Below are 112822 nucleotides of genomic sequence, written 5' to 3' on the forward strand. Positions count from 1 at the left end.
GCTCGGGCCCCTGGGCCTGTCGTACCTCCACCTCATCGAAGGCGCCACCGGCGGCCCGCGCGAAGTGGAAGGCCGCCCGTTCGACTACGCCGCCCTCAAGGCCGCGTACCGCGCCGCCAGCGGCCAGGGCGCCTGGATGGTCAACAACGCCTACACCCGTGCGCTGGCCGACTCCGCCCTGGCCCAGGGTGCCGACATCGTGGCCTTTGGCCGCCCCTTCATCGCCAACCCCGACCTGGTGGCGCGCCTGCACGCCAACGCACCGCTCAACGAGGTGAACCGCGCCACGCTGTATGGCGGCGGGGCCGAGGGGTATACGGACTACCCCGCGCTCAGCGCCTGAGTTCACACCGCGAAGGAACGGCCTCGGTGGGCAGTGCCGGTTGCAACTGGCGCTGCGCAAGCCAGCGGCCGCCGCGCAAGGGCCGCCCCGCCGCGCTGGCGGCGTCCCCCTGCCCGCGCAGCGTAGCGAGAGCGGGGGGAAGCGGCGAAGCCGCTCAGGGGGGTGAACCCAATCCAATCGGACTGGGCGCCCGCATCACGATGCGGGTGAACAGGCGGTCATAGGCCGCATCGCGCGGCTTGCCGGGGGCCAGCGGGTTGGTGTTGCTGGCAAAGGCCGCGTCCATGGCCGTCCAGTCGCCGGCCTCCAAGTGCTGCTGCGCGGCCGGGATGACCACGGTTTCCTCCAGGCGCATGTGCTCCAGGTAAAAGCGGATGTAGCGCTCCAGCGCCTGGGCAAACGCCTCGCGGCGCGCATCGCCCATCAGCTCCCAGCCCAGCAGCAGGTGCTGCAGCTCGCGCACCGCCGCCTCGCCGCCGGCGTGGTCGCGCTCCAGCTGCGCAATGGCTTCGGCAGCCTCGGGCGAACGTGCCGCCACCTTGGGAAACAGCCACTGCGATTCCTTGGGGTGGTGCTGCCGCTCGGGAAACTCGTCGATGTAGAACAGCATCGCCCGCATCACGTCAAAGAACGCGGCGGGCTCATCGCCCGGGCCCTGGTCCAGCATCAGGCGCAGCGAGTGCAGCACCGCCGCCAGCGACGCATGCTCCTCGCGGATGGTTCGCAGACTGATCGACGACATGGCACACCCCCAGGTTAAACAGGGCTCCAGAGTGCCACGCAGGGCCAGGCCAGGTCATGACGCAGGTCAATAAACAAACAGGCAGGCAGAGAGGCAGGTCAAGCGATCAGGGAACACGGACCGGCACAGCCCCGGCATGCCCGCAACCCCCACAAGGCGCCCGAACCAAAGAAAAGGCCCTGCACGCCAGACTTGCAGGGCCTTGGAGGGCTGGCCGCGCCACCGCAGCACCACCCGGTGGGGCCGCACGGGGCGGCGCGGCGGACGCACGGTGAAGAATCAGTGCATCAGCGCGCCAGCCGGGCCTGCACAAGGCCCGAGGCCAGCACCTGGGGTGCCGGGTGCGGTGCGGCCGCGCGGCCGTGGCCAGGGTGGTGGCCCTGCCCCATGGCCTCGGCCAGGCGGAACTGCTGCACCACCTGCGACAGGCGCGCTGCCTGCTCACGCAGCGACTCGGCCGCAGCGGCGGACTCTTCCACCAGCGCAGCGTTCTGCTGCGTCATGCGGTCGATCTCGCCCACCGACTGGTTCACCTGGCCGATGCCGGCCGACTGCTCGGACGCCGCCGCCGTGATCTCGCCAATGATGTCGCCCACGCGCTGCACGCTGCTCACGATGTCCTTCATGGCCGTGCCCGCCTCTTCCACATGGCGCACGCCGCCGTCCACCGCCGTCACGCTGCTCTGGATCAGGCCCTTGATGTCGCTGGCCGCTGCCGCGCTGCGCTGCGCCAGGCTGCGCACCTCGCTGGCCACCACGGCAAAGCCGCGGCCCTGCTCACCCGCGCGGGCGGCTTCCACCGCCGCGTTCAGCGCCAGGATGTTGGTCTGGAAGGCGATGGAATCGATCAGGCCGATGATGTCGCCAATCTTGCGGCTGGAGGCCGAGATCTCCTGCATGCTGGCCACCGCCTGCTGCACCACACCCCCACCGTGCGTGGCCATCTGCGAGGCCGAGGCCGCCAGCTGGTTCGCCATCTGCGAGGAGGACGCCGTCTGCTGCACAGTGGACGTGAGCTGCGACAGCGAGGACACGGCCTCCTGCGCGTTGCTGGCCGTCTGCTCGGTGCGCTGCGACAGATCCTGGTTGCCCGTGGCGATCTCCTGGCTGGCCGTGGCGATGTTGCCGCTGGCATCGCGCACCTGCGCCACCAGCGCGCCCAGGCCCTGCTGCATCTCGCGCAGTGCACGCTGCAGGTCGGCCACTTCGTCCTTGCCCTCGGCCGCAATGTGCTGCGACAGGTCGCCCCCCGCAATCGCCTGCGCCATCTTGCGCGCCTCTTCCAGCGGGTTGCAGATGGAGTTCATATTCATGAGCGTGGTGGGCACCACCACCACCACCGTGATCAGCACAGCCAGCACAAACAGCCACTTGGTCTGGTCGGACACCTGGCCCTGCTGCGCCACGGACTTCGTGACCTCGTTGCGCAGCACCGTGTCCAGCTCCGCCATCAGCTTGTCGGCCAGGTCGAATTCGGCCACCGCCTTGCCGCTCATGCGGTTGGCGATGGTGGCGGTGTCGTAGCCGCTGGCTTCGAGCTGGCGCGCCACATGGGCAAACAGATCCTTGTAGCTGTCGAGCTTGGCGATGATGTTGCGCGCCACCGCGTTGTCGGCATCCTCGCCCCCTTCCAGGAACTTGCCCGCAATCTTCTTGGCCTTGTCGTGGCTCGCCAGCCACTTGGTGTGGGCGGCCTTCACGGCCTCGGGTTTTTCGTAGCCAATGATCATGTCCTTCTCATGCTGGCGGATGGCGCCCATCTCGCCGCGCAGCTCGGCCATGTTGCTCACCTTGGCGAACGAGTTGTCCATGAAGTTCTGGCTCATGTCATGGATGCGGAACATGCCCAGCATGCCCGCCCCCCCGAGCAGCCCCAAGAGCCCCAGAACCACGCCGATGGCACCCAGCATGCGCAGCCGAATGGTGAACTGCCGCATGAGCGAGAAGAGATTCATGATCTGTCGTCCTTTGTATTGGTATCTGCACGGCAGGCTGCGGGGCGTGCGGCCGCCGCAGGCATGCAACAAAGCGTTGCAGTTTGCCAGACATGGACAGCACCGTCGTCAGTGTTTCTCACATGCGCCAGCGCTTGAGCAGCAGGGCATTCGCCATCACGCTGACCGAGCTGAGCGCCATGGCCGCACCGGCCACCACCGGGTTCAGATACCCCAGCGCGGCCAGCGGAATGCCCGCCACGTTGTATGCAAACGCCCAGAACAGGTTCTGGCGGATTTTCAGCACCGTGCGGTGCGAAATGTCCAGCGCCGCAGCCACCAGCATCGGGTCACCGCGCATCAGCGTGATGCCCGCCGCATGCATGGCCACATCGGTGCCGTTGCCCATGGCCATGCCCACATCGGCCGCCGCCAGCGCCGGGGCATCGTTAACGCCGTCGCCCACCATCGCAACTTGATGGCGCTTGCCATCGCTGCCCTGTTGCAACGCAGCCACCTTGGCGGCCTTGTCGCCCGGCAACACCTCGGCCATCACCTCGCCCGCGCCGGGGTCCAGCCCCAGGCGCCGGGCCATCGCCTCGGCCGCGCCCCGGTTGTCGCCCGACACCATCACGGTGCGGATTCCGCGTGCCTTGAGCGCCGCCAGCGCCTCGCGCGCGCCGGGCTTGGGTTCGTCGCCAAAGGCCAGCAGAGCGCGCAAGACATAGTGCGCCCCCACGCTCGGCACTCCCGTGTCCTCGCTGCCCCCCAAGGGGGCGTTCGCGGCTTCGGGCGGCCGCGCGCCGCTCAGCCCTTGCGTGGTGCGTTGCGCCACAGCGGACACCGTGGCGCCTTCACGCTGCAAAGCCTCTGCGCGGCCTGACAGCGGGCCCAGGTCCACGCCCAGCTCCTGCATCCAGCGCAGGCTGCCCACCAGAGTGCTCTGGCCCGCCACCTCGCCCTCGGTGCCGCGCCCGGGCACGGCGCGCACGCCCTCCGGGGTTGCCACGGCCAGTTGCCGCTGCGCAGCCGCCGCCACCACAGCGCGCGCCAGCGGGTGTTCGCTGCCGCTTTGCACCGCCGCCACGGCTGCCATCACGGCGGCGGCATCGGCACCGGGCGCGGCCTCGAAAGCCGTCAGCCGAGGCCGCCCCACGGTCAGCGTGCCGGTCTTGTCGAAGGCCACCACATCCACCTTGTGCGCCAGCTCCAGCGCCTGTGCGTCCTTGATGAGAATGCCGTGCTTGGCCGCCACCCCCGTGCCCGCCATGATGGCGGCCGGCGTGGCCAGCCCCAGCGCACAGGGGCAGGCGATCACCATCACCGCCACGGCGTGGATCAGCGCGGACTCCAGGCCCGCGCCCGCCCACAGCCAGCCCAGCAGCGTGGCCAGGGCCACCACCAGCACCACCGGCACAAAGACGGCCGACACCTGGTCCACCAGCCGCTGGATGGGCGCCTTGGCGGCCTGCGCGTCCTCCACCAGCCGGATGATCTGGGCCAGCACCGTCTCGGCGCCCACGGCCGTCACCGCCATCACGATGCGGCCATCGCCATTGATCGATCCACCCGTCAGCGCCGCGCCCACATCGCGCGCCACCGGCAGGGGCTCGCCCGTCAGCATGGATTCGTCCACCTGCGTGTGGCCCTCGTGCACTGTGCCATCCACGGGGATGCGCTCGCCGGGCCGCACCACCAGATGGTCGCCCACCAGCACCTCGGCCACCGGCACATCCACCTCGCCACCCTTGCTCAGCAAATGCACCACGTCCGGCCGCAGCGCATGCAGCGCGCGGATGGCCGCCGTGGTCTGGCGCTTGGCACGCGCCTCCAGCCACTTGCCCAGCAGCACCAGCGTGACCACCACGGCCGAGGCTTCGAAGTACAGGTGCGGCACATGCCCCGGGTGACCGATGGGCGCCGTGAGCCACAGCCACATCGACAGGCCCCAGCCCGCACTGGTGCCCAACGCCACCAGCAAATCCATGTTGCCCGACAGCGCCTTGGCCGCATGCCAGCCCGCCTTGTAGAAGCGCGCGCCCAGGATGAATTGCACCGGCGTGGCCAGCACAAACTGCACCCAGGCCGGCAGCATCCAGTGCTGGCCGAACAGGTCGCCCACCATGGGCAGCACCAGCGGCGCCGACAGCAGCAGGCCGATGCCCACGGGCAGAAACCCCGCCCAGGGCGACAGGTCTTCGGCCACATCGTCTTGCCCCGCCGCACGCGGCTCGTAGCCCGCGTTGCGCACCGCCCGGCGCAGCACCGCTTCCATGGCGGCGGCGTCGGAGCCGACCTGCGTGACAAAGGCAATGCGGGCGGATTCAGTGGCCAGGTTGACCGAGGCCTCCTGCACGCCCGGCACCTTGCGCAGCGCGCGCTCCACACGGCCCACACAGCTCGCGCAGGTCATGCCGGCAATGCCCAGGTCCAGCGAATGCACCAGATCGGCAGGGGGAGGGGTGGCGGGGGAAGAGGTGGTGGTGGTGTTCATGGCCAGGATGCTGATCCTTGACGTGATGGCAAGGTCAAGCATTGATATTGATCAACCCTCACATCATGAGTGTCTTGGACGGTGTTTGACTCTGCCACGATGTCAGGCTTCAACATGCGTTCCGGTCGATTCGACGACCGCCTTTTCAACCTACAAGGACACCCCCATGACAACCACCACCACGACTTTCCAAGTGCAGGGCATGACCTGCGGCCACTGCGAACGCGCCGTCACCCAGGCCGTGCAACAGGTAGACCCCAACGCCCAGGTGCGCATCGACCGCGCCAGCGGCAAGGTGGACGTGGACAGCACCGCCCCGCGCGAAGCCCTGGCCGCCGCCATTGCCGAAGAAGGCTACACCGTCGCGGCATGACCATGGCCCCCGCCACCATCTGGCCCGTGCCCATCGGCATCGCCGCCCAACGCGCAGGCATCTCGGCACGCATGGTGCGGCACTACGAATCGCTGGGCCTTGTCAAAGGCGTGGCGCGCACCGACAGCGGCTACCGCCAGTACACCGAGGCCGACGTGCACGCCCTGCACTTCATCCGACGCAGCCGCGACCTGGGCTTCTCGATGGAAGAGATCGCCGAACTGCTGGACCTGTGGCACGACCGCAGCCGCGCCAGCAGCCAGGTCAAGCGCATCGCCCAGCAACACATCGACGACCTGAGCGAACGCATCGCCCAGATGCAGGCCATGCAGCGCAGCCTGCAGACCCTGGTGTCCTGCTGCAAAGGCAACGACCGGCCCGACTGCCCCATCCTGGACGACCTGGCGGCGGGGCACAGCGAGCCCCGCAGCACAGCGCCGCGCAAGACGCTATCAAATAAATAGCTACCAAGGCATATCCATCGCGCGGTGGAGGCCAAAAAACCTCAAAACTTCTGCCCACCGCACGGCCCACATCTCTGCGGCAAGCCCCACATGGCAGACTCTCAGGCTTTCTCACAGCCCCCTACAGACTGCTCCCATGCTCACCGGTGACCTGCGCAACAAAGTCGATCAAGTCTGGAACGCCTTCTGGTCCGGCGGCATCGCCAACCCCATCGAAGTCATCGAGCAGATCACCTACCTGCTCTTTCTGCGCGCCCTCGATAGCGACCAGACCCGCGAAGACAACAAAGCCCTGCGCCTCAAAACCCAGCCCGTGCGCCTCATCCCCGCAGGCGTGGATGCGCAAGAACGTCCACACGACAACATGCGCTGGTCCCGCTTCAAGAACATGGCCCCGGCCGAGATGTTTGAGGTGCTCAGCAACCAGGTCTTCCCCTTCCTGCGCGGCCTGCAAACCTCGGGCGGCCCGGCGGCAGAAACCGCCTTTGCCCGCCACATGCAGGGCGCCCGCTTCACCATCCCCACGCCATCGCTGCTGCAACGGGTGGTGGACTTGCTCGACACCATTCCGCTGGACGACCGCGACACCAAGGGCGACCTGTACGAATACATGCTCGGCAAGATCGCCTCTGCCGGGCAAAACGGCCAGTTCCGCACCCCGCGCCACATCATCGACCTGATGGTGGCCCTGACGGCCCCCACGCCGCAAGACACCATCTGCGATCCGGCCTCGGGCACCTGCGGCTTCCTTGTGGCCGCAGGCGAATACCTGCGCCGCACCTACCCCGACATGCTGCGCGTGCCCGCGCAAAACGCGCACTTCCACAGCGGCATGTTCCACGGCTACGACTTTGACAACACCATGCTGCGCATTGGCAGCATGAACATGGTGCTGCACGGCGTAGAGCACCCCGCCATCGAATACCGCGACTCGCTCGCCGAAGGCGCGGCGGGTGATGCCGAGGCCTACAGCCTCATCCTGGCCAACCCGCCCTTTGCAGGCAGCCTGGACTACGAAAACACCGCCAAGGATTTGCAGCAAACCGTCAAAACCAAAAAGACCGAGCTGCTCTTTCTGGCCCTGTTCCTGCGCCTGCTCAAAACCGGCGGGCGCGCGGCCGTCATCGTGCCCGACGGCGTGCTCTTTGGCAGCAGCAAAGCCCACAAAGAACTGCGCCGCAAGCTGGTGGAAGAGCAAAAGCTCGACGCCGTCATCAGCCTGCCCGGCGGCGTGTTCAAACCCTACGCGGGCGTCAGCACCGCCATCCTGCTCTTCACCAAAACCATGAGCGGCGGCACGGACCATGTGTGGTTCTACGACATGCAGGCGGATGGCTGGAGCCTGGACGACAAACGCCAGCCCCTGCTGGATACCAGCCTTTTAGGCCTGCAGCACTTTGTGGACAAGCGCAACCAGCTATCAGAAGCAGATCACGCCAAAAACAACCTGCCCGACGTGCTGGAGCGCTGGGGCCAGCGCAACGGCACCGAACGCGACCGCCCCCGCACCGCCCAGAGCTTCTGCGTGCCCAAGGCCGACATCGAGGCCAATGGGTACGACCTGAGCATCAACCGCTACAAGGAAGTGGTGCACGCGCAGGTGCAGCACCAGGCGCCGGGGGAGGTCTTGGTGGAGCTGCGGGAGTTGGAAAGCGAGATTGCGCGGGGGATGGATGCGCTGGAGGGGATGTTGAAGTGAGTGCCACCCCAATGATTCCCGTTGGTGATCTGATGGTGTCACGCGGTGGAAGCGTGAACCCACTGCAGTTTCCAGACGAAGAATTTGATCTTTACAGCATCCCTGCTTTTGATGCCGGACGGCCGGAGATCGCGCTCGGGACTGAAATCGGCTCCACCAAGCAAATCATCCAGCCAAGCGATGTTCTGCTCTCAAAGATCGTTCCACATATCCGGCGCGCTTGGGTTGTGGGCGATGACCGTGGCCGAAGGTTGATTGGCTCCGGGGAATGGATCGTTTTTAGAAGCGAGAAAGTTTTTCCAAGTTACCTACGGCATGTGCTGGTGGGCGATCCATTTCACCAGCAATTCATGCAGACGGTTTCCGGTGTGGGTGGCTCACTCCTTCGCGCACGTCCTGCATTTGTGGCATCGATTCAGATCCCCCTGCCCCCACTGGGAGAACAACGCCGCATCGCCGCCATCCTCGACCAAGCCGAAGCCCTCCGAACCCAACGCCGCACCGCCCTGGCCCTGCTCGACATCCTCACCCAGTCCATCTTTCTCGATATGTTTGGGGACCCAGTGGTGAATCCGAAGGGGTGGGATGCAATGCAATTTGGAAACGGAATTGCAACCTCACTCCGCAACGGTCTCTCCCCGTCAACGGATGGGAAAATAATGGCGAAGGTTCTGACGTTATCCGCGATAACTGGGGAGAGCTTCAATCCCGACGCTTGGAAGCTAGCCCCTTTTCACGCAGAACCGCCGGCTCAACAAGCCGTTGATGAAAACGACTTCTTGGTTTGTCGAGGAAACGGAAACGTCAAACTCGTTGGAAAGGGCTACTTTCCCAGCAGATCATTCACTGATGTGACCTTTCCGGACACCATCATTGCAGCGCGGATCAACGGTCAGAACATCAAGCGCGAATACTTGCAATTCATCTGGAACTCAAAAGCAGTTCGCCTTCAGATTGAAGCGCTGGCAAGAACGACTAACGGGACGTTCAAGGTCAACCAAATGATGCTTGAGAGAATTCAAATTCTCGTTCCCCCCCTCCCCCTTCAACAAACCTTCGCCACCCGCATCGCCTCCATCGAAGCCCTCAAAACCACCCACCGCCGCGCCCTGACCGCGCTCGATGCGCTGTTTGCCTCGCTGCAGCAGCGGGCGTTTGCGGGGCAGTTGTGAAGAACGACCACGACCTGGGGTAAAGGGAAAATCCCTGAACTTCCCAATGGATTCAATGACTTAGCCGGTGGTGCCCTCATCCGTGAGGGCACCAAAGCTTGGCTTTTTTAGTGTTGGGCGGGGACAGCAGCAGGCGAAACACGCCCAGCGCTCCGGACGAGCAATCGGCACCTCCATCAAGTACCCGTCAAATAAGCAGAATTTGCTAACTTGTTGTCAATAAAGGGAATTTTTGAAAAAAGCGCTTCGGTGACGCCCTTTCATCAAATACCCATCAAACAAATCAGGCCCAGTGCGGCACATAGCGGCGCAGCTTGGGCGCCGCAGCTTCATCCTCCAGGCGGATGACACCAGCCGCCAGCGCATCCTTGAGCAAACGGGAGGCGATGGCGCTGTTTTTGGGGTCGATACCAAAGCGCTGGCGCAGCGTGGTGTTGGTCATGTATTCACGCTGCACATAGCGCAGGCAAGCGTGCAGATAAACGGCGCGCACCCGGTCCTCCCGATCCATGCCCGCCAGGGGGCGGGGAGCAAACAGGGTGGCGCGAGTGGATTCGCCCACCACGTCAAACGCAGGGGCAGGGAGTTGGTACAGCTCGGCCTCAGACACCACCTTGTCCACACCGCTGCCGCGCTCCTCACAAATGCCCACCAATCGCATGATGGAGGCCAGGCTCTCATTGCGCGACCGGGGCGGGTGATCCAGCATGCGCAGGGGCTCCATGAGCGGCTTGCCCGGGTTGGTGATTTCCATGCGGTCATCAAAGATTTCGACCATGGGGCCACTGCCCGTAACGCTCAAGTCCTGATGGATCAGTGCGTTGGCAACCAATTCACGAATGGCCAATTCGGGGTACATGCGCACCGACTTGCGCAATGCCTGACCGATCACTTCATTGATGGGCAGCAGGTTGTTCACAAATCCCACCAACCCTTCAAAGCCCGCCGCGTAGCCGCGCATGCCTTCTTGCTCGCGCAGGGTTTTGACGCGCCCGGTCCCTTCGTAAACCACCACGCGCACGGCCTTGCGTTGCAGGCGCGGAAAGTCAGCCAAGCGCTTGGCAAATAGCAATGCCCCAAGATTGAAGATGCGCCAATGACCGCCACCCATGGGTTCCACTAAGCGATGTGCTTGCAACCCGGCCAGCATGCCATCGCGATGATTGGGAACTGGCTTGTCCAGCAACTCAAAAAACGCCGGGTAGTCGATGAGTTTCAAAACTTCATCGGCGCTGAGCTTCTCGGCGGCAGCCAACATCTCGAACGGAGTGGCGTCCAGCATCCGCCATAACGTGCGCTCTTTTTCAGGAAAGTCCTTGAGTGGCTTCTTGTAAGAGGCAACCCGGATGTACTCCACCCCTTGAAACTTCACCGGGTGCCGAAACGCAGAATCAATCTCCAGCAAAACGACCGAACGCCCATCGATCTCAATGCGATGGAAATGAAAGCCGATGCGCGGACTCAACAGCCGCAACAACCAGCTTTCCAACTCTTCGTTACCTTGCCGAACAGTCTGTGGATCAAAGCTCGTACCCACGATGGCATGCCCCTCGTCGGCAACGCCCCAAAGCATGTAAGCATGGGCCCTGCCTTCCAAAGCAGCACTGTTGGCCAGTGCAGAGATGTACTCGCCAATGTCTTGCGGTTCGGCCTTGTTTTCCTTGAACTCCAGCCAGCCCGTTTCAGATGGCATGGCCGCAAACTCAAGTACCAAACTGCGCAAGTAATTTTGGTCTCGCAAGTTCATCTCTCTCCACAGTTTCCAGATTGCATATTCGGTCGCCAATTCTTGAGATGGGACCACAGCGCAGTATGGCAGCAGCCTGCATGAAACCGACACAAGCACTGAGCGTTGTCACCGGGTGAGCCTTCGCAACAAAAAAACTACCCATGGCCTGTGAAGCAAGCCCATCACTTAAAGTGTCCTCATAAGAGCAAAAGCGACCAAAAAAGCTGATTCGGTGTTGAGATTGCTCTCATAGGGACAAAAATGAACCTCACGCCTACCAACTCTGCCCAACTGGCCCAAGCCCTTGCCACTGAACGCAAGCGCCAAGGCATGACACGTTCACAAACAGCCGCCGTGTGCAATGTCAGCCCGTCGTTCATTCGTGATGCAGAGAGCCACCCAGAAAGTTGTTCGCTGCAAAAATTGGTTTTGCTGGTGTGCGGGCTGGGGTTGACGCTGAACATCGAGGGTTGGTCTAAACCACCCGCAAACAACGAACAGGGAGAGAGTGCATGAGCACAGTGCTATCCAACTTCACCTTCCTGCAACCCGACTGGCCCGACCTGCTGGCCGAAGCCCGCCGCGCCGAGGCCGCCGCCCATGCCGACCCGCGCACCGCCTGCTTTTACGCCCGCCGCACGCTGGAGCTGGCCGTGGCCTGGCTGTACCAAGCCGAAGGGGGCCGGGGTGGCTGCCTGCGCATGCCGTACAAGGCGGATTTATCGGCGTTTTTGTTTGAACCCAGCTTTCAGCAACTGGTAGGCACGGCGGTGCACGCCAAGATGGATGTGATTCGCCGACTGGGCAACCAGGCCGTGCACCACGCCCGCCCGGTGCCGCCGCAAGATGCGCTGGCCGCGTTGCGCGAGCTGTTCCATGTGGCCTTCTGGCTGGCGCAGCACTATGCGCGCCGCGTGGGTGACCGGCCTGCGGCGGGGCTGCAGTTTCGCGTGGATCTGCTGCCCAAGCCTGCCACTACCGACGCCACTGCAGAGCAAGCCGCCAGCCGCGCCGCCCAGACCGCCGCACAAGAAGCCTTGGCCAAGCAAGCCCAAGCCCTGGCCGATCGCGATGCCGCCCTGCGCGAAGCCACAGCCCGCAATGCCGCGCTGGATGCCGAACTGGCCCGCTACCGCGCAGAGATTGCGGCTGCCAAGGCCGCCAACGCAGCGCAGCCCGCCACAGCGCACGACTACGACGAGGCCGCCACGCGCGACCTGTTCATTGACCTGCTGCTCAAAGAAGCCGGCTGGGCGCTGGACCAGCCACGCGACCGCGAGTTTGCAGTGCAGGGCATGCCCAACAACGAGGGCAAGGGCTTTGTGGACTATGTGCTGTGGAGCGGCGAGATACCCCTGGCCATTGTGGAAGCCAAGCGCACCCGCCGCAGCGCCAAGGAGGGCGAACAGCAGGCCCGCCTGTATGCCGACTGCCTGGCAAAAAGCACCGGCCACCGCCCCGTGATCTACGGCACCAATGGCTACGAGCACTGGATGTGGGACGACACCACCAGCCCGCCGCGTGCGGTGCAAGGCTTTCATACGCGGGACGAGCTGGAATTGTTGGCCCAGCGCCGCACCATGCGCAAGCCGCTGGCCAGCCTGCCGATTGCGGCGGGCATTGTGGAGCGCCACTACCAGCACCGTGCCATTCGCCGCATTGCCGAGACCTTTGAACGCGACCAGCACCGCAAGGCGCTGGTGGTGATGGCCACGGGCGCAGGCAAAACCCGAACGGTGATTGCGCTGGTGGACTTGCTGATGCGCGCGGGCTGGGCCAAGCGCGTGCTGTTTTTGGCGGACCGCGTGGCGCTGGTGAACCAGGCGGTGAATGCCTTCAAGGCCCACTTGCCCGATGCGGCCCCGGTGAACCTGGTGACCGACCGCGCTACCGAGGGGCGGGTGTACGTGTCCACCTACCCCACGATGATGGGGCTCATCAACGAGGGCGCCAGTGGTGGCCAGCGCCGCTTTGGCGTGGGGCATTTTGATTTGATCGTGGTGGACGAGGCGCACCGCTCCATCTACCAAAAGTACCGCGCCATCTTCAGCTACTTTGACGCGCTGCTGGTGGGCCTGACGGCCACGCCCAAGGACGAGATCGACCGCAACACCTATAGCCTGTTTGGCCTGGAAAGCGGCGTGCCCACGGATGCGTATGGCCTGGACGACGCGATTACCGAGGGCTACCTGGCCCCGCCCAAAGCGATTTCGGTGCCGTTGAAATTCCAACGCCAGGGCATTCGCTACGACGAACTGAGCGACGACGAAAAGGACCAGTGGGACGCGCTGGAGTGGGACGAGGAAGACGGCGAGGCTCCCGATGAAGTGAGCGCCGAGGCGGTGAACCAGTGGCTGTTCAACACCGACACGGTGGACAAGATGCTGGCCCTGCTGATGGAACGCGGCCACAAGGTGGCGGGCGGCGACCGGCTGGGCAAAACCATCATCTTTGCCAAGAACCAGCGGCACGCCGAGTTCATCCAGCAGCGCTTTGACGCGAACTACCCCGAATACAAAGGCCTGTTCGCGCGCACCATCACCTTCAAGACGGAGTACGTGCAGTCGCTCATCGATGACTTCTCCAAAAAGAACGATGCCCCGCACATCGCCGTCTCGGTGGACATGCTGGACACCGGCATTGACGTGCCCGAGGTGGTGAATCTGGTGTTCTTCAAGATCGTGCGTTCCAAGGCCAAGTTCTGGCAGATGGTGGGGCGCGGCACGCGGCTGTGCCCTGAGCTGTACGGGCCGGGGCAGGACAAGAAAGACTTTTTCATCTTCGACTTCTGCCAGAACCTGGAGTTTTTCAGCCAGGAGCTGGCGGGCAGTGAAGGTGCGGTGGCTCAGCCACTGTCACAGCGCCTGTTCAATGCGCGGCTGGAGTTGATTGAAGTGCTGGACAAGCGTTTGAGCAGCAACGGCGTGGCCGATGAGGCACAGCAATCGCCCGTGCTGACCGAGGCCGCCATTCGCCGCGACACCGCTGGTCTGCTGCACAGCATGGTGGCGGGCATGTCGCTCGACAACTTTGTGGTGCGCCCGCAGCGCCGCTGGGTAGAGGCGTGGGCGCAGCCGGATGCATGGAAGCGCCCCAGCCCCGAACAACTGGCCGAGGTGTCCACGCACCTGTCGGGCCTGCCCACCGCCGTACGCGACGATGACGAAGACGCCAAGCGCTTTGATGCCCTGCTGCTAAACACCGAGTTGGCCCTGCTGCGCAGCGAACCAGCCCTGGCGCGGCTACAAACCAAGGTGCAGCAAGTTGCCAATGGCTTGCTGGAGAAAGCCAACATCCCGGTGGTGCGCGAGCACCTGCTGCTGATTGAGGCCGTGGCGGGGGACGAGTGGTGGCAGGACGTGACCCTGCCCATGCTGGAGCAGGCGCGGCGCAAGCTGCGCAGCCTGATCAAACTCATCGAAAAAGGCAGCCGCAAAGTGGTCTACACCGACTTTGAAGACGCCATCGGCGAAACCGCCGAAGTCGATTTGCCCCTGGTGGCCAGTGCGGTGGACTTTGACCGCTTTCGCGCGAAGGCCAAGGTCTTTTTGCGCGCCCACGAAGACCGGCTGGCGCTGCACAAGCTGCGCCGCAACCAGCCACTGACGGCTGCCGACCTGCAAGAGCTGGAAGCCCTGCTGCACGAAGCGGGCGGCACGGACGGCGACATTGAACGTGCGCGCACGCTGCACACCAGCCTGCCGGTGTTTGTGCGCTCGCTGGTCGGGCTGGACCGCGAGGCGGCCATGGCAGCGTTCTCGACTCTGATTGGCGCGGGCCAGGCCAGCGCCAGCCAGTTGCAGTTCATCGAAGAAATCGTGCAGCACCTGACCGAGCACGGCGCCATGCCCGCTGCGCGGCTATATGAGTCACCGTTCACCGATATCCATGCCCAAGGGCCGGATGGCGTGTTTGATGGCAACAAGGTAGAGCAACTGTTCCAGGCGCTGCAGGGTCTGGAATTGCAGCAGGCCGCAGCTTAAGTACAGCGCACCAAACGCCATCAATCACTATCAAAGATATAGCTGCTAGCGCCTGATCATCGGGCGCTAGCGGCCAATTTCACTTCGCTTCTGGACCAAGGCGAAATATCAGCTTTCGGTAGGCCGGGCAGCGTTCTTAGCTGTGCCTCTCGCCGCCCTGGGCTTGGGGGCGGGCACGGCAGCGGCGTCCAGCGCAGTGCTGTCAGCTGGCCGCCGCAACACCCCGTCACACAGCGTCGCAATGCACTGTTGCGCGACCTGCTCGGCCGTGTACTCGCCGCCGGGCTGGTACCAGCGGCCGATCCAGCTCAGCGCACCCGCAATCACAAAGGCCGTGATCTTGGGGTCGCAGGGCTGGATCGATCCTTCGGCCACGCCTTCGGCCACCAGGCGGCGGAACTCCTGGTCGATGGCGGACTTGAGGCGGCGCAGCTCCTTGCGGCTTTCGGGGGGCACCTGCTCGTCGCCCACGCGGATCAGGCACATGCCGAAGTCCATGGTGACGATGCGCGCGTACACCTGCATGCAGGTCATGAGCTGGTCGATGGCCTTGCCGCCTGCGGCGCGGGATGCGTCGATGCCTTCAAGCATCATCGCCAGCCCCTTGCCCACGCACTGCAACAGGATTTCGTCCTTGTTCTTCACGTAGTAGTACAGCGTGGGCTTGGTCACGTTCAGGCGCGCAGCGATGTCGTCGAGCGAGGTGGCGTGAAAGCCGCGCTCGTTGAACAGCTGCGCCGCCGCCTGCAGCACTGCGTTGCGCTTGGCTTCGCGCTGTCGCTCGCGGTGCGATACCGGAGCCCAGGGCGAAGCTGCGGCGGGCGACGCTTCGTCGGGTGCAGCAGCCTGGGCCGGGGGCAACGGGGCTGCGGATGAGGGCTTGGGGGCCGCGCGCTGGGTGCTGCTGCCGCTCGTGCTGCTTTTGCTGCTGCGTCGGGTCGATGCCGCTTTGGCCTGGGGCATGGGGGGCGATTCCTCGGGAAAGTACGGATGCTGAATGGGGTGGCGGCTTCCAGAATCTACTCACGAGTAAACAGTTTACGCACAAGTAGGAAATTTCTGCAGGGTTCCAGAGAAATTTCTGTCAGAAGCTGCGAACAACCCGTATTAGAAAGCCAATGGAGACAACCCCTTCCGGCCCCTTTGCTGCCACGCCCCTGCTCCAGGTGCAGGGCGTGACCCTGGCGTTTGGCGGCGTAAAGGCGCTGACCGGTGTGGGGTTTGATGTGCAGCCGGGCTCCATCACCGCCGTCATCGGCCCCAACGGCGCGGGCAAGACCTCGCTGTTCAACACCATCTCGGGCTTTTACCGGCCCAGCCAGGGTTCCATCCGCTTTCAGGGGCAGGACATCACCCGCGTGCCCGCACCGCAGCGCGCCAAGCTGGGCCTGGGACGCAGCTTTCAGAACATTGCGCTGTTCCGTGGCATGACCGTGCTCGACAACATCAAGCTGGGCCGCCACGCGCACCTCAAAACCAACGTGCTCCAAGCGCTGTTCTACCTGGGCCGCGCGCGCCGCGAAGAGGCCGAGCTGCGCCGCGACATCGAAGAACGCATCATCGATTTCCTCGAAATCGACCACATCCGCCATGCGCCCGTGTCGGCCCTTCCCTACGGCTTGCAAAAACGCGTGGAGATGGCCCGTGCGCTCGCCATGCAGCCACAGATCCTGATGCTGGACGAGCCCGTGGCCGGCATGAACCGCGAAGAGACCGAAGACATGGCGCGCTTCATCCTCGACGTGCGCGAAGAGTGGGGCGTGACGGTGCTCATGGTGGAGCACGACATGGGCATGGTGATGGACCTGTCGGACCACGTGGTGGTGCTCAACTTCGGCCAGGTCATCGCCCAGGGCACCCCCGCTGCCGTGCAGGCGGATCCCGAGGTGATTCGTGCCTACCTGGGCGCTGGCGATGTGGGCGACCTGCGCGCCAGGCTGCGGGCCAGCAGCCACTCCACCACCCCGCAGGGAGCCGCATGATGGACTGGGCGTACCTGTTTGAAATCAGCCTCACCGGCGTCGCGGGCGGCGGGCTGTACGCCCTCGCTGCGCTGGCCTTCGTGGTGGTTTACAAGGCCACGCGCGTAGTGAACATCGCCATTGGCGAGCTGCTCATGGTCGGTGCCTACCTGTTCTTCACCTTTGCCGCCACGTTTGCGCTGCCGCTGTGGCTGGCCATTCCGGCTGCCGTGCTGGGCACAGGCCTGCTGGGTGCCGTGATCGAGCGCACCATGATCCGCCCGCTGCTGGGCGAGCCACCCATCTCCGTTTTCATGGTCACCGTGGGCCTGGCTTCCGTGCTGGTCGGCCTGGTCGAGATGATCTGGACGGCCGACCAGCGCCGCCTGCCCGACTTCATGCCCAGCCAGCCCATCATGGTCGGCGACGCTTTCCTCGCGCCCAAGGTGTTCTGGGGTGCGGTGATTGCCATCGTGTTCATCGCGGCGGTGCTGGTGGTGTTCCGCTTCTGGCGCGGTGGCGTGGCCCTGCGCGCCACGGCCAGCGACCAAGCGGCCGCGTATTCGGTAGGCATCAACGTACCGCGCGTGTTCTCGCTGGCCTGGGTGGTGTCGGCCATGATCGCGGCGGTCTCCGGGATCATCGTCGGCTCCATTGGCGGCATCTCGTCGAGCATGGGCGTGTTTGGCCTGTCGGTGCTGGTGGTTGTCATCGTGGGCGGGCTCGACAGCGTGCTGGGCGCACTCATCGGTGGCGTGCTCATCGGTTTGATCGAAGCGCTGGCTGGGGCCTACCTGGGCGGCGAATACAAGCTGCTGGCCACCTTCATCGTGCTGGTCGCCGTGTTGCTGGTGCGGCCCTATGGCCTGTTCGGCACCCACGAGATAGAGAGACTCTGATGCGTATCGGAACCCTCAAGGAAACCTACATCGCCGACGCGGCGCTGTTCGACTCGCGCACGCAAAAGCGGTGGCTGGCCGTGGGCGCTGCGCTGCTGGTGCTGTTCCCGTTCATGGCCAGCGACTACTGGCTCTACCTGGCCTGCCTGGTCAGCATCAACGTGGCCAGCGCCACCGGCCTCAACATCCTCACCGGCTACACAGGGCTGGTCAGCCTGGGGCAGGCGGCCTTCATGGGCCTGGGCGCCTACACCGTGGCCGTGCTGGAAACCAAGGTGGGAACGCCCTTTGTGCTCAACCTGCTGGCCGGTGGCTTTGTCGCCATGCTGGGCGGCATCGTCGTGGGCATCCCTTCGCTGCGCGTGAAGGGGCTGTACCTGGCGATTGCCACCATTGCCGCATCGTTCATTGCGCACTTCATCTTTGCCAACTGGAAGTTCACTGGCGGCACAGGTGGCCTGAGCGTGCCGCCCGCCAAGCTGTTCGGCATGGCGCTCGACACCTCATTCCGCCTGTACTGGCTCATCGTGCCGGTCACCCTCCTCATGCTGCTGGGCGCGGCCAACCTGTTTCGCACGCGCGTGGGCCGTGCCTTCATCGCGATTCGCGACCGCGACATCTCGGCCGAGGTGCTGGGCATTCCGCTGCTGCGCTACAAACTGCTGTCGTTTGGCCTGTCGTCGTTCTACGCGGGCGTGGCGGGCGGACTGTGGGCCTACTTCTTTCGCGTGGTCACGCCCGAGAGTTTTCCGCTGCTCATGTCCATCTTCTTCCTCGCGGCCATCATCGTCGGCGGCATGGGCTCCATCCTGGGTGGCATCCTGGGCGCCGTGTTCATGACCATGGTGCCTGAGCTGCTCAAGCTCGTGGTGGGCCTGTTGCCCGGCGGCACGGAACTCACGGTGTTCCTCTCGCCTGTGCGCACCGTGATTTTTGGCCTGCTCATCATCGGTTTCCTCGTCTTCGAGCCCCATGGCCTGGCCGAAGTGTGGCGGCGCATCCGCCGTTTTTTCCATCTCTGGCCTTTCCGCAACTAAACCATTCAGGAGACAACATGGACACACCACACACTTCCCTCCAGCGCCGCCACCTGCTGCTCGGTGCCGCTGGCGCCGCCGCACTCACCAGCCCGCTGTCGGTGCTGGCGCAGTCGAACGAAGACATCGTGATTGGCGGCTCCATCCCGCTCACGGGTGTGTTCGCGTTTGCGGGTGTGGGCATCAACGCGGGCATTGGCGACTACGTGAAAATGCTCAACGACGCAGGCGGCATCAAGGGCCGCAAAATCAAGTACGTGCCCGAGGACACGGGCTACAAAGTCGATGTGTCCGTGGCCGCCTACAAGAAAATCACCAGCCAGAACAAGGTGAACCTGTACTACGGCGACTCCACCGGTTTCTCCAAGACCATCAACCCCGAGCTGGACCGCGCAGGCACCACGCTGATGGCCGGAGCCTCGTTCGCATCCGAGCTGAACGACCCTGCCAAGTACCCGAACCAGTTCCTCGTGGGCCCCGACTACACGGAGATGTTCGGCATCCTGCTCAAGCACATCGCCAAAGAGAAGCCCGGTGCCAAGGTGGCCTTTGTGTACTCCGACTCCGAGTTCGGCCGCGACCCCATCGAGAAAAGCGAGGCTGCCGCCAAGGCGCTCGGCCTGTCGGTGCCCATCAAGATCATGACGCCCGCCGGCAGCGTGGACGTGTCCACCGAAGTCATCAAGCTGCGCCGCGCTGCGCCCGACTACACCATCTTCCACGGCTACATCCTCGCGCCCATCCCCGAGTTCATCACCCAAGGCAAACAACAGGGCATGACCAGCAAGTGGATGGGCACCTTCTGGACCATGGACAGCTCCACCGTGATGAAGATGGGCGAGGCCGCCGATGGCTTCATGGGCGTGATGCCCTACCGCTACTACTACGACACCGAGAAGGCGCCGATGCTGGAGAAGATCCGCGCGCTGCGGCCCGAGTACCAGAGCACGGCCTACATCCAGGGCTTCCTGGCTGCCATGCTGTTCACCGAATCGGCCAAGCGCACGCTGGATGCGGGCAAGCCACTCGATGGCAAAAACCTCAAGGCCGCGCTCAACAGCATCAAGGACTTCGACACCGGCGGGCTGATCGGCGTGCCGATCACCATCAGCGGCAACTCCATCCCCGTGGGACGCGTGTACCGCGCCGACATGAAGGCGCAAAAAATGGTGGCCGCATCTGACTGGATCAAACTCTGACCTCGCCTTTGACATGACTCAGCCAACTCCGGCCCACGTCCTCGAAGTCAACAACATCGAGGTCATCTACAACAAGGTGGTGCAGGCCCTGCGCGGCCTGTCGCTGGCCGTGCCACGTGGGCAGATCGTGGCGCTGCTGGGCAGCAATGGGGCGGGCAAAAGCACCACGCTCAAGGCCATCTCGGGCCTGCTGGCGCTGGAGGATGGTGTGGTCGAAAGCGGCAGCATCCACTTCAATGGCCAGCCCACGGCCGCCGTGGCCCCGCAGCAGCTGGTGCGCAACGGCCTGAGCCATGTGATGGAAGGCCGCCGCGTGTTTGAAGACCTCACGGTCGAAGAAAACCTGGTGGCCGCGACCTATGCGCTCACGGGGCGGAAAGACGCAACACCGGATTTCGACCTGGTCTACAGCTACTTTCCACGTCTGCATGAGCGGCGCAAGGGCCTGGCCGGTTATCTGTCGGGTGGCGAGCAGCAGATGCTGGCCATTGGCCGCGCGCTCATCGCACAGCCCCAGCTCATCCTGCTCGACGAGCCCTCGCTGGGCCTATCCCCGAAGCTGGTGGAGGACATCTTCACCATCATCGCGCGCATCAATGCCGAGCGCGGCACCAGCATGCTGCTGGTGGAGCAGAACGCCACCGTGGCGCTGGCCGTGGCGCACCGGGGCTACATCATGGAGAACGGCAAGATCGTGATCGACGGCACGGCCGAGCGCCTGGCCAACGACCCGGATGTGCGCGAGTTCTACCTCGGCATGGGCGGTGGTGGAGAGGCCAAAAGCTTCAAGGACATCAAACACTACAAGCGCCGCAAACGCTGGCTGTCATGAGCACACTTCCCGACCTCACCCTGCCCCAGATGCTGCGCGAGCGCGCACGCACCGACGCGGGCCGCATCGCCATCCGGCAAAAGGACTTCGGCATCTGGAAGCCCTTCACCTGGGCGCAGTACCACCAGCGCGCGAGCCACTTCGGCCTGGGCCTGCGCGCACTGGGCCTGCCCGCGGGCGGGCATGTGGGCGTGATCTCAGAGAACCGCATTGAATGGGTGCTGGCCCAGATGGGCGCGGGCCTGGTGGGTGCCGTGACCGTAGGCGTGTACCCCACCAGCCCCACCAACGAGGTGGCTTATGTGGTGGGCCATGCCGACATCGAGATCATGGTCTGCGAAGACCAGGAGCAGACCGACAAGCTGCTGGCCGCGCTGCCCGAGCTGCCGCGCCTGAAAAAGATCGTGGTCATGGAGACCAAGGGCCTGCGCAGCTTTGCGCCCGAGGTGCGGCAGTTCATCACCACGTTTGGCGAGGTGGAACAGCTCGGCGCGGCATCGGGCCAGCAGTCGGTCATCGACGATGCCCTGGCCCGCCAGACCCTCGACGATGTGGGGCTGATGATCTACACCTCGGGCTCCACCGGCAAGCCCAAGGGCGCGATGATTTCATACCGCAACATCCGGGGCGTGGTGCCGGGCATCGTGGACCGGCTGGAGCTGAACGCAAACACCACGCACCTGTCGTACCTGCCGCTGTGCCATGTGGCCGAGCAGATGCTCACCAGCTTTGTGCCGGTGTACATCGGCTCGCAGGTGAACTTTGGCGAATCCATCCGCACCGTGCAGGAAGACCTGCGCGAGGTCGCACCCACCATGTTCCTGGGCGTGCCGCGCATCTGGGAAAAGCTGCACGCCGCCATCCACATCAAGCTGCAGGAAACCGGCGGCCTGCGCCGCGCACTGTTCCACAAGGCCTACAACGCCTGCAAGCCGCTGGCCGACAAGCCGCGCAGTGCGTGGAGCGCGGGCGACAAGCTCACCTACGCCGCGAGCTACTGGCTGGTGTTCCGTGCGCTGCAGAACTTCATCGGCCTGCGCAATGCGCATGTGGCGCTCACCGGCGCCGCGCCCATTCCTCCCGATGTGGTCCGCTTCTTCCGCGTGCTGGGCGTGCCCCTCATCGAGGTGTATGGACTGACCGAATCGACCGGCATGGTCACGGGCCACCGGTTGGACCACGTGGTGGTGGGCACCGTGGGCGTGCCCACGCAGGGCGTGGAGCACCGCATTGCGGACAACGGTGAATTGCAGCTCAAAGGCGAGATGGTGTTTGCGGGCTACTACAAGAACCCCGAGGCGACGGCCAGCAGCATCCAGGGCGGCTGGCTGCACACGGGCGACGTGGTGCGCGAAGAGCAGGGGCAAATCAAGATCGTGGACCGCTTGAAGGACATCATGATCACGGCCGGTGGCAAGAACCTCACGCCGTCCGAGATCGAGAACACGATGAAGGGCAGCCCGTTCATCAAGGAATGCATCATCGTGGCCGAGGCGCGCAAGTTTGTGGGCGCACTGGTGATGATCGACTACGAGACCGTGGGCAAATGGGCCGAGGCGCGGCGCATCCCGTTCACGCATTTCCGCTCGCTGGTGGAGCACCCCGAGGTGCGCGGTCTCATCGACACCGAAATCAACCAGGGCAACCAGCGCTTGGCCCAGGTCTCGCAGATCCGCAAGTTCCACCTGCTCACCAAGGAGCTGGACCACGACGATGGCGAAGTGACCGCCACCATGAAGGTGCGCCGCGCGAGCATCTACAAAACCTATGCGGCCGAGATCGAGGCGCTGTACCAGTAGCACGCACAGCCACTCGTTTTAAAGTGGCCAAATTACTATTAAAACAGGAGCTGCTTGCGCTTATTCATCAAGCGCTAGAGGCAAATTTGACATGAAAAATCCTGCTACTGACCCTGCCGCCCCCCTGCTGCTGGAGCGCGACGGCCCTATCGCCACGCTGCGCTTCAACCGACCCGAGGCCCTCAACGCCATCGACGTGCCCATGGCCAATGCCTTCCTCGCCGCCGTGCAGGCCATCGCCGTAGACCCTGGCGTGCGTGCGGTGGTGCTGGCAGGCAACGGCCGGGGCTTCATGGCCGGGGGCGACCTGGCCACGCTGCGCGCGGCCCCCGTGCAGGGCGCCATCGACATTCTCACGCCGCTGAACCAGGCCCTGTTGCTGCTCACACAGATGAACGCCCCCGTCATCGCGCAGGTGCACGGTGCGGCCGCTGGTGCGGGTTTGAGTTTGCTGCTCATGGCCGACTATGTGATCGCCGCCGAAGGCACGCGCTTCAACCTGGCCTACATCCACCTGGGCACCAGCTGCGATGTCGGCGCATCCTGGGCACTGCCGCGCATCGTGGGCCTGCGCAAGGCGCTGGAGATTGCGCTGCTGAGCGACGCCTTCACCGCCGACGACGCCCTGCGCCTGGGCCTCATCAACCGCGTGGTGCCCGCCGCCGAACTGGAGAACAGCACCACGGCCCTGGCCCAGCGCCTGGCCTCTGGGCCCACCGTGGCCTTCGGCGCCATGAAACGCCTGATGCGCGAATCGATGGACCGCACCCTGCCCGAACAACTGGCCGCCGAGAAAGACGCCTTTGTGCAGTGCGCGGGCACGGAGGACTTCCGCGCAGGGGTAGAGGCGTTTCACCAGCGCCAGAGTGCGTCGTTTACGGGCCGGTAGTGCCCAGCCAACCCACGCGCGATTCTCACGGGCCCCTCTTATTGGCCCCGTTTCCAGAACACTCCGTTTGCGCCCGCCCCGTTTATCCGGGCAGGCCCGCCGTCTACAGTTCGCTGATGCCATCGCCTGATGGACACAAGCTTCAGCCAACACCAGGACACCTTCACCGTGATCACCGTCCGTGCCGCTTCCGACCGGGGCCGCTCCTCCACCGGTTGGCTGCACAGCGCCCACAGTTTTTCGTTTGGCAGCTACTTTGACCTGCACCACCAGGGCCATGGCAACCTGCTGGTGCTCAACGACGACACGGTGGCACCCGGCCAGGGCTTTGGCAGCCACGGGCACCGCGACATGGAGATCGTGAGCTACGTGCTCAGCGGCGCGCTGGCCCACCAGGACAACCTGCCGCAGCGCAGCCCTGCGGACGGTTCCGCCCCTGCGCCAACACCCCCCACCGGCATCCTGCGCCCCGGCGATGTGCAGCGCATGAGCGCGGGCTGGGGTGTGCAGCACAGCGAATTCAACGCACTGCAGGACCAGGACACCCACTTCCTGCAGATCTGGTTCAAACCCCTGTTCACCGGCATCCGCCCCAGCTACGAACAAAAACACTTTCCGGCCGCAGACCGGCGGGGTCGGCTGGTGCGGATTGCCTCGCGCCGGGGAGAAGACGGCTCGGTGAGCATGAATGCCGACGCCTCCCTCTGGGCGGGCCTGTTCGACAGCAATGCCGAAACGGCCACGCAGGCACTCGACCCCCAGCGCCTGGCGTATGTTCACGTGGCACAGGGCACCGTGCAGGTCAACGGCGTGCCACTGGCCGCTGGCGACGGCGCCTTGCTGGAGGAGGAAGACCAGCTGACCCTGCACCACGGCACCGGCGCCGACGTGCTGGTGTTCGACCTGGCCCGCCGGTAAGCTGCGGCCCGCCACCATGCCCCACCCCAACGCCTTCCTCCACCTGCCCGAGCTGCAAGGCCGGCTCACCCCGGCCCACGCCTCGGGCCTGCGCCTGACCGATGAGGCTTTGGCCGAATGGGACGCCCAGGCCCGCAACCAGGGCCTGCCCGCCCACTGGCGCCTGCCCGACAGCGAGGTGGAACGCTCGCGCCGCGACGTGCTCGCCACCATCACCACGCAATCGCTCGACCTGTGGGTGTTTGCCTATGGCTCGCTGATGTGGAACCCCGGTTTTCATTTTGACGAGGTGCGCCGGGCCCACCTGCCCGGGTATGCACGCCGCTTTGCCCTGGGCACCACCATCGGCCGGGGCACACCCGACTGCCCCGGGCTGGTGCTGACGCTGGAGCCGGATGCCAGCCAGACCTGCGAAGGTCTGGCGTTCCGGATCCCAGCGCCGCTGGTGGGCGCCGAATCCCGCCTGCTCTGGCGCCGGGAAATGATCGCCGGCGCCTACTGCCCCGCACTGCTGCCCCTGCCCACTCCGCAGGGCACTGTGCAGGCGCTGGTGCTGGTCGCCAACCCCCGGCACCCCCTCCACCGGGGCGACTTGTCCATGCAGGCCACCGCCGCCACCATCGCGCGGGCCTGCGGGCGCATTGGCAGCAACCGGGACTATCTGGACCAGCTCGTGCGGCAGTTGGAAGTGCTGGGGATGGAGGATGGGTATGTGGATGCGCTGCACGCACTGGTGGCGCTGATAGAACCGTCCCCCTGACATCCGCAACGTCCCATGACTCCATGGTCTCCCCTGGAGACCTGGGGTTCTGCTCCAAGCAAAACGCTGCCACGGTCCATGAAACAATGGCGCAGAAAACATCTGCGCCTGTTGTTCTTCCGCCTACATGCCCATGCGCCCACCATATGGGTGGCAATGCCCAAACACCTGGTGATCCTGGATGCAGAGACAGCGCCCCGAACTCATTCCACAGCTTCTTCCATGAAAAAAATTATCTGTATTGCGGCATTTATTTTCTCGTCCATCGCCTTTGCAAACACTCCTTCATCCAGGGAACCCGTTTCAAGCATCATTGTGATGCCTTGGGATATCAACCAGGATGCCAATCTGCTGAAAAATATCAAAAAAAATGGATTCAGCCATGTGACTTTTTATCTCAATTGGTCTGACATTGAGAATCAAAAAAATCAATATCAATTCTCCCACTACTACAAATACCTTGATGCCATTGTCAACAGCGGCCTTTCTCTGATAATGGTCCTCGACATGGGGGGACGCTCTTACCTTGATGAGAATGGTAAAAAAATACCGGATGCATCCACGGTGCCCGCATGGGTCTACAAAGACCATCCAGATTCAGTAATGAAAAACTTCTCTGGAGAATATCAATGGCAACTGGATTTCACTGATGATTTCATTCAGAAAAAATCCACAGAATTCACAGAGAAAACTGTTCTCCATTTTTCCAACCGCTATCCAGGAAAGATACTTGGTTTTTCAGTGGGGCTCCAGGAAGAGCATGAAATCAAGTATGGGCAGACTGGCTACCAATGGCGTGATTACAAAAAATCTACCCAGAACGATTTTTCAAAAAAATACGGAACACCTCAACCCGTCATCAACTACAACAACAATATTCATCTAGGCCCCCAAAAAATAGAGCCCCTTCTCTATATTCACAAAGAATACCGTGAAAACCGGCTCCGTGATGCCACATGCTTATATTCAAAGGCAATCAGAAAAAATGGGGCCTTGGCAATGGGTTATTTTGCCGAAACCTTCACATCGCATGACGCCATCTATGCAACCGGCGTCGTGGAAAAACTGGCGGACTGCATCGATATTGCCGTGATAGATTTCAACTTCTATGACGGATACAAACTGGTTCCCGACACAGATGTGCTCCCAACACTTGCCAACTACATGGGTTCATTGGGCTACAAGCAAATCATGGTGGGGGCCTATGCCGAAGTATGGGAACGGCAAAAGAAAACCCACGAGCTAATTCCTGTCATCAACCGCACCATCACCCAGGCGCTTTCTCAATCCAACGTTATCGGTTTTGAGGTAGGCGGCTTTCAGCGCCAGGCGACGGCAGGCCAATCGGCAACCATCGATACAGAAAAGCTCAGTGCTATTGCAATCAAGCCTGCCAACGACAGCCCGAAACTTGAAAAGAGAAGAGCCAAAATCGGGATCCTGGGCTCCGCCACGAATTTCTATGTTTGGCACGGGGAAAGAAGTGCTGGCCGAAACACCCACCGGGACGCGCTGTTTGCAGCATACAAAATCCTGAACAGCCAGCCGGAGCTGGATGTTCACCTCATTGGTGAAAAAAACCTGCTCCAGGACGACCCCATCATTCAGAGTCTTGACGCCATCCTGGTTCCCCACCAGACAGCGCTTCCACAAAGCATCAAATCCAAACTGGCCACCTATTGGAAGAATGGCGGAGCACTCGTTCAAGACATGCGCCTTGGAGAATTTGATGAAAATGGAAAACCAACCGCCGACTGGATGAACGATGTTTTTGGTATTTCAAAAATCAAATGGAAAAACAAAGGAGGCGTATTTCTGATCAACGGTGAAGTGCTCCGTCTCAAGCCATCCCGAAGCCTCTACACCAGCTATGCTTCCATCACCCCTCGGCAAGGCTACAAACTACTGGCCACTGACATTTTGCAACCCGAAAACGGAATCATGGTACGGGGCGAGCGCACCCTGGTCTTTGGCTTCATGCCACAGTTGATCGAAGACCCGACCAAGGATGCATGGAGAAAAATCTTTGTCCAAGAAATCATGAACGTCGTGCCACAAAGAGCAAACTCCGTTCAGGTGAAATAGTGCACTTCTGATTGGGCGGTGATTCGCCCAATCAAGCGATCTGTTCGATGTCCCGCACGCACCGAGCCCACCATACGCCCGTGGCAGACAACAGCGCCAAGCGCAAGATCCCCGAGGGGCTTGATCCCATCAAAACGGCACGGCCCCCGGGTCCGTATCGATCGGAGCCTCTCGGGGCCCGGTCACAACACCGCCGCCGGTTGTCTTGCGTGCGGGTGCCGAGGGCGAGGAGGGCGTCGAAGTCCGAGGCGCCGCCGTGGTGGTGGCCGGTACAGCAGCAGTTGCTGCCACCGCATCGGCCGCGCTGGCCACCCCACTCTCCGCCTCGCCCCCCAGCGCCTCGATCAGGTCCGGAATCAGCTTGACCAGCTCGCCCGTGGCAATCGCCACGTCGGTGTCAAAACCGCCGTCGTCGGCCTTGGTGCCTTCAAACACCGTGTCCAGAAACGACACCTTCTTGATCTGCAGGCCCTCGGTGAGCATGAAGCTCACGCGGTCGTCCCAGGTGAGGGCGAGTTTGGTAGGTAGCTTGCCGGCGTCGATGTGCGCCTGCACCTCTTCGATGTCCAGCGGGTGGCGGGCGTAGCGCACCACGGCTTTTTCCTCGTTGGCGCTTTTGAGTTCGCACTCGCGGTCCACCGTGAAGCCCACGGGGGGTTCCTGCTCCTTGAGCCAGTGGGACATGGCGGCCTGCGGGCTGGTCTCGGTGTTGATGAGCGAGACCGACAGGCCGGGCAGGGATTCGACCAGCAAGGTCACCACCTCGTCGGCGCGGCCCTGGCTGGACGTGTCCAGCACCAGCAGCCGCGAGGCGGTGTCGATCCACACCCACATCGAGCCCTGCTTGGTGAAGGCCATGGGCAGCAGGTCGAGCTTGGCCTCGTCCTTCAGCTCCTTGCTTTCCTTCTTGCCGGGCTTGCGGCCGGTTTCCTGCTCGATGCGTTCGGCCTTTTCCTTGACCTTGCGTGCCAGCACGCTGCCGGGCAGCACCTTGGATTCGACCATGAAGCGCAGGATCCATTGGCCCCCCACCGATTCGGCCAGCGGGCCATGGGCATCACCGCGCGGCGGCACCCAGCCCAGGGATTTTTCTTGCGTGGCGCCACATTCCATGAAGGGTGCCTTGGCCAGCGCCTCTTCGACCTGCGTCAATTCCACCGACCATTGCGGGGCAATGCGGTACACGATCATGTTCTTGAACACGGAAAACCTTTTGTTGGGGAGCGTTGGTGAATAAACAGGCAAACGGACTCGGAACCCGCCATTGTCGGCGGTCACCACCCGGGGCCCTGCACAGGCCCTCCCAGCGGGTGAGCCACGGCCCGGAAACAGCTATCAATTTAATAGCTATTACCGCTGGATGGTCAAGCGCCCGTTGCCATTTTGGCGCAGGATATTCCCGGCGGGCACCTGCAGCTTCTTGTCACAACTTTACACAGCCTCATCCAACACGCACGGCGGCGATACATGCGGGGCAGACACTGGACTCCAATCGCTGAAACGGTCGTTGCAGCGAGCTCACCACTGTGAAAGGACTCACCCCATGGCATCCCATTTCCAACGCCGCTTCGCTGCCACCGCATTTCTGGCCGCGCTGGCCCTGCCCGTGCTGGCGCAGCAGCCCCCTGCAACCCCACCCGGCGCATCCCCCAAGGCCCCCGAAGGCCGGCACGAACGCCACCCTCCCGAAGGCCGGGCCCAGCACCATGCCAAGCACCTGGCGGAACTCAAGGCCCAGCTCAAGCTGACCGCCGCCCAGGAGCCCGCCTGGACCGCCTTCACCACCGCCCTGCAACCCGGCGAGCGCCCCGCCCGCCTGGACCGCCAGGACATGGACAAGCTCACCACCCCCGAACGCATCGACCGCATGCGGGCCCTGCGCGCCCAGCATGCCGCCGAGGCCGACCGCCGGGGCGAAGCCACCAAGACCTTTTATGCCGCGCTGACGCCCGAGCAGCAAAAGACCTTTGATGCCCAGGCACACCGCATGCGTCCGATGCGACCCATGGGCGGCATGCAAGGCGGCCACGGCGAACCCCACCATGGCGGTGGCATGCGCGGTGGTGAAGGCGGCCGCCCAGGCCAGCCACCCGCCCCCGCCAAATAAGCCGCCCTTCCCAGGCGGCCTGCAGCCAGGCCCGGCGTCCATCACAGGACGCCGGGCCTTTTTTTGGTTGGGGGCCTGCAAGACCGGCGCAGACCGCCAAAAACGGGATGGGCCCGCGGTCAGGGCGGCAGATTGTGGATAAGTCTGGGAGCAGTTCTGGCACAACCAGGCAGTTATCCACACAAACATCCGGCGCCGCAAAGTTGTTGTCAGCGAGCCCCGCGCTTTGTGCAGCCCGCCGCACAGACTTTGCCGCAACGCAAGTCCGCGCCAGCATTGAAAAAAAATGGCTTGTCCACAAAAAATGGCTTGTTCTACTACTACTGCTATTTATATATAGAGCTATCAAAGAATAACCAGAACCCCCAGTCCGGGGCACCCCAACGGTCCTGGGGCGCTTGTTCAGGGTGGAAGGGCCGCGGGTTGCGGCCAAAGGAAAAACGGAAAACCAACGAAAAGGGAACCCCGGATCGGACGGCCGGACCGGGATGCCTGGCGGCCCAACCTGCGGGGCCTTGCACGGCCCGGGCCGGGGCCCCTGGCGCTGGCGCCAAAGAAATCCACCGATTGCTATCAATGAAGGAGCGTCTGGCGCTTTACCAGCCTGCGCAAGGCCCCGATTTTGTGCAAAACAGCCGCGCCCGGCGGCCCGGTGCGTAAAACTGGGGATAGTTCTGGCACAACCGAGGGGTTATCCACAGAAGTCGGGGCATGCCGGCTTTTGTCCCCGTTGCGGGGACAGCGGCACCAGGGATGGATGCACAGGGTTGGTCCGCCGCTAAGTGCGCACCGGGCTTGCAGAAAATCCACTTGTCCACAGCCAGGGCCGCCCTCTACTACTACGACTATGTATTTATAAAAGATATAAGAAGAAAGACAGGGAACAACTCCCGGCCCCTCGGAACCCCCACGCAAACACCCCGGCCAGGGCTCTGAAACCCGTGGATGGCCGGCAGGGCACGCCCCCGGGCCGCCACGGGGCCCTGCAGGCCCTTCTGGGCGGTCCCAAGGGCGAAAAAAAACCGCAGGCCCAAGGCTGCGGTTCCGTTCAGGAGAAGAAGGCTGGGGGCCTCTATGCGGGGGCGGAGCGCAGGAAGGCGTCCAGAAGGTCCACGGACAGGGGGCGGCTGAACAGGTAGCCCTGGTAGAGCTGGCAGCCCGCGCGGGCCAGCAGCGCGCGTTGCTCGGGGGTTTCCACGCCTTCGGCGATCACCTCCAGGCCCAGGCTGCGCGACAGGCCGATGATGGTGTCCACGATCGCCGCGTCGTTCGGGTCGGTGAGCAGGTCGCGCACAAAGCTCTGGTCGATCTTGAGCTGGGACAGCGGCATGCGCTTCAAGTAGCTCAGGCTGGAGTAGCCGGTGCCGAAATCGTCCAGCGAAAAGCCCACGCCATAGGAGCGCAGCGCCTCCATGGTGGCGATGGTGGTTTCCATGTCCTCGACCAGCAGGCTTTCGGTCAGCTCCAGCTTGAGCTGGCTGGAGGGGGCGCCAGTGATGGCCAGCACCCGGGCCACGTCATCCACAAAGCTCGCATGCCGGAACTGGCGCGAACTCACGTTCACGGCCATGGTCAGGCGCGCCCGGGCGGGGTCGTTCTGCCAGCTGGCCAGCAGCTGGCAGGCACTGTGCAGCACCCAGCGGCCCAGGGGCAGGATGAGCCCGGTCTCTTCGGCCAGCGGGATGAACTGCGCGGGCGACACCATGCCGCGCTGCGGATGGGCCCAGCGCACCAGCGCCTCCACCCCCACGCACTCGCCGGACTGGCGCATCTGCGGCTGGAAGTGCAGCAAAAATTCGTCCTGCGCCAATGCGGAGCGCAGGTCGGTCTCCAGCCCGGCGCGGGCCGTGACCACGGCCTGCATGTCGGGGTCGAAAAAGCGCAGCGTGTTGCGGCCGGCCGTCTTGGCCTGGTACATGGCCAGGTCGGCCTGCTTGAGCAGCTCGCCCACGCTGGTCAGCTCGCCGGTGAAGGGGGCGATGCCGATGCTGGGCGTGCTGCGGTACTGGTAGCCCGCCAGCGCGTAGGGCACGGCCAGCATGGTCAGGATCTTTTCGCCCACGCTGCGCGCGTGCATGGCCAGCTCGTGGGGCTTGGGGCTCAGTTCTTCGAGCATCACCACGAACTCGTCGCCGCCCAGCCGGGCCACGGTGTCCACGCTGCGCACGCAGGTGTTCAGGCGCTGCGCCACCTGCTGCAGCAGCAGGTCGCCCTGGTCGTGGCCCAGGGTGTCGTTGAGCTGCTTGAAATTGTCCAGGTCGATGAACAGCAGCGCCCCGCCCTGCTGGCGCCGCTGCGCGGTGGCCAGCGCCTGGTGCATGCGGTCCATGAGCAGCATGCGGTTGGGCAGGCCGGTGAGCGCGTCATAAAAGGCCAGGCGCTGGATCTCGCGCTCGTTGGCCTTGCGCTGGCTGATGTCGGTGTTGATCGCCAGGATGGACTGCGGCCGGCCGTCGTCGCCGCGCACCAGCGTCCAGCGGCCCTCGACCTCGATGCTGCTGCCGTTGCGGTGGCGCTGCACGATCTCGCCCGTCCACTCGCCCTGCTCCAGCACCGTCTGTGTGGCGTGCCGGAAATGCGTGGGGTCGTCGTAGAGCAGGGTTTCGATGGACTGGCCCAGCGCCTGCAACTGCGACCAGCCGTACAGCCGCTCGGCGCTTTTGTTCCAGTAGATGGCGCGGTGCTCCAGGTCGCGCACCACGATGGCGTCCTGGGCCTTGTCCAGCAGCGAGGCCTGGTGCTGGATGCGGGCGTCGGCCAGTTGGCGCTCGATTTCTGCCGAGGCCCGCGAGGCGAAGATCTGCAGTGTCGAGGTGATGAAATCCGTCTCGGCAATGGGTTGGCGGAACAGCACGAACACAATGCCCACGACCTCGCCATCCGCATTGCACAGCTGCTGCCCGGCATAGCCCTGCGCGCCCATCCGGCGCAGGATGGGCGCTTGCGGGTACTGCTGCTGGACCTTGTCGGCTACCACATACTCGCGCTGCGACAGCAGCACCAGGCTGGGGGTGCCTTGCAGGGTGTACTCGTCGGCGGGCAGCAACTGGCCGTCCAGCACCGCCGCGAGCGTGGCCACCCGGGGGGGTTGCCCTTGCACCGGTGGTAGCAAGCGCACCAGGCAGCCGCCCTGGGCGCCCAGGGCATCGACCATGTTGCGCACCAGCTGCACGAAGAACTCCGTGCCCGTGCTGGCCGACACGGCGGCCGCCACCTTGAGCACCGAGGCCTGCATGCGCTGCTGCGCCTTGCGCGCGCGCAGGCTGGTGATGCCAAAGGCCAGGTCGTTGGAAAGCTCCTGCAGCAGCGCGGCTTCCTCGGGGCTGATCTGCAGGATGTCGGGCGCATACAGGTACAGCAGGCCGAAGGTGTGGTCCTGGTCCCGGTCGTGGTGCTTCAGGGGCAGGCAGATCACGCCATGAAAGCCGTGGTCGAGCATGCGCTCGGTCCAGTCGGAAAAGTCGCCTTCGGTGCGGATGTCCTGCACGATCACGGGCTTGCCCGAGCGCACGGCCCTGCCCGCAGGGCCCCGCCCATAGGGGTGGTCGGCCGACCAGGACAGGTTCAGGTTCTCCAGGTAGTCCTGGTTGTAGCCCGCGTGGGCCACCGGCGCTATGGATTGGCGCTCGTCATCGAGCGCAAAGCCCACCCAGCCCATGCGGTAGCCGCCGATGTCCACGGCGATCTGGCAGATGGCCTGCAGCAGCGCGGTTTCGGAGGTGGCGCGCACCAGGGTTTCGTTGCAGGCGCTCAACAGGCGCTGGGCGCGGCCCATGCGCGCCAGCTCGCGCTCGTTGCGCAGGCGCTCGGTCACGTCGGTGGCCAGCACCTGGCGCGCCGGGCGGCCATTGAAGCTGATGCTGCCCGCCGTGATCTCCACATCCATGAACGAGCCGTCTTTTTTGACATGGCGGCTGATGACCGGCTTGTTGCGCTGGTGCATGGGGATGGCGTCGATGGACGCACGGATGGCATCGCGCCGCTCGGCGGGCCACAGGTCCGTCATCTGCATGGCCAGCAGCTCGGCCTCGGTGTAGCCGTAGTGCGTTTCCATCGACCGGTTCACCGCCTGCAGCCGCTGCGTCTCCTTGTCGTACACCCACATCGGGTGCGGGTGCTCGTCGAACAGCATGCGGTACTGCAGCTCGGACGCGTGCAACTGCCCGGCCACATGGCGCAGCTGCACCATGGCACCCAGCGACTCGGTCAGGATCTCCAGGTGGGCCACGTCGCGGCGCGAGAACGCGTTGGTTTTGTCCGAGGTGACCTTGAGCGAACCCACGATCGCGTCGCCGCTGCGCAGCGGCACGGCCATCACCGAGAGAACGCCGTGGCGGTGGGGCATGGAGGCCATGTCCCAGCCCTCGGCCTCGGTGTCGTTGCACACCACGGTCTGGCCCTGGCTGAGCGCGGGCCACAGCAGGCTCTCGTCCACGGCCAGCAGGTTGCCCACGGGCCGCACATGGTCGCCCGCCGAGGCCTGCGCCACCAGCTGGCGGCCCTGCAGCAGCTCCACCATCGCACCGCGTGCATGGGTCTGGCGCAGCACCGTGGCGGCCACCAGCTGCAGCACCTCGGGCAGGGGCATGTCCAGCGAGGAGATGCGCTGCTGCACCTGCAGCAGCTCCGCATGGTTTTGCGCGTCGCGCTGGGCATCGAGGTCGGCCAGCTTCTGGGCGCTGATGTCGGTCATGCCGCCCACCATGCGCACGGCCTGGCCCTGCGGGTCGCGGATCAGGAAGCCCCGGTCCAGCACCCAGGCATAGCTGCCGTCGCGGCGGCGAAAGCGGTACTCCGCCGACCAGTGGTGGGCCGTGCCGTCAATGGCCTGGTGAATGCCGTGGAGGACCCCTTCGCTGTCATCGGGGTGCAGCCGCAGCGTCCAGGAGGTGCTGTCGGGCGGCAGCTGGTCCAGCGGTATGCCAAACAGGTTCTGCATGCCTTCGTTCCACCACATCGCATCGGTGTGCAGGTTCCAGTCCCACACCGCATCGGCCGTGGCGCGCGAGACCAGATGGAAGCGTTCTTCGCTGAACAGCCGGTCCTGCTGGGCCTGGTGCTGTGCCGTGATGTCCTGGAAGGCCCCCTGCACGCGCACGATGCGGCCGTCCGCAGCGCGCACCGCCTGGCCCGCCGTGCGCACCCAGAAATGCCGCTCGCCGGGCAGAACCACCTCGGCCTCCAGGTCGAACGGCGTTCCTTGCTGCATGCAATCGCCGAATGCCTTGTGCATGGCGGCGCGGTGGGGCTCGGTGTAGAGCTGCAGGATCTGGGCCGCCGTGCCCACGCGCTGGGCGATGCCGTAGGCGGCGGCGATCTCCTCGGACCAGCTCAGCTGCAGGCTGGGCAGGTCAATGATCCAGCCCCCGACCCGGGCAATCTGCCCGGCCACCCGCAGCGTTTCGCCCTGCGCCACCATCTCGGCATGCATCTGGTCGCGCTGCTGCACCAGTTCGGCCAGCATCTGTTTCTGGCGCTGCAGCTCCAGCTGCACCATGGTCTGCTCGGCCAGGATGCGCAGGCCTTCCAGCTGCTCGGGCTGCAGGGCGCGCGGCACGACATCGAGCACCGCCAGCGTGCCCAGCGCAAAGCCCTCGCCCGTCACCAGGGGCACGCAGGCATAGAAGCGGATATGGGGCTCCTCCAGCACCAGCGGGTTGCTGGCAAAGCTGGGGTCCAGCGTGGCATCGGGCACCACCCGGGGCTCGCGGCTGCCGCTCAAGGCATGGGCGCAGAACGCGATGGCGCGGTCGGTTTCACGAAAGGGCACGCCCACGGTGGCCTTGAACCACTGGCGTTCATGGTCCACAAAATTGACCACCGCCATCGGGCAGTGGCACACCTGTGCGGCCAGCTTGGCCAGCTGGTCAAAACTTTCTTCGGCCGGGGTGTCGAGGATGGCGTAAGACTGCAGTGCCTGGAGCCTTGCGGCTTCTGCGGTGGCTTGCGCGGGTGGCATGGTCAGGCCGCCACAGTGCCCAGGGGCGCGCACCGGCCCCGCAGGGCCAGGGCGACCGGGGTGGGCGTGCAGGTGCGGGGCAGCGTGAACAGCAAGGCAGTCGGACAGCAAGCGGGCACATGCTGAACGCTTGCACCACAGGTAAAAATCCAAGGGGCGACAGCCCCAAGGTTCGAAGGGGCAATGCTACACCGCACAGGCCCCCGCAGCGGGGGCGCTGCATGGGGGTTTGCCCCAGATGCCAGGGGGCCCCGCTGCCCGTTGCCGTCAGCTGCGGGCGCGGCGGGCACGCACGGCGGCGGCCAGGCTTTCGAGCACGGGCACGGTCTGCGCCAGGCTGATGCAGGCATCGGTCACCGACACGCCGGGCTGCAGTGGCTGGCCCGCCACGATGTCCTGGCGGCCTTCCTGCAGGTGGCTCTCGATCATGAGGCCCGTGATGCGCGCATCGCCGGCCGCAATCTGCTGCGCCACCTCGCCCGCCACGGTGATCTGGCGCTGGTGCTGCTTGCTGCTGTTGGCGTGGCTCACGTCGATCATCACCTGCTCGCGCAGGCCTGCGGCCTTGAGCACGGCGCAGGTCGCGTCCACATCGGCCGCGCCGTAGTTGGGCTGCTTGCCGCCGCGCAGGATCACGTGGCAGTCGTTGTTGCCGCGCGTCTCGAAGATCGCGGCCTGGCCCATCTTGGTCATGCCCATGAAGGCGTGCGCGGCGCTGGCCGCCTGGATGGCGTCGCTCGCCACCTTCACACCGCCGTCGGTGCCGTTCTTGAAACCCACGGGGCAGGACAGGCCGCTGGCCAGCTGGCGGTGGCTCTGGCTCTCGGTGGTGCGCGCGCCGATCGCGCCCCAGCTCACCAGGTCGCTGATGAACTGCGGCGAGAGCAGGTCCAGGAACTCCGTGCCCACGGGCAGGCCCAGGGCCAGCACATCCAGCAGCAGCGCGCGCGCCATCTCCAGCCCTTCGTTGATGGCGAAGCTGCCGTCCAGGTGCGGGTCGTTGATGTAGCCCTTCCAGCCCACGGTGGTGCGGGGTTTCTCAAAGTAAACGCGCATCACGACGAGCAGGTCGTCCTGCAGCGCATCGGCCTGCACCTTGAGTTGGCGCGCATAGTCCATGGCCTGGCCGTGGTCGTGGATGGAGCAGGGCCCCACCACCACGATGAGCCGGTCGTCCTGGCCGTGCAGCACGCGCGAGATCGCGGCGCGGCTGGTCTCGACCAGGGTCTGGGCCGCGTCGGGGGCGGGCAGCCACTCCTGCAGCAGCGCGGGCGTGATGAGCGGGCGCACGGCCTTGATGCGCGTGTCATCAATGCGCGTGGTGTCGTGGGTGGAGATGGGGGTGGCGGAGCGGTGTGCGTGGGTCATGGTGGCCCCGATTGTCGCTGCGCCGCCGCAGGGGCGGTGGGGCACCCGCTGGTGCAGGGTGCCGTCAGCGCAGCGGATCGCTCAGGTGGTGGGCCGCGCGGTGCAGGTGGGCCATGAAATGGCGCACGCTGGGCTTGAGCGCCGCATCGGCGCGGGCCAGCGCGCCCAGCGTCAGCTGCAGCGGCCCTTCGGTCACGGCCACCACCTGCAGGTGCTGCGCCGCGAACGGGTGCACCGCAATCTGGTGCGGCAGCAGGCCCACGCAGTTGCCGCTGGCAATGATGGACAACAGGCCCAGCGTGGAGTTGACCAGCGCACCGGCCGGTGGGGGTTTCATGCCGTGGTTTTCGAACAGGGTCTTGGCATAGCCCGAGTCGGCGTTGGCGCCGGTGTACACCCACGGTGCCTGGGCCAGGTCCGCCAGGCGGCGCGCGCGGCCCAGCGGGTTGCCCTTGCGCACCACGATGACCATGTCGATGGGCATGAGGGTCTCCACCGCGAACTCGCCGGAGGGCAGGTGCTCGGGCAGCGGGCCCAGCGCAATGTCCACCTCGCCCTTGCGCAGGCGCGTGAGCTGGGCGATGTACAGCTCCTCGATGATGCGCAGCTGGATGTCGGGAAACGCGCGCCCGAAGGTGCGCAGGGTCTCGGGCACCAGCAGCATCACGGCCAGCGGCACCGCGCCGATTGTGAGCGAGCCCGTCATGCGGCCATCCAGCTGCTGGATCTGGTCCACCGCATGCGCCAGCTCGCGGTCGGCCGCCACGGCGCGGTCGTACAGCACCATGCCCTGGGCCGTGGCCAGCACCCCGGTGGTGGAGCGCAGCAACAGCGTGGTGGCCAGCTCCCGCTCCAGCTCGCGGACCATCTTGGTGAGCGCCGGCTGGGACACCCCCAGCCGCCGGGCGGCAGCGCGCATGCTGCCTTCGTCGATCGCCGCGACCAGCGCGCGCAGGTTGGTCAGTTTCATGGATAACCATGATAACGGCCGGTTATCGCGCCGCCGCACGCGCCATCTTGTACCACCGGTGCCCGATTTTTAGACTGAGCCACATCAAAAACAGGTCACACACCCACCAGTGACCTCTTGCTCGGAGACAACCCATGATGCGCTTTCGACGTGCCGCCACGGTGGCCGCCCTGTTGCTCGCCTCTGCCCTGCCCCAGGCCCGGGCGGCAGACGACATCGTCCTCAAGGTCCACCATTTCCTGCCCGCGGGCTCGTATGCCCAGCAGATGTTCATCCAGCCCTGGTGCGACAAGATCGCGGTCGAATCGGCCCGGCGCATCCGCTGCCAGATCTACCCCTCCATGCAACTGGGCGGCACGCCGCCCCAGCTGGTGGACCAGCTGCGCGATGGCCTGGTGGACGTGATCTGGACCCTGCCCGGCTACACGCCCGGCCGCTTTCCGCGCATCGAGGCGTTCGAGCTGCCCTTCATGATGCAAAGCCCCGAGGCCGCAAGCCGCGCGCTGTGGGACTTCGTGCAGCAGTACGCCGCCGAGGACTTCAAGGCCGTGCACCCCATCGCCTTCCATGTGCACGGCGACGGCGTGTTCCACCTGGTGCGCAAGCCCGTCACCACCCTCGCCGACCTCAAGGGCCTCAAGCTGCGCGCCCCCACGCGCCAGACCAACAAGCTGCTGGCCGCGCTGGGTGCCACACCGGTGGCCATGCCCGTGCCTGCCGTGGGCGAGGCGTTGGCCAAGGGCGTGATCGACGGTGCGCTGGTGCCCTACGAAGTCGTGCCCTCGGTCAAGATCCAGGAGCTGGTCAAGTTCCATTCCGAGACCGACCCGGCCGAGCCCGCGATCTACACCTCGACCTTCCTGTTCGCCATGAACAAGGCGCGCTACGACGGCCTGCCGGCCGAGCTGCGCAAGGTGATCGATGCGAACAGCGGCGCCGATCTGTCGGCGCACATCGGTGCGGTGTTTTTGCAGGCCGATGCCGAAGGCAAGAAGCTCACCCGGGGCAACACCACCAACGTGATTCCCAAGGCCGAGCTGGCCCAGTGGAAAAAGGCTGCGCAGCCGGTGACTGACGCCTGGGTGGCCGAGGTCACGGCCAAGGGCATGAACGGCCAGCAGCTGCTGGACGGTGCCCGCGCCCTGCTGCACAAGCACGCGCGCTGATGCGCTGACGGATGCACCCCGCGCTGGCCCTGGCCGCCAGCGTGTCTCCCCGGGGGCGCTGCCGTGCCGCGCCCCCGCTTTCTTCCATTGCTGAATCAACAACCCGTGCAGCGGCGCTGCCTGCACGGGCAGGGAATTGTCATGTCTGAACCCCTTGCTGTGGCCGATGAGGCCCTCCTGCCCACCGGGCCCTTGGGCCGGGCGCTGCGCCTGGCCTGCCAGGCGCTGGCCATGGCCGGATCGCTGGTGTTCGTGGCCATCGTGGCCATGAGCGTGGTGTCCATCACCGGGCGCAAGCTGTTCGCCCACCCCGTGGCGGGCGATGTGGAAATGCTGCAGATGTGCGCGGCCTTTGCGGCGGCCTCGTTTTTTGCCTGGTGCCATCTGTCGGGCGGCGATGTGAAGGTGGACTTCTTCACGGCCCGCCTGTCGCCGCGTGCGGTGCATGGGCTCGACGCCCTGGGCTCGCTGCTGGTGGCCCTGTTTGGTGCGCTGCTGGCGTGGCGCACGGCCTCGGGGGCGTGGATGGTCAAGGAGGCGGGCGAGCACAGCATGCTGCTGGACTGGCCGCTGTGGATTCCGCAGATGGCCATGGTGCCGGGCTTCGGCCTGCTGGCGCTGGCCGGTGCCTACCGTGCCGGACAGCACCTGCGCGCAGCGGGCCTTGTGGGGGTGGCGGCATGAGCGGGATCGCCATCGGAAGCCTGATTTTTGCCTGCCTCATGGTGCTGCTGGTGCTGCGCGTGCCCATTGGCATCGCGATGTTCACTATGGGGGCGGTGGGCTACGGCGTGCTCAGCGGCGGCGACGTGAACCGCGTGCTGGACCTGCTCAAGACGCTGGCCTATGCGCGCCTGTCCAACTACGACATCGCGGTGATCCCGCTGTTCCTGCTCATGGGGCAGTTTGCCACCCAGGGGGGGCTGAGCGCTGCGCTGTTCCGCTTCGTGGCGGCCTTCATGGGCCACTGGCGCGGCGGCGTGGCCATGGCGGCGGTCGGGGCCTGCGCGGGCTTTGGCGCCATCTGCGGCTCCTCGCTGGCCACGGCCGCCACCATGGGCCAGGTGGCGCTGCCCGAGCTGCGGCGCATGGGCTATGCGGGCAGCCTTTCCACCGGCGCGCTGGCGGCGGGCGGCACGCTGGGCATTCTGATCCCGCCATCCGTGCCGCTGGTCATCTACGCCATCCTCACGCAGGAGTCGATCGGCAAGCTGTTCATGGCGGCCCTGTTGCCTGGCGTGATCGCGATGGTCGGCTACATGGTGGTGGTGCGCCTGTTTGTGCTGCTGCGGCCGGCGGCGGCACCTGCCGGGCCGGTGGTGCCCTGGCCCGAGCGGCTCCAGGCGCTGGCCCAGGTGTCCCCGGTGCTGCTGGTGTTCCTGGTGGTCATCGTGGGCATCTACGGCGGCTGGGCCAACCCCACCGAGGCTGCGGCCATTGGCGCCGCCGCCTGCGGCCTGCTGGCCGTGTTCCGGGGCGGCCTGCGCTGGCCGGGCTTCAAGGCCAGCCTGCTGGGCACGGCCCAGGCCACGGCCATGATCTACCTGGTGCTGCTGGGCGCCGACATGCTCAACACCGCGCTGGCCCTGTCGCAGATGCCCAGCGAGCTGGCGGCCTGGGTGCAGGCCAGTGCGCTCAGCCCCATGCTGGTGATGGTGGCCATCCTGGTCATCTACATCCTGCTGGGCTGCGTGATGGACAGCCTGGCCATGATCCTGCTGACCATTCCCATCTTCTATCCCATGGTGATGGGGCTGGAATTCCACGGCCTCAACGCCACCGACAAGAGCGTGTGGTTCGGCATCCTGGCGCTGATGGTGGTGGAGATCGGCCTCGTGCATCCGCCCGTGGGCATGAACGTCTACATCATCAACCGGCTGGCACGCGACGTGCCGCTGTCCGAGACCTTCAAGGGCGTGATGCCGTTCCTGGCCTCCGACCTCCTGCGCATTGGCCTGCTGCTGGCCTTCCCCTCGATCGCCCTGGTGCTGGTGCGCAGCTTCGGCGGCTGATTTTCAAGAATTCATACAACAAGCCCATACGGGTTAAGGAGACTCTCATGAGCAAGTGCCCCACTTTCAAGCTTCGCGTCCTTGCCGTCATCTCGGCCGCCAGCCTCATGACGGCCTGTGGCGGCGGCGACAAAGCAGATCCTGGCGTCTATGACAGCCAACTGGCTTTCGACAAGACCCAGTACACCACCCTCACCGTCACCCTCGACGGTGTGAGCACGCCGGTGCGCTGGTACCGCGAGGTGTGCTATGTCGGCAAGCCGATGAAGCTGGCACCTACGCAGTCCGCCGGCGCCGTGGACAACCAGGCCTGTGGCTACCAGAACATGAACATTTTTGTGCGTGAGGCAGACGCACAGAAGCAGGACAACGCCATCCTGCTCAACGTCAACAACGCCGGCTGGCTGGCCAGCTACCAGGGCGGCAAGGGCGGCTGGAACGGCACCGACCCCCTCACCAGCACCAACTACAGCGGTGCGGACATCAAGAATGGCGGCAGCTACGTCAGCACCAGCGACACCGACAAGATCGGCGCGGCACTGGCCCGTGGCATGGTGTACATCAACATGGCCTCGCGCAGTCGTGGCGCCACGGCTCCTGCCGGTGTCTACGACGACGGCATCTACCAGGGCAAGTCGCCTGCGGCCATCGTCGACGCCAAGGCCGCCGTGCGCTACCTGCGCCTGAACGATGGCGTGATGCCTGGCAGCGCCAGCCGCATCGTGGTCAACGGCACCAGCGGCGGCGGCGCGCAGACCACGCAACTCGGCTCCACCGGCGACAGCGCCGATTACTACCCCTACCTGAAGGCAGCCGGCGCAGCCGGCATCGACACGGAAGGCCGCAGTTCCATCAGCGACAGCGTTTTCGCCCTCGTCGCGTACTGCCCGATCCAGGACATGGGCAGCGCCGATCTGGCCTACGAATGGATGTTCAACGTGCTGGACACACGCAAGCTGGTCTCAGGAGACCAGAAGGCCGGCCTGATCGTCGACGCCAACGGCAATGAACTCGTGCGCGCCTCCAACTCCGACCCCACCGGCAGCGCTGCGCTGATGGCCAAGTTCATCGCCTACCAGGCCGGTTTGGGCCTGAAGAACGACGACGGCACAGTACTCACCGCCGACAACATGCTGTCTGCCCTGCAGACCGAGTTCAAGAAGGCGGCCAGCGCATATGTGAAGTCGGGCAAGTCCATCGTCGCCTACAACGCCACCGGCAGCGCGGCGGCCAACGGGGTGGCTGGTGGCAGCGGAATCCTGTCCTACAAGAACGACTTCATCGACGTCGACGCCAGCGGCACGGTCAACACCTTCAACTTGTCGAACTACCTGAAGTTCGTGGCCAAGCAGGCCCGCCTCAAGGCCGTGCCCGGCTTCGACCAGATCGGCCAGACATCGGCCCTGGCCGCCACCCCGACCGCTGACACCACCAAGGCAGGCGCCACCATCTACGGCAACTACAGCGGCGGCGAATCCAACCTGTTCGGCACTGCGTCCCAGCTGTATTCCAACTTCACCGAATACGCATGGACCAACAACAATGGCGGTGACGCAGTCAATGCCAAGCAAGCCGACGTGGGCCTGAAGAACACAGGCGTCGCCTGGGCCAACAACCCGCAGCTGCCATTTCTGCAGAACCAGTACAAGATGATCAACGCGCTGGCCTACATCGGCAAAACGGGCGGCATCACGCCCAACTGGCGCATCCGCGTGGGCGCACGCGACCGCGACACCTCTTTCACCGTGGCCTACAACATCAGCCGAGCCCTGAAGGCCGACAGCAAGGTCAAGGACATCGACTTCGCCCTGCATTGGGACCAGGGCCACGCCGGCAACTACGACGTGCAGAACGCCTTCATCTGGATCGACCAGAAGCTGGCCGCCACCAAATAAGCGTCCGCCCACGTTCTGCATTGGTTGGTGCCACCCTGCACCAACGCTCTCAAGCACTTTCACTGTTCACCATGGCAACCATCATCGGCGGCATTGCCGCGTCCCACACGCCCACCATCGGCTTCGCCTACGACCGCGACAAGCGCGGCGACCCCGTGTGGGCGCCCATCTTCGAGGCCTTCGACCCGGTGCGCCAGTGGGTGGCCGAGCGCCAGCCCGATGTGCTGCTGTTCATCTACAACGACCATGTCACCTCGTTCTTCTTCGACCACTACTCGGCCTTCACGCTGGGTGTGGGCCCAGAGTGGGCCGTGGCCGACGAGGGCGCGGGCGCACGCGACCTGCCCACCGTGCAGGGCCACCCGGCGTTTGCGGCCCACCTGGGGCGCAGCCTCATGGCCGACGAGTTCGACATGTCGTTCTTTCAGGACCGGGCGCTGGACCACGGCTGCTTTTCGCCGCTGTCCATGCTGTGCCCGCAGGATGCGCAGGCCGGCTGGCCCGTGCGCCTGGTGCCGCTGCAGATCGGCGTGCTGCAGTTCCCCATCCCCACGGCGCGGCGCTGCTACAAGCTGGGCCAGGCGCTGCGCCGCGCCATCGAGAGCTACCCCGAGCCGCTGAAGGTCGGCATCGTGGCCACGGGCGGCCTGTCGCACCAGGTGCATGGCGAGCGCGCGGGCTTCAACAACACCGCCTGGGACCAGCAGTTCCTGGACTGGTTCGAGAACGACCCCGAGCGCCTGGCCGGCATGACCCATGCCGAGTTTGCCGCGCTGGGCGGCGTGGAGGGCGCCGAGGTCATCATGTGGCTGGTGATGCGCGGCGCGCTGTCCGCGCGCGTGAAGTGCCTGCACCGCAGCTACTACCTGCCCTCGATGACAGGCATTGCCACGGCCGTGTACGAGAACCTGGCGGGCAAGCCCTCGGCCGCCGAAATGGCCCGCCACCATGCGCACATCGACACCCAGCTGGCCGGGGCCGAGCACCTGGCGGGCAGCTACCCGTTCACGCTGGAGCGCAGCGTCAAGGCCTACCGGCTCAACCACTTCCTGCACGGCCTCATCGTGCCTGCGCAGCGCACGGCCTTCCTGGCCGACGAAGAGGCCGCCTACGAACGCGCCGGCCTGCCCGAGGCCGAGCGCGCCATGGTGCGCGCGCGCGACTGGCGCGCGCTCATCCAGTACGGCGTGATCTTCTTCATGCTGGAAAAGCTGGGCGCCGTGGTGGGGGTGTCCAACCTGCACATCTACGCCGCCATGCGCGGCGAAACGCTGGAGGCCTTCCAGCGCACGCGCAATGCCCCGGGCGCCCTGTATTCCGTCGCCGGCAAGGATGCCCGGCCACTGGCGTGGGACTCCGCCGCCCCGCAGGCCATGTCCACGAGCAGCTGATACCGGCATGCACTCAAAAAACACCACACCGTTCACGCTGAGCCTGTCGAAGGCTCAGCCCGAACGGGTTTGCCTGGTGACCCGAACGCGCATCCGTACAAGTCCAGAAGACCTCTTTCCCCACCTGATCCAACCCAAGGAGACACCATGAAGAAGACATTGAAACCCCTGGCCATCGCGGCCCTGGCCATGGCGGCCTGTGCTGCACAGGCCCAGTCCAGCGTGAACCTGTACGGCACCGTGGATGCGGCCGTGGAGCACCTGGGCAATGCGCCCACCGGCGGCGTCACCCGCATGCCCGGCCTGACCGGCGGCCAGGCGCCTTCGCGCCTGGGTTTTCGCGGCAGTGAAGACCTGGGCGATGGCCTGCGCGCCATCTTCACGCTGGAGCAAGGCCTCAGCGTGGACAACGGCACGCTCAACCAGGGCGGGCGCGCGTTTGGCCGCCAGGCCTTTGTGGGGCTTGCCGCGCCCTGGGGCACAGTGAGCCTGGGGCGCCAGTATTCGATGCTGTTCTGGTCGCAGCTGGATGCCGACATCCTGGGCCCGGCGATGTTCGGATCGGGCTCGCTCGACAGCTACCTGCCCAATGCGCGGGTGGACAACGCCATTGCCTACCGGGGCACGTTCAGCGGCTTCACGCTGGGCGCCACCTACAGCCTGGGCCGGGATGCCGTGAATGCGGGCCCCAGCCCCTCGGGCACCAACTGCGCGGGCGATAGCGGCACCGACACCAAGGCCTGTCGTCAATGGTCGCTGCTGGCCAAGTACGACATGGCCACCTGGGGGGTGTCGGCGGCCGTGGATGAAATCCGTGGCGGCGCCGGTGCCTTTGCGGGCCTGACCAGCAGCGCCCTGACCGACCGCCGCTCCACCCTCGCGGGCTGGGGCAAGTGGGGGGACCTGAAGCTGGGCGCGGGCCTGATCGCGCGCCGCAACGAGGCCAGCGCCGCCACACCGCGCAGCAGCCTGTGGTACCTGGGGGCTGCGTATCCTGTCACCCCGCAGTTCGTGCTGGACGGGCAGGTGTTCAAGCTCGACTACAAGAACAGCCCCAACCAGGCCACCTTGTTCGCGCTGCGCGGCACCTACCACCTGTCCAAGCGCACGGCGGTCTATGCCACGGCGGGCCACATCGCCAACGATGGCAGCCTGGCGCTGTCGGTCAGCAACGCGGCGGCGGGCGCGGCACCCGCTGCCGGCGGATCGCAGACCGGATGGGGCGTGGGCATCCGCCACACGTTCTGAAGGTTCTGAACGGCGCCACCGCGCCTGGGTTTTGCAGACACGCCCTGCGCATGGGTGCAGGGATTTTTCGGACCAGCGAAGGCCGCCTGGTGGGGATTGCAGCCCGCTGTTTCGGCGCAGGGCGTGGGCTGCGTTTTCCGGGGGCGACCCTGCCCCTGGGGTGCCTTTCAGGGCCGCCGGAACGATGCGTTCTGGCGGGCCCAGTGGCGCGACTGCAGGTGGTCCATGCGCACGGTTCCACCGGTGGAAGGTGCGTGCACGAAGCGGCCCTCGCCCACGTAGATGCCGGCATGGTTGGTGCCGAACACCACCAGGTCGCCGGTGCGCAGCTGCTCCGCATCCACGCGCTGGCCGAAGCCCGCGAGCTGTGCCACGGTGCGCGGCGGTGCAATCCCCGCGCTGTTCTTGTAGACGTAGCCGATGAGACCGCTGCAGTCGAAGCCGCCCTCGGGCGTGTTGCCCCCATAGCGGTAGGGCGTGCCCACCAGGCCCAGGGCATGGATCGCCAGGTCGTGGGCCTGCGTGTCCGACAGGGGCGAATGCACGCCGAACGCAGGCGGTGGCGGTGACGGCACACGGGGGGAGCTGCAGCCGCCCAGCACCAGCAGGGCGGCTGCGCAAGCCAGGCAGGGAAGGATGGCGCGCATGGGCCGGAGTGTAGAACAAACAGGCCTGTAGCGCTTATCCATCAAGCGCTAGCAGCTATCTTTTTTGATGATTCCAGGCCGCCACCCCGCTGTGCCAGCCGGTTGGCCACGCTCACGATGGCCTGCACCGAGGCGGTCACGATGTTGTGGTGGGCGCCTGCGCCGAAGGTGGCGCCGGCCACGCCGTCCATCGCGGCTTCCACAATCGCCAGGGCCTGCGCGTTGGCGCCCGTGCCCGTGGCGCGCTCTTCGTAGTGGTCCACCCGCAGCGGCAGGCCCAGCGCGTCCACCGTGGCGGCAATGGGGCCGTTGCCCTGGCCGCGCAAATGCTGGCGCGTGCCGTCAATGGTCACATCGAGTTCGATGCCCTGCCCGTCTTCATCGAGCCGGTGGCCGTGGCAGACGATGGCGGCCTGCGCGGGCGTGTTCAGGTAGGTGGCCTGGAACAGGCTCCACAGCGCATCGCCGCTCATCTCGCCCTCGCTAGCGTCCGTCTGGCGCTGCACCACGGCACTGAACTCCACCTGCATGCGCCGGGGCATCACCACGCCGTGTTCGCGCTCCAGCAAAAAGGCGATGCCGCCCTTGCCCGACTGGCTGTTCACGCGGATCACGCTGTCGTAGGTACGGCCAAGGTCGGCCGGGTCGATGGGCAAGTACGGCACCTCCCACAGTGCGTTCGGGTCTTGCGCGGCGAAGCCCTTCTTGATCGCGTCCTGGTGCGAGCCCGAGAACGCGGTGAACACCAGGTCGCCCGCGTAGGGGTGGCGCGGGTGTACGGGCAGCGAGGTGCATTCCTCGGCAATGCGCGCGACCGAGGTGATGTCCGAAAAATCGAGGTTCGGGTGCACGCCCTGCGTGTACAGGTTGAGCGCCAGCGTCACGATGTCCACATTGCCGCAGCGCTCGCCGTTGCCGAACAGGCAGCCTTCCACGCGGTCGGCGCCAGCCATCATCGCCAGCTCGGCCGCCGCCACGCCCGTGCCCCGGTCGTTGTGCGGGTGCACCGACAGCACGATGTGCTCGCGGGGAGCGAGGTGCCGGTCCATCCACTCGATCTGGTCGGCGAACACGTTGGGCGTGGCGTTCTCCACCGTGGTGGGCAGGTTGATGATGATGGGGCGGCCGGGGCCTGCGCCCCAGGTGGCAATCGCGGTCTGGCAGGCTTTGAGCGACACGTCGAGCTCGGTGGCGCTGAAGGTCTCGGGCGAGTACTGCAGCGTCCATTGCGTGGCGGGCTGTGCATCGGTGAGCTGCTTGAGGTAGCCCACGTGGTGCGCGATGAGCTGCATCACCTGTGTCACGTTCATGCCGAACACGATGCGCCGCCAGGCGGGCGCGGTGGCGTTGTAGAGGTGCACGATGGCGCGGGGCGCGCCCTGCACGGCCTCCACGGTGCGCGCGATCAGGTCCTCGCGCGACTGGGTCATGACCATGATGGTCACGTCATCGGGGATCAGGTGCTCGTCGATGAGGCGGCGCACGAAGTCGAAGTCGGTCTGCGACGCGGCCGGGAAGCCAACCTCGATTTCCTTGAAGCCGATGCGCACCAGCTCGTGGAAGAGCTTCATCTTGCGCTCGCCGTTCATGGGCTCGAACAGCGCCTGGTTGCCGTCGCGCAGGTCGGTGGAGAGCCACCGGGGCGCGTGGGTGATGCTGCGGGAGGGCCATTGGCGGTCGGCGAGCGCAATGGGGGCGATGGGCTGGTACTTGGTGGCGGGCTTGGCAATCATGAGAGGCTCCACGAACGGTGTGCAGTGCGTTGGCGCACTGCAGTTCAACAACGAATGAAAAACAAAACGTGTGACATCCCCTGCAGCCCTTTGCGTGTGCAAAGGCTGGTTCGCGGGCCGGGGTCAGGGGGAGATCAGGTGTTGCGCTGAGCGAGTCAGGCAACGAGGGTGGCGAACGCAGGCAGACCCCGGCCAAGCACTAGGCCTAGCGATAGGGTGGATAGGAGCATGCTGCGTTGCATAGCGCCAAACGATAGCACAGGCTTGCTGCGGTGCGCAACAAAATGCAATGAAACAACCGCTAGCGCCCGTTGGGCAATCGGAAGTAGCTATTAATTTTGAAGCATTTGCGGCTGCTAGGATGGCGCACGGCCACGGTTGCCGCCGTTGGCGATCACCCCATCACTTTCCCGGAGACCCCATGCCCTACATGCTGCTCATCATGGAACCCCACGGCCAGCGGGCCGAGCGTGGCCTGGCCGCAGGCCAGGACGCCTATGCCCGCATGCTGCGTTTTGGCGAAGGGCTGAAGGCCCGGGGCCTGCTGCGGGCGAGCGAGTCGCTGGCTTCCACCGAGCAGGCCGTGCGGCTGCAGGTGCGCGAGGGGCTGCCGCGGCTGGTCGATGGTCCGTTTGCCGAGACCAAGGAAATGGTGGGCGGGTTCTATCTGCTCGACTGCGCCACGCGCGACGAGGCCGTGGCGATTGCCCACGAGTGCCCGGCCGCCGCATGGGCCACCATCGAGGTGCGCGAGCTGGCGCCCTGCTACGACGGCGCGGTGTGACCCAGGGATCCTCTGCACAAATCACCGCGTCGTGTGCATCTGCGGTCTCGGGCAGACTGCGGCGTTGCAAAACTTCGCAATAGCTACGGCTATTGCGAAGTTTTGCGCCTTGCAGCCCCTCCCGATCCGCAGCGCCCACTTACCGCTCGATTCGTGCAGAGGATCCCTAGGCCGTGGGTGCCGTGACCCCGGCCTGCAGGGCCAGGAACTGCGCAACGGGCATGGGGCGCGCAAACACATAGCCCTGCAGCACATCGCAGCCCTGCTGCACCAGGTAGTCGGCCTGCTGCGGTGTTTCCACGCCTTCGGCGGTCACTTCCAACCCCAGGCCATGGGCCAGGGCCACGATGGCGGTGACGATGGTGCGGCTGTGTTCCTGCTCGGGCAGGTCGCGCACAAAGCTGCGGTCGATCTTCAGGCGCCGCATCGGCAGCTGGCGCAGGTAGGCCAGCGACGAGTAGCCGGTGCCGAAGTCGTCGATCGCCAGGTGGATGCCCAGCTGGCTCAGGCGGTGCAGTGTGTGGGCGCCGGCCTCCATGTTTTCCATGAGCACGGTTTCGGTGAGTTCGACTTCGAGCAGGTGGGCGGGCAGGCCTTCCTCGCGCAGGATGTCCATCACGCGCTCCAGAAACTGCGGATCGCCCAGCTGGCGGGCCGAGATGTTGACGGCCACCCGCAGCGGCCCGTGTGCGTTCCAGCGCGATGCGTCCCGGCAGGCGGTGCGCAGCACCCAGTACCCCAGCGGAATGATGAGGCCGCAGTCCTCGGCCACCGAGACGGCTTCGAGCGGCGACACCGTGCCCAGCTCCGCATGGGTCCAGCGCAGCAGGGCTTCGGCCCCCACCACCGCCCCGCCGCGGGCCGCGAACAGGGGCTGGTAGTGCAGTGCCAGCCCTCCGCCCTGCTGCTCCAGCTCGGCGCGCAGCGCGTGCTCGATGGTCTGGCGCCGCACCACGGCCTGGTTCATGGACGGGTCGAACCGCACGCAGCGGTTCTTGCCCATTTCCTTGGCGCGGTACATGGCGGTGTCGGCATTGCTGACCAGGGCGTTGATGTCCGACGCATCGTCCGGAAAGGTGGCGATGCCCGCACTGCCAGTCACGTTCACCTGCTGCCCGACCTCGGTGTAGGCGGCCTGGAAGACGCCGATGATGCGCTGCGCGTACTTGTCCAGTGCCACGTCGTCCATGTCGAGCCGCAGGGTCAGCGCAAATTCGTCGCCGCCCAGGCGCGAGATGGTGTCGGTGCTGCGCACCACGGACTGCAGGCGCTGCGCCACCTGGCGCAGCAGGCCGTCGCCGGCGGCGTGCCCGAAGGTGTCGTTGAGCGTCTTGAAGTTGTCCAGGTCGATGTAGACCAGGGCCACCCGGTGCCTGCCGCTGCGGGCCAGCTCCAGCTCGGCCGCCAGCCGTTCATTGAACGCGTGGCGGTTGCCGGTGCCGGTGACGGCATCGGTGTGCGCCAGTGCATGCAGGCGGTGCTCGGCCTCTCGCACGGCGGCACGGCTGCGCAGCACCATGGCGGTGGCCATGGCCATCACGCACACGGCAATGAGCAAGGCGCTGAAGAAGCGGACCGCCAGGCGGGTGTGGACCTCCCGCATCGACTTGCGGATGTAGAGCGTTCCCAGGGGCGCGGCCGTGCCTTCGATGGGGCGGATGATCTCGAGCAGGTTCCACCCGGGGCGCTCCAGCGCGTCCTCCATGCCCGCCGCGCGCAGCGTGGTCGGGAAGTCCGGGTCGCGTTCGCGCACGTAGTGCGCAAACAGCACGCCGTCGGTGTCGTACACGCCCGCCGCCAGCACCATGGGCGACGACCGCAGCGCAGCCAGCATCTCGTTGGCCGTGCCCGTGTCGCGGAACATGACTGCGGCAGACACGTTGTCGGCCACGATGGCGGCTTCCACCCGGCTGTCCTGCAGCATGGAGGTGCGGCTGCTCCAGTAGTCCACGCCCGTGAGCGCCAGCACCACGGTCAACAGCGCCAGGCCGGCCGAGAGGATGCCCGTCACCACCAGTTTCGACGACAGCAGGATGGGCGGCAGCAGCAGGGCCGGCGCAGTGGTGTACGGGGTGGGGGCTGAGGTTCTCATCTCACCGCCCCGCCTTGGCCAGCCGCAGCAGCCGCGAGCTGATGGTCAGGCCCGCCTTGGCTGCAGCGTCGGCGTTGATGCCGAACACGATGCGCCCCTGCTGCTCGGTGAGCGCGATCACGATCTCCGGGTTGACGAAGGTGAGTTCGTCGGAAATGCTCAGCACGCCATGCGCGGCAGGCAGGGCCCGCAGGGCGCGCAGCGCCGGTTCCACGTCCGCGTTGTGCAGGATGAGCACCCGGCACTGGCGCAGGCTGGCGGTCTCCAGCAGCCTTACCCGCACGGTGCGGCCCTTGGGGGCCTGCTTGCCGTCCAGCGTGGCCAGGGCGCGTTTCAATGGGCTGAAGGGCGACACGCACAGGGTCAGGTCGCCGGAGGCGGCCGCGTCGCCCTCGGGCCATTCGATGAACTGGATGAAGTTGAAGATGTAGGCGGCCTTCAGGTCCTGCTCGGCCACCGGTTCGTTGGCCCGGGCCAGGCTCCACCCCGACCCGCACAGCATCCACAGCCAGACCACCAGCAGGTTGCGTAGGCGCAGGGTGTTGCACATGGCTCAGAACGCGTAGGTCAGCTTGAGGCGGTAGGTCCGCCCGTCCTGGCGGATCGCTTCCTCGCGGATATCGAACGAGGCGGGGTCTGCGTACCGGCGGTTGAACAGGTTGTAGACCCCCACCGACACATCGACATCCGCGATGCGCGTGGAGTAGGTCGCATGGGTCAGGACATGCGCGGGCAGGCGCGTTCCCTGCAGCGTGCTGCGGCTGCCGATGCCGATGGCCTCGATGGCGTAGCGCCCCGCAGTCCCGCCCGACCCTGGGGCGGGCCGCAGGGTGTCGGACCACTGGACTTTGAGCAGATGCCGCGGGGCATTGGTCAGCGGCTGCGGCTGCGAAGGGTCGCGCGCCTTTTGCCAGCCATAGGCCATGCGCAGGCGCTGCCCGCCCTGCCAGCGCTGCTCGGCCTCGGCCTCCAGGCCATGGACCTGCACGGCGCGCGTGTTGCCGAAGGTGAGCCGGTCGGTGCTGCCTGCCGCATCCTGCGCGATCAGGTCGGTCACGGCCGAGCGGAACGCCGTCAGCAGCACGCGGCTGGCCCCGGTGGGCGCATGCTCCAGCGCCAGCTCGGTGGTGCGCACGCGCTCCGAGCGCAGGCCCGCGCCCTCGACCACGCCGCCCGGCAGGTCTACGCGGTAGTCGCGTTCGTAGGCATTGGGGGGGCGGTACGCGGTGCCGTGCAGCAGCTTGAGGGCGGTGGCGGCATTCCACCAGTACACCAGGCCCAGGCGAGGATGGATGGCGCCCGCGCTGCCCGACTGCTTGCCCCAGCGCAGCCCGGCATGGAGCGTGAGGTCGGGGCTGAGCGCGAACTCGTCCTGGACGTACAGGCCCAGCACGTTGCCCTTGCGGTGGGCGTCCAGGTGCTGCGCGGGGGGATCGAGGTCGATGTTGAGCTGCTCGATGCGGGTGTCGCGCCGGTAGTCCAGGCCCCAGGACAGCTTGTGGCGCGCCAGCGCGGTGCTCACCCACTGCCATTCGGTGCCCCACCACTGGCCGTTGCTCACATCGCGGTTCAGCGTCACGGGCGGGTAGTCGTACACATAGTCGCCCACATACTGGTAGCGCCCCGCATGCAGGCGCCCGGTGAACGCCAGCGACGGCTGCAGCTGCGCGGTGTATTCGGCCGCCAGGCGCGTGCTCTTGTCGATGAAGCGCGAGCGCGGGTCGTTGAAAACCTGCGAGAAGGCTGCAGTGGGCACGCCCTTGGTGCGCTCGCCATGGGCCAGCGTGAGCGTCAGCCCCTCGCGGTGCATGCGGGCAAACAGCTGGGTGCTGCGGTCATAGTCCAGGCGCTGCGCCACGCCGCCATGGTTCGCGGGCGCATCGTAGGCCGGGTAGTACTGGTCGGCCCCGCGCGTGGCGGCCCGCGTGGCCGAAAGCAGCCAGTCGCCGCCCTGCGCATCCACCGTGCCCACGGAAAACCGCAGCTTGGCGCTGCCGTGGCTGCCGACCTCGGTGCTGACCTGCGGCCCGGCCAGCTGGCGGCCGTCGCGCGTGATCACATTGACGACGCCGAAGAAGGCGTTGGCCCCGTACACCGCCGACCCGGGGCCGGGCACGAACTCCACCCGGTCCACCAGGTCCAGGTCCAGCGGAAAGTCGCTGCCGATGCTCGCCTGGTCGTAGATGTTGTCGTTGAAGCGCACCCCGTTGACCAGCAGCAGCACCCGCGTGTTGTAGTCGCCCGGGGTCGCAAAGCCCCGGGTGCCCAGGTAGTGGTAGGCGCGGTCGTAGGAGATGTACAGCCCGCGCATGCTGCCCAGCACCTCGGCCAGCGTGCGGTAGCCAAAAAGCCGGATATCGTCGGCCGTGACCACGCTCACGGCGGCGGGGGCTTCCAGGGCCGTTTGTGCATAGCGGCTGGCCGTGGTGATCTGCATCTGCATGAGCTGCTCCAGCGGCAGGTCGACCATGGCCACCTGGGCCTGGGCCTGCACGCTGGCTGCGGCCCCGGCGCACAACAGGGCCAGCACCCGGGGGACCATAAGCAACCGCGCCGCCCTCTGCCGGGGCGGCTGCCGTTGCGGGTTGCGCGATCCTCGTGCCATGGGCTGGGCTCCTGGTGTGGCTGGCTGGCGCTCTTTCGTTCGAGGCTGGCGTGCGGGAGGGCGCGTCAAGCGGTGCGATGGATCTGTTCTTAACAAATTGTATCCAGACCTTCGTGCGGATCACAGGGGGTGGGATCAGTGATCTCCCTACATTCCCCCCCGGGGCACCGGGCCATGCGCAGGGGCTGCGGTGGGACGGGCTGGCCCCTGAAATCCCCATTTTTCTAGGTGCTAACCCTTGTTTTTCCGCTTCCGTACCGTTGGCATGTCGATGTGCGGGGGGCCCGTTCGTCGTAGGGATGAAGCGCGCAGACAGGATCGGGATCATCAAGGACCGAAGATCCGGGCCTGCGCACTCCGCTTCTGCTGTTCAACACCACCCGGAGATCCCATGCGTTTCATGATCATCGTCAAGGCCACGGCCGAATCCGAACAGGGCTGCATGCCCAGCAGCACCTTGCTGGCCGACATGGGCCGCTACCACGAGGAGCTGGCCCGCGCGGGCGTGCTGCTGGACGGCAGCGGCCTCAAGCCCAGCACACTGGGTTGGCGCGTGCGTTACAGCCCGGCAGGGGGCCGCACCGTCACCGACGGCCCGTTCACCGAGACCAAGGAACTCATCGCGGGCTACACCCTGATCCAGGTGCGCAGCCGCGACGAGGCGCTGGAGTGGACGCGCCGCTTTCCCAACCCGCGCGGCGAAGGGCTGGACGCAGAAATCGAGGTGCGCCAGCTGTTTGAGATGGAAGACTTCGCCGCGATCGACGGGGTGGAGAACTTCCCCGACCTCGAAGCCCTGCGCGGCTGAAGCCCGCACACCCAAAACACACCCAGGACACACCCCCATGATCAAGACCATCGTCCTCGTACTGCTCGCCGCCCTGGCCCTGCTGCTGGCCTATGCGGCCACGCGCCCCGACAGCTTCCGCGTGGAGCGCAGCCGCGTAGTCCCCGCGCCGCCCGAGCGGGTCTACGGGCTCATCCACGACCTGCGCCAGTTCAACACCTGGAACCCCTACGAGCGCAAGGACCCCGCCCTCCAGGGCCAGTACAGCGCCACCACGGCCGGCCCCGGCGCACGCTACGCCTGGCAGGGCGACAAGGTGGGCACCGGCAGCATGGAAATCGTGGACGCCACCGCCCCCCGCCACGTGGGCATGAAGCTCGACTTCGTGAAACCCTTCGAAGCCCACAACCAGGTCGAGTTCACGCTGCAGCCCGAAGGCACTGGCGCCACCCGCGTCACCTGGGCCATGCAGGGCCCCGTGCCCTACCTCGCCAAGATCGCCCACCTGTTCTTCAACATGGACCGCATGGTGGGGCAGGACTTCGAGGACGGCCTGGGCAACCTGCAGGCCGTGCTGCAAAAGCCTGCGGCCTGAGCCGCGCCCCCTTTGCCAAACCCCCCGTTTCCCTATACCGTCCCCACCCTTCAGGAGACCTCCATGCACCAGCAAATCTTCGTGAACCTGCCCATCGAGAACATGGCCCGCTCGCAGGTGTTTTTTCGCGCCCTGGGCTACGAATTCAACCCCCAGTTCACCAACGACCAGGGCGCCTGCCTGGTGGTGGGCGAGAACCTCTTCGTGATGCTTTTGGTGAAAGACTTCTACCAAACCTTCACCAGCAAAACGATTGCCGACGCACGCACAACCTCCGAGGTGCTGGTGTGCTTCTCATGCAACAGTCGCGAGGAGGTGGATGCCCTGGTCGCCAAGGCCGTGGCGGCCGGCGGCACCACGCCCCGCCCCGCGCAGGACCTGGGCTTCATGTACTCGCGCAGTTTTGACGACCTGGACGGCCACAGCTGGGAGTTCGTCCACATGGTGGACGCCAGCAAGGCCCTGGGTTAAGAAGGTGTGAACCCCCCTGCCCTGCCCGACCGCGAGGCCCTGCACCGCAGCATCGACTCGGTGTGGCGCATCGAGGCCGCGCGCATCATCGCCAGCGTGGCGCGCATGACGCGCGACGTGGGCCGGGCCGAGGAGCTGGCACAGGACGCGCTGGTGGCCGCGCTGGAGCACTGGCCCACCACCGGCCTGCCCGCCAACCCGGCCGCGTGGCTCATGACCACGGCCAAGCGCCGCGCCATCGACCACCTGCGCCAGCAGGCCCTGCACCAGCGCGAGCACGAGGCGCTGGGCCACGACCTGGAAGCGCTCGAAGCCCAGTACGCGCCCGACGTGGTGGAGACCCTCATGCACGCACAGCAGGACGACATTGGCGACGACCTGCTGCGCCTGATCTTCACCGCCTGCCACCCCGTGCTGCCCACCGAGGCGCGCGTGGCACTCACGCTGCGGCTGCTGGGCGGCCTCAGCACGGCCGAAATCGCGCGTGCGTTTTTGGTGCCCGAGCCCACCATCGCGCAGCGCATCGTGCGCGCCAAGCGCAGCCTGGCGGCCGCGCAGGTGCCGTTTGAAGTGCCCGGCGCGGCCGAGCGCGCACCGCGCCTGGCCTCGGTGCTCGAAGTCCTCTACCTGGTCTTCAACGAAGGCTATGCCGCCACGGCGGGCGACGACTGGATGCGGCCCGCGCTGTGCGGCGAGGCCCAGCGCCTGGTGCGGGTGCTGGCCAGCCTGGTGCCCGAAGAACCCGAGGTGCAGGGCCTGGTGGCCCTGCTCGAAATCCAGGCCTCGCGCCTGCCCGCACGCACCGATGGCGAGGGCCAGCCCGTGCTGCTGATGGACCAGGACCGCGCGCGCTGGGACCACCTGCTGGTGCGCCGGGGGCTGGCCGCTTTGGACAAGGCCGAGCAGCTTGCGCGCGCAGGCCACGCCTGGGGGCCGTATGCGCTGCAGGGCGCCATTGCCGCCTGCCACGCACGTGCCAGGCGGGCGCAGGACACGGATTGGCCCCACATCGTGGCGCTGTACGACGCGCTGCTGCAGGTGGCGCCCTCGCCCGTGGTGGCGCTGAACCGCGCCGTGGCCGTGGGCATGGCCGAAGGGCCCGGGGCCGCGCTCGCGCTGGTGGACGCACTGGCCGCAGAACCCAGCCTGCGCCACTACCACTGGCTGCCCAGCGTGCGCGGCGATCTGCTGGCCAAGCTGGGCCGGGGGACAGAAGCGCGGGCCGAGTTCACACGGGCTGCCGGCCTCACGCGCAACGCGCAGGAACAGGCACTGCTGCTGGCCCGTGCGGGCGCTTGAGAGCGGAGGCCGTCAGCGCCGCTTTTTCTGTTTGTTTTTCTTTTTGTCGCCGTGGCCAGGCGGCATGGCCGCCTTGGGCGTCAGCCCCAGTGCGGCGCGTGCCAGGGTGTCGGCAGCGCCGTTGCGGTGGCGCGGAATCCATTGCAGGCGAACGTTGTGGAATGTTTGCAGCACGCTGCGCGCCTCGTCAAACAACGGCGCCAGCCGCGCAATGGGGGCTGCGGCCCGCTGCGTGCCCAGCTGCTCCACCAGCACGCTGTTGTCGCTGAACACCTGCACGGGGGTGGAGGCCGCCACCCCTTGCTGCGCCAGCCATTGCAAGGCCCGCATCAGCGCGCGCAGTTCGGCCTCGTTGTTGCAGCCGGTGAAGGTGGTGGCTTCGGAAATCTGGTGCCGCAGGGTGCCATCGGGGCCTGTCAGCACCGCCCCCAGGCCCATGCGCCCCGGGTTGGGCCAGGCGCTGCCATCGCAGTGGATGACCCAGGCGGCAGCGGGGTGCGGCGCAGCCGCCTGGGGGGCGGTCGTCACTTGTAGAACGCTTCGACCGTGCCCTTGATCTTGATCAGCAGCGGCTGGCCCTTGCGGTCCAGCGTCTTGCCGGCGGGCACCTTCACCCAGCCTTCGCTGATGCAGTATTCCTCCACATCAAAACGCTCCTTGCCATTGAGGCGGATGCCGATGTCGTGCTCGAACACGGCGGCCACATGGTGCGGGCTGCGGGGGTTGACCGACAGGTGGTCGGGCAGGGGTGGCTGGGCGGGGGTGTTGGCTTCGGTCATACGGATCTCTTGGGGAAATAGGGGAAAAACGCAAAGCGCGGATTCTCCGGGATTTGGGGCGGCCCCGGTGGGCGAAGCCCCTACGGCGCCAGCTAGCGCCCCATCGGCGCCACGCCAATCAGCCAGGCATGGCCCCAGAACGCAAAGCCCGCCCAGGCCCCTGCGCCCACCACCACAGCAGCGGCAGTGCCCGCTGCACTGCCTGCTGCGTACACCGTGCCCTGCGCCTGGTCGCGCTGGCGCGCGGCGCGAAAGCTCAGCACCGCCCACAGCAAGAAGCTGCCGAACAGCAGCACATCGGCCAGGTTGCCGTTGGACAGCAGATGCGCCAGCGCCCACACCTTCACACCCAGCACCATGGGGTGGTGCAACCGGGCCTTGATCGCATTGCGCGGCACATAGGTGGCGGCCAGCAGGATGAAGGCGAGCAGCGTGAGCAGCGCCGCTGCGTGCCGCATGCCCACGGGTGGCACCCACAGCACCACGGGCTGCTGCCGCGCCAGGCCGTAGCCCCACACAATGAGCGCGAGGCCCACGGCCGACACCAGCGAGTACAGCCCCTTCCACGGCCCCTCGCCCACCCGCGCCAGCGTCTGCGCGCGCCAGCCATCGGCCACGATGCGCACCGAGTGCACACCCAGAAACAGCACCAGTCCAAGCACCAGAAACCACATGGCAAAGCCTTTCATTGGGGGAGGAGCGCGAGTATGCAGGCAGTCTGCGAAAAACGCATGAAAAGCAGCCTTGGCGCTTGTCCATCAAGCGGTAATAGCTATTGATTTTGTAGCTGTTGTGCCGCGCTGGCCATGGGCGCACCCCATGGGCCCCGTTCAGGCCACCGCGTGCCGCGCCAGCAGCGCTCCCACGGCGGGCTTGGCGCAGCGCTGCAGGGTTTGCAGCAGCGCATGGCTGGGCTCGGCCACCCGCCAGCGCGTGCGCAGGTCGTGCTGCATGCGTGCCAGCAGCGCGGCCGCCATCTCGGCATCGGCCAGCGCCCGGTGCGCCTGGCCCGTGCGCGGCAGGCCGTGGTAGTCCACCAGCGTCCCGAGCTTGTGGCTGGGCGCTTCGGGGTACAGCCGCCGCGACAGCAGCACCGTGCACGCAAACGGCTGCGGCGCGGGCCGCCCGGCCAGGGCCAGCTCGGCCTGCCAGAACTTGCTGTCGAACGCGGCGTTGTGCGCCACCATGGGCGCATCGCCCACAAACCGCGCGGCCTCCTGCATCACCTGCGCCGCGTCGGGCGCGGCCGCCACCATGGCATTGGTGATGCCGGTGAGCTGGGTGATGAAGGAAGGAATCCACACCCCGGTTTTCATGAGGCTCTGGAACCGGTCCACCACCTGACCTTGCTCCAGCAGCACGATGGCCACCTCGGTGGCGCGCGCGCCCTGGCCGGGCGAGACGCCGGTGGTTTCAAAGTCGATGACGGCGATGGGGGGCATGCGGGGGGCGGACGGAAGGAGGCGTCGATTGTGCCGTGCCGCCCGGTGCCCCCAAAGCGCACGGTCCGCAGAAGCGCTTTGCGGACCGTGCGGTGCGCTCAGGCGCCGGTGTGGGCCTGGTAGGCGGCCTCGTCCATCAGCGTGGCAAAGCGGGCGCTGTCCAGCCGTTCCAGGCGAACCATCCAGCCCGCGCCCTGCGGGTCTTCGTTGACCAGCCCTGGGTTGTCCTGCAGGGCCGGGTTGACTTCGACAATGTCCGCGTCCAGCGGCATGTGCAGGTCGGAGGCCGTCTTGACCGATTCGACCGTGCCGATGACGGTGTTCTCGGCTTGTGGCCCACGGGCACCGACGTCCACCAGCACGATGTCGCCCAGGGTGTCTTGTGCGTGGCGGGTGATGCCGGCCACGGCGCCGGGGCCGTTTTCGTCCAGGCGAACCCAGAGATGTTCTGCGGAATAGCGGATCACAGGCGTCCTTTCTCGGCGAGCGTGCCGTCCAGGTGGATGGGTTCACCCAGGTTGAGCATGAGGCGGTTGGCCCAGGCGAACAGGGCCACGGCGTGGACCAGGTCCAGGGTCTCGGTGTCGCTGAGGCCTGCGGCGCGGGCCTCGTGAACATGGGCGGCACCCAGTTTGGCGGGGGCCAGGCCCAGCACGGCGGACAGGCGCACGATGCATTTTTCGCGAACGGTGGTGCCCGCGTTGGCCGGGTCGTCAAACAATTGGGCGATCACATCGTTGCGCTTGGCCAGCTGCTCGAAGCGCTGCGCGTGGACCGAGGCACAGTACACGCAGCCGTTCAGCCGCGACTCTACCGTGGCGCCCAGTTCCCGTTCGGCGCGCGGCATTCCGCCGGGGGCGAACATGATGGCGTTGAACGCGATGGAGCGTTGCAGCAGCATCTCGGGCTGGTGCGCCAGCAAGCGGAAATAGGCCTGGTCTTTGGCGGTGGGGCTCATGGCATCCAGGGCCGCCAATTGTTCGGGCGTGGCTTCTTCCAGGCGCACGGGCTCCACCCAGGGGCGCCAATCCAGCACCTCGTTGGTGAAGCCGTGGATGCGGATGGGGTTGGGAAGCAACGCGCTGACAGGCGCTGGTGCGGCGGCGCCTGCCTGGGCCGTGGATTCAGCAGGCCCGGGGCCCGCGGCGGCCAACGCACGCAGACCGGCGTGCAGGCGGATCTGGTAGGACAGGAAGGCGATGAGCTGGCCCACGGCGACCAGGGCCTCGGGTTGCAGTCCTACGCTTTCCAGTGCCTTGACGGCCTGGTGGTCCCCTTCAATGGGCTTGTGCGTGAGTTTGGCCGTGAAACCCAGCAGCGCCGCCATGCGCACGTCGGGTGCATCGGCCTGGCCATCGGCCGCGGCCACGGTGGCCGGACTGGCGCCTTCGGACTGCAGGCGTTCGCGGTAATGTGCTGCCAGCGGCGCGGCGCCGCCCAGGCGGCAGGCATGCAGGGCCATGGCCAGGCGCTCGATGACCGATACGCCAGCCACGCCGGGCGCAAACATGGCGTCGTAGCTGCCCTGGGTGGCGTCGACGATTTTGGGGCGCTGGCGGCGCAGGGCGTGCAATGCGTCGCCCGGCACCAAGGGCACGCTCTGGTCGATCACATCGACGGCGGTGGAAGGGTGGGTCATGGAGGTTTGTCTTCCTTTTTTTTGGGGGGATGGTGGACGGCGGGGCCAAAGCCCGTCAGGACATGGCGGTCTCGGCGGCAGGCAACGCGGGGGCGGGAACCCATTCGTCGCCCATCAGTTCGGGTTCTTCGTAGGACTGCAGGGCGGCGAAGTGCTGCGAGAAGTCTTCACGGTAGAAGTGACTGGCAATGCCTGCAGCGAGGCGGCGCGCGCCGTCGCTGATGTTCGGAATGTCACCCGCGACGGCTCCGTGCGACAGGGTGGCGGGGTAGCAAAAGCAATGCACCTTGGACAGGCCTGGGCAGGTGCCCGGAGAGGCTTCCTGAAACTCGAACGCCGGGCCCAGCACGGGAGAGTCGGCCAACTCCTGGTCGTGCTGGTCCGCGGGGGGCTGGTAGCGTTGGGACCATACGTGGATATGGGGTGCGATGGCGGCGAATTCGGGGCGGCGGCTCCAGTCGATGACGAACCCCGTGGACACGATCAGGAAGTCGAATTCAAACTTGCCCTTGGGTGTGCGCACCACCACGGTGTTGCCTTCGGCATGCACCTCCTGCACCGGGCAACCCAGATGAAAGTGCGCATTGGCGTGGCGCGACACGCGCAGCGTGCTGCCGCGCGGTGGCGGCACCTGGGCGCTGTTGATGTAGTGGCGCAGCTGCCACTTGTCGGCATCTGACAGGTCGTGGTGGCCATGGGTCAGACCGGCCACCCCCGAGCCTTTGCTTTTGTTGATGCGGGGAAGGTCTTTGCGCCGGATCAGCAGATCCACGCTGCGTGCGCCCATTTCCAGTGCGGTGGCGGCACTGTCCATGGCCGACGACCCTGCGCCGATGACGCCCACACGCAGGCCTTTCAGCAAGGCGTAGTCGTTGGGGTCTGAAGAATGGGCCCACAGGTGGCGCGGCAGCGCCTGCATGAAACCGGGGATCGCGGGGCCGCCCAGGCCGTCGCGCCCGGTGGCCAGCACGACGCGGCGTGCGAGCAGGACCGACGGCCCGGTGGCGGTTTCGGCTTCCACCCGCACCAGCCCATCGGGGCGCGGCACGATCTGGGTGACGGTGGTGGTGTTGCGCACGTCCACCCGGGTGACACGGCGGAACCAGCGCAGGTAGTCCATCCATTGCACGCGCGGGATCTTGTCCAGCGCATCCCATGCGGCGGTGCCGAACTGGGCCACGAACCAGGCGCGAAAGGTCAGTGCCGGCTGCCCCATGGCCGGGCCCACCAGTTCCTTGGGGGAGCGCAGCGTCTCCATGCGCGCCGTGGTCGCCCACGGGCCTTCGAAGTCGGTGGGTGCCCGGTCCAGGATGACGGCCTGGATGCCCACATGGGCCAGTCCTACCGCTGCCGCCAAACCGGCTTGTCCACCGCCGACGATCACCACGTCCAGCACTGGCTGGTTGCCGCAGGTGCTGGGCGCAATCCAGGGGCGCGGCGGCAGGCCGAGGTAGAGGAGGTCCTGGGCCAGGCGTTGCTCCAGTGCGGCCAGGCCGGTGGCAGAGGGGCAGGAGTGGGGGGCGTGTGTAGCAGTGGACATGGTGCTTGCGGAGGGCGATGGAGGGAGAAAAGGGCTAGTTCAGTTCAATGCCTGCTGCCTTGACGACTTCGGCCCACTTGGTGCGGTTGTCGTGCACTGTCTTCTTGAATTGGGCGGGGGATTCCACGCGGATGGTGTTGCCCATGGCCTCGAACTTGGCGCGGATTTCGGGCTGTTGCACCACGGTGCCAATGGCGCTGTTGAGCTTGTTGACGATGGCCGCATCCGTGCCTTGGGGAGCGAAAACACCAAACCAGATGGAGCTGTCGAAGCCTTGTGTGCCGGGAACCCCGCTGGACGCAATGGTGGGTACTTCGGGAATGGAGGCCACGGGCTTGGCCGTGGTGACGCCCAGCAGGCGCACTTTGCCGGCCTTGTACTGGGGCAGCGCCGTCTGCACCTGGTTCATGATGCAGCAGGTCTCGCCGCGCACCACGGAGGTCAGTGCCTCGGGGCCACCCTTGTAGGGCACATGCACCATGTTCAGCCCCAGGCGTGCGTTCAATTCCGCAAACGCCATGTGCGTGCCCGTGCCATTGCCGGTGGACGCGTAGTTGTATTTGCCGGGGTTGGCCTTGATGAGCTCGGCAAACTCCTTGAGGGTCTTGGCGGGCATCACGTCGGGGTTGACCATCAACACGTTGGAGACGTCCAGCACGGGGGCCACCGGAACGAAGTCGGTTTCGACATCGAACGGCAGTTTTTTGTACAGCGCCGCGTTGCTGCCATGGGTGGCGGCCGTGCCAAATGCCAGCGTGTACCCGTCGGCCTTGGAGCGCGCCACGAACTCGCTGGCGATATTGCCCGCCGCGCCGGTCCTGTAGTCGATGATGATCGGTTGGCCCAGCAGCTTGCCCAGGGGCTCCTGGATCGAGCGGCCCACCACGTCGACCCCCGAGCCCGCAGGGAAGCTCATGATGAGGGTGATGGGCTTGGCTGGCCATTGCGGGTCGGCCAGCGCTGCAGTGGCGGTCAGCGTCAAACCAGCGCACGCCAGCACAGAGGCGATCCATTGGCGGGTGGGGGGGAGTTGCAGCATGAGGTTCCTTCCGTGGGTTAAATGCGTGCCATGAACGCAATCGCTATGCCAAAGAGTGCAGTGTTGGCGCAGTTCTGGTGAAAGTTAGCAGGACTTTTCGGTTGGGGTGATTTGAGGGAATTGTTTTGCGCACAACAGGGAGTTCTTCAGGGGTTTTGGCAAGCATTGGCGTGGCCGGTCAGGCCCATTTCTGCAGGCGGTTCAGTGCAGACTGCATGTCGCGCACCAGATCGTTGCAAGACTCCAGGCCGGCATGAACGCGCAACAGCGGACCGGTGTGTGTCCAGGGGCGCACATTGCGCGTTGGGGCGTCCATGGGCAGGCACAGGCTTTCGTAGCCGCCCCAGGACAGTCCAATGCCGAACAGCTCCAGGCTGTCGAAGAACGCCTCCAAGGCCGGGCGCGGGACGGGGCGCAGTGCCACGGCGAACAGGCCGCTGGCCCCCTTGAAGTCGCGCCGCCACAGTGAATAGCCGGGGTCACCCGGCAGGGCGGGGTGCAGCACCCGTTCCACCATGGGGTGCCGGGCCATGCTTTCGGCCAGCAGCATGCCGCTTTCCCAGTGGCGGTGCAGCCGCACCGACAGGCTGCGAAGGCCGCGCAAGGCCAGGTACAGGTCGTCGGGGCCGGCGGTCTGGCCAAAATCATGGGTCGCCTGTTGCAGCAGGCCCCAGGCGCGCTCATTGGCGGTGGCCACGCCCAGCAGCGCATCCGAATGCCCCACGATGTACTTGGTGGCGGCCTGGATGGACAGATCCACCCCATGTTCGAAGGGCTGGAAGAACAGGGGGCTGGCCCAGGTGTTGTCCATCACCACGAAAGCGTCGACACGGTGTGCCGCCAGCGCAATGGCGGGGACATCCTGCACCTCAAAGGTGGCCGAGCCGGGGGATTCGACAAACACCACACGGGTGTTGGGGCGCACCTGTGCTGCGATGTCTGCGCCGATGCAGGGATCGTAGAACTCTACGTCGACGCCCATGCGAAGCAGTACGCTCCGTGCGAATCCGCGTGTGGGGCCGTACACACTGTCGGGAAAAAGCGCATGGTCCCCAGACCGCAGCAGGGCCAGCAGGCTGTGGGTGACCGCAGCGAGGCCCGAGGGAAAGACCAGCGCGTTGTGCCCGCCCTCCAAGGCGGCCACGGCCGTCTCCAGGGCCCGGGTGGTGGGGGTGCCGAAACGGCCGTAGGACGCGTAGGGGTTGCCAGGCAGCTTGCGAGACTCCCACTCGGTCAGCGAGTTGGAGAGGATCGTCGAGCCCCTGAATGCGGGCGTGTTGACCATGCCTGCGTGGCTGGCCGGGTCGCGTCCTGCGTGGACCAGATGGGTTTCACATTCGAAGGAGTGGGGGATTTCCATGGCTTGACCTGCGTTCGTATCCTTAGCAGTCTAGGTTCATGGGGTGTGGAATTTTTACCAAAATAGGCTATTGTTTGGTCTGATATTGGTAAATTTTTCTACTATTAAGGTGGCAATGGAAATGACCCCATCCCTCGACAAGATTGACAAAGCCATCCTGGACCTGTTGCAGACCAATGCCAGTGCGTCCTTGCAGGAGGTGAGCGAGCAGGTCAGCCTTTCGGCAACGCCCTGCTGGCGGCGCATCCAGCGGCTGGAGCGGGAGGGCTACATCCGCCAGCGCGTGGCCCTGCTGGACCCCGCCAAACTCCATGTGGGGGTGACGGTGTTTGTGTCCGTCCGCACCAGTCAGCACAACGAGCAATGGGTCAAGCGGTTCACCACGGTGGTCACGGCGATTCCGCAGATCGTCGAGTTCTACCGCATGAGCGGCGATGTGGACTATCTGCTGCGCGTGGTGGTGCCAGACATCAAGGGCTATGACGCGGTGTACCAGCGGCTGATCCGCGAAATCGAACTGTCGGACGTGAGCTCCAGCTTTGCCATGGAGCAAATCAAATACACGACAGCCCTGCCCCTGGACTACGCCTAAGCCCCCGGCTGAAAAGCGCGCGGATGGTGCGTGCTCAGCGGTGCGAGCGGTCCCGGATGACCAGTGCAATGCCTCCCAGAACGGCCATGGATGTCAGCACCAGGTGCAGTGTCAGCGGTTCCCCCAGCAGCCCGATGGCGCCCAGCGCTGCCAGCACCGGAACACTCAACTGCACGGTGGCGGATTGCGTGGCACGCAGTCCAGGCAACGCCGCGTACCAGAGGGCATAACCCAGCCCGGACGCCAGGGCGCCCGACGCTATGGCCAGTCCCAGTCCCGCCAGGTCCCAATCGGCGTGACCGGGTGTGAGGGCGCTCAGGCACAAAGCCATGGGTGCCGCGCGCAGAAAATTGCCTGCGGTGGTACCGGTGGGGTCGCCCGTGCCCCGGCCCCGCAGCGAATAAATGCCCCAGGCGATCCCAGCGGTCAGCATCAGGGTTGCACCCGCCATCGGCGGCGCAGAAGCGCCGGGCAGCAACAAGGCCGCGACGCCGCCCAACGCCAGCACCAGGCCGAGCAGTTGCGTGCGGGTGAACCGCTCGCCCCGCCAGAGCCCATGGCCGATCATCGTGGCCTGCACTGCGCCAAACAGCAGCAGCGCCCCGGTGGCGGCGGGCAGGCTGAGGTAGGCATAGGAGAAACCTGCGGCATACACAAACAGCGCCAAGGCAGAAAGCCAGTTGCCGGCCTGCCAGGCCTGCTTGCGGCGCAGTGCTACCAGTAGCCACAGCGCGATTGCCCCGGAGACCAGACGGACGGTGGTGAAGGTGGCCGCGTCGATCGGCGTGTGCCGCAGCGCAGCGCGGCACAGCAGCGAATTGCCCGCAAATGCGAGCATGGCGAGCCCGGTCAGGGCGATGAGGCGCGTGGGGGACATGGCGTTCACCTGTGGGGCCGCACGGGGGGCCCATCATCGCGCATCCGGCCTGGGTCGGGGGGCGTTTCAGCCCGGCGTCTAGGCCTTTTTCAGGAATTCCGACTTCAGCAGCATGCTGCCCAGGTCCGTCTTGCAGTCCACGTTGTGGCCGTCGGCGCCATCGACCAGGCGGATGCTTTTGATCTTGGTGCCTTTCTTGAGGGTGGACGACGAGCCCTTGACCTTGAGGTCCTTCACCAGGATCACGGCGTCGCCGTCGGCCAGCGGGTTGCCATTCGCATCGCGCACGATGCCGTCGCCCGCCTCTGCGGCATCGGAGTCAGCGGCTTGCGCCGTCTGTGGCCATTCAAACGCGCAGTCGGGGCACACGTAGTTGCTGCCATCGGGGTAGGTGTTCTCCAGGCCGCATTGGGGGCAGGCAGGCACGGTGTGGGGCATGGGGTTCTTTCTGGTTGTAGTGGTGAAAAGGGCTGGCGACTGTACAGCGGCTACAGCGGCGCGCGTTGCTCCAGCGCAAATGGCGGTAGCCCTTTGAGCAGGCGCTGCCCGTAGCTGGTGCGCACCAGGCGCTTGTCGTAGCAGTACACATGGGCCTGGTCTTCTTCGGTGCGGATGGCGCGGCCCACCCATTGCGCCAGGCGGATGGCGGTGGCGGGCACCACCAGCTCGCTGAACGGGTCGCGGCCCACGGCGCGCAGCCACTCGGCGCGGGCCTCGCCCACGGGGTCGTCGGGCGGGGCAAAGGGCAGCTTGGTGATGAAGACCGACTCGCACAGCCGCCCGGGCAAATCCAGCCCCTCGCCAAACGACTGCATGCCGAAGATGACCGAGGGCTCGCCGTTGTCCACCCGTTCGCGGTGGCGGCGCAGCAGCTGCGTGCGCGGCAGCGCGTTTTGCACCAGCACCACGCTGCGCATGGCGGTGGGCAATGCGTCCACGGCCTGGCGCATCTGCTCGCGCGAGGTGAACAGCACCAGCGCACCGTATTCCACGCGGGCAATGTCGTGCAGCAGGGCATCCACCATCTCGGCGGTGAACTGTGCGGCGTTCTTGGGGTCGGCGCGGGTCTCGGCGGCAATCAGCGTGCCCTGAGCGGCGTAGTTGAAGGGGCTGGGCACTTCGAGCGTAGTGGTGGCCTCGTCGCCGTACAGGCCCGCCTCGCGCAGAAAGAAGTCGAAATTGCCGCAGCTGTTGAGCGTGGCGGACGTGAGCACCGCGCCCCGCACCGCGCTCCACAGGTGGTTGCGCAGCGTGGTGCCGGGCAGGATGGGGCTGGCGTGCGCCTTGACCACGATGAAGTCGCCATCCACCTCCAGCGTGAACCACTTGGCGGCGGGCACGGCGCCTTCGGGCGCATCCTGCAGCAGCAGTTGGGCGGTGGCGTGCAGTTCTTCCAGGCGTGGCGCGAGCATGCCGATCTGTGCGTACAGCGTGGACAGGCGCTTGGCCTCGTCGGGCTTGTCGCGCATCTCGGCGCGCAGGGCTTTGCTGATGGCGCGCAGGGCATCGAGAAAGCCCTCGGCGCTGGCGGCCAGCAGGCCCAGGGGGGCAATCAGGGGTTCGGGCAGTTCGCCCCGTGGCACGCGCACACGCGCCGGGCCCCAGGCGCTGGGCTGGCTCTTGAGTTGCGCGCCATACACGTCCATCACGATGCGGGCCAGGTCCTGCAGGGTCTGGCGCAACTGGGCCGAATGTTTGGGGATATCGGCAATCTCCTCCACTTCCAGCAGCGCGCCAATGCGCAGGCCCCGGCTGGACAGGCGCTCGATCCAGGTGATGCGCGACAGGTCCATGCTGCAGGCGAACTGGTCGAGCGCGGTTGATGGCAGGTGGTGGGCTTCGTCCAGCACCAGGAGGCAGTTGTCCAGCTCGGGCAGCACGCGCGCGCCCAGGGATGACAGCAGCAGGTCGTGGTTGGCCACGATCACCTGCGCGCCCACCAGCTCCTTGCGCTTGTCGTAGTAGGTGCACTGGCTGAAGGCCGGGCAGTGCTTGCCCGTGCATGAGGCGCCTTCGGCTGCCACGGGGCTCCACACCTCGGGCTCGGGCGGCGTATCGAGGCTGTCGCGGTCGCCGTCCCACGCGCCCTTGGCCAGGGTCTGCGCCATCGTCGAATAGAACTGCATGCGCGCCTCGGTCTCGTGCCGGGGGCGCTTGGCGCGGGCGGCGGCTTCTTCCTCGGCAAACAGGTCGTCGTCGGCTTCTTCTTCGGCCTCGCCCGTGCCCGCCAGGCGGTCGAGCTTGAGCTTGCACACATAGCGCCCCCGCCCCTTGGCCAGCGCAAACTTGAAGGGCTGGGGCATTAGCGCGGCCAGCGCGGGCAGGTCCTTGTTGACCAACTGCTCCTGCAGCGCCACGGTGGCCGTGGAGATCAGCACCCGCGTGCCGCGCGACAGCGCCAGCGCAATGGCGGGCGCGCAATACGCCAGCGACTTGCCCACGCCCGTGCCCGCCTGGATCACGGCGATGGAGCGCGTGGGCGCGGCCTCGCCGCCCTCTTCATCCACCTTGCCCAAGGTGGCCGCGCCAAAGGTGCGCGCCACCTGCTCGGCCATCAGCCGCTGGCCGGCGCGGCTGCGAAAGCCGGGGGTGGCCTGCACCACCGCATCAAACGACTGCAGGGCCTGGGCGGCCCAATCTGGGGAGGACATTGGATAAAAACGGGCTTTAGCGCTTGATAGATAAGCGCTTTAAGCTATCTATTATGTAGCATTCAGTGGGCTGGCCGGACGGGTGGGCTGGTGATTTGTACAGCATTATCCTGAAAACAATGCCGGAGCGCCTATGAAAACCCTGCCCGCAGAATTCGATGGTCAGCCCATCCGCCGTGTGTACGACGAGGGCACGGAAACCTGGTGGTTCTCTGTGATCGACGTGGTGCAGGTGCTGACGCAGCAGGCGGACTACCAGACCGCGCGCAAATACTGGAACAAGCTCAAGGAGCGCTTGGGCAAGGAGGGGAGCGAGTCGGTGACAAACTGTCACCGACTGAAGTTGCCTGCGGCAGATGGTAAAAACTACTTGACCGACGTAGCCACCGCCGAAACCCTCTTGCGCCTTGTGCAGTCCATCCCCAGCCCCAAGGCAGAACCCATCAAGCTCTGGCTGGCCAAGGTGGGCTACGAGCGCATGCAGGAGCTGGCCGACCCGGCCCTGTCATTGGACCGCGCCCGCCAGACCTGGCAGCAGCATGGCCGCAGCGACAAGTGGATCCAGCAACGCATGACCGGGCAGGAGACGCGCGACAAGCTCACCGATTACTGGAGCGAACATGGCATCCAGAAGGGCAACGAGTTCGCCATCCTCACCAACATCATTCACCAGGAATGGTCTGGCCCTGAGAAGGTGTGAACGAACCCTCCATGCCCGCTCGTCCCGCAAAAACGCACCCCATCTGCGTTGCAAATGCTCGCCATAGCCCGAGCTATGGCTGCGCTTTGCGCCTTGATGAGGCACGTTTGTGCGGCCCGCTCGGGCACGCCGGATTCATTCACACCTTCTGAGCGTGGCGCAACACAAGGAAAGGAAGGGGCTGAAAAGCCACAACCTGCGCAACCCCATGAGCGAGGCGGAGCTGATCTTTACCGCGCTGGCCGAACTCTCCACGCGCCAGATTGCCGAAAGCGCGCAGGCCACCGGGATGGCAGAGAACAAGACCGCTGCACAAGCTGGCGGCAGCATCGCCCGAGGGGCCCGCCACCAGTTGGAGAGCCGAACGGGCAAACCCGTGGTGACGGGGTCCAACTACCTGCCGCCGGATGCGGCAGCGACAACAGCCAAGGCCATCAAAGCCGTCAAGAAAAAATCGTAATCGCTATTGTTTTGATAGCTTGTGGCGCACGGTGGACAGGCGCAAGAGCTCTGCTGGACTTGAAATCCGATCCCGCCCTCACCCCCGCTCGCGCAACGCCCGCTCGATCCGATCCCGCCGCACCGTGGTCTTGGGCACCTTGAACGGGAACCAGCTGCGCACGTCTTCCTCCAGCCCGATGCCGTGCATGTAGTTGTAGATCGCCTTCTTGAGCGCGCTGCCCAGCGCGTCGTGGTCCACGCCCGTGGGGTCGATGAAGGCCACATCGTTCTTGGCGAAGTCGCCGGGCGGCAGCGGTGCCAGGGTGACGCCGTATTCCTCGGGGTTCTTGCCCACGGGTGAGTGCACGGTGCAGGCAAAGCGGTGGAAGAACCCGCTCTGGATGCAGCCGTTGGCGAACAACTGGCGCACGTATTCGAGCGCGTCCACGGTGTCCTGCACGGTCTGCGTGGGAAAGCCATACATCAGGTAGGCATGCACCAGGATGCCCGCGTCGCTGAAGGCCTTGGTCACGCGCGCCACCTGGTCCACCGACACGCCTTTTTTCATGAGCTGCAGCAGCCTGTCCGATGCAACCTCCAGCCCGCCCGAGATCGCGATGCAGCCGCTGTCGGCCATCAGCTCGGCCAGCTCGGGCGTAAAGGTTTTTTCAAACCGCACATTGCCCCACCAGCTGATGCCGGCGTTGCGCGCGATGAGTTCGGTGGAGAGCGCCTTGAGCGCCTTGGGCGGTGCAGCCTCGTCCACGAAGTGAAAGCCCGTCTGCCCCGTCTCGCGCACGATCTGCGCGATGCGGTCGGCCAGCACTCCAGCACTCGCGCCCTCATAGCGGCTGATGTAGTCCAGGCTCACGTCGCAAAAGCTGCACTTCTTCCAGTAGCAGCCGTGCGCCACGGTGAGCTTGTTCCAGCGCCCGTCGCTCCACAGGCGGTGCATGGGGTTGAGCATGTCGAGCAGCGAGAGGTAGCGGTCCAGCGGCAGGCCGTCCCAGGTGGGCGTGCCCACCTCGGCAAAGGCGATGTCGGCTTCCATCATGTTGATGTACTGCACCGCGCCGTTGTCGTCCCTAACGAAGGTGCGCACCAGCCGCTGGCGGCCGCGCTCGCCCTGCACATGCTCCAGCAGCGCCAGCAGCGGGCGCTCGCCCGCGTCCAGCGTCACGTAGTCGAAGTGGTCGAACACGCGCGGGTCGGCCAGTTCGCGCAGCTCGGTGTTCACAAAGCCACCGCCCAGCACCGTGGCGATGTGTGGGTGCCGCGCCTTGATGGCCTGCGCAATGCGGAACGCGGCGTACACCGAGCCGGGGAAGGGCACCGAGAGCAGCACCACGGTGGGCTGGTGGCGGGCGATGGCCTCGTGTGTGAGTTGCTGCAGCAGCTCGTCCACCAGCGTGGCGGGGGCGGCGAGTGCCTCGGCCAACGGATTAAAAGTCGGCTGGCTGCCCGCCAGCGATTCGGCATAACGCACAAATTCGAAGCGCTCGTCCACCGCATCGCGCAGCACATCGGCCAGGTCATTCAGGTACAGCGTGGCCAGGTGCTTGGCCTTGTCGTGCAGGCCCAGGGCGCCAAACGCCCAGCCCAGCGGGTCGCCGCCCTCGTCGTCCACATACACATCCAGCGTGGCGAAGCGCGGGCCTTCGGGCAGGTAGTTGCGGCCCGCAATGCGGTGCGCCAGCGTGCTGTCGCGCCCCTGCAGGAAGGCGATGGCCGGGCCGATGGTGGCGAGGTAGCGGTCCTGCTGTGCGGCAAAGGACTGCACGGCCGGGCTGCGTTGTTTGGCAGGCAGGGCCTGTACGCGCGCCGCCACGTCCTGCAGGCCCTCGGGCGACAGCAGCCGCAGCACCAGCGCCAGCGCCAGGTCTTCCTGGAACGCGGTGACGCCGCGCGAGCGCAGAAAGCCCGTGAGATAGGCGGTGGAGGGATAGGGCGTGTTCAGCTGCGTCATCGGCGGGATGACGGAGAGCACGCGCAGGGGGGATGGGGCGGGAGCGACGGCAGACATGGTGTGAACGGTGGGGCGATGCGGTGCCGCCGCAGGGGAAACGTGGACCCCCGATTATCCCGGCCCGGGCTTATCCCTTGCTGGCTGGTGGCTGGGGCGGCTGCGCCGCGGCGTCGGGCGTGCCCGTGAGGTAGTTGTTCTTCACCCGCACATAGTGCTCGGCCGAATACTTGAGGTAGGCGATCTCCGCATCGGTGAGCGCGCGCTGGCGCACCGCCGGGCGGCCGATGTAGAGGTGGCCGCTCTCCAGCCGCTTGCCGGGCGGCACCAGGCTGCCTGCGCCCAGCATCACGCGGTCTTCGATGATGGCGTCGTCCATCACGATGGAGCCCATGCCGATGAGGCATTCGTTGCCAATGCGGCAGCCGTGCAGGATCACCGCATGGCCGATGGTCACGTAGTCGCCAATGACGAGCGGCGAGCCTTCTGGCTTGCTCGCATTGCGGTGCGAGACATGGCCCATGGTGAGGTCCTGCACGTTGCTGCATTGGCCCACGGTGATGCGGTTCACGTCGCCGCGCAGCACGGCGTTGCACCACACCGAGCTGTCGCGGCCCAGGGTGACATCGCCAATCACCTGGGCGGAATCGTGGATGAACACGCCAGTGTCCAGCGTGGGGCGGGTGTCGAGGTAGGGAGCGATGGGCATGGGGGGGCTCGGAAGAGGAAACGAACGGTAGGCGGCGAGCGTAGTGCAATTGCCCAGGGCCCGGGCGCCACTGCGGGCCCGTGGCGGGCGATGCGGGTTCCGTCAGCGCCGTCGGGCCGGGCGCTGGGCGGGGGCCGCAGCGGCGGTGGCGGCGGTGTCCATGGCGGGCCGCACCGCGTAGAACCCCAGGAACATGTCCACCGCATCCCCCAGCACCTGCTGCTGCTCGGCGGTGGTGAGTGGCGCCTGGCCCATGGCCAGCTGGGGCCAGAAGGCAAACGACTTGACCAAACCGTGCAGCTGGTGGGCGGCGTACTGCGGGTCCACGCCCGCGCGCAGGGCACCGCCGTGCTGGGCGGCGCGGATGAAGCGCGGCAGGCCCTCTTCCTTTTCGGACAGGCGCGCCACCATGGCCTGGGCACGCTCGGGCGTGTGCATCATCTCGGCCATGGCCACGCGCGAGAGGTCGATGAAGCTTGTGTCGTTGAGCAGTTCCATCTTTTGCTCCAGCACGGCCAGCAGCTGCGCGCGCAGCGGGCGCGCCGGGTCGTAGGCCACCTCGGCCAGCGACTGGCTGCATTCCCACAGGCGCTCCAGGATGGCGCCGAACAGCTCGTCCTTGCTCGGGAAGTGGTTGTACACCGTGCGCTTAGACACTTCGGCGGCGGCCGCCACGCGGTCCATGCTGGTGCCGCTGAAGCCATGTTCGCGGAACTCGGCAATGGCGGCCAACACGATGGCGTCGCGCTTGCGATCGGTCAGGCGGGTGGGGGCGGCAGGCGCGGTCATGGGCAAAATTTTACACTGGGTAGTTTACTTTCTTGAAAAAGGAAAATAAACTACACCGTATAGTGCACTTTCTGGAAGCCCTGTGCGTCGCCTGAAAGCCCTCCGCAGCCGCCGGCCCCTGGCGGTTTTGTTGTTCACCATCGTCCTGATCGCCATGGCCCACAGCCTCTTTTCCCGCGCCGCCCAGCCGGTGGCTCCGTACGCGCAGTCGCCCCAGTTTGCTGGCGGCAAGTTCCGCAACGCCGCTCCGCGCCACAAGCCGGGCGCGCTCAAGCTGATGGAAGTGATGTGGCGCTTTGCCACCGGCAAGCCCCCAGATGCCCGGCCCCGCCAGCCCGTGCCGGTGTACGCGGTGATGCGCTCGGACCTGCTGGCCGCGCCCGACCTGAGCCTGTGGCGCTTGGGGCATTCCACCCTGCTGTTCAAGATCAACGGCCAGTTCTGGCTGACCGACCCGGTGTTCTCCGAGCGCGCCTCGCCCCTGCCGTTCATGGGCCCCAAGCGCTTTCATGCGCCGCCCATCACCATCGACGAGCTGCCGCCCATCGCCGGCGTGCTCCTGTCGCATGACCACTATGACCACCTGGACTACGCCGCCATCCAGAAGCTGGCCCCCAAGGTGGAGCACTTCATCACGCCGCTGGGCGTGGGCGACCGGCTCATCGACTGGGGCGTGCCTGCGGCCAAGGTGCAGCAGTTTGACTGGTGGCAGGGCACCACCATTGGCGGCCTGCAGCTGGTGGCCACGCCTGCGCAGCATTTCTCGGGCCGGGGGCTGTCGGACGGCAACCGCACGCTGTGGGCCTCGTGGGTGCTGATCGCGGGCGACACTCGCATCTTCTTCAGCGGCGACACGGGCTATTTCGACGGCTTCCAGGCCATTGGCGAGCGCTATGGCCCCTTTGACCTGACCTTGGTGGAAACGGGGGCCTACAACGAAGACTGGCCCGACATCCACATGCACCCCGAGCAGAGCCTGCAGGCCCACATCGACCTGCGGGGCCGGCACCTGATGCCCATCCACAACGGCACCTTCGACCTGGCGCTGCACCCCTGGACCGAGCCCTTCGAGCGCATCACCGCCCTGGCCGCCGCCGCCCAGGTGCCGCTGGTGGCACCCCTCATGGGTGAGCGCCTCGATGTGCGCGCGCCCGCGTTGTCGCGCCACTGGTGGCGCCAAGCTTCAGAGCAGGCTGCGGCCGCAGAGGGGCGTGTGCTGGCTCCGTTGCCCGAGGCTTGATAGGCGGGGCACTGATGCGCTGATGCGTGGCTACCGCGCCGCCCGCACCAGCTCACCCACCACGCGCGCCGCAGCGAGGATCTCGGCATCGCCATACCCTGCATACCCCAGCAGCCAGCCCCTGCGCGTGGATTGCATCGCATAGCGCGACAGCGGCGCCAGCATCACCCCGGCCGTCAGTGCCTTGCGGCTCAGGGTCTCGTCGTCGCTGCCCGGCGCGGCTTCGTGCAGCAGGTGCATGCCCCGGTCGCTGGGCGCCAGCTGCAGGGCGCCGTGGCTGGTGTCCGCCAGCGCGTCGATCAGGATGCGCTGGCGCTCTTGGTACAGCTCGCGCATCTGCCGCAGGTGGCGCAGCAGGTGGCCTTCGGCAATGAAGCGCGCCAGCACCGCCTGGGCGTCGCCCGGTGCGTGCCGGTCGGTGATCGCGCGGGCCATGGCAAAGGCCTCCACCAGCGCGGGCGGCACGATCACGAAGCCCAGGCGCAGGCCGGGGTGCAGGGTCTTGCTGAAGGTGCCCACATACAGCACCCGCTCCGAGCCCGGCAGGCTGCACAAGGCGGGCACGCGCTGGGCCGCGCTGCCGTACTGGAATTCGCCGTCGTAGTCGTCCTCCACCACCCAGGCGTCGTGCGCGCGCGCCCACTGCAGCAGCGCCTGCCGCCGTGCGAGGCCCATGCACACGCCCGTGGGGAACTGGTGTGTGGGCGTGACCACGGCCATGCGCGCGCCGGGCCATTGCGCGGCGCCTTGTTCGATGCACAGGCCCTGCGCATCCAGCGCCACGGGCCGGGCCTGCGCGCCATGGGCCAGCAGGCTGGCGCGGATGCCGGGGTAGCCCGGGTCTTCCACCAGCACCTCGTCGCCCGCGTCCAGCAGCAGCCGCGCGATCAGGTCAATGCCCTGCTGCGAACCCGAGCACACCACCACCTGCGCCGCGTCGCAGCGGATGCCGCGCGAGGCCCACAGCCACAGCGCGATGGCCTGGCGCAGGTCGGGGTCGCCCGCTGGGTCCAGGTACTGCGCGCGGGCGCTGCGCTGGGCGGGGCTGGCCTGGCGCGCGAGGCGGTCCCACAGCGCGAACGGAAAGCGGTCCACCTCGGGCGCGCCAATGCGGAATGCCCGCGCCGCCACGTGGGGTGGGCGCCAGCGCGCGGCCGTCTCGGCAATGAGCTGCCCGCGCCGCGAGAGCCCGCGCGGCGGTGCCACCAGCCCCTGCAGAGGGGGTGTGCCTGCGGCCTGCGACACATAGGTGCCGTCGCCCACGCGCGCCTCCACATAGCCTTCGGCCTGCAGGCGCTGCACGGCCCACAGCACCGTGTTGCGCGACACGCCCAGGCTGGCCGCATGTTCGCGCGAGGGCGGCAGGCGCGTGCCCGCTGGCAGGCGGCCCTGTTCAATGGCGCTGCGCAGCTGCTCGTACACCTGCTGGCGCAGCAGGCCGGGCTGGCCGCCGGGGGCATTGGCTCTGGCAACGGGCATGAATTGGCTCCTTCAATGCGGTTACACGGTCATAAACTGAAGAACCATTGTAGAAAGACCCCGCCCATGGCCGAGCACCTCGCCACCATCACCTGGACCCGTGGCAACGACGATTTTTTGGACAAGCGCTACCACCGCGCGCACCGCTGGCAGTTCGATGGCGGCGCCGTGGTGCCCGGCTCGTCCTCGCCGCATGTGGTGCCGCTGCCCTACTCCGACGCCGCCGCCGTGGACCCCGAGGAGGCCTATGTGGCCGCCCTGTCGAGCTGCCACATGCTGTGGTTCCTGGACTTCGCCTGCCGTGCGGGCTGGCGCGTGAACAGCTACACCGACGCCGCCGTGGGCACCATGGCCAAGGATGCTGAGGGCCGCCTGGTGGTGTCGCATGTGCAGTTGCGCCCCGTCACGCGCTTTGACGCGGCCCACGCGCCCACCGCCGCCCAGTTGGACGACCTGCACCACCGCGCCCATGCATCGTGTTTTCTGGCCAATTCGGTCAAGACGCAGATCGACTGCGCGCCCGTGCTCGAAGTGGAAGGCGCCTGACCATGGCCAACGCCAACCGGCAGTTCCATGTCACCGATGCCGCCACGCTGCACGCGCTGGTGCACGCGCAGCCACTGGCCACGCTGGTGGTCGCGCACGCAGGTGCGCAACACGTCAACCACATCCCGCTGTACCTCGACCCGGACCGTGGCCCGCATGGCACGCTGATCGGCCATGTGGCGCGCGCCAACGGCCTGTGGCCGCTGCTGCCGCAGCAAGGGGTGGCGGTGTTCCACGGCCCGCAGGCCTATGTGTCGCCCAGCTGGTACCCGTCCAAGGCGCTCGACGGCAAGCAGGTGCCCACCTGGAACTACGCCGCCGTGCACGCCCATGGCCGCTTGAACGCGGTGGACGACCCGGTGCGCCTGCGCGCCATCCTGCACACCCTGAGCGAGCGGCACGAAGCCCATCGCCCCGACCCCTGGCGCATCGACGATGCGCCGCCCGACTACATCGACAAACTGCTGCGCGCCATCGTGGGCATCGAGCTGGCGGTGGAGCGCTGGGAGGGCATCTGGAAAGTGAGCCAGAACCGCACCGACACCGACCGCATGGGCGTGGTGCAGGGCCTGATGGCCGAGGGAACGCCCGCGGCCCAGGACATGGCGGGGCTGGTGCAGGGTGGGCTGATGGCCTAGCAGGATGCAAGGAGAATGCTATTAAATAAATAGCTGTTAGCGCTTGGTGGAAGCGCGCAAGCGGCCTTTTTTTTTGCAGACTCTCCCTCCGCGGTCACTCATCCCTCCAGCATCTCCACCAGCAGCGCCGCCACGGGCCCGGCCACGGCGGGGTGTGCGGCCAGCGCGTGCACGGCCAGGTCCACGGTGCTTTGCGCCACCGCGTCCGTCAGCACCAGCACCTGCGGGCCCGCGCCAGCGGACGCGGTTTTTTCGCAGGCCAGCTCCACACGCAGCACCGGCACCTGCTGCGCCGCCAGCCAGGCGCCCACGGCCTCGATCTGCTGGGCTTGGTGCACGGGCACACGCAGGTAGTGGCGCGTGTGCACGGCGGCGCGGGGCAATACGGCCAGGCCTTCGTTGACGGCATGGGCGTGAAACCCCAGGTGGGGCACACGCTGCGCGGCGTGGGTGCCCTGCAGCCGCGCCACGTCCACCAGGTCGGCAATCACGGCCGACGCGGTCTGCTCCGACCCCGCACCCGCGCCGTAGTACATCGTCACGCCCGACGCATCGCCTTTGACCATCACGGCGTTCATCGACCCGTTCACATGCGCCAGCAAATGCGTGGCGGGCACCAGCGCGGGCTGCACGCGCAGCTCCACCCCTTCGGCGTCACCGTCCTTGCGCCGCTTGGCCACGCCCAGCAGCTTGATGCGAAAGCCCAGCTGCTCGGCGCAGGCCACGTCCAGGCCCTGCAGTGCGGTGATGCCTTCCACCTGCGCATCGGCAAACCGCACCGGCATGCCAAACGCATTGGCCGCCAGCAGCGAGATCTTGTGCGCGGCGTCAATGCCCTCGATGTCAAACGTTGGGTCGGCCTCGGCATAGCCCAGCGCCTGGGCCTGCGCCAGCGCTTCGGCAAAGCCCACGCCTTCATCGCGCATCTTGCTCAGGATGAAGTTGGTGGTGCCGTTGATGATGCCCGCCACCCACTCGATGCGGTTGGCCGTGAGGCCTTCGCGCAGCGCCTTCACGATGGGGATGCTCACCGCCACCGCGCCTTCATAGGCCACTGCCACACCGTGCTGGCGCGCGGCGGCAAAAATTTCGTTGCCATGTTCGGCCAGCAGCGCCTTGTTGGCTGTGACCACATGCTTGCCCGCGCGGATGGCGGCCAGCACCCAGTCGCGCGCGGGGCCGGTGCCGCCGGCGGCCTCCACCAGCACATCCACGTCGGGGTGCGTGGCCACCTGCATCGGGTCATTGGTCAGGGCCACGTCCTTGCCCACCACACCCATGGCGCGGGCCAGGCTGCGGGCGCAGACCACCACCATCTTGATGCCCCGCCCCGCGCGGCCCGCGATCTCGGCCTGGTTGCGCGCCAGCACGCGGAAGGTGCCTGCGCCCACGGTGCCAATGCCAATCATGCCCACGCGCAGGGGGCGCATGGCCGCAGTGGACGACGGCGACGACGGGGCTTCAAGGGACTGGACGGGATCGCGGTACATGGACTTCTCCGGCTAACGAACGAACAAACAAAAAAACCCAGCTGCCAGAGCTGGGTTTCGTGCATTCGTCTTGGGGGAGAAGAGAGCGATCACCAGGTGGCTGCCGAAACGGCCACCTGCGCGTGCTCAGGTGGCCGCGGCGGTAATGGTGGTAATCATTCGTGCACCCAGTGCCCGCTGTTCACCATGGGCCCGCGTGGACGCGGACGGCATCATGCCCATGCCTTGGAAGGCAGCGGCGTGTGCGGTGAAGGGGACGGAGGTGTACGACATGAAGGGCGCAGTGTACCGGATGGGGGCGGGGAGGCGTCAAGGGCCCTGCACCCGTGGTGTTGGATCGTTGATCCATTCCATGCCAACTCCTGTCGTTCGGGCTGAGCTTGCCTGTCCTGAGCTTTGTCGATGGGTCGAAGCCTTGCGCCGCGCTTCGACAAGCTCAGCGTGGGCGGACAGGGATTGATGGAAGGTCTTCAGTCACCGCACCTGCAGCAACCCGCACCATGCGGATCGCATCGAACGGGCAGCGCACCGCGCACAGCGCACACCCCGTGCAGCCCGGCGCATCGTGCAGCGTGGAGCACTTGGGGCCCCAGGGCCCCGTGCCTTGCACCTGCAGCGACAGCACATGGGGCGGACACACCGCCACGCACCAGCCGCAGCCGGTGCAGCGCTGGGGGGCGATGGCGGGCAGGGCCTGGGGGGCGCGGGGGGTCATGGGAGTCGTCTTTGTGGGCTGTGTGCCGTTGCGGGCCGGGCCCTGCAAGGTACAGTGCCGCCATGAACGCCCCACCCGACACCGCCACCACCCGCCACCTTCTCATCACCGGCCAGGTGCAGGGCGTGGGCTACCGCTGGTCCATGGTGCAGGCCGCCGAGCGCCTGGGGGTGTCGGGCTGGGTGCGCAACCGCCAGGATGGCCGCGTGGAGGCCTGCGCCTGGGGCTCGGAGCAGGCCGTGCTGGCCCTTATCGACTGGGCGCACCAGGGCCCAGAGCAGGCGCGCGTGGACCGCGTGGTGGTGGGCAACGTGCCCGATGGTGGCGCAGCCCCGCAGGGCTTTGTGCAGCGCGAAACGGTGTAGTGCAGGGGGCTGTGGCGGGTGGGCAGGCGCGGCCCCAAGCCGCCGTGCTCAGCAGGCGTTGGCCGGTGCCGCCCCTGGCAGCTCCACCTGCGCCTCCAGCCCCTGGCCGCCATCCCTGCGCGGCCCCAGCACCAGCCGGCCACCCAGGGCCTGGGCCAGTTCGCTCGCAATGGCCAGGCCCAGGCCCGTGCCACCGGTGCCCCGGTTGCGCGAGTCTTCCAGCCGCACATAGGGCTGCAGCACGGCGGTGAGGTCGGCGGGGGGGATGCCCGGGCCGTGGTCCAGCACACGCACCAGCCACTGGCCCGGCACGCCCGCTTCCAGCGTCAGCTCGGCGGCCCCCGCAAACTTGAGCGCGTTGTCCACCAGGTTGCACAGCAGGCGGCGCAGGGCCTGGGGGCGGGTGTCACAGGTCCCATCCACCGCCTGCAGCACCTGCACCGGCAGGCCCGCGTCGGCGTAGTCGCGCGCAAGGCTCTCCACCAGCGCGCGCAGGTCCACGCGCTGCGGGGGCTCGCGCACGGCCTGCGATGAGCGCGCGTAGGCAATGCCCTCTTCCACCAGCGACTGCATTTCGGCCAGGTCGGCGTGCAGCTTGCCCTGCAGCACGGTGTCGTCCAGCAGATCAGCGCGCAGGCGCAGCCGGGTGATGGGTGTTTGCAGGTCGTGCGAGACGGCGGCGAGGATCTGCATGCGCTCGTGCAGGTGCGCCTGGATGCGCTGCTGCATGCGGTTAAAGGCCTGGGCGGCGCGCTCCACCTCGCGCGGGCCGTCTTCGGCCAGGGGCACGGCGGGGCGGTCGGCGCCCAGTGCATCGGCCGCATCGGCCAGCGTGCTCAGAGGCCGCGTGGCTGCGCGCACGGCCCAGGCGCACAGGCCCACCAGCAGCGCCAGCTGCAGTGCCAGCGCGCCCAGCACCCAGGGCGATATCTGCAGCCGGGGCTCGTCCATGTCCACGGCCAGCGGCGTGCCGTCGGCCAGGCGCAGCTGCAGCCGCAGTTCAGTGCCGGGCACGTGGGGGTCGATCACCTGCACCGGCTGACCTGCGGGCAGCGTCGCCCTTACCGCACTGGCAACGAGGAGCGCAAGCTGCGAGGGATCTTCGGGGGCATGGAGCGGTTCGGCCAGCGCAAAGCGGTAGTTGCGGCGCGCCAGCCGCTCCACCCACTGCGCGCGTTCGGTGGCGGGCAGGCGCTCCAGTATGGCCACCGAGCTGGCCACATCGCTGGCGAAATACGACACCATGGCCCGCCGCATGGTCATGCTGCGCTCGGTGAACGCGAGCACAAACGTCAGCGCATGCGCCAACGCCAGGCCCAGCGCCATCACCAGCAGAATGCGCCCGAACAGCGAGCGCGGCCACCCGCGCAGCGTCATGGCGCAGTCTCTGGGGGGGCTGATGCCGCCTGTACGCCGACGCAGAACACATAGCCTTCGTTGCGCACGGTCTTGATGTAGCGCGAGCCGCGCGCGCCATCGCCCAGCCGCTGGCGCACACGGCTCACCAGCAGGTCGATGGAGCGGTCGAACACATCGGCATCGCGCCCCTGTGTGAGCTGCAGCAGCTGGTCGCGTGTGAGGATGCGCTGCGGGTGGTCCAGCAGCACACGCAGCAGGCGGTATTCGGCGCCCGACAGCGCCACCACCGCGCCCGTGGCATCGAGCAGGTGGCGCGCCGTGGTGTCCAGCCGCCAGTCCCCAAACGTGAGGTGGCGCGCGGGTTCGGCCTTGGCCAGGTTGGGCGGCAGCATGCGTGTGCGCCGCAGCACCGCGTGGATGCGCGCCAGCAGCTCGCGCGCGGCGAAGGGCTTGGTCAGGTAGTCGTCCGCACCCAGCTCCAGGCCCAGGATGCGGTCCGCCTCGTCGCTGCGTGCGGTGAGCATGATGATGGGCAGCGGTGGGGCGCCCGGGCTGCGCAGCTCGCGGCACAGGGCGATGCCGTCGGTGCCGGGCAGCATCAGGTCCAGCACCAGCAGGTCGATGCGCTGCGTGGCCAGCACCTCGCGCATCTGCCGCCCGTCGGCGGCCACGCTCACCTGCAGGCCCTGGCGCTGCAGGTACTCGGCGGCCAGCTCGCGGATGCCGGCGTCGTCATCGACGATCAGGATGTGGTCGGGCGGGGGCGGCGTCGTCATGGCGGCCATTGTCCGGGCTTTGGTGGTGCTGCGGTACGGGCTGGATTGGCAGATATGTATCTCAACTTGTCTGCCCGGTGCATCGACAAGCGCGCATACCAAAAGCCCCTGGCCAGACAAATCGCCGATACCTGCGCTGGCTTCAATGCGGTCTTCCTGAACTTCACGAGGACCTTGCCATGAAACCATCCATCGCCGTGACCGCCCTGCTGACCCTGGGCCTGGCGCAGGCAGTCAGCGCGCAAGAGGCTGCGGCAGCGCCCCCAGCCGCTGTGGCGCTTGCGCCGGGTGCCGCCCACCCCAAGGCCCCCCTGGGCCGCTGGATCACCGAGAGCGGCAATCTGGAAGTGAACATCGCCCCCTGCAACCCCGCTGGCGGCAACGCCCTGTGCGGCAAGGTGGTGCGCGTGCTGGCCAACCGCTCCATGAGCGCGCCGGGCGCCGACATGGCGGCGGCCGACGCGCGGCCTGCGCTGGGCATGACCCTGCTGTCGGGCCTGCGCCCGGCGGAGGGCGGCAGCAGCGAGTACCAGGGCGAAATCTACAACCGCGAGAACGTCAAGACCTACCGCGTCAACCTGACGCCGGCCGAGCCGGAACAACTGCTGGTGCACGCGTACGTGGGCATTCCGCTGTTCGGCAAGACCCAGGTGTGGCGCCGTCCGGCGGCCGAGCAGGGGAGCGGGCAATGACGATGGCCACCACCTCGCCATGGCTGGCCGTGGCCGCCGGCATGCTCACAGTGGGGGCGCCCTGCGTGTTGCCCATGCTGCCGGTGGTGCTGGGGGCCTCGGTGGGCGGCGCCGACTCAGCGCAGCGCACCCGCCCGCTGTTCATTGCGCTGGGCTTTGCGCTGTCGTTCGCGGCCGTGGCGCTGCTGTTCAGCAGCTTCACGCAGGTGCTGGGTGTGTCGCAAGAAGGCCTGCGCCGGTTTGCCGCCGTGATGCTGCTGGTGTTTGGCGTGCTCACGGTGTGGCCCCGGCCGTTCCAGTGGCTCAGCCTGTATGCGGGCGGCGTGCTCAGCCGCCTGGCCAGCCTGGGCATGGGCAGCGGGGGCGGCAACTGGGGCGGGTTGCTGCTGGGCCTGAGTTTGGGCGCCGTCTGGACACCCTGCGCCGGGCCGGTGCTCGCATCCATCCTCACCCTCATCGCCACTGAACCTGCGGGTGTGGGCACCGCCGTGCTGCTGCTCGCGTATTCCACCGGCGCGGCGCTGCCCATGCTGGCCATTGCCTACGGCGGCCAGGCCGCTGCCAGCCATGTGCGCCGCATTGCCCGCCACGCGCACTGCGTGCAGCAGGTGTTTGGCGTGGTGGTCATCGCCGTGGCGCTGGCCATGCTGTGGGAGGTGGATGGGCAGATCACCGCCTGGCTTACGCAGTTCTACCCCTCGGGCTGGGGCGGCCTGTAACCCATCACCCCCATCACCGATTTCAGGGAGTTCTCACCATGGCATCGCACCCCTCTTCATTCCTCGTTGCGGAGCGCCGCGCATTTCTGGCGTCGCTGGCCGCTGTATTGGCGGCGCCTGGTTTGGCCAGCGCCGCAGGCCCCACCAGCCCCGCCGCTGCATTGCCCGACTTGGGCGCTGCGCCCGAGTTCACCGGCATCGAGCGCTGGCTCAACTCCGAACCCCTGAGCCTGGCCCAGCTGCGTGGCCGCGTGGTGCTGGTGGATTTCTGGACGTACGCCTGCATCAACTGCATCCGCACCCTGCCCCATGTGAACCGCTGGGCCGAGCGCTACACGCCCCAGGGGCTCACCGTGGTGGGCGTGCACACGCCCGAGTTTCCGTTCGAGCGCCCGACCGCCAACGTGGAAGCCGCCATGCGCCGCCATGGCGTGAAGCACCCCGTGGCGCAGGACAACCGCTACGGCACCTGGAAGGCCTACAGCAACCAGTACTGGCCCGCCACCTACCTCATCGATGCGCAAGGCCGCATTCGCTACAAGCACTTTGGCGAAGGCGAGTACGAGCGCACCGAGGGCGTGATCCGCACGCTGCTGGCAGCCCGAGGCTGAGTCACCCAGCCCGTTCCCACTTTTCTTTTTGTCCCCCCTTTTGCACAATTTTTTGACCGAGGTCTTTCCACCATGCGCCCTTTTCCTCGCCACCTGACCCACCCGTTTTCTGCCGTCGCCCTGGCCTGCACCCTGCTGGGTGCCACATCCGCCAGCCAGGCCCAGGCTCCGCAGCTGCCGCCGCCGGACGCCACCCACCCCGTAACCCTGCAGCTGATGCAGGGCTTCCCCCCAGCGCCGGACAAGATCGTGCGGCTGGCCAACATCCTCAAGTACCCCAACGTGCGCTGGGGCGCGCAGCACCTGCGCGAACTGGGGCCCACGGCCACGATCTGGCGGGGTGCTGCAGCGCCCAGCGCACTGCCCGCAGCGCCGCGTGCCCTGCCCGACACCCTGGCGTTTGCCGACGACAAGGGCGCCACCACCACGCTGGCCGACTGGCAGAAGGCCACCTACACCGACGCCCTGCTGGTGCTGCACCGGGGCCGTGTGGTGTATGAGCGTTATCACATCGGCATGCAGCCGCAGCAGCCGCATGTGCTGTGGTCCATGAGCAAATCGCTGGTGGGGCTGCTGGTGACCGAAATCATCCAGGAAGGCGCCATCGACCCCAGTGCGCGCATCGTGCGTTACCTGCCCGAGCTGGCTAACAGCGCCTGGGCCGATGCCACCGTGCAGCAGACCCTGGACATGACCACCAGCGTCAAATACGCCGAAGACTTTGCGGACCCCACCTCCGGTGTCTTTCAGTACCTGGCCGCTGCGGGCCTGCAGCCTGCGCGCCCCGGCAGCAATGGCGCCAAGAGCATGGCCGAGCACCTGCCCACCGTGCAGAAGGACGGCGAGCACGGCACCGCGTTTGCCTACAAGTCGGTGGACACGGAAGTGCTGGGCTGGCTGCTGCAGCGCGTGACCGGCAAGAGCTACGCCACGCTGTTGTCCGAGCGCATCTGGTCCAAGCTGGGCACGCAGGAGGACGCGTATGTGTTTGCCGATACCAACGGCGGCCAGGCCACCAGCGTGGGCGTGAACGCCACTTTGCGTGACCTGGGCCGTCTGGGCGAGATGCTGCGCTCCAACGGCCGTTTCAACGGCCAGCAGATCGTCTCGCCCGCCACCATTGCCGAGCTGCGCAAAGGGGCCGACCCCGCCCAGTTCAGCAAGGCCCCCGGCACGGCCATGCGCGCGGGCTACTCGTACCACAACCAGTGGTGGATACCCCACGATGCCGATGGCAGCTTCGAAGCCAAGGGTCTGATGGGCCAGCACCTCCACATCAACCCGGCGGCCGAGCTGGTGGTGGTGAAGTTCTCCACGCACCCGGTGCCCAACACCGCCTTCACCCACGCACTGGACCGGCAAGCCTTTGCCGCACTGGCCAAGGCCGTGCGCTGAGCCTGGCACGCCACCAGGGCTGGGCCGTTGCGGCCCTGGTGTGCAGCGCTATGCACACCGGCCTGCTTTCACTTGCCCGAGGCAGGCGCTGACCTGTGCCGATGTGGACCCGCCATCCCGTGCCTTTGCCGCCTACCTGCAGAACCGGCTGCGCGTGTGCAAGGGCGGCCACATCGCCCCGTGATGTGCTCAACTTGATGGCATTCCCCAACGAAATCGAGGCCGTGGCCAACGCCTGCCCCGGCGTGCTGGAAAACGCCACGGCCGCTGCAGCACGAGTGCGGGGCACTCTCCGCTTGCTCAACCCCGGCGCTGCTGCTGCAGATCCCGCGCGCCATACGCGCAGTAGCCCGGTTTGGGGCTCTTCTTCTGCGGGTGCAGGCGGCAGGTCTCGGGCCGCTTGTCATACACCGTGCACAGCCGCGTCTTGGGGTCGAGAAAGTTGCAGTCCCCACTGGCCCGCCGCGCCATCGTGAAGACCGCATTCTTGTGGTTGAAGTGATCGATCAGCCGCGCCTTCTGCAGCCGCTTGGCAATGTGGCGGATTTCTTCATGCTCTGCCTCGAATGGGTCCACCAGTTCGAGTCGCACCAGGTCCGAGAGCTGCACCTCCAGCGGCATGGTGCAGCAGTTGGCCGCGCAGGTGTCGCACAGGCCTGCGCGGTAGCGGGTCCAGGTGTCGAGGCGGTCTACGTCAACGATGGAAATGGGGGAGCGCATGGGGGTGGGATTGTTTCAGCGCGCAATGAATGCACTCAAGGGTACTCTGACCTAATTCACGGTTTTCACGGAGTGTCAAAAGAAAACGCTCCCAAGGGAGCGTTTTCTTGCTGCGTCATGGCGCAACGTATCAAACGTCAATATTCCCAGCCCGCAGCGCATTCGTCTCAATGAAGTCCCTGCGCGGCTCCACCTCATCCCCCATCAACATCGTGAACACACGGTCGGCCTCGATCGCATCGTCGATCTGCACGCGCAGCAGGCGGCGCACGTTGGGGTCCATGGTGGTTTCCCACAGCTGCTCGGGGTTCATTTCGCCCAGGCCCTTGTAGCGCTGGCGGCTGGTGGTGCGTTCGGCCTCAGAGATGAGCCACTTCATGGCCTGGCGGAAGTCGCCCACCTTTTCTTCCTTCTGCTTGTCGCCTTCGCCACGCAGGGCCTTGGCGCCCTCGCCCAGCAGGCCGCGGAAGGTTTCGGCGGCTTCGGCCAGGGCGGCGTAGTCGGCGCCGTGCACGAAGTCCTGCGTGATGACGCTGCTCTTGACGTTGCCGTGGTGGCGGCGGCTGATGCGCAGGATGGGTTTGTCGGTGCGCACGTCGAACTCGCCGGCCACTTCGGGTGGGCTGCCGGTGGTGCTCAGCTCGGCCAGCTTGGCCTGTAGCTTGACGGCGCTTTGCTCGGCATCGGCCACGGTGTCCAGCTTCAGGGCCACGCCGTCGGCCACGGCACGCAGGGCCTCCTGGTCCATGAAGTTGGACAGGCGGTGGATCACGCTCTCGGCCACCTGGTGCTTGCGCGCCAGCTCGGCCAGGGTGTCGCCGGCCAGCACCTGCGGGTTGGCGCCGCCGGTGCTCACGCTCGCGTGGTTGAGCGCAATGCGCAGCAAAAAGCCGTCGAGCGCGGGGCCGTCCTTGAGGTACAGCTCTTCCTTGCCGGCCTTCACCTTGTACAGCGGCGGCTGGGCAATGTAGATGTGGCCGCGCTCCACCAGCTCGGGCATCTGGCGGTAGAAGAAGGTGAGCAGCAGGGTGCGGATGTGGGCGCCGTCAACGTCCGCATCGGTCATGATGATGATGCGGTGGTAGCGCAGCTTGGCCACGTCGAAGTCATCACCCCCGGTGGTGCCGCCGGCCTTGCCGATGCCGGTGCCCAGGGCGGTGATCAGCGTCAAAATTTCATTGCTGGTCAGCAGCTTTTCGTAGCGGGCTTTTTCCACGTTCAGGATCTTGCCGCGCAGGGGCAGGATGGCCTGGAATTTGCGGTCACGGCCCTGCTTGGCGGAGCCTCCGGCGGAGTCGCCCTCGACGATGTAGATCTCGCACATCGCCGGGTCTTTTTCCTGGCAGTCGGCCAGTTTGCCGGGCAGGCCCATGCCGTCGAGCACGCCCTTGCGGCGCGTCATTTCGCGGGCCTTGCGCGCGGCTTCGCGGGCGCGGGCGGCTTCCACGATCTTGCCGCAGATGATCTTGGCGTCGGCTGGCTTCTCCTGCAGGTAGTCGGTGAGCAGCTTGCCGACGATGTCTTCGACGGGCGCGCGCACCTCGCTCGACACCAGCTTGTCCTTGGTCTGGCTGCTGAACTTGGGCTCGGGCACCTTCACGCTCAGCACGCAGCACAGGCCTTCGCGCATATCGTCGCCGGTGACTTCGACCTTGGCCTTCTTAGCAAACTCGTTTTCTTCGATGTACTTGTTGATGACGCGGGTCATCGCGGCGCGCAGGCCGGTCAGGTGGGTGCCGCCGTCCCGCTGGGGGATGTTGTTGGTGAAACAGAGGACTTGCTCGCTGTAGGCGCTGTTCCACTGCATGGACACTTCCACGCCGATGTGCGTGCCGGGGATGCCGCCATACGTTTCGGCTGGACGCTCACCTGCGGCATAGAAGGAGTTGGGGTGCAGCACCGTCTTGCCCTTGTTGATGAACTCCACGAAGCCGCGCACGCCGCCCGCGCCCGAGAAGTCGTCCTCCTTGCCGCTGCGCTCGTCCTTGAGGCGAATGCGCACGCCGTTGTTCAGGAAGGAGAGTTCGCGCAGGCGCTTGGCCAGGATCTCGTAGTGGAAGTCGTAGTTCTCTTTGAAGATCTCGGTGTCGGGCAAAAAGTGCACCTCGGTGCCGCGCTTTTCGGTCTCGCCGGTCACCTTCATGGGGCTGACTTCAAAGCCGTCCACGGTGTCGAGCAGGCGGTCTTGCACAAAGCCGCGTGCAAATTCGATCTGGTGCACCTTGCCTTCGCGGCGCACGGTCAGGCGCAGCCATTTGCTCAATGCGTTCACGCAGCTCACGCCCACGCCGTGCAGGCCGCCCGAGACCTTGTAGCTGTTCTGGTTGAACTTGCCGCCTGCGTGCAGTTCGGTCAGCGCGATTTCGGCGGCACTGCGCTTGGGCTCGTGCTTGTCGTCCATCTTCACGCCGGTGGGGATGCCGCGGCCGTTGTCGGTGACGCTGATGGAGTTGTCGGTGTGGATGGTGACGACGATGTCGTCGCAGTGGCCGGCCAGGGCTTCGTCGATGGAGTTGTCGACCACCTCGAACACCAGGTGGTGCAGGCCGGTGCCGTCGCTCGTATCGCCGATGTACATGCCGGGGCGCTTGCGCACGGCTTCCAGGCCTTCGAGGATGGTGATGGAGCCTTCGCCGTAGCTTTCGCTGGCGCCGGCCTGGTTGGTGTCGATCTTTTGCGGAACAGGCTCACCCGTGCCGGTAGGTTCTTGCTCGGGCAGGTTGTTGTCAGCGGTCATGGTGGGCCTTGGGGTCCGTGGAAACCGGGGTTTCCAATGTGTTCAATGGTCAAATTGGGCTGTAGCGCTTGTCCAGCAAGCGCTAGCAGCTATCAATACAGTAGTGGCCGTGGTCAGAGGGCTTGGGCGGGGGCAGGTGCCCGCCTCAGATGCGCATGGGCATGACCACGTACTTGAAGCTGTCGTTGTCGGGGATGGTCATCAGCGCGGAGCTGTTGCCGTCCGACAGCTCCACCTTCACCATGTCCTGGCCCATGTTGGCCAGTGCGTCGATGAGGTAGGTCACGTTGAAGCCGATCTCGATGGTGTCGCCACCGTAGTCGATGTCGAGTTCGTCCACGGCCTCTTCCTGCTCGGCGTTGTTGGACGCCACGCGCAGCGTGCCGGGTTCGATGTTCAGGCGCACGCCCTTGAACTTGTCGCTGGTCATGATGGCCGTGCGCTGCAGGCTGGCCAGCAGGGGCGCGCGGCCCAGGGTCACGCTGTTGCGGTGGTTCTTGGGGATCACACGGTTGTAGTCGGGGAACTTGCCTTCGACCAGCTTGGTGACGAACTCCATGCCGCCGAAGGTGAACTTCGCCTGGTTGTTGGCGAACTGCATCTCGATGTGGGGCTGGTTCTCGCCGCCCGCGTCGGACAGCAGGCGCTGCAGCTCGATCACGGTCTTGCGCGGCAGGATGACTTCCTGCTTGGGCACTTCCACATCGAGCGTGGCGCTGGCAAACGCCAGGCGGTGGCCGTCGGTGGCCACCAGGGACAGCTGCTTGCCCTCGGCCACGAAGAGGATGCCGTTGAGGTAGTAGCGGATGTCCTGCACGGCCATGGCGAAAGACACCTGGGAGAGCAGGTCCTTCAGCGTCTTCTGCGGCACGGCAAACACGGGGCCGAAGGCGGCGGATTCCTGCACCAGCGGGAAGTCCTCGGCGGGCAGGCTTTGCAGGGTGAAGCGGCTCTTGCCGCCCTTGAGCACCAGCTTGGACTGCTGGGATTCCAGGCTCACGGTCTGGTCGCCGGGCATGGTGCGCAGGATGTCGATGAGCTTGCGCGCGCCCACGGTGGTGGTGAAGTCGCCGGTGTCGCCGCCCAGCTCGGCCGTGGTGCGGATCTGGATTTCGAGGTCGCTGGTCGTCAGCTGCAGCGCATTGCCCGTCTTGCGGATCAGCACATTGGCCAGGATGGGCAGCGTGTGGCGGCGCTCGACGATGCCGGCCACCGATTGCAGGACCGCGAGAACCTTGTCTTGTGTTGCCTTCAGGACGATCATGTCTTCAACCTCTCATGTTATTAGGACGGTGCGCAACCCGCCATTTTGCCCCGTTATGGTTCAGCCCTTGAGCGTCTGTTCCAGCACGTGCAGCTGCTGGTTCAATTCGGTCAGCTGCTGGCGCTCGCCCGAGATTTTGCGCACGGCGTGCAGCACGGTGGTGTGGTCGCGCCCGCCGAACAATTCTCCGATCTCGGGAAGACTCTTTTGCGTCAGCTCCTTGGCCAGGTACATCGCGATCTGGCGCGGCCGGGCAATGCTGGCCGGGCGCTTCTTGCTGTACATGTCGGCGACCTTGATCTTGTAATAGTCGGCCACCGTCTTCTGGATGTTTTCCACAGAAATCTGCCGGTTCTGGATGGACAGCAGGTCGCGCAGCGCCTCGCGGGCGAGCTGGATGGAGATTTCCTTCTGGTTGAAGCGCGAATACGCCAGGATCTTGCGCAGCGCGCCTTCGAGCTCGCGCACGTTGGAGCGCACGTTCTTGGCCACGAAGAAGGCCACTTCCTCGGGCATCTCGGTGCCTTCGACGCGCGCCTTGTTGATCAGGATGGCCACGCGCATTTCCAGCTCGGGCGGCTCGATGGCCACGGTCAGGCCCGAGTCAAAGCGCGACACCAGCCGCTCGTGGATGTTGGCCAGGCCCTTGGGGTAGGTGTCCGAGGTCATCACGATGTGGCTCTTTTTGGCCAGCAGGGCCTCGAACGCATTGAAGAATTCTTCCTGCGTGCGGTCCTTGTTGGCGAAGAACTGCACGTCGTCGATCAGCAGCAGGTCGAGCGAGTGGTAGCGCTCCTTGAACTCGTCAAACGTGCGGCGCTGGTAGGCCTTAACCACATCCGACACGAACTGCTCGGCGTGGATGTAGAGAACTTTGGCGTCGGGCTTGTCCTGCAGCAGGCGGTTACCCACAGCGTGCACCAGGTGGGTCTTGCCCAGGCCCACGCCGCCGTAGATGAACAGCGGGTTGTACAAATGGCCCGGCATGCCGGCCACGTGCATGGCGGCCGAGCGCGCCATGCGGTTGGCCGTGCCCTCCACCAGGGTCTCGAAGGTGAGGGCGGCGTTGAGTCGGTTGCGGAAGGCGCCGGCGGGGGGCTCGTCACTGCTGGCGGTGGGGGATTCTGCAGGTGCCGGGGCGCTGGAGGGCTCGGGCGATGCGGGGCGCACATAAGTGCGGGTCACGGATTCCCGCTGAGCGAGCGCTAACTCCAGGGAGACCGGCTGGCCGTACAGGCCTTCCAGCAGGGCGGCGATGCGGCCTGCATACTGGGCGCGGATCCAGTCCAGCTTGAAGCGGTTGGCCACGAGCAGCGTGACCTTGGAGAAATCCTCGGCCACCTGGGCGACCAGGGGCTTGATCCAGGTGTTGAATTGTTGTTCGGGCAGGTCTTGCGCCAGTTGCTCTACGCAGGCTTGCCACAGGCCCTGGCCGGCATCGGCACCGGGAGATGGCGGGGGGCTGCGGGTGGGTTCCTCGGTCATTTATCGGGGATTCTTGTTGTGGATAGGAGGAACGGTGCTGGGCGGCGGATTGTAGCTTGTCAAGGAGTTATCCACATTTTGGCGGCGGCTGTCATCGGGGGATTCCGGGGTTGATGGGCCCGCAGGCACAGGGGTGAAAAACACGGCCTCTGGCGGCATGGAACGGCCCGGCGTGCGGCAAAAAAGGCGCTGCGGCACCCTGCCACGGGGGCTCCCGGATAGGCCTGCCCGCCGAAAGGCATTGCCAGAGGGCAACAAGCCTGCGATAATTTTGGGTTTCCCTGAATGTGTTCAGGGTGATTTGACCCGGCGCGCCGTTATTTCTGCTTCTATTCCACTGGTATCCAGTTGAAAAAGGCAGGGGTTCAGGAGCAGCAGTCCGGAACTGAACCTCAAGGAATAGCACCATGAAACGTACTTACCAGCCCTCCAAGACCCGCCGCGCGCGCACCCACGGTTTCCTCGTCCGCATGAAGACCCGCGGCGGCCGTGCCGTTATCAACGCACGCCGCGCCAAGGGCCGCAAGCGCCTGGCCGTCTAAGGCCGTCCCGGTCTACGGCCTGCTCCCCGCCTGCTCCCGGTTTGTACCGTCAGGTTCCAAACGGGGTGCCTGCATGCAACGGCTGAAAACCCGTCCGCAGTTCCAGGCCGCCATGGCGGGGGGCACGGTCTCCCGCACAGCGCATTTCGCGTTGCACCGTCTGGTGCTGGACGCGGCTGTCGGCAGCGCTGCTGCCAACAACCCCGCCAGTGCTGCACCCACAGGGCCCGGTTCCTTGCCGTCAACGCAAGGGCCGCAGGCCCTGTTTGCCGTGCCGGATGTCTGGCTGGGCGCCATGGTGCCCAAGCGCTGGGCGCGCCGCGCCGTGACGCGCAACACCATCAAGCGGCAGATCTACACCGTGGGCGCGGCGTTTGAAGCGCGCCTGCCCCAGGCCGCCCATGTGGTGCGCCTGCGCACGGCGTTTGATCGCAAACAGTTCGTGAGCGCCACGTCCGACCAGCTCCGGCAGGCCGTGCGTGCCGAGCTGCTGCAGCTGTTCGGCCATGCCGCACGGCGTGCGGGCGGTGGGGCGGCTGCGCCGACCCCGGCCTCGCAGGCGCCCGCCCACGAGGTGGCGCCATGATCATGCAGCGCCTGCTGATGGGTGTGGTCAAGGGCTACCGGCTGTTTCTCAGCCCCTGGCTGGGCTCGGCCTGCCGGTTCGAGCCCAGCTGCTCGGTCTATTCGCTGCAGGCGCTGGAGCTGCATGGCGCGGCCGCCGGCAGCTATCTCACGGTGCGCAGGCTGGTACGCTGCCACCCCTGGTGTGACGGGGGCCATGACCCAGTGCCGCCACAATTGCCGCGCAGCATGCGGCTGTTTTCGCGGCTTCATCATCCTTCCACCACCCAACCACCCTCACCAAAGAAGTCTTCATGAACGACATTCGCCGCACCATTCTGTGGGTGATTTTTGGCTTTTCCATGGTTCTGCTGTGGGACAAGTGGCAGCTGCACAACGGCAACAAGGCCACGTTTTTCCCCAGCACTCCGGCCGTGACCGCACCGGCCGCTGCGGGCGCCGCGTCCGGTGCCACCGGCGCGGCCAGTGTTCCGGCTTCCACGGCGCCCGTGGCGGCGGCGCAAGGCGCATCGGCCGTTCCAGGCCAGCCGGCCCCAGCGGCCGCACCCGCCGCCGTGCGTGAGCGCCTGGAGGTCAAGACCGACCTGTACCGCCTCACCTTCGACAGCGAAGGCGGCTCGCTCACCCATGCCGAGCTGCTGCAGCACGCCGACATGACCGACAAGACGCGCAATTTCCTGTTGTTGGACGAGAGCGCGCAGCGCGTCTACGTGGCGCAGACGGGCCTGATCGGTGGCAGCTTCCCCACGCACAAGACCGTGATGGCGGCCATGCCCGGCCCGCGCGAACTCAAGGACGGGCAGGACGAGCTGAGCATCCGCTTCGAGTCGCCCAGCCAGGGCGGCGTGAAGCTGGTCAAGACCTGGACCATCAAGCGCGGTGCCTATGACATCGCCGTCAAGCACGAGATCGTCAACACCGGCAGCGCGGCCGTGTCGCCCCAGCTGTACCTGCAATTGGTGCGCGACGGCAACAAGCCGCCAGGCGAGTCGTCGTTCTATTCCACCTTCACGGGCCCTGCGGTCTTCACCGAAGCCAAGAAGTACCAGAAGGTCGAGTTCAAGGACATTGAAAACGGCAAGGTCGATATCCCCAAGGATTCGCCCAATGGCTACGTGGCCATGGTGCAGCATTACTTTGCCACGGCCTGGCTGCTGGCCGACGGCGTGCAGCGCGAGCCCTTCACGCGCAAGGTCGACACCAACCTGTACTCCGTGGGCATGCTGACCTCGCTGGGCGCCATCGAGCCCGGCCAGTCCAAGACCCTGGATGCGCGCCTGTTCGCCGGTCCGCAGGTCGAGACCATGATGGAAAAGCTGTACCCCGGCCTGGAACTGGTCAAGGACTACGGCTGGCTCACCATCCTGTCCAAGCCGCTGTACTGGCTGCTGGACAACCTGCACAAGCTGCTGAACAACTGGGGCTGGTCCATCGTGGCCCTGGTGCTGTTGCTCAAGATCGCGTTCTACTGGCTCAACGCCAAGGCCTACGCCAGCATGGCCAAGATGAAGGCCATCAATCCCAAGATCATGGAGATGCGCGAGCGCCTGAAGGACAAGCCGCAGCAGATGCAGCAGGAGATGATGCGCATCTACCGCGAGGAAAAGGTCAACCCCATGGGTGGCTGCTTCCCCATCATGATCCAGATCCCCGTGTTCATCGCGCTCTACTGGGTGCTGCTGTCCAGCGTGGAAATGCGCAATGCGCCCTGGATCGGCTGGATCCGCGACCTGTCCACGCCCGACCCGTTCTTCATCCTGCCCCTGCTGATGACGGCCAGCTCGCTGCTGCAGACGGCCCTGAACCCCGCGCCGCCCGATCCGATGCAGGCCAAGATGATGTGGTTCATGCCGCTGATCTTCAGCGTGATGTTCTTCTTCTTCCCGGCCGGCCTGGTGCTGTACTGGCTGACGAACAACATCCTGTCGATTGCGCAGCAGTGGATCATCAACACCCGCATGGGCGTGCCTCCGCAGTTCAATCTGCCCAGTTTCAAGTGATGCCCCAGCGGCAAGGCTGACACCACCGAACTGACCCCCCGAAAGGCCGCGCAAGCGGCCTTTTTTCCGCCACCTTGTAAAGTCTTCGCCCATGCTTGCCCGCCACCACGACCCCATCGTTGCCATCGCCACTGCCCCGGGGCGCGGGGCCGTCGGCATCGTGCGGGTGTCGGGCAAAGGGATCACGGCGCTGGTGCAGGCGCTGTGCGGCCGCGCGCTCAAGCCCCGCGAGGCCACCTACCTGCCCTTTCGGGACGCGCAGGGCCAGGCCATCGACCAGGGGCTGGCGCTGTATTTCCCCGGCCCGCACAGCTACACCGGCGAAGACGTGCTGGAGCTGCAGGCCCACGGCGGGCCCGTGGTGCTGCAGCTGCTGCTGGCGCGCTGCCTGCAGGCGGGCGCCGCCACCGATGCGGCCACGGGCCAGCCCTGCCTGCCGGGCCTGCGGGTGGCGCAACCCGGCGAGTTCACCGAGCGCGCCTTCCTCAACGACAAGATCGACCTGGCCCAGGCCGAGGCCATTGCCGACCTGATCGATGCCAGCACCGAGGCCGCGGCCCGCAGCGCCAGCCGGTCGCTGACCGGCGCGTTCTCGGCCGAGATCCATGGCCTGCGCGATGCGCTCATCCACCTGCGCATGCTGGTGGAGGCCACGCTCGACTTTCCTGAGGAAGAAATCGACTTCCTGCGCAAGGCGGATGCACATGGGCAGCTATCGAATCTGCAGCAAACACTGGCCTCGGTGATGCAGCGCGCGCGCCAGGGGGCACTGCTGCGCGAGGGCATCAAGGTCGTCATCGCCGGGCAGCCCAATGCGGGCAAAAGCTCGCTGCTCAACGCGCTGGCAGGCGCCGAGCTGGCCATCGTCACCCCCATTGCAGGCACCACGCGCGACAAGGTGCAGCAGACCATCCAGATCGAAGGTGTGCCCCTGCACATCATCGACACCGCCGGCCTGCGCGACAGCAGCGACGAGGTGGAGCGCATCGGCATCGCGCGTGCGTGGGACGAGATTGCCGGCGCCGATGCCGTGCTGTTCCTGCACGATCTTTCCCGCCAGGATGCTATTGAATACATAGCTGCTGACGCAGACATAGAAAGCGCCTTGGCGCAAAAGCTCCCTGCCTCCATCCCGGTGATCGATGTCTGGAACAAGCTGGACCGCGCACTGGCGGTGCCGGCCCCGGCCCCCGGCAGCGCCGAGGCCCGGCCGGCCGTGCGGCTGTCCGCGCGCACGGGCGAGGGGCTCGATGGCCTGCGGCGCATCCTGCTGGAGGTGGCGGGCTGGCAGTCGGCCCCCGAGGGCATCTACATCGCCCGCGCCCGCCATGTCGAGGCGCTGCAAGCCGTGTCGGCCCATCTGCAGGAGGCCGCCGGCCAGCTGCAGGCCCAGGGCCCGGCGCTGGATTTGCTGGCCGAGGAGCTGCGCCTGGCCCAGAACGCGCTGAGCGCCATCACCGGCGAGTTCAGCTCTGACGACCTGCTGGGCGTGATCTTCTCCAGCTTCTGCATCGGCAAATAGGGGGCGACCAGGCGACTGCGGAGCCCGGCCGGGGGGGCCGGGCCGCCGCTTGTCGCTTATTGTTGTAAATGGACGTAAACAGCGCTTGTGTCTGATCTGTAACAACGTTACTTTTGGCGGACCATGAATGCTCCCACCCCTGCTGCCATCAAGGTCGACCTGAAAGGGTTGCTGGACGCCATTGCGCAAACGACCGCAGACGACAGCATGACCAACCCCCTCTCTCCCGCGCAATGGGAGGTGCTCTCGTCCTACCTGCTGCCGGTGGTGCTGCCGGCCGGCCAGGTGCTTTTCAGCCAGGGGGCCACGGACCGCACCCTGTACCTGGTGGAGAGCGGCAGCCTGAGCGTGCACTACCAGGACGAAAAAGAGCGCCTGCGCCTGGCCATCGTGGGCGCGGGCTCTGTGATCGGCGAAGGCGCCTTCTTCTCGCACCGTGCGCGCAGCGCCACCGTGCAGGCCAGTGCGCCCTGCAAACTCTGGAGCCTGCCGGCCATCCGTTTCACCGAACTGACCAACCGCCAGCCGGCCATTGCCCTGGGTTTGGCCATGGCCGCCGGGGCCGTGCTGGCCAAGCGCCTGGGCAACCGCCGCCGCCGCGTTGCGGCGACCTGACAGGCGCCCCGGGGACCCGGGTTTTGCAGGCATTTTCGGGGCCGTTGGAGGGGGACAGCAAGTTACACTTGATTTGGATTTTGTCCAGGCACCATCCGAAGAAAGCAAGCCATGTCCCTATTCAGCTGGTTCAGCCGTAAGCCCGCCTCCCCCAAGCCCCGGCCCTCGGCAGAGCCGTCGGGTTTGTTGAACGCCGATGCCACGGTGCCGCTGCACCCGGGCCGCATGGGCAAGCCCCTGGTCGAGCCCCTGCCCCCCGAACATGCGGCCAACCGCAAGAACGAGCGCATGGAGCGCCGCGAGCTGCTCTACACCGTGGTGCGCGACGCCATGGTGCGTGCCGGCGTGCTGTCCGCCAGCTACAAATTCAAGGTGCTGTCGCTGGACCAGCGCGGCCGCCAGTTTCTGGTGATGATGGACCTGGCGCGCGAATACGGCGGCGAAACGGTGCGCCTGTCCGAAATCGAGGCGCTGATCGCCCAGACGGCCAAGACCCGCTACGACATCCTGGTGACGGCCGTGTACTGGCGCATCAATGACCATGTGGCCGTGGGCATTCCGCAAAAAGGCGTGGCGCCCCAGGGGGCGGCGTTGCCGGTGCCGGCGGCCCCCGCCGTGGCCAGGCGGCCGCCCGTGGCCGCCGCAGCCCCCGTCCCGGTGGCAGCACCGGTCGCGCCTGCGGCCCCCGCCACCCCGGTGCGTCCGGCCGCACCGGTGGCGGCCGCTGCGCCCGCCCGCCCACCCGTGGCGGCGCCCACCGGCGAGCAGCGCCCGGCCCAGCGCTACGAGCCCATCGAGGCCGACGAAGTGGCCGCCTTCAAGCGCGCATTGGCCAACGCAGCAGGTGCCACGGCGGCCCCGGCGGCGGCGGCCAAGCCCGGCGTGCCGGTACGGTCCGGCCCCTTGCTGCCCCCGTCGCAACCCACCGGTTTTGAAGACACCGAAATGCCCGGGGCAGACAGCCCCTCGCCCGACCTGAGCAGCACCCAGTACGGCGAGCTGCACTGAGTCCCTGGCTGCCCCTGGCGCGGTGATCGCGCTGCCTGAAGTGAACAAGCCCTCTTTGCCGAGGGCTTGTGTGTTTCTGGGGCGCGGGGCCAGGGAGGGGGTGGCTGCGGCGCGTGGGCCGCAGCGGCTCAATGCCCTGCGAAATCCACCAGCGTGTACAGCGGCAGGCCCGATGCGCGCAGGCGCTCGGAGCCGCCCAGCTCGGGCAGGTCCACGATGGCCGCGCCTTCGGTGACCGTGGCGCCCAGCTTCTCCAGCAGCTTCTTGCCAGCCATCATGGTGCCGCCGGTGGCGATGAGGTCGTCGATCAGCAGCACGCGGTCGCCGGCCTTCACGGCGTCGGTGTGCAGCTCCACGGTGGCGCTGCCGTACTCCAGCTCGTAGGTCTCCTCCACCGTGGTGAAGGGCAGCTTGCCCTTCTTGCGGATGGGCACGAAGCCCACGTTGAGTTCATAGGCCACCACGGCGCCCAGGATGAAGCCGCGCGCATCCAGGCCGGCCACCACATCGGGGCGCAGGGCCTTGTCCATGTAGCGGTGCACAAAGGCATCGATGAGCACGCGGAACACCTTGGGGTCCTGCAGCAGCGGCGTGATGTCGCGGAACTGCACGCCGGGTGCGGGCCAGTCGGGCACGGTGCGGATGTGCTGGCGGAGGTAGTCGTTGACGCTGAGTGGCTGCATGGAGGGGAGACAGGGCGGTTCAAGGAACGCGGGGCGGGCCGGCGCAGGCGCAGGCGTGAGGGTGCCGCGCAAGAGGGGTGCCCCGCGCAAAGTGCAGAAGTGTAAACAGCCTGCCCTGCGGGCATTTGTGGGCTCCAGACGCTACCCCCAGCCCCCATAATGTTTCACTGCTGTTACACCCCACGGCACGGCCGGATTGCAGGCGGTGCTTTCCTCCCTCGGCGTTTGGCCCATGCCCATCTCAGTCCTGTTGATCGAAGGCGACCACGCCCACGCCCAAGCGGTGGTGGGCGCCCTGGCAGACCCCTGGTCGGGGTGGCGGGTGGATGTCTGTGCTTCGCTGGCCGAGGCGCGGGCGCAGTTGCAGCAGCGCCGGCCGGACATCGTGCTGGCCGCCCAGAGCACGCTGGGGGGCACGGCCTTTGATCTGCTCCAGCTGCTGGGTGGCGTGCCCGCCATCCTCATCGTGCGCATGGGCGCCGAGACCCATGCGGCACAGGCCATGCGGCACGGGTTTGACGACTTCACGGTGCAGGACCCGGCCCTGGACTACCTGCTCACGCTGCCCGCGCAGATCGACGCGGTGCTCGAACGCAGCTCCAGCGTGCGCGCGCGCCTGGCGGCCGAGGCCATGCTGGCGCGCCAGCACCGGCTGCTGCAGGCCATCTCCCGCGCCCAGGGCATGTTCATCGCCAGTTCCGTGCCCCGGGCCGCGTTCGAGGCCTTGCTGGAGGAGCTGATGTCGCTCACCCAGAGCGCGTTCGGCATCGTGGGCCAGGTGCAGCGTGCGGCCGACGGCCACCCCTTTCTGCGGGTGCACGCGATGACCGACATCAGCTGGGACGCCGCCTCCCGTGCGCAGTATGCGCAGCATGCCGATGACGGCATGGTGTTCGACAACCCGCACTCGCTGGTGGGTGCGGCCCTGGTGTCGGGCGAGCCCGTGATCAGCAACGATGCCCACCATGACGCGCGCGCCGCAGGCACGCCACCGGGCCATCCTGTGCTGCACACCTACCTGGGGCTGCCCATCCATGCGGCCGGCGAGCTGGTGGCCATGGTGGGCCTGGCCAACCGCAGCGAAGGGTATTCGCAGGCGGATGTGCAGTTCCTGCAGCCCCTGCTCAACACCGTGGGCCAGCTGGAAACCGCCCGCCGCGCCGGACTGGCCCGCAGCGCGGTCGAGACCGAGCTGGCCCACACCAGCGCTCAGCTGGCCGACAAGACCCGGGCGCTGGAAGCCACGCTGGCCAACATCTCCCAGGGCATCACCAGCGTGGATGCCGAAGGGCGCATCCGCGTCTACAACCGGCGCTACCTGGAGCTGCTCGACCTGCCCGAGCCCCTGCTCGCGGCCCAGCCCAAGGTGGAAGAGGTGGTGCGCTTCCAGACCGAGCGGGGCGACTTCGGCCCGCAGTTCCAGCTCATCGAGCCCATGGCGCGCCACTACGTGGCCTCGGAATACGCGGCGCACGGCGGCCACCTGACCATGCCCGACTCGTATGTGCGGCGCACCCGCAGCGGCCGCTACATCGAGGTGCGCACCCGCGCCCTGGAGCCCGGCGGGCGCGTGCGCACGTTCACCGATGTCACCGATTACCTCAGCACCCTGGAGGCCCTGCGCCAGAGCGAGGCGCGCTGGCGCAGCCTCACCCAGCTCTCGTCGGACTGGTACTGGGAGCAGGATGCGCAGTTCCGCTTCGTGCGGCTGGACGGCAACCCCCACCACGCGACCGGCGTGCCCGATGAGATGCACTACGGCCTCACGCGCTGGGAGCTGCCCGACACCTTCGTGGGCGAAGGCCAGTGGCGCGACCACCGGGCGCTGCTGGAGGCGCACCAGGTGTTCCACGACTTCGAGATGCAGCGGCTGACCCGGGAGGGCACACCCGTCTGGGTGTCGATCAGCGGCGAGCCCATCTTCGATGCCGACGGCACCTTCACCGGCTACCGGGGCGTGGCGCGCGACATCACCGAGCGCAAGCTGGCCGAGGCCGAGATCCAGCGCCTGGCGTTTTATGACGAACTCACGGGCCTGCCCAACCGGCGGCTGCTGATGGACCGGCTGGAGCGCGCGGTGGCCGCCAGCACCCGCGAGGGCAGCCACGGCGCCCTGTTGTTCCTCGACCTGGACAACTTCAAGGGCATCAACGACACCATGGGCCACGAATGGGGCGACCGGCTGCTGGTGCAGGTGGGCGGCCGCGTGAGCGCCAGCGTGCGGGCCACCGACACCGTGGCGCGCCTGGGGGGCGACGAGTTTGTGGTGGTGATCGAAGGCCTGCACACCGAAGAGACTGAGGCCGCCGCCGAGGCCGAGGCGGTGGCGCAGAAGGTGCTGGCCGCGCTCAACCAGCCCTACCAGGTCGAGGGCTGCGAGATGCACAGCACGCCCAGCATCGGCATCGCGCTGTTCCAGCAGGCGCAGCAGCCAGTGCCGGAGCTGCTCAAGCGCGCCGACCTGGCCATGTACCAGGCCAAGGCCCAGGGGCGCAACACGCTGTGCTTCTTCGATCCTGCCATGCAGGCGGCCGCGTCGGCGCGCTCGGCGCTGGAGGGCGACATCCGCCTGGGGCTTGCGCGCAACGAATTCCTGCTGCACTACCAGCCGGTGGTGGACGAGGCCGGCCAGCTGCTGGGCGCCGAGGCCCTGGTGCGCTGGAACCACCCGCAGCGCGGCATGGTGCCGCCCGCCGACTTCATCCCGCTGGCCGAGCAGACCGGCCTCATCCTGCCCCTGGGGCGGCAGGTGCTGGCCATGGCCTGCCACCAGCTTGCGCAGTGGGCGGCCGACCCCGCCAAGGCCGGCTGGACCCTGGCCGTGAACGTGAGCGCGCAGGAGTTCCGCCAGAGCGACTTTGTGCAGGACGTGCTGGCCGTGCTGCGCGACTCGGGCGCGGATGCGCGGCGGCTCAAGCTGGAGCTGACCGAAAGCCTGCTGCTGCACGACGTGGAGGACAGCATCCTCAAGATGCAGGCGCTGCGCACGCTGGGCGTGGGCTTTTCGCTGGACGACTTTGGCACCGGCTACTCGTCGCTGTCCTACCTCAAGCGCCTGCCGCTGGACCAACTCAAGATTGACCAGAGCTTTGTGCGCGACGTGCTCACCGACCCCAACGACGCTGCCATCGCCTGCACCATCATCACCCTGGCCCACAGCCTGGCCCTGGACGTGGTGGCCGAAGGCGTGGAGACCGAAGGCCAGCGCGCGTTTTTGCTGCGCAATGGCTGCAAACGCTTCCAGGGCTACCTGTTCGGACGGCCGGGGCCGGTGGATTTGCTCTAGGTTGCTACAAAAATCATAGCTTCTAGCGCTTGTCCATCAAGCGCTAGAGCCCGATTTAACCTGATTAGCTAAATGCCTCAGATACCTCACCATCCGTTCGGGCTGAGCTTGTCGAAGCCAGGGCTTGCCACGTGCGTGCAAGGCTTCGACAAGCTCAGCCCGAACGGATAACGGGGCGTGAAGTCTGGGGTAAGTCGCTAATCAGGCGATTTCATCAAAGTGCATCAGCCTTTGAGCAGTTTTTCTTCCGCCAGCGACAGCGCCGCCGGGTGGCCCGACAGCACCAGCGTGTCGCCCTCGGCCAGCAGGGCCTCGTCCACCGCCGCGCTCAGGTGGCCGTTGCCGCGCCGCAGGTTCACCACGCGCACGCCCATCGCGGGCAGGGCCAGCTGGCCCAGGCTGCGGCCCAGTGCGGTGGAGCCGGGCGGCAGGTTGAGGGTGGACAGGCGCTCCTGGTCGCGCTCGTTCGCCGTGTCGTCGTCGGCGCCGTGGAAGTAGCCGCGCAGCAGGTTGTAGCGCGCATCGCGCTGGTCCTGCACCAGGCGCAGCACGCGGCGCATGGGCACGCCCACCAGCGCCAGCGCGTGGCTGGCCAGCATCAGCGAGCCTTCGATCGCCTCGGGCACCACCTCGGTGGCGCCTGCCTCCTGCAGCTTGTCCAGGTGGGCGTCGTCCTGCGTGCGCACCACCACCGGCACCTGCGGTGCGTGCGAGCGCGCATTGGCCAGCACCTTCAGGGCCGCAGGCACATCGATGTAGGTCACCGCCACGGCGCTCGCGCGCACCAGGCCAGCGGCCATCAGCGCCTGCAGGCGCGTGGCGTCGCCATACACCACCGAGTCGCCGGCGGCGGCGGCCTGGCGCACGCGGTCCGGGTCCAGGTCCAGCGCCATGTAGGGGATGCCCTCGTGCTCCAGCATGCGCGCCAGGTTCTGGCCGCAGCGGCCGTAGCCGCAGATGATCACGTGCTTGCTGGTGTTGATGGACTTGCGTGCGATGGAGGTCATCTGCAGCGACTGCTGCAGCCAGTCGCTGGCCACCAGCTTCATCACGATGCGGTTGCTGTACATGATGAGAAACGGCGTGGCCAGCATCGACAGCACCATGGCCGCGAGGATGGGGTTCATCAGCGCGGGCTGCACCAGCCCATTGCCCTGCGTGAGCGACAGCAGCACAAAGCCGAACTCGCCCGCCTGCGCCAGGTACAGCCCCGTGCGCAGCGCCACGCCCGTGGTGGCGCCCATGCCGCGCGCCAGCACCAGGATGATCCCGAGCTTGAGCACCAGCGGCACCGTGAGCAGTGCCAGCACCAGGGCCCAGCGGTCCACCAGGATGTGCCAGTCCAGCATCATGCCGATGGTGATGAAGAACAGCCCCAGCAGCACATCGTGAAAAGGCCGGATGTCCGTGCCCACCTGGTGGCGGTACTCCGTCTCGGACACCAGCACGCCCGCAATGAAGGCGCCCAGCGCCAGGCTCAGGCCCGCCAGCTCGGTGAGCCAGGCCAGGCCCAGCGTGATCAGCAGCAGGTTGAGCATGAACAGCTCGTCGCTCTTGCGGCGCGCCACCAGCGTGAGCCACCAGCGCATGAACCGCTGCCCGCCCGTGAGCAAAATCGCCACCAGCACCGTGGCCTTGATCAGCGCCCAGCCCAGGGCGGTGAGCAGCTGGTCGGGCGAGGACCCGAGCGCCGGGATCAGCACCAAGAGCGGCACCACGGCCAGGTCCTGGAACAGCAGGGTGCCCATCACGCGGCGGCCATGTTCGCTCTCCAGCTCCGCCCGCTCGGACATCAGCTTCACCACGATGGCCGTGCTGCTCATGGCCATCACGCCCGACAGCGCCAGCGCCGTCTGCCAGCCCATCTCCCACACCCCGCCCACCCAGCGCGACAGCGCCAGGGCCAGCACCGTCAGCACCACCATGGTCAGCACCACCTGCATCAGGCCCAGGCCAAACACCTGTTTGCGCATGGCGCGCAGCTTGGGCAGGCTGAACTCCAGCCCGATGGCAAACATCAGGAACACCACCCCGAACTCGCCCAGATGGCGCACGCCTTCGGAGTCATGCGCCAGCGCCAGCGCGTGGGGGCCGATGAGCACACCCGCAGCCAGGTAACCCAGCATGGGGGGCAGCTTGAGGCTGCGGCAGGTCACCACGCCCAGCACCGCGGCCAGCAGGTAAAGCAGGGTGAGGGCAAGAGAGGACATGGGTTCGATGCTATCCGAGGCTTGCGCGCCGCAGAGGGTCTTTTCTGCAGGCGATGCACGGTCCGTGCCAGAGGGCATCCCCTTGCAGGGCCCACCCGGCATGCCCGGTCGATAGAATCCCCGGATGATTCCCGCCCCCGCCGTGCTGCCCCCTTTTGATGCCGACCAGGCCCTGCGCCTGGCCCGCGAAACCTTCGACATCGAGGCCGCGGCCCTGACCGGTCTGGCCGCCCGCGTCGATGGCGTGTTTGCCCAGGCGGTGCAGATGGTGCTGCAGGCCCGGGGCCGCGTGGTGGTGATGGGCATGGGCAAGAGCGGCCATGTGGGCCGCAAGATCGCCGCCACGCTGGCATCCACCGGCACCCCCGCCTTTTTTGTGCACCCCGCCGAGGCCAGCCATGGCGACCTGGGCATGGTCACGGGTGACGACCTGGTGCTGGCCATCTCCAACAGCGGCGAAAGCGGCGAACTCACGGCCATCCTGCCCGTGCTGCGGCGCCTGGGTGCGCCCATGATCGCCATGACGGGGGGCCTGCAGTCCACCCTGGCGCGTTATGCCGACCTGGTGCTCGATTGCAGCGTGGAGCGCGAGGCCTGCCCCCTGAATTTGGCCCCCACCGCCAGCACCACGGCCCAGCTGGCCATGGGTGACGCGCTGGCCGTGGCCCTGCTCGATGCCCGGGGCTTTCGCCCCGAAGACTTTGCCCGTTCGCACCCCGGTGGTGCGCTGGGCCGCAAGCTGCTCACCCATGTGAGCGACGTGATGCGCTCGGGCACCGAGGTGCCGCGCGTCGCGCCCGAGGCCTCGTTCAGCGACCTCATGCGCGAGATGAGCGCCAAGGGCCTGGGCGCCTCGGCCATCGTGGACGCTGCCGGGCAGGTGCTGGGCATTTTCACCGACGGCGACCTGCGCCGCCGCATCGAGGCTGGGGCCGACCTGCGCACCGCCACGGCCGCCGAGGTCATGCATACCGGACCGCGCCGCATTGCGCCCGACGCGCTGGCCGTGGATGCCGCCGAAATGATGGAAGCACACGCCATCACCAGCGTGCTGGTGGTGGATGCGGCAGGCGTGCTGGTGGGGGTGGTGCACATCGGTGACCTCATGCGCGCGAAAGTCATATGACCCCCGTGGATAGCCCCCCCCTGAGTCGCTTCGCGCCTTCCCCCCTGAAGGGGGGACGCACCCCGTGGCCCGGCGAAGCCGGTTCCACGGGTGCACTGGCCCCTGCCGTGCCTGTTCAAACGCTGTGCGATGACATCTGACGTGATTTTTCCCGTGCTGCAATTTCCCCCCGAGCTGCTGCTGCGCGCCCAGGGCGTGCGCGTGGCCTTTTTCGACGTGGATGGCGTGCTCACCGATGGCGGGCTGTATTTCAGCGAAGCGGGCGAGACGATCAAGCGCTTCAACACCCTCGACGGCCACGGTCTCAAGCTGCTGCAAAAGGCAGGCATCACCCCCGCCGTGATCACGGGGCGCGACTCTGCGCCACTGCGCGTGCGTCTGAAGGCTTTGGGCGTGGAGCACGCCGTGTTCGGCACCGAAGACAAACGCCCGGCGGCCGAGGACATCCTCGCCCGGCTGGGCCTGACCTGGGCCCAGGCCGCCGCTATGGGCGATGACTGGCCCGACCTGCCCGTGATGTGCCGCAGCGCCTTTGCCTGTGCGCCCGCCAATGCGCAGGCCGAGGTGCGCCATGCGGCCCACTTCGTCACCCAGGCGCGCGGCGGCGACGGCGCGGCGCGCGAACTGTGCGACTTGCTGCTCGTGGCCACGGGCCGCTATGCGGCGCTGCTGGCGGACTACACCGCATGATCCGTGTGATCCGCCAGGGCTGGGACCAGCTCTCGATCTACCTGCCCGTGCTGCTGATGGGCCTGCTGGCCCTGGGCACCTGGTGGCTGGTGCGCAATGCCCCCATGCCGCAGCTGCCCGCCATTGACCGCCCCGTAAAGCACCAGCCCGACTACTTCATGAAGAACTTCTCGGTGAAGACCTTCGATGCCACGGGCCGCCTGCAGAGCGAAGTGCAGGGCATTGAAGCGCGGCATTACCCTGACACGGACACGCTGGAGATCGACCAGGTCCGCATGCGCTCGATCGGCACCGACGGCCGCCTCACAGTGGCCACGGCCCAGCGGGCCCTGAGCAATGCCGATGGCTCGGAGGTGCAGCTGTTCGGCAACGCCGTCGTCACCCGAGAGCCCCTGCCCGCCAAACCCGGGGCGCTGGCGCAGCCCCGCATGGAGTTCCGGGGGGAGTTCCTGCACGCCTTCACCCGCACCGAGCGCGTGCGCTCCGACCAGCCCGTCACCCTCACCCGGGGCAACGACCGCTTCACGGCCGATGGCATGGACTACGACAACCTGGACCAGGTGCTGCAACTGCGCGGGCGCGTGCGCGGCATGATCCTGCCGGGCAAGAAATGAGACAACCCCCTGAGTCGCTTCGCGCCTTCCCCCTTCTCTCTACGCGCTTCGCGCTAGGGGAAGGGGGACGCAGCCAGCGCGGCGGGGCGGCCCTTGCGCGGCTGCCCGCGCATGGTGCGCGCCAGTTTCACGCGCTGCGGGTGATTCACAGCACAACGGATAACTGAGATGGCCACTCCCCTCGTCTTCATCACCGGCGCCTCCAGCGGCATCGGCCAGGCGCTCGCCCTGCGCTTTCACCGGGCGGGCTACCGGCTGGCCCTGGCCGCGCGCCGCACGGAAGAGGTAAAAACATGGGCTATCGCTCAAGGGATAAGCGCCGATAGCTATGAAATTTATAGTTCTGACGTGGCGGTGATCGACAGCATCGTGGCGGCGGGGCGCGACTGCCTGGCGCGCCAGGGCGTGCCCGACGTGGTGGTTGCCAACGCCGGCATCAGCGTGGGCATGGACACGGCCGTGCGCGGCGACATCGACGTGATGGCGCGCACCTTTGCCACCAACAACATCGGCATGGCCGCCACCTTCCAGCCCTTTGTGGATGGCATGGTGCAGCGGGGCAGCGGCACCCTGGTGGGCATCGGCAGCGTGGCCGGCATCCGGGGGCTGCCGGGGCACGGCGCCTACTGCGCGAGCAAGGCGGCCGCCATCAGCTACTGCGAAAGCCTGCGTGGCGAAATGCGCCCGCACGGCGTGCGGGTGGTCACGATCTCGCCCGGCTACATCGACACGCCGCTCACCCAGAAAAACCGCTACGGCATGCCCTTCCTGATGCAGCCCGGGGATTTTGCCGACCGCGCCTACCGGGCCATCACGGCGGGCGTGAGCTACCGGGTCATCCCCTGGCAGATGGGCGTGGTGGCCAAGCTGATGCGCCTGCTGCCCAACGCCGTGTTCGACAAGCTGCTGGCCGGGCGCCCGCGCAAACGCCGAATAGACGAGTAGACGAGTAGCTCCTCTGAGGCGCTGCGCGCCCTCCCCCAAGGGGGGGCGCTCCCAGCGCCCGCAAGCGAAGGCGCCGCATGCGCTGCTTGGCGGCCCTTGCGCGGGAGCGCTGGCCGGTGCAGCGCCAGTTTTGAAGGCGGTGGGCTATTTCAGCTTCGCCAAGGCTTGGCAGGGTTCTATGCCCTTCACATCGCGGCATGAAAAAAGCCCCCGAAGGGGCTTCTCTCAAAAAAACCGGATGGAGGGCTCAGTAACCGCCGTTGCCACCACCGCCGTAGCCCCCGCCGCCACCATTGCGACCGCCGCCACCGCCGTTGCGGGAGCCGGAGCCGTAGGGGCTGCGGAAACCGCCTTCGCTGCGGCCGCCACCACCACCACCATAACCGCCGCCGCCCTCGCGGCCACCGCCACCATAGCCACCACCGCCGCCTTCACGGCCGCCGCCGTAACCGCCACCACCACCACCACTGCGGCCACCGCCGCCGTAGCCACCACCACCGCCGCCAAAACCACCACTGCGGGGGGGGCGGGGCTCCATGGGGCGGGCTTCATTGACCACGATGCTGCGGCCGCCCAGGGGCTGGCCGTTCATGCCGTTGATCGCGGCCTGGGCTTCTGCGTCGCTGCCCATTTCCACAAAGCCAAAGCCCTTGGAACGGCCCGTGTCGCGCTCCATCATGACCTTGGCACTGGTGACCGCGCCGAATTGGCCAAAAGCCTGTTCCAGGTCGCTGTCGCGCACGGAGTAAGGCAGGTTGCCGACGTACAGTTTGTTGCCCATCGAGGGACTCCTCAAAAACACATGGATAAAGCGATGGAGTCCCGAAAACGCAGCCAGCTAATCTCAATGACGCTCTCAGCGCGAAACTGACGGATCACCGCAAACTTGGAAAGCGAGAAAACCCCGCCAACCCATTATGCGCCACACTTTTGTGGAAAAAGCAAGCGGCGATGCGCGCTGTGGCGCCCATGCTGCGCGGGCGCAAGGAATGCGCCCACGCTCCGCTGCGGCGCGGACCGGGCCTGCAGGGGGCGCTTTGCTCTGGGCGGGGCTGCCCGGCCATAAAAAAAGGAGCCCGAAGGCTCCTTGTTTTGCCATCAGCAGGCGCGAAGGCCTGCCGAAAAGGACTTTTTAGTAGCTGCCGCGGCCACCGCCGTAGCCGCCACCGCCGCCTTCACGGCCACCGCCGTAGCCGCCGCCACCATAGCCGCCGCCACCGCCGCTACGGCCACCGCCGTAACCGCCGCCGCCATTGCCGCCACCGAAGCCACCGCTACGGGGAGCGCGGGGCTCCATAGGACGGGCTTCGTTGACCACGAGGTCACGGCCGCCGAAGTTTTGGCCATGCACGCCTTGGATGGCGGCTTGGGCTTCAGCATCGCTGCCCATTTCGACAAAGCCGAAACCCTTGGAGCGGCCGGTGTCGCGCTCCATCATGACCTTGGCGCTGCCCACGGAGCCGAACTGGCTGAAGGTTTGTTCCAGATCTTGGTCGCGGAAGGAATAGGGCAGGTTGCCCACGTAGAGTTTGTTGCCCATGAAGGACTCCTGAAAAAACATGAAAACGCGATGGAGCCCGACGCAATCAACAAACCTGTGACGACTTCAAAGACGCGAAACTGACCAATCACCGCTAAGTTAGCTGCCCCTCTGCTAGCAGAAGAGCGAAGCCATTATCAATCACTTTATGGGAGGCGTGGGGGTTTATTTCTGGGCCGGATGCCCCAAAACAGGCGAATGGCGTGGTTTTGCGGCCAATCCCCGGGCAAACCATAGGGTAAAATCAGGGGGTCTTTGGGGAGTAGCCCGCCCGGCTGTGCAATGCGCCGGGGGCATGCGTCAACAAACTTGGGTTCGGTGAACCTATGGTGCATGCGGTTTTTTGAACTGGGCGAGACCATTGACTGCATGCCGATCCAATGGCCGGAGTCGGGGTGCAGTCAATGCGTTCTACAACAATCCGGCCGGATTGACCCCACAAAATGGAAGCCTTCTTCGTATCGACCGCCATCGTCGCCCTTGCCGAGATGGGCGACAAAACCCAACTGCTCGCCCTCGTGCTCGCTGCGCGGTTCCGCAAACCCTGGCCCATCGTGCTGGGCATCCTGGTCGCTACCCTAGTCAACCATGGCCTGGCGGGTGCCGTGGGCGCCTGGGTGACCACCTTCGTGGGGCCGCAGGTGCTGCGCTGGATTCTGGGCGCTTCGTTCATCGCCATGGCCGTGTGGATGCTGATTCCCGACAAGCTCGATGAGGGGGAGGCCGATGGCGCACCGCGCTGGGGTGTGTTCGGCACCACCGTCGTGGCGTTTTTCCTGGCCGAGATGGGCGACAAGACGCAGATCGCCACCGTGATGCTGGCCGCGCAGTACAACGCCTACTTCTGGGTGGTGGCGGGCACCACGCTCGGGATGATGATCGCCAACGCGCCCGTGGTCTGGCTGGGCGAGCGCATCACGCGCCGCGTGCCGATCCGCGCAGTGCACCTGGTGTCGGCCGTGATCTTCCTGGTGCTGGGGCTGCTGGCGATCTTTGCGCCCACGGGCGCCTGACGGACACAGCGGCAGGCGCTTTTGGTATATTTGCCGAACGCGCCGATTTGCCACAGCTTGCGGGCGCTTTATAAATCCTGCTAAAGACCCGTCCGACATCCCTGCCCGGCCTCGTTTTTAGCGACGCCGGGTTTTTTTATGTCGTTTTTTGCCACGCCCCAGTCCATGCACTTTCCGGAGGTCCTGCCGCTGCAAAGCGGTGCGTCCCTGCGCGACTACCACCTGGCCTACGAGACCTACGGCACGCTCAATGCCGACCGCTCCAACGCGGTGCTCGTGTGCCACGCCCTCAATGCCTCGCACCATGTCGCGGGCGTCTACGCCGGGCAGGACAAGAGCGAGGGCTGGTGGGACAACATGATCGGCCCCGGCAAGCCCGTGGACACCGACCGCTTCTTCGTGATCGGCGTGAACAACCTGGGCTCGTGCTTCGGCTCCACCGGGCCCATGCACACGCACCCGGACACTGGCGAGGTCTATGGCGCGGATTTCCCCGTGGTCACGGTGGAAGACTGGGTCAACGCCCAGGCCCGCCTGCTCGACCGGCTGGGCATCCTGCAACTGGCCGCTGTGCTGGGCGGCAGCCTGGGCGGCATGCAGGCATTGAGCTGGACGCTGCAGTACCCCGAACGCATGCGCCATGCGGTGGTGGTGGCCAGCGCGCCCAACCTCACGGCCGAGAACATCGCCTTCAACGAAGTGGCCCGCCGCGCCATCGTGACCGACCCGGACTTCCACGGCGGCCACTTCTACCGCCATGGCGTGATCCCCAAGCGCGGCCTGCGTATTGCCCGCATGATTGGCCACATCACGTACCTGAGCGACGACGTGATGAACGAGAAGTTTGGACGCCAGCTGCGCGAAGGCCTGGAGCTGAAATACAGCACCCAGGACATCGAATTTCAAATTGAAAGCTACCTGCGCTACCAGGGCGACAAGTTCAGCGATTACTTCGACGCCAACACCTATTTGCTCATCACCCGCGCGCTCGACTACTTCGACCCGGCCCGCGTGCATGGCGGCAACCTCACGCGCGCTCTGGCCCGCGCCACGGCGAAGTTCCTGCTCGTGAGCTTCACCACCGACTGGCGCTTTTCGCCCCAGCGCAGCCGCGAGATCGTCAAGGCCTTGCTCGACAACCGCCGCAGCGTGAGCTACGCCGAGATCGACGCTCCCCATGGGCATGATGCCTTCTTGCTCGATGACGCGCGCTACATGGGCGTGATGCGCTCCTATTTCGATAGCATTGCCAAGGAGGTGCAGCCATGACCGAAAAAGCGGCGATGCAAGCCCTGGCCCGCCTGGTGCCCACGGGCAGCCGCGTGCTCGACCTGGGCTGCGGCAACGGCGCCATGCTCGACTACCTGCAGCGCGAACGCGGCTGCAGCGGCTATGGCGTGGAGATTGACGACGCCAACGTGCTCGCTTGCGTGCAGCGCGGCGTGGATGTGATCCAGCTCAACCTCGACGAGGGCCTGGCCCTGTTCGACGACAACAGCTTCGACGTGGTGCTGCAGATCGACACGCTGCAGCACCTGCGCAATGCCGAAACCATGCTGCGCGAGACCGCGCGCGTGGGCCGCACCGGCGTGGTGGCCTTCCCCAACTTTGCGCACTGGCCCAACCGCCTGTCCATCCTGCGCGGGCGCATGCCCGTCACCCGGCGCCTGCCCTATCAGTGGTACGACACGCCCAACATCCGCGTGGGCACCTACAAGGACTTCGAGGTGCTGGCCACCAAGAACAGCCTGCGCATCCTCGATGCCTTCGGCCTGCAGGAAGGACAGGAAGTGCGCTGGCTGCCCAACGCGCGCGCGGGCACGGCCGTCTTCCACTTCGAACACGCCTAGCCAGTCCGCCTGCACGACACGCCACTGTCAAGTGCATCGGCTAAGGTGCGGGTTCCGCATGGAGGAGACCCGCATGAAACGCATTGCACTGCGCGCCGTGACCGCCGCCGCGCTGCTCACCACCTGGGCGCTGGGCGCCGTGGCCCAGGCCTGGCCGCCCACCCCCACCGTCATCGCCCACCGGGGCGCCTCGGCGCTGCGGCCCGAGCACACGCTGGCCGCGTACCAGAAGGCCATTGACGATGGCGCGGACATCATCGAGCCCGACCTGGTGATCACCAAGGACGGCGTGCTGGTGGCCCGGCACGAGAACGCCATCGCCATCTTGAACGCCGACGGATCGGTGAAGGAAGCCACCACCGACGTGGTGGACCGCCCCGAGTTCGCCGCGCGCAAGGCCACCAAGACCATCGACGGCCAGGCGATCACCGGCTGGTTCACCGAAGACTTCACGCTGGCCGAGCTGAAAACCCTGCGCGCCCGCGAGCGCATCCCCGTGCAGCGTCCGGCCAACGTGGCCTACAACGGCCAGTTCGAGGTGCCCACGCTGCAGGAGGTGATCGACCTGGCCAAGGCGGCAACCGCCAATCCCGACCGCAAGGGCCGGATAGTGGGCATCTACCCCGAAACCAAGCACCCCACCTACTTCCAGTCCATCGGTCTGCCGCTGGAGGCACCGCTGCTGGCCGTGCTGGAGAAGAACGGCTGGAACCACCAGAACGCACCCGTGTTCGTGCAGTCTTTCGAGGTGGCCAGCCTGCAGGCCATCCGCAAGCAAAGCAGCTTGCGCCTGGTGCAGTTGGTGGCGCCCTCGGGCCGGCCCTATGACTTCGTGGCCCAGGGCGCGGCCAACACGCGTGCCTATGCCGACCTGATCACGCCCGAAGGCCTGCAGCAGGTGGCCACCTACGCCAACGCCATCGGCCCGTTCAAGACCCTGGTGGTGCCGGTCAAGGACGGCCTGCCCGGCGAACCCACGGGTCTGGTGGAGCGCGCCCGCGCCGCCGGCCTGGCCGTGCACATCTGGACGCTGCGGCCTGAAAACGCCTTTTTGCCCGCGGGCCTGAAGAAGGCGCCCGCCAGCGACGGCACGCAGCGCGGCGACAGCGTGGCCGAGATCACCGCCTACCTGCGCGCGGGCATTGACGGCTTCTTCACCGACGACCCGGCCGTGGGCCGCGCGGCGGTGCAGGCCTTCACACCGTCGTTGAAGAAGTAGCCGAGGGCGCTGCGCCGGGCCCCCGGCTCTGGCCTGGGGCGTGGTGCCCGTGCGGTGGGCGGGTTCTCCGATGCGCATGGGCGGTCCTGCCCAGGGGCGGTTGGTTTGCTATGAAAATGGGAGCTGGTTGCGCTGGTTCATCAAGCCCTGGATCCCGATTTTGCCTGATTAGCGACTTACC

General features: G+C 66.5%; 97 protein-coding genes, 1 pseudogene and 1 riboswitch. Of the genes and pseudogenes, 56 read left to right on the forward strand and 42 right to left on the reverse strand.

Going from position 1 to position 112822, the window contains the following annotated elements:
• Positions 1 to 343: pseudogene (locus DBV10_RS00600) on the forward strand (alkene reductase); the annotation flags it as partial.
• 154 nt (positions 344 to 497) lie between these two features.
• Here the strand turns inward: DBV10_RS00600 and DBV10_RS00605 are convergent.
• From DBV10_RS00605 to DBV10_RS00615, 3 genes are all read right to left on the reverse strand, one after another.
• Positions 498 to 1085, reverse strand: a complete 588-nt coding sequence (locus tag DBV10_RS00605; RefSeq protein WP_124509582.1) for a hemerythrin domain-containing protein — start codon at positions 1083 to 1085, stop codon at positions 498 to 500.
• Positions 1086 to 1372: 287 nt separating this feature from the next.
• Positions 1373 to 3040, reverse strand: coding sequence for a methyl-accepting chemotaxis protein (locus DBV10_RS00610; protein ID WP_124509584.1), 1668 nt, complete (start codon positions 3038 to 3040; stop codon positions 1373 to 1375).
• Positions 3041 to 3158: 118 nt separating this feature from the next.
• Positions 3159 to 5513, reverse strand: coding sequence for a cation-translocating P-type ATPase (locus tag DBV10_RS00615; RefSeq protein WP_124509587.1), 2355 nt, complete (start codon positions 5511 to 5513; stop codon positions 3159 to 3161).
• A 166-nt stretch (positions 5514 to 5679) separates the two neighbouring features.
• Here DBV10_RS00615 and DBV10_RS00620 point away from each other — a divergent pair, with 166 nt between their 5' ends.
• From DBV10_RS00620 to DBV10_RS00635, 4 genes are all read left to right on the forward strand, one after another.
• On the forward strand, positions 5680 to 5886 hold the full coding sequence (locus tag DBV10_RS00620; RefSeq protein WP_124509589.1) for a heavy-metal-associated domain-containing protein: 207 nt from the start codon (positions 5680 to 5682) through the stop codon (positions 5884 to 5886).
• Positions 5883 to 6350 carry a Cu(I)-responsive transcriptional regulator gene (cueR, locus tag DBV10_RS00625; RefSeq protein WP_124509591.1) on the forward strand — a complete coding sequence of 156 codons (468 nt, stop codon included), beginning with the start codon at positions 5883 to 5885 and terminating at the stop codon, positions 6348 to 6350. Before DBV10_RS00620 ends, cueR begins: the two co-directional genes overlap by 4 nt.
• Before the next feature lie 136 nt (positions 6351 to 6486).
• Positions 6487 to 8049 carry a class I SAM-dependent DNA methyltransferase gene (locus DBV10_RS00630; protein WP_124509593.1) on the forward strand — a complete coding sequence of 521 codons (1563 nt, stop codon included), beginning with the start codon at positions 6487 to 6489 and terminating at the stop codon, positions 8047 to 8049.
• An 11-nt stretch (positions 8050 to 8060) separates the two neighbouring features.
• A complete protein-coding gene (locus DBV10_RS00635) occupies positions 8061 to 9221 on the forward strand; it encodes a restriction endonuclease subunit S (protein WP_233589750.1) in 1161 nt (386 codons plus the stop codon).
• Between the two features lie 283 nt (positions 9222 to 9504).
• Here DBV10_RS00635 and DBV10_RS00640 read toward each other — a convergent pair whose 3' ends face one another.
• Positions 9505 to 10968 carry an ATP-binding protein gene (locus DBV10_RS00640; RefSeq protein WP_124509597.1) on the reverse strand — a complete coding sequence of 488 codons (1464 nt, stop codon included), beginning with the start codon at positions 10966 to 10968 and terminating at the stop codon, positions 9505 to 9507.
• 243 nt (positions 10969 to 11211) lie between these two features.
• Here DBV10_RS00640 and DBV10_RS00645 point away from each other — a divergent pair, with 243 nt between their 5' ends.
• Both DBV10_RS00645 and DBV10_RS00650 read left to right on the forward strand, forming a co-directional pair.
• Positions 11212 to 11466 carry a helix-turn-helix domain-containing protein gene (locus DBV10_RS00645; RefSeq protein ID WP_094289931.1) on the forward strand — a complete coding sequence of 85 codons (255 nt, stop codon included), beginning with the start codon at positions 11212 to 11214 and terminating at the stop codon, positions 11464 to 11466.
• Positions 11463 to 14933: a DEAD/DEAH box helicase family protein gene (locus DBV10_RS00650; protein WP_124509599.1), complete on the forward strand. Its 3471-nt coding sequence runs from the start codon at positions 11463 to 11465 to the stop codon at positions 14931 to 14933. The genes DBV10_RS00645 and DBV10_RS00650 overlap by 4 nt, the downstream gene beginning before the upstream one ends.
• A gap of 108 nt (positions 14934 to 15041) precedes the next feature.
• Here DBV10_RS00650 and DBV10_RS00655 read toward each other — a convergent pair whose 3' ends face one another.
• Positions 15042 to 15896, reverse strand: a complete 855-nt coding sequence (locus tag DBV10_RS00655; protein ID WP_233589751.1) for a TetR/AcrR family transcriptional regulator — start codon at positions 15894 to 15896, stop codon at positions 15042 to 15044.
• A 155-nt stretch (positions 15897 to 16051) separates the two neighbouring features.
• Between DBV10_RS00655 and DBV10_RS00660 the strand changes: the two genes are divergently transcribed.
• The 10 genes from DBV10_RS00660 (at position 16052) to DBV10_RS00705 (ending at position 27312) form a co-directional block, all read left to right on the forward strand.
• Positions 16052 to 16915, forward strand: coding sequence for an ABC transporter ATP-binding protein (locus tag DBV10_RS00660; RefSeq protein WP_124509601.1), 864 nt, complete (start codon positions 16052 to 16054; stop codon positions 16913 to 16915).
• On the forward strand, positions 16912 to 17793 hold the full coding sequence (locus DBV10_RS00665; protein ID WP_124509603.1) for a branched-chain amino acid ABC transporter permease: 882 nt from the start codon (positions 16912 to 16914) through the stop codon (positions 17791 to 17793). The genes DBV10_RS00660 and DBV10_RS00665 overlap by 4 nt, the downstream gene beginning before the upstream one ends.
• Positions 17793 to 18830 (forward strand): branched-chain amino acid ABC transporter permease, encoded by a 1038-nt coding sequence (locus DBV10_RS00670; RefSeq protein ID WP_124509605.1) that lies wholly within the window; start codon positions 17793 to 17795, stop codon positions 18828 to 18830. Before DBV10_RS00665 ends, DBV10_RS00670 begins: the two co-directional genes overlap by 1 nt.
• Positions 18831 to 18847: 17 nt before the next feature.
• On the forward strand, positions 18848 to 20029 hold the full coding sequence (locus DBV10_RS00675; protein WP_124509607.1) for an ABC transporter substrate-binding protein: 1182 nt from the start codon (positions 18848 to 18850) through the stop codon (positions 20027 to 20029).
• Positions 20030 to 20042: 13 nt separating this feature from the next.
• On the forward strand, positions 20043 to 20861 hold the full coding sequence (locus DBV10_RS00680) for an ABC transporter ATP-binding protein (protein ID WP_094289924.1): 819 nt from the start codon (positions 20043 to 20045) through the stop codon (positions 20859 to 20861).
• A complete protein-coding gene (locus tag DBV10_RS00685) occupies positions 20858 to 22660 on the forward strand; it encodes a long-chain fatty acid--CoA ligase (RefSeq protein ID WP_124509609.1) in 1803 nt (600 codons plus the stop codon). The genes DBV10_RS00680 and DBV10_RS00685 overlap by 4 nt, the downstream gene beginning before the upstream one ends.
• Positions 22661 to 22751: 91 nt before the next feature.
• The gene (locus tag DBV10_RS00690; RefSeq protein WP_124509611.1) at positions 22752 to 23549 is read left to right on the forward strand and encodes an enoyl-CoA hydratase/isomerase family protein; all 798 of its coding nucleotides are present in this window, start codon (positions 22752 to 22754) and stop codon (positions 23547 to 23549) included.
• 168 nt (positions 23550 to 23717) lie between these two features.
• Positions 23718 to 24467 carry a pirin family protein gene (locus DBV10_RS00695; RefSeq protein ID WP_124509613.1) on the forward strand — a complete coding sequence of 250 codons (750 nt, stop codon included), beginning with the start codon at positions 23718 to 23720 and terminating at the stop codon, positions 24465 to 24467.
• A gap of 16 nt (positions 24468 to 24483) precedes the next feature.
• A complete protein-coding gene (locus tag DBV10_RS00700) occupies positions 24484 to 25227 on the forward strand; it encodes a gamma-glutamylcyclotransferase (RefSeq protein ID WP_124509615.1) in 744 nt (247 codons plus the stop codon).
• 78 nt (positions 25228 to 25305) lie between these two features.
• Positions 25306 to 27312, forward strand: coding sequence for a beta-galactosidase (locus DBV10_RS00705; protein ID WP_233589752.1), 2007 nt, complete (start codon positions 25306 to 25308; stop codon positions 27310 to 27312).
• Positions 27313 to 27441: 129 nt separating this feature from the next.
• On the opposite strand, the gene DBV10_RS00710 is transcribed toward DBV10_RS00705, so the two are convergent.
• Positions 27442 to 28515, reverse strand: a complete 1074-nt coding sequence (locus DBV10_RS00710) for a recombination-associated protein RdgC (protein ID WP_124509617.1) — start codon at positions 28513 to 28515, stop codon at positions 27442 to 27444.
• Between the two features lie 340 nt (positions 28516 to 28855).
• On the opposite strand from DBV10_RS00710, the gene DBV10_RS00715 reads away from it, so the two are divergent.
• Positions 28856 to 29419, forward strand: a complete 564-nt coding sequence (locus DBV10_RS00715) for a Spy/CpxP family protein refolding chaperone (RefSeq protein ID WP_124509619.1) — start codon at positions 28856 to 28858, stop codon at positions 29417 to 29419.
• 1072 nt (positions 29420 to 30491) lie between these two features.
• Here DBV10_RS00715 and DBV10_RS00720 read toward each other — a convergent pair.
• The 3 genes from DBV10_RS00720 to DBV10_RS00730 all read right to left on the reverse strand — a co-directional run bounded on the left by DBV10_RS00720 (position 30492) and on the right by DBV10_RS00730 (position 37716).
• Positions 30492 to 35378, reverse strand: coding sequence for an EAL domain-containing protein (locus tag DBV10_RS00720; RefSeq protein WP_124509621.1), 4887 nt, complete (start codon positions 35376 to 35378; stop codon positions 30492 to 30494).
• Positions 35379 to 35645: 267 nt separating this feature from the next.
• The gene (locus DBV10_RS00725; RefSeq protein ID WP_124509623.1) at positions 35646 to 36746 is read right to left on the reverse strand and encodes a 3-deoxy-7-phosphoheptulonate synthase; all 1101 of its coding nucleotides are present in this window, start codon (positions 36744 to 36746) and stop codon (positions 35646 to 35648) included.
• 64 nt (positions 36747 to 36810) lie between these two features.
• Positions 36811 to 37716, reverse strand: coding sequence for a LysR family transcriptional regulator (locus DBV10_RS00730; RefSeq protein WP_124509625.1), 906 nt, complete (start codon positions 37714 to 37716; stop codon positions 36811 to 36813).
• A 134-nt stretch (positions 37717 to 37850) separates the two neighbouring features.
• Between DBV10_RS00730 and DBV10_RS00735 the strand changes: the two genes are divergently transcribed.
• The 6 genes from DBV10_RS00735 to DBV10_RS00760 all read left to right on the forward strand — a co-directional run bounded on the left by DBV10_RS00735 (position 37851) and on the right by DBV10_RS00760 (position 45428).
• Positions 37851 to 38882, forward strand: a complete 1032-nt coding sequence (locus DBV10_RS00735; RefSeq protein WP_199740011.1) for a TRAP transporter substrate-binding protein — start codon at positions 37851 to 37853, stop codon at positions 38880 to 38882.
• A 141-nt stretch (positions 38883 to 39023) separates the two neighbouring features.
• A complete protein-coding gene (locus DBV10_RS00740) occupies positions 39024 to 39566 on the forward strand; it encodes a TRAP transporter small permease (protein ID WP_124509627.1) in 543 nt (180 codons plus the stop codon).
• Positions 39563 to 40894, forward strand: coding sequence for a TRAP transporter large permease (locus DBV10_RS00745; protein ID WP_124509630.1), 1332 nt, complete (start codon positions 39563 to 39565; stop codon positions 40892 to 40894). The genes DBV10_RS00740 and DBV10_RS00745 overlap by 4 nt, the downstream gene beginning before the upstream one ends.
• A 47-nt stretch (positions 40895 to 40941) precedes the next feature.
• Positions 40942 to 42789: a subtype B tannase gene (locus DBV10_RS00750; RefSeq protein WP_124509632.1), complete on the forward strand. Its 1848-nt coding sequence runs from the start codon at positions 40942 to 40944 to the stop codon at positions 42787 to 42789.
• 71 nt (positions 42790 to 42860) lie between these two features.
• Positions 42861 to 44180: a gallate dioxygenase gene (locus DBV10_RS00755; protein WP_124509634.1), complete on the forward strand. Its 1320-nt coding sequence runs from the start codon at positions 42861 to 42863 to the stop codon at positions 44178 to 44180.
• Positions 44181 to 44327: 147 nt separating this feature from the next.
• Complete coding sequence (locus DBV10_RS00760; protein WP_124509636.1) at positions 44328 to 45428, forward strand: porin; 1101 nt, start codon at positions 44328 to 44330, stop codon at positions 45426 to 45428.
• Between the two features lie 167 nt (positions 45429 to 45595).
• On the opposite strand, the gene DBV10_RS00765 is transcribed toward DBV10_RS00760, so the two are convergent.
• On the reverse strand, positions 45596 to 46075 hold the full coding sequence (locus DBV10_RS00765) for a C40 family peptidase (protein ID WP_124509638.1): 480 nt from the start codon (positions 46073 to 46075) through the stop codon (positions 45596 to 45598).
• Positions 46076 to 46116: 41 nt separating this feature from the next.
• Positions 46117 to 47808, reverse strand: a complete 1692-nt coding sequence (gene leuA, locus DBV10_RS00770) for a 2-isopropylmalate synthase (RefSeq protein WP_124509640.1) — start codon at positions 47806 to 47808, stop codon at positions 46117 to 46119.
• A gap of 421 nt (positions 47809 to 48229) precedes the next feature.
• Here leuA and DBV10_RS00775 point away from each other — a divergent pair, with 421 nt between their 5' ends.
• Positions 48230 to 48592, forward strand: coding sequence for a YciI family protein (locus tag DBV10_RS00775; RefSeq protein ID WP_124509642.1), 363 nt, complete (start codon positions 48230 to 48232; stop codon positions 48590 to 48592).
• Between the two features lie 166 nt (positions 48593 to 48758).
• Here the strand turns inward: DBV10_RS00775 and DBV10_RS00780 are convergent, their stop codons facing one another.
• The 3 genes from DBV10_RS00780 to DBV10_RS00790 are packed head-to-tail and all read right to left on the reverse strand — an operon-like array spanning position 48759 to position 53289.
• Positions 48759 to 50684 carry a bifunctional diguanylate cyclase/phosphodiesterase gene (locus DBV10_RS00780; protein WP_124509644.1) on the reverse strand — a complete coding sequence of 642 codons (1926 nt, stop codon included), beginning with the start codon at positions 50682 to 50684 and terminating at the stop codon, positions 48759 to 48761.
• A gap of 1 nt (position 50685) precedes the next feature.
• A complete protein-coding gene (locus DBV10_RS00785; protein ID WP_124509646.1) occupies positions 50686 to 51234 on the reverse strand; it encodes a YfiR family protein in 549 nt (182 codons plus the stop codon).
• 3 nt (positions 51235 to 51237) lie between these two features.
• Entirely contained in the window at positions 51238 to 53289 is a 2052-nt protein-coding gene (locus DBV10_RS00790) for a TonB-dependent siderophore receptor (RefSeq protein WP_233589753.1), read from the reverse strand.
• Between the two features lie 391 nt (positions 53290 to 53680).
• On the opposite strand from DBV10_RS00790, the gene DBV10_RS00795 reads away from it, so the two are divergent.
• From DBV10_RS00795 to DBV10_RS00810, 4 genes are all read left to right on the forward strand, one after another.
• Positions 53681 to 54097 (forward strand): YciI family protein, encoded by a 417-nt coding sequence (locus DBV10_RS00795; RefSeq protein WP_124509648.1) that lies wholly within the window; start codon positions 53681 to 53683, stop codon positions 54095 to 54097.
• Between the two features lie 37 nt (positions 54098 to 54134).
• Positions 54135 to 54671, forward strand: coding sequence for an SRPBCC family protein (locus DBV10_RS00800; RefSeq protein ID WP_124509650.1), 537 nt, complete (start codon positions 54135 to 54137; stop codon positions 54669 to 54671).
• 63 nt (positions 54672 to 54734) lie between these two features.
• Positions 54735 to 55142, forward strand: coding sequence for a VOC family protein (locus DBV10_RS00805; protein ID WP_124509652.1), 408 nt, complete (start codon positions 54735 to 54737; stop codon positions 55140 to 55142).
• Between the two features lie 6 nt (positions 55143 to 55148).
• A complete protein-coding gene (locus DBV10_RS00810; protein ID WP_199740012.1) occupies positions 55149 to 56441 on the forward strand; it encodes an RNA polymerase sigma factor in 1293 nt (430 codons plus the stop codon).
• A gap of 12 nt (positions 56442 to 56453) precedes the next feature.
• Here DBV10_RS00810 and DBV10_RS00815 read toward each other — a convergent pair whose 3' ends face one another.
• The 9 genes from DBV10_RS00815 to metC form a co-directional block, all read right to left on the reverse strand.
• Positions 56454 to 56969, reverse strand: a complete 516-nt coding sequence (locus DBV10_RS00815) for a ribonuclease HI family protein (RefSeq protein WP_124509654.1) — start codon at positions 56967 to 56969, stop codon at positions 56454 to 56456.
• On the reverse strand, positions 56966 to 57220 hold the full coding sequence (locus tag DBV10_RS00820; protein ID WP_124509656.1) for a DUF3297 family protein: 255 nt from the start codon (positions 57218 to 57220) through the stop codon (positions 56966 to 56968). Before DBV10_RS00820 ends, DBV10_RS00815 begins: the two co-directional genes overlap by 4 nt.
• A 92-nt stretch (positions 57221 to 57312) precedes the next feature.
• Entirely contained in the window at positions 57313 to 57894 is a 582-nt protein-coding gene (locus DBV10_RS00825; protein WP_124509658.1) for an NnrU family protein, read from the reverse strand.
• 156 nt (positions 57895 to 58050) lie between these two features.
• On the reverse strand, positions 58051 to 58662 hold the full coding sequence (locus DBV10_RS00830) for a PolC-type DNA polymerase III (RefSeq protein WP_124509660.1): 612 nt from the start codon (positions 58660 to 58662) through the stop codon (positions 58051 to 58053).
• 98 nt (positions 58663 to 58760) lie between these two features.
• A complete protein-coding gene (locus DBV10_RS00835; protein WP_124509662.1) occupies positions 58761 to 59129 on the reverse strand; it encodes a glycine cleavage system protein H in 369 nt (122 codons plus the stop codon).
• Complete coding sequence (locus tag DBV10_RS00840; protein ID WP_124509664.1) at positions 59126 to 60301, reverse strand: peroxidase-related enzyme; 1176 nt, start codon at positions 60299 to 60301, stop codon at positions 59126 to 59128. Before DBV10_RS00840 ends, DBV10_RS00835 begins: the two co-directional genes overlap by 4 nt.
• Before the next feature lie 55 nt (positions 60302 to 60356).
• Positions 60357 to 61841 carry an NAD(P)-binding domain-containing protein gene (locus tag DBV10_RS00845; protein WP_124509666.1) on the reverse strand — a complete coding sequence of 495 codons (1485 nt, stop codon included), beginning with the start codon at positions 61839 to 61841 and terminating at the stop codon, positions 60357 to 60359.
• 34 nt (positions 61842 to 61875) lie between these two features.
• Entirely contained in the window at positions 61876 to 62880 is a 1005-nt protein-coding gene (locus tag DBV10_RS00850; RefSeq protein WP_124509668.1) for a tripartite tricarboxylate transporter substrate binding protein, read from the reverse strand.
• A 178-nt stretch (positions 62881 to 63058) separates the two neighbouring features.
• Positions 63059 to 64240, reverse strand: a complete 1182-nt coding sequence (gene metC, locus DBV10_RS00855) for a cystathionine beta-lyase (protein WP_124509670.1) — start codon at positions 64238 to 64240, stop codon at positions 63059 to 63061.
• Between the two features lie 121 nt (positions 64241 to 64361).
• Between metC and DBV10_RS00860 the strand changes: the two genes are divergently transcribed.
• A complete protein-coding gene (locus DBV10_RS00860) occupies positions 64362 to 64832 on the forward strand; it encodes an Lrp/AsnC family transcriptional regulator (RefSeq protein ID WP_124509672.1) in 471 nt (156 codons plus the stop codon).
• Between the two features lie 34 nt (positions 64833 to 64866).
• Here the strand turns inward: DBV10_RS00860 and DBV10_RS00865 are convergent, their stop codons facing one another.
• The 3 genes from DBV10_RS00865 to dinG form a co-directional block, all read right to left on the reverse strand.
• Positions 64867 to 65709 carry a DMT family transporter gene (locus tag DBV10_RS00865; protein WP_124509674.1) on the reverse strand — a complete coding sequence of 281 codons (843 nt, stop codon included), beginning with the start codon at positions 65707 to 65709 and terminating at the stop codon, positions 64867 to 64869.
• 78 nt (positions 65710 to 65787) lie between these two features.
• Positions 65788 to 66147 (reverse strand): zinc ribbon domain-containing protein YjdM, encoded by a 360-nt coding sequence (locus tag DBV10_RS00870; RefSeq protein ID WP_124509676.1) that lies wholly within the window; start codon positions 66145 to 66147, stop codon positions 65788 to 65790.
• Positions 66148 to 66197: 50 nt separating this feature from the next.
• On the reverse strand, positions 66198 to 68360 hold the full coding sequence (gene dinG / locus DBV10_RS00875; RefSeq protein ID WP_124509678.1) for an ATP-dependent DNA helicase DinG: 2163 nt from the start codon (positions 68358 to 68360) through the stop codon (positions 66198 to 66200).
• A gap of 133 nt (positions 68361 to 68493) precedes the next feature.
• Between dinG and DBV10_RS00880 the strand changes: the two genes are divergently transcribed.
• Together DBV10_RS00880 and DBV10_RS00885 are read left to right on the forward strand one after the other, a co-directional pair.
• Positions 68494 to 69060, forward strand: a complete 567-nt coding sequence (locus tag DBV10_RS00880; protein WP_233589754.1) for a Bro-N domain-containing protein — start codon at positions 68494 to 68496, stop codon at positions 69058 to 69060.
• Positions 69061 to 69268: 208 nt separating this feature from the next.
• Positions 69269 to 69520 (forward strand): hypothetical protein, encoded by a 252-nt coding sequence (locus DBV10_RS00885; RefSeq protein WP_199740013.1) that lies wholly within the window; start codon positions 69269 to 69271, stop codon positions 69518 to 69520.
• 78 nt (positions 69521 to 69598) lie between these two features.
• Here DBV10_RS00885 and DBV10_RS00890 read toward each other — a convergent pair whose 3' ends face one another.
• From DBV10_RS00890 to DBV10_RS00900, 3 genes are all read right to left on the reverse strand, one after another.
• Positions 69599 to 71467: a radical SAM protein gene (locus DBV10_RS00890; RefSeq protein ID WP_124509781.1), complete on the reverse strand. Its 1869-nt coding sequence runs from the start codon at positions 71465 to 71467 to the stop codon at positions 69599 to 69601.
• A gap of 127 nt (positions 71468 to 71594) precedes the next feature.
• A complete protein-coding gene (locus DBV10_RS00895) occupies positions 71595 to 72173 on the reverse strand; it encodes a gamma carbonic anhydrase family protein (protein WP_124509680.1) in 579 nt (192 codons plus the stop codon).
• Positions 72174 to 72275: 102 nt separating this feature from the next.
• A complete protein-coding gene (locus tag DBV10_RS00900) occupies positions 72276 to 72962 on the reverse strand; it encodes a TetR/AcrR family transcriptional regulator (RefSeq protein ID WP_124509682.1) in 687 nt (228 codons plus the stop codon).
• A gap of 154 nt (positions 72963 to 73116) precedes the next feature.
• On the opposite strand from DBV10_RS00900, the gene DBV10_RS00905 reads away from it, so the two are divergent.
• Positions 73117 to 74202, forward strand: a complete 1086-nt coding sequence (locus DBV10_RS00905) for an MBL fold metallo-hydrolase (RefSeq protein WP_124509684.1) — start codon at positions 73117 to 73119, stop codon at positions 74200 to 74202.
• Between the two features lie 30 nt (positions 74203 to 74232).
• On the opposite strand, the gene DBV10_RS00910 is transcribed toward DBV10_RS00905, so the two are convergent.
• The gene (locus tag DBV10_RS00910) at positions 74233 to 75681 is read right to left on the reverse strand and encodes a PLP-dependent aminotransferase family protein (RefSeq protein ID WP_124509686.1); all 1449 of its coding nucleotides are present in this window, start codon (positions 75679 to 75681) and stop codon (positions 74233 to 74235) included.
• Between the two features lie 66 nt (positions 75682 to 75747).
• On the opposite strand from DBV10_RS00910, the gene DBV10_RS00915 reads away from it, so the two are divergent.
• Positions 75748 to 76227, forward strand: coding sequence for an OsmC family protein (locus DBV10_RS00915; protein ID WP_124509688.1), 480 nt, complete (start codon positions 75748 to 75750; stop codon positions 76225 to 76227).
• Positions 76228 to 76229: 2 nt separating this feature from the next.
• Positions 76230 to 76865, forward strand: coding sequence for an FMN-binding negative transcriptional regulator (locus tag DBV10_RS00920; RefSeq protein ID WP_124509690.1), 636 nt, complete (start codon positions 76230 to 76232; stop codon positions 76863 to 76865).
• Between the two features lie 98 nt (positions 76866 to 76963).
• Here DBV10_RS00920 and DBV10_RS00925 read toward each other — a convergent pair whose 3' ends face one another.
• On the reverse strand, positions 76964 to 78355 hold the full coding sequence (locus DBV10_RS00925) for a homoserine dehydrogenase (RefSeq protein ID WP_124509692.1): 1392 nt from the start codon (positions 78353 to 78355) through the stop codon (positions 76964 to 76966).
• A gap of 436 nt (positions 78356 to 78791) precedes the next feature.
• Positions 78792 to 79070 carry an ATP-binding protein gene (locus DBV10_RS00930; RefSeq protein WP_124509694.1) on the reverse strand — a complete coding sequence of 93 codons (279 nt, stop codon included), beginning with the start codon at positions 79068 to 79070 and terminating at the stop codon, positions 78792 to 78794.
• Between the two features lie 62 nt (positions 79071 to 79132).
• Between DBV10_RS00930 and DBV10_RS00935 the strand changes: the two genes are divergently transcribed.
• Positions 79133 to 79435 carry an acylphosphatase gene (locus DBV10_RS00935; protein ID WP_124509696.1) on the forward strand — a complete coding sequence of 101 codons (303 nt, stop codon included), beginning with the start codon at positions 79133 to 79135 and terminating at the stop codon, positions 79433 to 79435.
• A gap of 48 nt (positions 79436 to 79483) precedes the next feature.
• Here DBV10_RS00935 and DBV10_RS00940 read toward each other — a convergent pair whose 3' ends face one another.
• The gene (locus DBV10_RS00940; protein WP_124509698.1) at positions 79484 to 80812 is read right to left on the reverse strand and encodes an ATP-binding protein; all 1329 of its coding nucleotides are present in this window, start codon (positions 80810 to 80812) and stop codon (positions 79484 to 79486) included.
• Entirely contained in the window at positions 80809 to 81570 is a 762-nt protein-coding gene (locus tag DBV10_RS00945; protein WP_124509700.1) for a response regulator, read from the reverse strand. Before DBV10_RS00945 ends, DBV10_RS00940 begins: the two co-directional genes overlap by 4 nt.
• 179 nt (positions 81571 to 81749) lie before the next feature.
• On the opposite strand from DBV10_RS00945, the gene DBV10_RS00950 reads away from it, so the two are divergent.
• The 4 genes from DBV10_RS00950 (at position 81750) to DBV10_RS00965 (ending at position 84987) form a co-directional block, all read left to right on the forward strand.
• On the forward strand, positions 81750 to 82262 hold the full coding sequence (locus DBV10_RS00950) for a DUF2147 domain-containing protein (protein ID WP_124509702.1): 513 nt from the start codon (positions 81750 to 81752) through the stop codon (positions 82260 to 82262).
• On the forward strand, positions 82259 to 82981 hold the full coding sequence (locus DBV10_RS00955; RefSeq protein WP_124509704.1) for a cytochrome c biogenesis CcdA family protein: 723 nt from the start codon (positions 82259 to 82261) through the stop codon (positions 82979 to 82981). Before DBV10_RS00950 ends, DBV10_RS00955 begins: the two co-directional genes overlap by 4 nt.
• Before the next feature lie 38 nt (positions 82982 to 83019).
• Positions 83020 to 83592, forward strand: a complete 573-nt coding sequence (locus tag DBV10_RS00960; protein WP_124509706.1) for a thioredoxin family protein — start codon at positions 83020 to 83022, stop codon at positions 83590 to 83592.
• A 72-nt stretch (positions 83593 to 83664) separates the two neighbouring features.
• Positions 83665 to 84987 (forward strand): serine hydrolase, encoded by a 1323-nt coding sequence (locus DBV10_RS00965; protein ID WP_124509708.1) that lies wholly within the window; start codon positions 83665 to 83667, stop codon positions 84985 to 84987.
• 300 nt (positions 84988 to 85287) lie between these two features.
• Here the strand turns inward: DBV10_RS00965 and DBV10_RS00970 are convergent, their stop codons facing one another.
• From DBV10_RS00970 to dnaA, 4 genes are all read right to left on the reverse strand, one after another.
• The gene (locus DBV10_RS00970; protein ID WP_124509710.1) at positions 85288 to 85707 is read right to left on the reverse strand and encodes a YkgJ family cysteine cluster protein; all 420 of its coding nucleotides are present in this window, start codon (positions 85705 to 85707) and stop codon (positions 85288 to 85290) included.
• A gap of 130 nt (positions 85708 to 85837) precedes the next feature.
• Positions 85838 to 88444 carry a DNA topoisomerase (ATP-hydrolyzing) subunit B gene (gene gyrB / locus DBV10_RS00975; RefSeq protein ID WP_124509712.1) on the reverse strand — a complete coding sequence of 869 codons (2607 nt, stop codon included), beginning with the start codon at positions 88442 to 88444 and terminating at the stop codon, positions 85838 to 85840.
• 145 nt (positions 88445 to 88589) lie between these two features.
• Positions 88590 to 89708: a DNA polymerase III subunit beta gene (gene dnaN, locus DBV10_RS00980; protein ID WP_124509714.1), complete on the reverse strand. Its 1119-nt coding sequence runs from the start codon at positions 89706 to 89708 to the stop codon at positions 88590 to 88592.
• A gap of 60 nt (positions 89709 to 89768) precedes the next feature.
• Positions 89769 to 91193: a chromosomal replication initiator protein DnaA gene (dnaA, locus tag DBV10_RS00985; RefSeq protein WP_124509716.1), complete on the reverse strand. Its 1425-nt coding sequence runs from the start codon at positions 91191 to 91193 to the stop codon at positions 89769 to 89771.
• 407 nt (positions 91194 to 91600) lie between these two features.
• On the opposite strand from dnaA, the gene rpmH reads away from it, so the two are divergent.
• From rpmH to DBV10_RS01020, 7 genes are all read left to right on the forward strand, one after another.
• A complete protein-coding gene (rpmH, locus tag DBV10_RS00990) occupies positions 91601 to 91735 on the forward strand; it encodes a 50S ribosomal protein L34 (protein ID WP_005798102.1) in 135 nt (44 codons plus the stop codon).
• Positions 91736 to 91808: 73 nt separating this feature from the next.
• A complete protein-coding gene (locus DBV10_RS00995; RefSeq protein ID WP_124509718.1) occupies positions 91809 to 92321 on the forward strand; it encodes a ribonuclease P protein component in 513 nt (170 codons plus the stop codon).
• Positions 92321 to 92617, forward strand: coding sequence for a membrane protein insertion efficiency factor YidD (gene yidD, locus DBV10_RS01000; RefSeq protein WP_124509783.1), 297 nt, complete (start codon positions 92321 to 92323; stop codon positions 92615 to 92617). The genes DBV10_RS00995 and yidD overlap by 1 nt, the downstream gene beginning before the upstream one ends.
• Positions 92614 to 94320 carry a membrane protein insertase YidC gene (gene yidC, locus DBV10_RS01005; protein ID WP_124509720.1) on the forward strand — a complete coding sequence of 569 codons (1707 nt, stop codon included), beginning with the start codon at positions 92614 to 92616 and terminating at the stop codon, positions 94318 to 94320. Before yidD ends, yidC begins: the two co-directional genes overlap by 4 nt.
• A gap of 91 nt (positions 94321 to 94411) precedes the next feature.
• Positions 94412 to 95842, forward strand: coding sequence for a tRNA uridine-5-carboxymethylaminomethyl(34) synthesis GTPase MnmE (gene mnmE / locus DBV10_RS01010; RefSeq protein WP_124509722.1), 1431 nt, complete (start codon positions 94412 to 94414; stop codon positions 95840 to 95842).
• 123 nt (positions 95843 to 95965) lie between these two features.
• Complete coding sequence (locus DBV10_RS01015) at positions 95966 to 96457, forward strand: Crp/Fnr family transcriptional regulator (RefSeq protein WP_124509724.1); 492 nt, start codon at positions 95966 to 95968, stop codon at positions 96455 to 96457.
• Positions 96458 to 96568: 111 nt separating this feature from the next.
• Positions 96569 to 97465, forward strand: coding sequence for a hypothetical protein (locus DBV10_RS01020; protein ID WP_124509726.1), 897 nt, complete (start codon positions 96569 to 96571; stop codon positions 97463 to 97465).
• Positions 97466 to 97593: 128 nt separating this feature from the next.
• Here DBV10_RS01020 and DBV10_RS01025 read toward each other — a convergent pair whose 3' ends face one another.
• Positions 97594 to 98148, reverse strand: coding sequence for an adenine phosphoribosyltransferase (locus DBV10_RS01025; RefSeq protein WP_124509728.1), 555 nt, complete (start codon positions 98146 to 98148; stop codon positions 97594 to 97596).
• Between the two features lie 232 nt (positions 98149 to 98380).
• On the opposite strand from DBV10_RS01025, the gene DBV10_RS01030 reads away from it, so the two are divergent.
• A complete protein-coding gene (locus tag DBV10_RS01030; protein WP_124509730.1) occupies positions 98381 to 101434 on the forward strand; it encodes an EAL domain-containing protein in 3054 nt (1017 codons plus the stop codon).
• Positions 101435 to 101658: 224 nt separating this feature from the next.
• On the opposite strand, the gene DBV10_RS01035 is transcribed toward DBV10_RS01030, so the two are convergent.
• Positions 101659 to 103644 carry a monovalent cation:proton antiporter family protein gene (locus DBV10_RS01035; RefSeq protein WP_124509732.1) on the reverse strand — a complete coding sequence of 662 codons (1986 nt, stop codon included), beginning with the start codon at positions 103642 to 103644 and terminating at the stop codon, positions 101659 to 101661.
• 124 nt (positions 103645 to 103768) lie between these two features.
• Between DBV10_RS01035 and DBV10_RS01040 the strand changes: the two genes are divergently transcribed.
• The 4 genes from DBV10_RS01040 to DBV10_RS01055 all read left to right on the forward strand — a co-directional run bounded on the left by DBV10_RS01040 (position 103769) and on the right by DBV10_RS01055 (position 107019).
• A complete protein-coding gene (locus DBV10_RS01040; RefSeq protein ID WP_124509734.1) occupies positions 103769 to 104770 on the forward strand; it encodes an SIS domain-containing protein in 1002 nt (333 codons plus the stop codon).
• 129 nt (positions 104771 to 104899) lie between these two features.
• A complete protein-coding gene (locus DBV10_RS01045) occupies positions 104900 to 105460 on the forward strand; it encodes an HAD family hydrolase (RefSeq protein ID WP_124509736.1) in 561 nt (186 codons plus the stop codon).
• On the forward strand, positions 105457 to 106074 hold the full coding sequence (gene lptC, locus DBV10_RS01050; protein WP_124509738.1) for an LPS export ABC transporter periplasmic protein LptC: 618 nt from the start codon (positions 105457 to 105459) through the stop codon (positions 106072 to 106074). The genes DBV10_RS01045 and lptC overlap by 4 nt, the downstream gene beginning before the upstream one ends.
• A gap of 168 nt (positions 106075 to 106242) precedes the next feature.
• A complete protein-coding gene (locus DBV10_RS01055; RefSeq protein ID WP_124509740.1) occupies positions 106243 to 107019 on the forward strand; it encodes an SDR family oxidoreductase in 777 nt (258 codons plus the stop codon).
• 247 nt (positions 107020 to 107266) lie between these two features.
• Here DBV10_RS01055 and DBV10_RS01060 read toward each other — a convergent pair whose 3' ends face one another.
• Positions 107267 to 107800 carry an RNA-binding protein gene (locus DBV10_RS01060; RefSeq protein ID WP_124509742.1) on the reverse strand — a complete coding sequence of 178 codons (534 nt, stop codon included), beginning with the start codon at positions 107798 to 107800 and terminating at the stop codon, positions 107267 to 107269.
• A 351-nt stretch (positions 107801 to 108151) separates the two neighbouring features.
• Positions 108152 to 108559 (reverse strand): RNA-binding protein, encoded by a 408-nt coding sequence (locus DBV10_RS01065; protein ID WP_124509744.1) that lies wholly within the window; start codon positions 108557 to 108559, stop codon positions 108152 to 108154.
• Positions 108560 to 108804: 245 nt separating this feature from the next.
• A riboswitch (yybP-ykoY riboswitch) is annotated at positions 108805 to 108981 on the forward strand.
• Between the two features lie 21 nt (positions 108982 to 109002).
• Between DBV10_RS01065 and DBV10_RS01070 the strand changes: the two genes are divergently transcribed.
• The 4 genes from DBV10_RS01070 to DBV10_RS01085 all read left to right on the forward strand — a co-directional run bounded on the left by DBV10_RS01070 (position 109003) and on the right by DBV10_RS01085 (position 112641).
• Positions 109003 to 109572, forward strand: a complete 570-nt coding sequence (locus DBV10_RS01070; protein ID WP_124509746.1) for a TMEM165/GDT1 family protein — start codon at positions 109003 to 109005, stop codon at positions 109570 to 109572.
• A 138-nt stretch (positions 109573 to 109710) separates the two neighbouring features.
• Positions 109711 to 110841 (forward strand): homoserine O-acetyltransferase, encoded by a 1131-nt coding sequence (locus DBV10_RS01075; RefSeq protein ID WP_124509748.1) that lies wholly within the window; start codon positions 109711 to 109713, stop codon positions 110839 to 110841.
• Positions 110838 to 111422, forward strand: a complete 585-nt coding sequence (gene metW / locus DBV10_RS01080; RefSeq protein WP_124509750.1) for a methionine biosynthesis protein MetW — start codon at positions 110838 to 110840, stop codon at positions 111420 to 111422. The genes DBV10_RS01075 and metW overlap by 4 nt, the downstream gene beginning before the upstream one ends.
• A 73-nt stretch (positions 111423 to 111495) precedes the next feature.
• Positions 111496 to 112641 (forward strand): glycerophosphodiester phosphodiesterase, encoded by a 1146-nt coding sequence (locus DBV10_RS01085; RefSeq protein ID WP_124509752.1) that lies wholly within the window; start codon positions 111496 to 111498, stop codon positions 112639 to 112641.
• Positions 112642 to 112822: the final 181 nt, after the last annotated feature.

It is taken from the genome of Acidovorax sp. FJL06, from assembly GCF_003852545.1.
Classification (GTDB): Bacteria; Pseudomonadota; Gammaproteobacteria; order Burkholderiales; family Burkholderiaceae_C; genus Acidovorax.

Coding starts and splice junctions, on each gene's coding strand:
- yidC (WP_124509720.1), top strand. CDS start 92,614: ATGAACGACATTCGCCGCACCATTCTGTGGGTGATTTTTGGCTTTTCC.
- DBV10_RS00645 (WP_094289931.1), top strand. CDS start 11,212: ATGAACCTCACGCCTACCAACTCTGCCCAACTGGCCCAAGCCCTTGCC.
- DBV10_RS00740 (WP_124509627.1), top strand. CDS start 39,024: ATGTCTGAACCCCTTGCTGTGGCCGATGAGGCCCTCCTGCCCACCGGG.
- DBV10_RS00675 (WP_124509607.1), top strand. CDS start 18,848: ATGGACACACCACACACTTCCCTCCAGCGCCGCCACCTGCTGCTCGGT.
- DBV10_RS00640 (WP_124509597.1), bottom strand. CDS start 10,968: ATGAACTTGCGAGACCAAAATTACTTGCGCAGTTTGGTACTTGAGTTT.
- DBV10_RS00615 (WP_124509587.1), bottom strand. CDS start 5,513: ATGAACACCACCACCACCTCTTCCCCCGCCACCCCTCCCCCTGCCGAT.
- DBV10_RS00895 (WP_124509680.1), bottom strand. CDS start 72,173: ATGCCCATCGCTCCCTACCTCGACACCCGCCCCACGCTGGACACTGGC.
- DBV10_RS00905 (WP_124509684.1), top strand. CDS start 73,117: ATGGCCCACAGCCTCTTTTCCCGCGCCGCCCAGCCGGTGGCTCCGTAC.
- DBV10_RS00745 (WP_124509630.1), top strand. CDS start 39,563: ATGAGCGGGATCGCCATCGGAAGCCTGATTTTTGCCTGCCTCATGGTG.
- DBV10_RS00850 (WP_124509668.1), bottom strand. CDS start 62,880: ATGCTGCAACTCCCCCCCACCCGCCAATGGATCGCCTCTGTGCTGGCG.
- DBV10_RS00805 (WP_124509652.1), top strand. CDS start 54,735: ATGCACCAGCAAATCTTCGTGAACCTGCCCATCGAGAACATGGCCCGC.
- DBV10_RS00730 (WP_124509625.1), bottom strand. CDS start 37,716: ATGAAACTGACCAACCTGCGCGCGCTGGTCGCGGCGATCGACGAAGGC.
- DBV10_RS00715 (WP_124509619.1), top strand. CDS start 28,856: ATGGCATCCCATTTCCAACGCCGCTTCGCTGCCACCGCATTTCTGGCC.
- DBV10_RS01070 (WP_124509746.1), top strand. CDS start 109,003: ATGGAAGCCTTCTTCGTATCGACCGCCATCGTCGCCCTTGCCGAGATG.
- DBV10_RS01020 (WP_124509726.1), top strand. CDS start 96,569: ATGTCCCTATTCAGCTGGTTCAGCCGTAAGCCCGCCTCCCCCAAGCCC.
- DBV10_RS00680 (WP_094289924.1), top strand. CDS start 20,043: ATGACTCAGCCAACTCCGGCCCACGTCCTCGAAGTCAACAACATCGAG.
- dnaA (WP_124509716.1), bottom strand. CDS start 91,193: ATGACCGAGGAACCCACCCGCAGCCCCCCGCCATCTCCCGGTGCCGAT.
- mnmE (WP_124509722.1), top strand. CDS start 94,412: ATGCTTGCCCGCCACCACGACCCCATCGTTGCCATCGCCACTGCCCCG.
- DBV10_RS00720 (WP_124509621.1), bottom strand. CDS start 35,378: ATGCCACCCGCGCAAGCCACCGCAGAAGCCGCAAGGCTCCAGGCACTG.
- DBV10_RS00960 (WP_124509706.1), top strand. CDS start 83,020: ATGGCATCGCACCCCTCTTCATTCCTCGTTGCGGAGCGCCGCGCATTT.
- DBV10_RS00655 (WP_233589751.1), bottom strand. CDS start 15,896: ATGCCCCAGGCCAAAGCGGCATCGACCCGACGCAGCAGCAAAAGCAGC.
- DBV10_RS00685 (WP_124509609.1), top strand. CDS start 20,858: ATGAGCACACTTCCCGACCTCACCCTGCCCCAGATGCTGCGCGAGCGC.
- DBV10_RS01025 (WP_124509728.1), bottom strand. CDS start 98,148: ATGCAGCCACTCAGCGTCAACGACTACCTCCGCCAGCACATCCGCACC.
- DBV10_RS00860 (WP_124509672.1), top strand. CDS start 64,362: ATGACCCCATCCCTCGACAAGATTGACAAAGCCATCCTGGACCTGTTG.
- DBV10_RS00620 (WP_124509589.1), top strand. CDS start 5,680: ATGACAACCACCACCACGACTTTCCAAGTGCAGGGCATGACCTGCGGC.
- DBV10_RS00755 (WP_124509634.1), top strand. CDS start 42,861: ATGGCAACCATCATCGGCGGCATTGCCGCGTCCCACACGCCCACCATC.
- DBV10_RS00830 (WP_124509660.1), bottom strand. CDS start 58,662: ATGCCCCCCATCGCCGTCATCGACTTTGAAACCACCGGCGTCTCGCCC.
- DBV10_RS00785 (WP_124509646.1), bottom strand. CDS start 51,234: ATGTGCAACACCCTGCGCCTACGCAACCTGCTGGTGGTCTGGCTGTGG.
- metW (WP_124509750.1), top strand. CDS start 110,838: ATGACCGAAAAAGCGGCGATGCAAGCCCTGGCCCGCCTGGTGCCCACG.
- DBV10_RS00920 (WP_124509690.1), top strand. CDS start 76,230: ATGGCCAACGCCAACCGGCAGTTCCATGTCACCGATGCCGCCACGCTG.
- DBV10_RS00630 (WP_124509593.1), top strand. CDS start 6,487: ATGCTCACCGGTGACCTGCGCAACAAAGTCGATCAAGTCTGGAACGCC.
- DBV10_RS00610 (WP_124509584.1), bottom strand. CDS start 3,040: ATGAATCTCTTCTCGCTCATGCGGCAGTTCACCATTCGGCTGCGCATG.
- DBV10_RS00775 (WP_124509642.1), top strand. CDS start 48,230: ATGCCCTACATGCTGCTCATCATGGAACCCCACGGCCAGCGGGCCGAG.
- DBV10_RS01045 (WP_124509736.1), top strand. CDS start 104,900: ATGACATCTGACGTGATTTTTCCCGTGCTGCAATTTCCCCCCGAGCTG.
- DBV10_RS00890 (WP_124509781.1), bottom strand. CDS start 71,467: ATGACGCAGCTGAACACGCCCTATCCCTCCACCGCCTATCTCACGGGC.
- DBV10_RS00700 (WP_124509615.1), top strand. CDS start 24,484: ATGCCCCACCCCAACGCCTTCCTCCACCTGCCCGAGCTGCAAGGCCGG.
- DBV10_RS00930 (WP_124509694.1), bottom strand. CDS start 79,070: ATGACCCCCCGCGCCCCCCAGGCCCTGCCCGCCATCGCCCCCCAGCGC.
- DBV10_RS00705 (WP_233589752.1), top strand. CDS start 25,306: ATGAAACAATGGCGCAGAAAACATCTGCGCCTGTTGTTCTTCCGCCTA.
- DBV10_RS00995 (WP_124509718.1), top strand. CDS start 91,809: ATGCAACGGCTGAAAACCCGTCCGCAGTTCCAGGCCGCCATGGCGGGG.
- DBV10_RS00765 (WP_124509638.1), bottom strand. CDS start 46,075: ATGCGCGCCATCCTTCCCTGCCTGGCTTGCGCAGCCGCCCTGCTGGTG.
- DBV10_RS00880 (WP_233589754.1), top strand. CDS start 68,494: ATGAAAACCCTGCCCGCAGAATTCGATGGTCAGCCCATCCGCCGTGTG.
- DBV10_RS01085 (WP_124509752.1), top strand. CDS start 111,496: ATGAAACGCATTGCACTGCGCGCCGTGACCGCCGCCGCGCTGCTCACC.
- DBV10_RS00790 (WP_233589753.1), bottom strand. CDS start 53,289: ATGGCACGAGGATCGCGCAACCCGCAACGGCAGCCGCCCCGGCAGAGG.
- DBV10_RS00750 (WP_124509632.1), top strand. CDS start 40,942: ATGAGCAAGTGCCCCACTTTCAAGCTTCGCGTCCTTGCCGTCATCTCG.
- DBV10_RS00970 (WP_124509710.1), bottom strand. CDS start 85,707: ATGCGCTCCCCCATTTCCATCGTTGACGTAGACCGCCTCGACACCTGG.
- dinG (WP_124509678.1), bottom strand. CDS start 68,360: ATGTCCTCCCCAGATTGGGCCGCCCAGGCCCTGCAGTCGTTTGATGCG.
- leuA (WP_124509640.1), bottom strand. CDS start 47,808: ATGATTGCCAAGCCCGCCACCAAGTACCAGCCCATCGCCCCCATTGCG.
- dnaN (WP_124509714.1), bottom strand. CDS start 89,708: ATGATCGTCCTGAAGGCAACACAAGACAAGGTTCTCGCGGTCCTGCAA.
- DBV10_RS00935 (WP_124509696.1), top strand. CDS start 79,133: ATGAACGCCCCACCCGACACCGCCACCACCCGCCACCTTCTCATCACC.
- DBV10_RS00865 (WP_124509674.1), bottom strand. CDS start 65,709: ATGTCCCCCACGCGCCTCATCGCCCTGACCGGGCTCGCCATGCTCGCA.
- DBV10_RS00870 (WP_124509676.1), bottom strand. CDS start 66,147: ATGCCCCACACCGTGCCTGCCTGCCCCCAATGCGGCCTGGAGAACACC.
- DBV10_RS00670 (WP_124509605.1), top strand. CDS start 17,793: ATGCGTATCGGAACCCTCAAGGAAACCTACATCGCCGACGCGGCGCTG.
- DBV10_RS00845 (WP_124509666.1), bottom strand. CDS start 61,841: ATGTCCACTGCTACACACGCCCCCCACTCCTGCCCCTCTGCCACCGGC.
- lptC (WP_124509738.1), top strand. CDS start 105,457: ATGATCCGTGTGATCCGCCAGGGCTGGGACCAGCTCTCGATCTACCTG.
- DBV10_RS01035 (WP_124509732.1), bottom strand. CDS start 103,644: ATGTCCTCTCTTGCCCTCACCCTGCTTTACCTGCTGGCCGCGGTGCTG.
- metC (WP_124509670.1), bottom strand. CDS start 64,240: ATGGAAATCCCCCACTCCTTCGAATGTGAAACCCATCTGGTCCACGCA.
- DBV10_RS01065 (WP_124509744.1), bottom strand. CDS start 108,559: ATGGGCAACAAACTCTACGTGGGCAACCTGCCCTATTCCTTCCGCGAC.
- DBV10_RS00725 (WP_124509623.1), bottom strand. CDS start 36,746: ATGACCCACGCACACCGCTCCGCCACCCCCATCTCCACCCACGACACC.
- DBV10_RS01075 (WP_124509748.1), top strand. CDS start 109,711: ATGTCGTTTTTTGCCACGCCCCAGTCCATGCACTTTCCGGAGGTCCTG.
- DBV10_RS00825 (WP_124509658.1), bottom strand. CDS start 57,894: ATGTGGTTTCTGGTGCTTGGACTGGTGCTGTTTCTGGGTGTGCACTCG.
- DBV10_RS00800 (WP_124509650.1), top strand. CDS start 54,135: ATGATCAAGACCATCGTCCTCGTACTGCTCGCCGCCCTGGCCCTGCTG.
- DBV10_RS00665 (WP_124509603.1), top strand. CDS start 16,912: ATGATGGACTGGGCGTACCTGTTTGAAATCAGCCTCACCGGCGTCGCG.
- DBV10_RS01030 (WP_124509730.1), top strand. CDS start 98,381: ATGCCCATCTCAGTCCTGTTGATCGAAGGCGACCACGCCCACGCCCAA.
- DBV10_RS01015 (WP_124509724.1), top strand. CDS start 95,966: ATGAATGCTCCCACCCCTGCTGCCATCAAGGTCGACCTGAAAGGGTTG.
- DBV10_RS00900 (WP_124509682.1), bottom strand. CDS start 72,962: ATGACCGCGCCTGCCGCCCCCACCCGCCTGACCGATCGCAAGCGCGAC.
- DBV10_RS00915 (WP_124509688.1), top strand. CDS start 75,748: ATGGCCGAGCACCTCGCCACCATCACCTGGACCCGTGGCAACGACGAT.
- DBV10_RS00650 (WP_124509599.1), top strand. CDS start 11,463: ATGAGCACAGTGCTATCCAACTTCACCTTCCTGCAACCCGACTGGCCC.
- DBV10_RS00660 (WP_124509601.1), top strand. CDS start 16,052: ATGGAGACAACCCCTTCCGGCCCCTTTGCTGCCACGCCCCTGCTCCAG.
- DBV10_RS00940 (WP_124509698.1), bottom strand. CDS start 80,812: ATGACGCTGCGCGGGTGGCCGCGCTCGCTGTTCGGGCGCATTCTGCTG.
- DBV10_RS00840 (WP_124509664.1), bottom strand. CDS start 60,301: ATGACCCACCCTTCCACCGCCGTCGATGTGATCGACCAGAGCGTGCCC.
- DBV10_RS00965 (WP_124509708.1), top strand. CDS start 83,665: ATGCGCCCTTTTCCTCGCCACCTGACCCACCCGTTTTCTGCCGTCGCC.
- DBV10_RS00760 (WP_124509636.1), top strand. CDS start 44,328: ATGAAGAAGACATTGAAACCCCTGGCCATCGCGGCCCTGGCCATGGCG.
- DBV10_RS00690 (WP_124509611.1), top strand. CDS start 22,752: ATGAAAAATCCTGCTACTGACCCTGCCGCCCCCCTGCTGCTGGAGCGC.
- gyrB (WP_124509712.1), bottom strand. CDS start 88,444: ATGACCGCTGACAACAACCTGCCCGAGCAAGAACCTACCGGCACGGGT.
- DBV10_RS00925 (WP_124509692.1), bottom strand. CDS start 78,355: ATGTACCGCGATCCCGTCCAGTCCCTTGAAGCCCCGTCGTCGCCGTCG.
- rpmH (WP_005798102.1), top strand. CDS start 91,601: ATGAAACGTACTTACCAGCCCTCCAAGACCCGCCGCGCGCGCACCCAC.
- DBV10_RS01055 (WP_124509740.1), top strand. CDS start 106,243: ATGGCCACTCCCCTCGTCTTCATCACCGGCGCCTCCAGCGGCATCGGC.
- DBV10_RS00635 (WP_233589750.1), top strand. CDS start 8,061: ATGATTCCCGTTGGTGATCTGATGGTGTCACGCGGTGGAAGCGTGAAC.
- DBV10_RS00820 (WP_124509656.1), bottom strand. CDS start 57,220: ATGACCGAAGCCAACACCCCCGCCCAGCCACCCCTGCCCGACCACCTG.
- DBV10_RS00780 (WP_124509644.1), bottom strand. CDS start 50,684: ATGAGAACCTCAGCCCCCACCCCGTACACCACTGCGCCGGCCCTGCTG.
- DBV10_RS00605 (WP_124509582.1), bottom strand. CDS start 1,085: ATGTCGTCGATCAGTCTGCGAACCATCCGCGAGGAGCATGCGTCGCTG.
- cueR (WP_124509591.1), top strand. CDS start 5,883: ATGACCATGGCCCCCGCCACCATCTGGCCCGTGCCCATCGGCATCGCC.
- DBV10_RS01060 (WP_124509742.1), bottom strand. CDS start 107,800: ATGGGCAACAAACTGTACGTCGGCAACCTGCCTTACTCCGTGCGCGAC.
- DBV10_RS00955 (WP_124509704.1), top strand. CDS start 82,259: ATGACGATGGCCACCACCTCGCCATGGCTGGCCGTGGCCGCCGGCATG.
- DBV10_RS00950 (WP_124509702.1), top strand. CDS start 81,750: ATGAAACCATCCATCGCCGTGACCGCCCTGCTGACCCTGGGCCTGGCG.
- DBV10_RS00735 (WP_199740011.1), top strand. CDS start 37,851: ATGATGCGCTTTCGACGTGCCGCCACGGTGGCCGCCCTGTTGCTCGCC.
- DBV10_RS00945 (WP_124509700.1), bottom strand. CDS start 81,570: ATGACGACGCCGCCCCCGCCCGACCACATCCTGATCGTCGATGACGAC.
- DBV10_RS00885 (WP_199740013.1), top strand. CDS start 69,269: ATGAGCGAGGCGGAGCTGATCTTTACCGCGCTGGCCGAACTCTCCACG.
- DBV10_RS00795 (WP_124509648.1), top strand. CDS start 53,681: ATGCGTTTCATGATCATCGTCAAGGCCACGGCCGAATCCGAACAGGGC.
- DBV10_RS01040 (WP_124509734.1), top strand. CDS start 103,769: ATGATTCCCGCCCCCGCCGTGCTGCCCCCTTTTGATGCCGACCAGGCC.
- DBV10_RS00910 (WP_124509686.1), bottom strand. CDS start 75,681: ATGCCCGTTGCCAGAGCCAATGCCCCCGGCGGCCAGCCCGGCCTGCTG.